The 102,627-nt window shown below is 63.3% G+C and carries 86 protein-coding genes, 1 pseudogene and 1 riboswitch (1 of these 88 only partly in view); of the genes and pseudogenes, 38 read left to right on the top strand and 49 right to left on the bottom strand.

Annotated elements, in window-relative coordinates:
• A pseudogene (locus AC1DUB_RS13625) lies at nt 1-662 on the bottom strand (IS110 family transposase); the annotation flags it as partial.
• A 252-nt stretch (nt 663-914) separates the two neighbouring features.
• Between AC1DUB_RS13625 and dctA the strand changes: the two are divergent.
• A complete protein-coding gene (gene dctA / locus AC1DUB_RS13620; RefSeq protein WP_477729931.1) occupies nt 915-2,231 on the top strand; it encodes a C4-dicarboxylate transporter DctA in 1,317 nt (438 codons plus the stop codon).
• 165 nt (nt 2,232-2,396) lie between these two features.
• Here dctA and AC1DUB_RS13615 read toward each other — a convergent pair whose 3' ends face one another.
• The gene (locus AC1DUB_RS13615; protein ID WP_477729930.1) at nt 2,397-3,320 is read right to left on the bottom strand and encodes a LysR family transcriptional regulator; all 924 of its coding nucleotides are present in this window, start codon (nt 3,318-3,320) and stop codon (nt 2,397-2,399) included.
• Between the two features lie 113 nt (nt 3,321-3,433).
• Here AC1DUB_RS13615 and AC1DUB_RS13610 point away from each other — a divergent pair, with 113 nt between their 5' ends.
• The 6 genes from AC1DUB_RS13610 to mnmA all read left to right on the top strand — a co-directional run bounded on the left by AC1DUB_RS13610 (nt 3,434) and on the right by mnmA (nt 10,054).
• A complete protein-coding gene (locus AC1DUB_RS13610; RefSeq protein ID WP_477729929.1) occupies nt 3,434-4,459 on the top strand; it encodes a Bug family tripartite tricarboxylate transporter substrate binding protein in 1,026 nt (341 codons plus the stop codon).
• A gap of 34 nt (nt 4,460-4,493) precedes the next feature.
• Nucleotides 4,494-5,351 (top strand): HTD2 family dehydratase, encoded by an 858-nt coding sequence (locus AC1DUB_RS13605; RefSeq protein ID WP_477729928.1) that lies wholly within the window; start codon nt 4,494-4,496, stop codon nt 5,349-5,351.
• A gap of 24 nt (nt 5,352-5,375) precedes the next feature.
• The gene (locus AC1DUB_RS13600) at nt 5,376-6,557 is read left to right on the top strand and encodes a CaiB/BaiF CoA transferase family protein (RefSeq protein ID WP_477729927.1); all 1,182 of its coding nucleotides are present in this window, start codon (nt 5,376-5,378) and stop codon (nt 6,555-6,557) included.
• Nucleotides 6,558-6,559: 2 nt separating this feature from the next.
• Nucleotides 6,560-7,384 (top strand): HpcH/HpaI aldolase/citrate lyase family protein, encoded by an 825-nt coding sequence (locus tag AC1DUB_RS13595; RefSeq protein WP_477729937.1) that lies wholly within the window; start codon nt 6,560-6,562, stop codon nt 7,382-7,384.
• Between the two features lie 41 nt (nt 7,385-7,425).
• Nucleotides 7,426-8,775 carry a class-II fumarase/aspartase family protein gene (locus AC1DUB_RS13590; protein ID WP_477729926.1) on the top strand — a complete coding sequence of 450 codons (1,350 nt, stop codon included), beginning with the start codon at nt 7,426-7,428 and terminating at the stop codon, nt 8,773-8,775.
• Between the two features lie 70 nt (nt 8,776-8,845).
• The gene (mnmA, locus tag AC1DUB_RS13585) at nt 8,846-10,054 is read left to right on the top strand and encodes a tRNA 2-thiouridine(34) synthase MnmA (protein ID WP_477729925.1); all 1,209 of its coding nucleotides are present in this window, start codon (nt 8,846-8,848) and stop codon (nt 10,052-10,054) included.
• A 116-nt stretch (nt 10,055-10,170) separates the two neighbouring features.
• Here mnmA and AC1DUB_RS13580 read toward each other — a convergent pair whose 3' ends face one another.
• Entirely contained in the window at nt 10,171-11,079 is a 909-nt protein-coding gene (locus tag AC1DUB_RS13580) for a LysR family transcriptional regulator (RefSeq protein WP_477729924.1), read from the bottom strand.
• 144 nt (nt 11,080-11,223) lie between these two features.
• Here AC1DUB_RS13580 and gcl point away from each other — a divergent pair, with 144 nt between their 5' ends.
• From gcl to glxR, 3 genes are all read left to right on the top strand, one after another.
• The gene (gene gcl / locus AC1DUB_RS13575; RefSeq protein ID WP_477729923.1) at nt 11,224-13,020 is read left to right on the top strand and encodes a glyoxylate carboligase; all 1,797 of its coding nucleotides are present in this window, start codon (nt 11,224-11,226) and stop codon (nt 13,018-13,020) included.
• Nucleotides 13,021-13,083: 63 nt separating this feature from the next.
• On the top strand, nt 13,084-13,863 hold the full coding sequence (gene hyi, locus AC1DUB_RS13570) for a hydroxypyruvate isomerase (protein ID WP_477729922.1): 780 nt from the start codon (nt 13,084-13,086) through the stop codon (nt 13,861-13,863).
• A gap of 46 nt (nt 13,864-13,909) precedes the next feature.
• Nucleotides 13,910-14,839 (top strand): 2-hydroxy-3-oxopropionate reductase, encoded by a 930-nt coding sequence (gene glxR, locus AC1DUB_RS13565; RefSeq protein ID WP_477729921.1) that lies wholly within the window; start codon nt 13,910-13,912, stop codon nt 14,837-14,839.
• A 99-nt stretch (nt 14,840-14,938) separates the two neighbouring features.
• Here the strand turns inward: glxR and AC1DUB_RS13560 are convergent, their stop codons facing one another.
• The 3 genes from AC1DUB_RS13560 to AC1DUB_RS13550 form a co-directional block, all read right to left on the bottom strand.
• The gene (locus AC1DUB_RS13560) at nt 14,939-16,342 is read right to left on the bottom strand and encodes a MipA/OmpV family protein (protein WP_477729920.1); all 1,404 of its coding nucleotides are present in this window, start codon (nt 16,340-16,342) and stop codon (nt 14,939-14,941) included.
• Between the two features lie 324 nt (nt 16,343-16,666).
• Complete coding sequence (gene ssb / locus AC1DUB_RS13555; RefSeq protein ID WP_477716338.1) at nt 16,667-17,158, bottom strand: single-stranded DNA-binding protein; 492 nt, start codon at nt 17,156-17,158, stop codon at nt 16,667-16,669.
• A gap of 23 nt (nt 17,159-17,181) precedes the next feature.
• On the bottom strand, nt 17,182-18,417 hold the full coding sequence (locus tag AC1DUB_RS13550; protein ID WP_477729936.1) for an MFS transporter: 1,236 nt from the start codon (nt 18,415-18,417) through the stop codon (nt 17,182-17,184).
• Between the two features lie 192 nt (nt 18,418-18,609).
• On the opposite strand from AC1DUB_RS13550, the gene uvrA reads away from it, so the two are divergent.
• Entirely contained in the window at nt 18,610-21,636 is a 3,027-nt protein-coding gene (gene uvrA, locus AC1DUB_RS13545; protein WP_477729919.1) for an excinuclease ABC subunit UvrA, read from the top strand.
• 48 nt (nt 21,637-21,684) lie between these two features.
• On the opposite strand, the gene AC1DUB_RS13540 is transcribed toward uvrA, so the two are convergent.
• The 5 genes from AC1DUB_RS13540 to AC1DUB_RS13520 form a co-directional block, all read right to left on the bottom strand.
• Nucleotides 21,685-22,515 (bottom strand): amidohydrolase family protein, encoded by an 831-nt coding sequence (locus tag AC1DUB_RS13540; protein ID WP_477729918.1) that lies wholly within the window; start codon nt 22,513-22,515, stop codon nt 21,685-21,687.
• Nucleotides 22,516-22,576: 61 nt separating this feature from the next.
• Nucleotides 22,577-23,584 carry an NAD(P)-dependent oxidoreductase gene (locus tag AC1DUB_RS13535; RefSeq protein ID WP_477729917.1) on the bottom strand — a complete coding sequence of 336 codons (1,008 nt, stop codon included), beginning with the start codon at nt 23,582-23,584 and terminating at the stop codon, nt 22,577-22,579.
• 85 nt (nt 23,585-23,669) lie between these two features.
• The gene (locus AC1DUB_RS13530) at nt 23,670-24,722 is read right to left on the bottom strand and encodes a LacI family DNA-binding transcriptional regulator (protein WP_477729916.1); all 1,053 of its coding nucleotides are present in this window, start codon (nt 24,720-24,722) and stop codon (nt 23,670-23,672) included.
• A gap of 12 nt (nt 24,723-24,734) precedes the next feature.
• Nucleotides 24,735-26,534, bottom strand: coding sequence for a TRAP transporter large permease (locus tag AC1DUB_RS13525; protein WP_477729935.1), 1,800 nt, complete (start codon nt 26,532-26,534; stop codon nt 24,735-24,737).
• Nucleotides 26,535-26,638: 104 nt separating this feature from the next.
• Entirely contained in the window at nt 26,639-27,667 is a 1,029-nt protein-coding gene (locus AC1DUB_RS13520; RefSeq protein WP_477729915.1) for a TRAP transporter substrate-binding protein, read from the bottom strand.
• Nucleotides 27,668-27,973: 306 nt separating this feature from the next.
• Here AC1DUB_RS13520 and AC1DUB_RS13515 point away from each other — a divergent pair, with 306 nt between their 5' ends.
• Together AC1DUB_RS13515 and AC1DUB_RS13510 are read left to right on the top strand one after the other, a co-directional pair.
• Complete coding sequence (locus AC1DUB_RS13515; protein ID WP_477729914.1) at nt 27,974-28,423, top strand: acyl-CoA thioesterase; 450 nt, start codon at nt 27,974-27,976, stop codon at nt 28,421-28,423.
• Nucleotides 28,424-28,471: 48 nt separating this feature from the next.
• Nucleotides 28,472-29,389: an EamA family transporter gene (locus AC1DUB_RS13510; protein WP_477729913.1), complete on the top strand. Its 918-nt coding sequence runs from the start codon at nt 28,472-28,474 to the stop codon at nt 29,387-29,389.
• A 105-nt stretch (nt 29,390-29,494) separates the two neighbouring features.
• Here AC1DUB_RS13510 and AC1DUB_RS13505 read toward each other — a convergent pair whose 3' ends face one another.
• Nucleotides 29,495-30,358, bottom strand: a complete 864-nt coding sequence (locus AC1DUB_RS13505; RefSeq protein WP_477729912.1) for a patatin-like phospholipase family protein — start codon at nt 30,356-30,358, stop codon at nt 29,495-29,497.
• Nucleotides 30,359-30,819: 461 nt separating this feature from the next.
• Entirely contained in the window at nt 30,820-31,743 is a 924-nt protein-coding gene (locus AC1DUB_RS13500) for a LysR family transcriptional regulator (RefSeq protein WP_477721625.1), read from the bottom strand.
• Nucleotides 31,744-31,879: 136 nt separating this feature from the next.
• Between AC1DUB_RS13500 and AC1DUB_RS13495 the strand changes: the two genes are divergently transcribed.
• The gene (locus AC1DUB_RS13495; protein WP_477729911.1) at nt 31,880-32,524 is read left to right on the top strand and encodes an NAD(P)-dependent oxidoreductase; all 645 of its coding nucleotides are present in this window, start codon (nt 31,880-31,882) and stop codon (nt 32,522-32,524) included.
• A gap of 28 nt (nt 32,525-32,552) precedes the next feature.
• Here the strand turns inward: AC1DUB_RS13495 and AC1DUB_RS13490 are convergent, their stop codons facing one another.
• The 4 genes from AC1DUB_RS13490 to holA all read right to left on the bottom strand — a co-directional run bounded on the left by AC1DUB_RS13490 (nt 32,553) and on the right by holA (nt 38,691).
• Nucleotides 32,553-34,421, bottom strand: a complete 1,869-nt coding sequence (locus AC1DUB_RS13490) for a potassium transporter Kup (protein ID WP_477716348.1) — start codon at nt 34,419-34,421, stop codon at nt 32,553-32,555.
• Nucleotides 34,422-34,710: 289 nt separating this feature from the next.
• Entirely contained in the window at nt 34,711-36,006 is a 1,296-nt protein-coding gene (gshA, locus tag AC1DUB_RS13485; protein WP_477716349.1) for a glutamate--cysteine ligase, read from the bottom strand.
• 153 nt (nt 36,007-36,159) lie between these two features.
• Nucleotides 36,160-37,443 (bottom strand): glutamate-5-semialdehyde dehydrogenase, encoded by a 1,284-nt coding sequence (locus AC1DUB_RS13480; protein WP_477729934.1) that lies wholly within the window; start codon nt 37,441-37,443, stop codon nt 36,160-36,162.
• A 168-nt stretch (nt 37,444-37,611) separates the two neighbouring features.
• Complete coding sequence (gene holA, locus AC1DUB_RS13475; protein ID WP_477729910.1) at nt 37,612-38,691, bottom strand: DNA polymerase III subunit delta; 1,080 nt, start codon at nt 38,689-38,691, stop codon at nt 37,612-37,614.
• A gap of 283 nt (nt 38,692-38,974) precedes the next feature.
• Between holA and rocF the strand changes: the two genes are divergently transcribed.
• Nucleotides 38,975-39,889, top strand: a complete 915-nt coding sequence (gene rocF, locus AC1DUB_RS13470) for an arginase (protein WP_477729909.1) — start codon at nt 38,975-38,977, stop codon at nt 39,887-39,889.
• An 85-nt stretch (nt 39,890-39,974) separates the two neighbouring features.
• Here the strand turns inward: rocF and AC1DUB_RS13465 are convergent, their stop codons facing one another.
• From AC1DUB_RS13465 to AC1DUB_RS13440, 6 genes are all read right to left on the bottom strand, one after another.
• Entirely contained in the window at nt 39,975-40,481 is a 507-nt protein-coding gene (locus tag AC1DUB_RS13465; protein ID WP_477729908.1) for an LPS-assembly lipoprotein LptE, read from the bottom strand.
• 36 nt (nt 40,482-40,517) lie between these two features.
• Complete coding sequence (gene leuS, locus AC1DUB_RS13460) at nt 40,518-43,196, bottom strand: leucine--tRNA ligase (protein ID WP_477729907.1); 2,679 nt, start codon at nt 43,194-43,196, stop codon at nt 40,518-40,520.
• 142 nt (nt 43,197-43,338) lie between these two features.
• The gene (locus AC1DUB_RS13455; protein WP_477729906.1) at nt 43,339-43,767 is read right to left on the bottom strand and encodes an ExbD/TolR family protein; all 429 of its coding nucleotides are present in this window, start codon (nt 43,765-43,767) and stop codon (nt 43,339-43,341) included.
• Between the two features lie 26 nt (nt 43,768-43,793).
• The gene (locus AC1DUB_RS13450; protein WP_305635100.1) at nt 43,794-44,438 is read right to left on the bottom strand and encodes a MotA/TolQ/ExbB proton channel family protein; all 645 of its coding nucleotides are present in this window, start codon (nt 44,436-44,438) and stop codon (nt 43,794-43,796) included.
• Nucleotides 44,439-44,649: 211 nt separating this feature from the next.
• On the bottom strand, nt 44,650-45,468 hold the full coding sequence (dapB, locus tag AC1DUB_RS13445; RefSeq protein WP_477729905.1) for a 4-hydroxy-tetrahydrodipicolinate reductase: 819 nt from the start codon (nt 45,466-45,468) through the stop codon (nt 44,650-44,652).
• Nucleotides 45,469-45,476: 8 nt separating this feature from the next.
• Nucleotides 45,477-46,031, bottom strand: coding sequence for an outer membrane protein assembly factor BamE (locus AC1DUB_RS13440; RefSeq protein ID WP_477729904.1), 555 nt, complete (start codon nt 46,029-46,031; stop codon nt 45,477-45,479).
• A gap of 105 nt (nt 46,032-46,136) precedes the next feature.
• On the opposite strand from AC1DUB_RS13440, the gene fur reads away from it, so the two are divergent.
• Nucleotides 46,137-46,595, top strand: a complete 459-nt coding sequence (fur, locus tag AC1DUB_RS13435) for a ferric iron uptake transcriptional regulator (RefSeq protein WP_477729903.1) — start codon at nt 46,137-46,139, stop codon at nt 46,593-46,595.
• 371 nt (nt 46,596-46,966) lie between these two features.
• Here the strand turns inward: fur and hprK are convergent, their stop codons facing one another.
• The 3 genes from hprK to hpf all read right to left on the bottom strand — a co-directional run bounded on the left by hprK (nt 46,967) and on the right by hpf (nt 48,962).
• Entirely contained in the window at nt 46,967-47,917 is a 951-nt protein-coding gene (gene hprK / locus AC1DUB_RS13430; RefSeq protein ID WP_477716357.1) for an HPr(Ser) kinase/phosphatase, read from the bottom strand.
• Nucleotides 47,918-47,971: 54 nt separating this feature from the next.
• Nucleotides 47,972-48,445 (bottom strand): PTS IIA-like nitrogen regulatory protein PtsN, encoded by a 474-nt coding sequence (gene ptsN / locus AC1DUB_RS13425; protein ID WP_477716358.1) that lies wholly within the window; start codon nt 48,443-48,445, stop codon nt 47,972-47,974.
• A gap of 187 nt (nt 48,446-48,632) precedes the next feature.
• Nucleotides 48,633-48,962 (bottom strand): ribosome hibernation-promoting factor, HPF/YfiA family, encoded by a 330-nt coding sequence (gene hpf, locus AC1DUB_RS13420; RefSeq protein WP_477716359.1) that lies wholly within the window; start codon nt 48,960-48,962, stop codon nt 48,633-48,635.
• A gap of 564 nt (nt 48,963-49,526) precedes the next feature.
• Between hpf and AC1DUB_RS13415 the strand changes: the two genes are divergently transcribed.
• Complete coding sequence (locus AC1DUB_RS13415) at nt 49,527-50,753, top strand: patatin-like phospholipase family protein (RefSeq protein ID WP_477729902.1); 1,227 nt, start codon at nt 49,527-49,529, stop codon at nt 50,751-50,753.
• 197 nt (nt 50,754-50,950) lie between these two features.
• On the top strand, nt 50,951-51,940 hold the full coding sequence (locus AC1DUB_RS13410; protein ID WP_477716361.1) for a magnesium and cobalt transport protein CorA: 990 nt from the start codon (nt 50,951-50,953) through the stop codon (nt 51,938-51,940).
• Between the two features lie 158 nt (nt 51,941-52,098).
• Here AC1DUB_RS13410 and pyrF read toward each other — a convergent pair whose 3' ends face one another.
• Together pyrF and ltrA are read right to left on the bottom strand one after the other, a co-directional pair.
• Entirely contained in the window at nt 52,099-52,944 is an 846-nt protein-coding gene (gene pyrF, locus AC1DUB_RS13405) for an orotidine-5'-phosphate decarboxylase (protein WP_477729901.1), read from the bottom strand.
• Nucleotides 52,945-53,016: 72 nt separating this feature from the next.
• Nucleotides 53,017-54,774 carry a group II intron reverse transcriptase/maturase gene (ltrA, locus tag AC1DUB_RS13400; protein ID WP_477729900.1) on the bottom strand — a complete coding sequence of 586 codons (1,758 nt, stop codon included), beginning with the start codon at nt 54,772-54,774 and terminating at the stop codon, nt 53,017-53,019.
• A 1,082-nt stretch (nt 54,775-55,856) separates the two neighbouring features.
• On the opposite strand from ltrA, the gene AC1DUB_RS13395 reads away from it, so the two are divergent.
• Nucleotides 55,857-57,851, top strand: coding sequence for a monovalent cation:proton antiporter family protein (locus AC1DUB_RS13395; RefSeq protein ID WP_477729899.1), 1,995 nt, complete (start codon nt 55,857-55,859; stop codon nt 57,849-57,851).
• Nucleotides 57,852-57,912: 61 nt separating this feature from the next.
• Here the strand turns inward: AC1DUB_RS13395 and AC1DUB_RS13390 are convergent, their stop codons facing one another.
• The 7 genes from AC1DUB_RS13390 to rpmH form a co-directional block, all read right to left on the bottom strand.
• Complete coding sequence (locus tag AC1DUB_RS13390; protein ID WP_477729898.1) at nt 57,913-58,644, bottom strand: hypothetical protein; 732 nt, start codon at nt 58,642-58,644, stop codon at nt 57,913-57,915.
• Nucleotides 58,645-58,923: 279 nt separating this feature from the next.
• Nucleotides 58,924-59,415, bottom strand: coding sequence for a Crp/Fnr family transcriptional regulator (locus AC1DUB_RS13385; protein ID WP_477716706.1), 492 nt, complete (start codon nt 59,413-59,415; stop codon nt 58,924-58,926).
• Nucleotides 59,416-59,621: 206 nt separating this feature from the next.
• Nucleotides 59,622-61,067, bottom strand: a complete 1,446-nt coding sequence (gene mnmE / locus AC1DUB_RS13380) for a tRNA uridine-5-carboxymethylaminomethyl(34) synthesis GTPase MnmE (protein ID WP_477729897.1) — start codon at nt 61,065-61,067, stop codon at nt 59,622-59,624.
• Nucleotides 61,068-61,200: 133 nt separating this feature from the next.
• Nucleotides 61,201-62,943, bottom strand: coding sequence for a membrane protein insertase YidC (gene yidC, locus AC1DUB_RS13375; protein ID WP_477729896.1), 1,743 nt, complete (start codon nt 62,941-62,943; stop codon nt 61,201-61,203).
• Entirely contained in the window at nt 62,940-63,227 is a 288-nt protein-coding gene (gene yidD, locus AC1DUB_RS13370) for a membrane protein insertion efficiency factor YidD (RefSeq protein WP_477716746.1), read from the bottom strand. Before yidD ends, yidC begins: the two co-directional genes overlap by 4 nt.
• Before the next feature lie 89 nt (nt 63,228-63,316).
• Nucleotides 63,317-63,727 (bottom strand): ribonuclease P protein component, encoded by a 411-nt coding sequence (locus tag AC1DUB_RS13365; protein ID WP_477729933.1) that lies wholly within the window; start codon nt 63,725-63,727, stop codon nt 63,317-63,319.
• 48 nt (nt 63,728-63,775) lie between these two features.
• Complete coding sequence (rpmH, locus tag AC1DUB_RS13360; protein ID WP_007862708.1) at nt 63,776-63,910, bottom strand: 50S ribosomal protein L34; 135 nt, start codon at nt 63,908-63,910, stop codon at nt 63,776-63,778.
• A 435-nt stretch (nt 63,911-64,345) separates the two neighbouring features.
• Here rpmH and dnaA point away from each other — a divergent pair, with 435 nt between their 5' ends.
• From dnaA to AC1DUB_RS13310, 10 genes are all read left to right on the top strand, one after another.
• The gene (dnaA, locus tag AC1DUB_RS13355; RefSeq protein WP_477729895.1) at nt 64,346-65,740 is read left to right on the top strand and encodes a chromosomal replication initiator protein DnaA; all 1,395 of its coding nucleotides are present in this window, start codon (nt 64,346-64,348) and stop codon (nt 65,738-65,740) included.
• A 288-nt stretch (nt 65,741-66,028) separates the two neighbouring features.
• Complete coding sequence (gene dnaN, locus AC1DUB_RS13350; RefSeq protein WP_477722260.1) at nt 66,029-67,135, top strand: DNA polymerase III subunit beta; 1,107 nt, start codon at nt 66,029-66,031, stop codon at nt 67,133-67,135.
• Between the two features lie 123 nt (nt 67,136-67,258).
• Nucleotides 67,259-69,883, top strand: coding sequence for a DNA topoisomerase (ATP-hydrolyzing) subunit B (gene gyrB, locus AC1DUB_RS13345; protein WP_477716711.1), 2,625 nt, complete (start codon nt 67,259-67,261; stop codon nt 69,881-69,883).
• 236 nt (nt 69,884-70,119) lie between these two features.
• A complete protein-coding gene (locus tag AC1DUB_RS13340) occupies nt 70,120-70,506 on the top strand; it encodes a DNA cytosine methyltransferase (protein ID WP_477729894.1) in 387 nt (128 codons plus the stop codon).
• A gap of 104 nt (nt 70,507-70,610) precedes the next feature.
• Nucleotides 70,611-70,847, top strand: a complete 237-nt coding sequence (locus tag AC1DUB_RS13335; RefSeq protein ID WP_477729893.1) for a hypothetical protein — start codon at nt 70,611-70,613, stop codon at nt 70,845-70,847.
• 215 nt (nt 70,848-71,062) lie between these two features.
• Nucleotides 71,063-71,641, top strand: coding sequence for an NnrU family protein (locus tag AC1DUB_RS13330; protein ID WP_477729892.1), 579 nt, complete (start codon nt 71,063-71,065; stop codon nt 71,639-71,641).
• An 8-nt stretch (nt 71,642-71,649) separates the two neighbouring features.
• Nucleotides 71,650-72,261, top strand: coding sequence for a 3'-5' exonuclease (locus AC1DUB_RS13325; RefSeq protein WP_477729891.1), 612 nt, complete (start codon nt 71,650-71,652; stop codon nt 72,259-72,261).
• A 183-nt stretch (nt 72,262-72,444) separates the two neighbouring features.
• On the top strand, nt 72,445-72,642 hold the full coding sequence (locus AC1DUB_RS13320) for a hypothetical protein (protein ID WP_477729890.1): 198 nt from the start codon (nt 72,445-72,447) through the stop codon (nt 72,640-72,642).
• A gap of 261 nt (nt 72,643-72,903) precedes the next feature.
• Nucleotides 72,904-74,124: a Fic family protein gene (locus AC1DUB_RS13315; RefSeq protein ID WP_477729889.1), complete on the top strand. Its 1,221-nt coding sequence runs from the start codon at nt 72,904-72,906 to the stop codon at nt 74,122-74,124.
• 502 nt (nt 74,125-74,626) lie between these two features.
• The gene (locus tag AC1DUB_RS13310; RefSeq protein ID WP_477729888.1) at nt 74,627-75,169 is read left to right on the top strand and encodes a hypothetical protein; all 543 of its coding nucleotides are present in this window, start codon (nt 74,627-74,629) and stop codon (nt 75,167-75,169) included.
• A gap of 171 nt (nt 75,170-75,340) precedes the next feature.
• Here AC1DUB_RS13310 and AC1DUB_RS13305 read toward each other — a convergent pair whose 3' ends face one another.
• The 4 genes from AC1DUB_RS13305 to minC all read right to left on the bottom strand — a co-directional run bounded on the left by AC1DUB_RS13305 (nt 75,341) and on the right by minC (nt 79,195).
• The gene (locus AC1DUB_RS13305; RefSeq protein WP_477729887.1) at nt 75,341-77,041 is read right to left on the bottom strand and encodes an ABC1 kinase family protein; all 1,701 of its coding nucleotides are present in this window, start codon (nt 77,039-77,041) and stop codon (nt 75,341-75,343) included.
• A gap of 155 nt (nt 77,042-77,196) precedes the next feature.
• Complete coding sequence (minE, locus tag AC1DUB_RS13300; RefSeq protein ID WP_477716721.1) at nt 77,197-77,457, bottom strand: cell division topological specificity factor MinE; 261 nt, start codon at nt 77,455-77,457, stop codon at nt 77,197-77,199.
• A gap of 4 nt (nt 77,458-77,461) precedes the next feature.
• Nucleotides 77,462-78,280 (bottom strand): septum site-determining protein MinD, encoded by an 819-nt coding sequence (gene minD / locus AC1DUB_RS13295; protein WP_477716722.1) that lies wholly within the window; start codon nt 78,278-78,280, stop codon nt 77,462-77,464.
• A gap of 117 nt (nt 78,281-78,397) precedes the next feature.
• Complete coding sequence (minC, locus tag AC1DUB_RS13290; protein WP_477729886.1) at nt 78,398-79,195, bottom strand: septum site-determining protein MinC; 798 nt, start codon at nt 79,193-79,195, stop codon at nt 78,398-78,400.
• A 395-nt stretch (nt 79,196-79,590) separates the two neighbouring features.
• Between minC and AC1DUB_RS13285 the strand changes: the two genes are divergently transcribed.
• The 3 genes from AC1DUB_RS13285 to AC1DUB_RS13275 all read left to right on the top strand — a co-directional run bounded on the left by AC1DUB_RS13285 (nt 79,591) and on the right by AC1DUB_RS13275 (nt 82,876).
• Nucleotides 79,591-80,757 carry a metallophosphoesterase gene (locus tag AC1DUB_RS13285; RefSeq protein WP_477729885.1) on the top strand — a complete coding sequence of 389 codons (1,167 nt, stop codon included), beginning with the start codon at nt 79,591-79,593 and terminating at the stop codon, nt 80,755-80,757.
• 788 nt (nt 80,758-81,545) lie between these two features.
• The gene (locus AC1DUB_RS13280; protein WP_477729884.1) at nt 81,546-81,944 is read left to right on the top strand and encodes a hypothetical protein; all 399 of its coding nucleotides are present in this window, start codon (nt 81,546-81,548) and stop codon (nt 81,942-81,944) included.
• Between the two features lie 389 nt (nt 81,945-82,333).
• Nucleotides 82,334-82,876, top strand: a complete 543-nt coding sequence (locus tag AC1DUB_RS13275; protein WP_477729883.1) for a hypothetical protein — start codon at nt 82,334-82,336, stop codon at nt 82,874-82,876.
• 266 nt (nt 82,877-83,142) lie between these two features.
• Here AC1DUB_RS13275 and AC1DUB_RS13270 read toward each other — a convergent pair whose 3' ends face one another.
• The 3 genes from AC1DUB_RS13270 to AC1DUB_RS13260 all read right to left on the bottom strand — a co-directional run bounded on the left by AC1DUB_RS13270 (nt 83,143) and on the right by AC1DUB_RS13260 (nt 86,837).
• Complete coding sequence (locus tag AC1DUB_RS13270; protein WP_477729882.1) at nt 83,143-84,159, bottom strand: lysylphosphatidylglycerol synthase domain-containing protein; 1,017 nt, start codon at nt 84,157-84,159, stop codon at nt 83,143-83,145.
• A 7-nt stretch (nt 84,160-84,166) separates the two neighbouring features.
• Nucleotides 84,167-85,483, bottom strand: coding sequence for a cardiolipin synthase ClsB (gene clsB, locus AC1DUB_RS13265; protein ID WP_477729881.1), 1,317 nt, complete (start codon nt 85,481-85,483; stop codon nt 84,167-84,169).
• 583 nt (nt 85,484-86,066) lie between these two features.
• The gene (locus tag AC1DUB_RS13260) at nt 86,067-86,837 is read right to left on the bottom strand and encodes an endonuclease/exonuclease/phosphatase family protein (RefSeq protein ID WP_477722072.1); all 771 of its coding nucleotides are present in this window, start codon (nt 86,835-86,837) and stop codon (nt 86,067-86,069) included.
• Between the two features lie 730 nt (nt 86,838-87,567).
• On the opposite strand from AC1DUB_RS13260, the gene AC1DUB_RS13255 reads away from it, so the two are divergent.
• On the top strand, nt 87,568-87,924 hold the full coding sequence (locus AC1DUB_RS13255) for a hypothetical protein (protein WP_477729880.1): 357 nt from the start codon (nt 87,568-87,570) through the stop codon (nt 87,922-87,924).
• A gap of 102 nt (nt 87,925-88,026) precedes the next feature.
• Here the strand turns inward: AC1DUB_RS13255 and AC1DUB_RS13250 are convergent, their stop codons facing one another.
• Together AC1DUB_RS13250 and AC1DUB_RS13245 are read right to left on the bottom strand one after the other, a co-directional pair.
• Nucleotides 88,027-89,097, bottom strand: a complete 1,071-nt coding sequence (locus AC1DUB_RS13250; protein ID WP_477729879.1) for a flavodoxin family protein — start codon at nt 89,095-89,097, stop codon at nt 88,027-88,029.
• A 515-nt stretch (nt 89,098-89,612) separates the two neighbouring features.
• A complete protein-coding gene (locus tag AC1DUB_RS13245; RefSeq protein WP_477729878.1) occupies nt 89,613-90,182 on the bottom strand; it encodes a Spy/CpxP family protein refolding chaperone in 570 nt (189 codons plus the stop codon).
• A 402-nt stretch (nt 90,183-90,584) separates the two neighbouring features.
• Here AC1DUB_RS13245 and AC1DUB_RS13240 point away from each other — a divergent pair, with 402 nt between their 5' ends.
• The gene (locus AC1DUB_RS13240; protein ID WP_477729877.1) at nt 90,585-91,559 is read left to right on the top strand and encodes a recombination-associated protein RdgC; all 975 of its coding nucleotides are present in this window, start codon (nt 90,585-90,587) and stop codon (nt 91,557-91,559) included.
• A gap of 19 nt (nt 91,560-91,578) precedes the next feature.
• Here AC1DUB_RS13240 and AC1DUB_RS13235 read toward each other — a convergent pair whose 3' ends face one another.
• From AC1DUB_RS13235 to AC1DUB_RS13215, 5 genes are all read right to left on the bottom strand, one after another.
• On the bottom strand, nt 91,579-92,931 hold the full coding sequence (locus tag AC1DUB_RS13235) for a four-carbon acid sugar kinase family protein (RefSeq protein ID WP_477729876.1): 1,353 nt from the start codon (nt 92,929-92,931) through the stop codon (nt 91,579-91,581).
• A gap of 2 nt (nt 92,932-92,933) precedes the next feature.
• Entirely contained in the window at nt 92,934-94,229 is a 1,296-nt protein-coding gene (locus AC1DUB_RS13230; protein ID WP_477729875.1) for a ribulose-bisphosphate carboxylase large subunit family protein, read from the bottom strand.
• Between the two features lie 11 nt (nt 94,230-94,240).
• Nucleotides 94,241-94,780, bottom strand: a complete 540-nt coding sequence (locus AC1DUB_RS13225) for a VOC family protein (RefSeq protein ID WP_477729874.1) — start codon at nt 94,778-94,780, stop codon at nt 94,241-94,243.
• A 49-nt stretch (nt 94,781-94,829) separates the two neighbouring features.
• Nucleotides 94,830-96,713 (bottom strand): TRAP transporter large permease, encoded by a 1,884-nt coding sequence (locus AC1DUB_RS13220; RefSeq protein ID WP_477729873.1) that lies wholly within the window; start codon nt 96,711-96,713, stop codon nt 94,830-94,832.
• Between the two features lie 193 nt (nt 96,714-96,906).
• On the bottom strand, nt 96,907-97,938 hold the full coding sequence (locus AC1DUB_RS13215; RefSeq protein WP_477729872.1) for a TRAP transporter substrate-binding protein: 1,032 nt from the start codon (nt 97,936-97,938) through the stop codon (nt 96,907-96,909).
• A 113-nt stretch (nt 97,939-98,051) separates the two neighbouring features.
• Here AC1DUB_RS13215 and AC1DUB_RS13210 point away from each other — a divergent pair, with 113 nt between their 5' ends.
• The 4 genes from AC1DUB_RS13210 to thiS form a co-directional block, all read left to right on the top strand.
• A complete protein-coding gene (locus AC1DUB_RS13210) occupies nt 98,052-99,128 on the top strand; it encodes a LacI family DNA-binding transcriptional regulator (protein WP_477729871.1) in 1,077 nt (358 codons plus the stop codon).
• A gap of 83 nt (nt 99,129-99,211) precedes the next feature.
• Nucleotides 99,212-99,323, top strand: a riboswitch (TPP riboswitch).
• A gap of 71 nt (nt 99,324-99,394) precedes the next feature.
• Nucleotides 99,395-101,311, top strand: coding sequence for a phosphomethylpyrimidine synthase ThiC (gene thiC, locus AC1DUB_RS13205; protein WP_477729870.1), 1,917 nt, complete (start codon nt 99,395-99,397; stop codon nt 101,309-101,311).
• Between the two features lie 91 nt (nt 101,312-101,402).
• Nucleotides 101,403-102,464 (top strand): glycine oxidase ThiO, encoded by a 1,062-nt coding sequence (gene thiO / locus AC1DUB_RS13200; protein WP_477729869.1) that lies wholly within the window; start codon nt 101,403-101,405, stop codon nt 102,462-102,464.
• Nucleotides 102,461-102,627, top strand: the 5' portion of a protein-coding gene (thiS, locus tag AC1DUB_RS13195) for a sulfur carrier protein ThiS (protein ID WP_477722051.1). It continues 52 nt past the right edge of the window; 167 of the gene's 219 nt are visible here — the first part of the coding sequence; the start codon lies at nt 102,461-102,463; its stop codon lies off the right edge, out of view. The genes thiO and thiS overlap by 4 nt, the downstream gene beginning before the upstream one ends.

Genomic DNA, 102,627 nt, shown 5'->3' with positions numbered 1-102,627 from the left:
ACCAGCAGCTTGTGCATGCAGGCCACCAAGGCGACCTTCTTGGGCTTGCCGGCGGCCAGGAGCTTGGCATAAAAGGCTTTGAGTACTGGATTGAATCGGGTACCCACCAGGGCGGCCACATACAGCACGCGACGCACATCGCTTCGCCCGCCGAAGATGTGACGCTGGCCGCGCAGCGTGCCCGAGTCCCGGTTCATCGGCGCCAGACCCACCAACGAAGTGATCTGCTTGCGGTTGAGCTTTCCCAGCTCGGGCAATTGCGCCAGCAAGGTGCTGGCCGTGGTGGGCCCGACGCCCTTGACCGAGGTGAGGAGTTTGGCCAGGTCCGCGTGATGGGCCTGTATGTGCACCTTCAGTTGGCCGTCCACATCGTGCAACTGCGCGGCAATGGCGTCCATGATCTGCAGGATGCTGGGTTTGGCCTTGGGATGAGCCACAGCCAGGCGCTGGCGCTCGGCCACCAGCATGGCCACCAACTGCCTGCGGCGCACCACCAGGGCGGTGAGCTCGCGCTGCTGCTCATCGGCCAGCGCGCGCGGCTCGTGGCCCTGGGCGTCCAGCATGGCGGCAAAGCCGCGCAGGGCTTGCGCGTCGATCCGATCGGTCTTGGCCAGCTTGCCCACGCAGCGGGCAAAGTCACGCGCCTGGCGYGGGTTGATCACCTACGTAAACAGGTTCACTCATAGCAGTTCTCCGGCTCCCAGCCTTATGAATACGAAATGTGTTCGGTCAACCATTCGGGATGCAGCAGAACAAAGAGACCACCACCGTGCGCCCTGGGCTGTCATTCGAGCTCGGGCTCGCAGGAGACACAGGCTGCACAGCGGTGAGTCAACCGGTTCAGCAATCAAGACTCTCAACCATGTCCTGACCACTGAAGTTTGAACTATTTGAAAGATATAAGGAGACAAACCATGAAACCCGCCAGGCTCCTCAAATTGCTGTACATCCAGGTGCTGATCGGCCTGCTGCTCGGCATCACCGTAGGCCACTATTGGCCAGAGTTGGGCGCGGCACTCAAGCCGCTGGGCGACGGCTTCGTCAAGCTCGTCAAAATGATGATCGCGCCGATCGTCTTTTGCACCATCGTCAGCGGCATCACATCGCTGGGCGAATCAAAAGAGATCGGCAAGACCCTGCTCAAGTCCATGGGCCTGTTCTACGTGCTGACCATACTGGCGCTGCTCACCGGACTCGCTGCCGTATTCATGCTGCAGCCCGGCGCCGGCATGCACATCGACGCCAAAACGCTGGACTCGACCGTGGCCGCCAGATTCAGCAAAGGTGCACCGATGGGCTTTGTTGACTTCGTGCTGCACATCATTCCTGCCTCCTTCTTCGGCGCCTTCGCCGAGGGCGAAGTGTTGCCGGTGCTGTTGCTCGCGGTGCTGTGCGGCTTCGGCCTGACGCACATCGGCCGCGCGGGGAGAGTCGTGCTCGACGGCATTGACAGCTTCGCGCACATGCTGTTCGCCGCATTCGGCCTGATCATGCGCGTGGCCCCACTGGGTGCATTCGGTGCCATGGCTTTCACGGTCGGGCGCTATGGCATCAAGTCGATCGGCTCGCTGGGCCTGTTGATCGGCACCTTCTACGTCGCCTGCATCTTTTTTGTCGTCGTTGTGCTCGGTTTGCTGGCCTACACCCATGGATTCAAGCTGTGGCAGCTGATGCGCTACATCCGCGAGGAACTGCTGGTGGTACTCGGCACTTCATCCAGCGAGCCGGTGCTGCCGCGGCTGCTGATGAAGCTTGAGCGCCTGGGTTGCAAAAAAGGCGTGGTCGGCCTCGTGCTGCCAACCGGTTACTCTTTCAACCTCGACGGCACCGCCATCTACCTGACGCTGGCATCCATGTTCATTGCACAGGCCTGCGACATCCACCTTTCGTGGGGACAGATTGCCGGGATGCTGGGCCTGATGCTGCTGACCTCCAAGGGTGCCGCCGGCGTCACGGGCAGCGGCTTCGTCGCGCTGGTGGCCACACTCACCGTGATGCCCGACCTGCCGGTGGCGGGTGTCGCGCTCATTGTTGGCATCGACCGTTTCATGTCGGAGGCACGGGCGCTCACCAGCACCATCAGCAATGCGGTCGCGTGCATCGTGGTTGCGAAATGGGAGCGAGCCTGTAACAACGACGTGCTGTCGCATGAACTGGCGCAAGGGTATGCAGAGGTGGAAGAGCCGCAGGAAGGACCCGTCCCGCTACCCGGTGGTGTAACACAGTCTTAGTGCAGTGTTGCGTGCTATCTGGAACATAAAACCGCGTCTTTTGCGCCATGGCGGCGTTGCAAATCCGCGCGATACCTGCGGGTATCGCTGTGGTTTGCGCCTTGCCCTGACCCAAAATCCATCGCTTTTATTTGTCCCATCAAGCATGCAACACTGCACTAGCATTCAAGCCGGATCGACGGCGGCCGATTTACGGGTCTTCAATGCTGTACGCAGATGCTGGCGAAACACCTCCGCCGCGGGCCGCAGGCTGACGCCATGGCGCGTCAGCAGCCCCACCCTGCGCACAGTCTGTGGCTGGCGCAGGGGCACGCCCACCAGGGTGGGGTGCGTGGCAGCCAGCGCCATGCGGGGCACAGCCGCCAAACCCAGACCAGCCTCCACCATGCCGAGCAAGGTCGCGACGTGGCTGACCTCGAACGCGAAGCTGGGGTTCAAACCGGCCTTGGTCAGTGAATCGTCCAGCAACTGGCGGTTGCCACTGCTGCGGGCCACAGCAATCAGGCTCTCCGTCTCCACGTCGACCCAGTTCACAAATCTACGCCTGGCCAGCCGGTGTTTGCGCGGCATCGCCAACACAAACGGGTCGTTGTGAATGGACTCGAATGCAATCTCCGGTACCAGTGTGTTCATGAAGCCAATGCCAAAGTCAGATTCGCCCGACAGCACGCTTTGCAGCACTTGGTTCATCGTCTCATCCACCACCCGCACACGGATGCCGGGATAGTGCTGGGCAAAGCTGCTTACCACCGTCGGTAAAAAATACAAGGCAGCCGACGGCACGCAGGCTACCGTCACGCGCCCACCCCGGTGGGTGGCGATGTCGGCAATACCGAGCACGGCCGACTCCAGGTCGTCCAGCGCGGTGCGGGCGCGCTCCAGGAAAACACGGCCCAGGGGCGTCAGCTCAACCTCGCGCGTGGTGCGGTTGAACAGGCGGGCGCCCAGGATGGTCTCGAGTTTGTCGATGCGCCGGCTCAACGCCGGGGCCGACAGATTGATGTGATCCGCTGCAGCGCGAAAGCTGCCTCGCTCCGCCACGGCGACAAAAGCCTGCAATTGCTGCAAATCAAAATTAATGCGCGCCATGCAGCAATCGTAGCAAAAATTGCAATTTACACGCAAGCAGGATATCCGGATGATCAACTCCACAGCACGGGTCAGCAGCCTCTTGATCCGAAGCCAACCCACAGGAGACTCACATGCCGCATCCACACGCCGCCCGGCCGCTCTCATTGACGCCTTCCAGGCAATCAATGCCCTTCACGCCGTGGTTGACCGGGCTTTCCATGGCGCTGCTTGCAACGGCTTGCGGCCAGGTGTTGGCACAAGCCTGGCCCGAAAAAACCGTCACCATTGTGGTGCCCACCGCTGCCGGTGGCGCCAACGACGCGATGGCGCGCATCATCGGACAAGGCCTCAGCACGCGGCTTGGAAAGGCTGTCATTGTTGAGAACAAGGCCGGCGCCAATGGCGCCATTGCCAGCGAGTTCGTGGCGCGCGCCGCGCCCGATGGCTACACCATCATGTTCGGCTATATCGCCACCCACGGCATCAACCCGGCGCTGCAAAAACTCAAGTACGACCCGGTGACCGATTTCGAGCCCATCGGCATGGTGGCGGCCTCCCCCACCGTGCTGGTTGCCAACAACGCCGTGCCCGCAAAAAATGCGAAGGAACTGGTACAACTGATCAAGGCCAAGCCGGGCAGCTTCAGTTATGCCTCGGCCGGCAACGGCACCGCGCCCCACATTGCCGGTGAGCTGTTCAAACTGTCTGCCGGGCTGGACGTGGTGAGCGTTCCTTACAAAGGCTCTGCGCCTGCGGTTGTGGACACCATTGCGGGCAACACGCAGTTCATGTTCCCCAGCCTGTTCACGGCCTACCCGCAAGTCAAGGGCGGCAAACTCAAGGCGCTGGGTATTGCCGGCGACAAGCGCTCGGCCGTATTGCCCGATGTGCCCACGCTGGCCGAACAAGGCATAGCCAACGTTAGCATGTCACAGTGGTACGCCATGTTCGCACCCGCAAAAACGCCCAAGGCCGTGATCGACCGGCTCAACCGCGAAATGAACAGTGTGCTGGCCGACAAGGCGGTGCAGAAAAAAATCGAGGACCAGGGCGCAGAAGTCGAAACCGGCACACCCGAGCAGTTGAAAACCCTGGTTCAGAAAGAAGTCACGCGCTGGAAAGGTGTCGTCGCCACAGCCAAGATCAAAGTCGAATAAACGGCAGCTCAGGAAAGTCACTTAAGGAATTTTCATGACCTTGCAAAACTGGATTGGCCGCAGCGAAACGGTGGAAGATATCGCCACCGCCACACCTTACGCAGCGCTGTCCGCCACGCTGGACTGGCCCACTGCGTCCGGCTCACTTCGCCCAGCGCCCGGCACGCCGCTGCCCAGCCTGTGGCACTGGCTGTACTTTCTGCCCATCTATCCGCAGTCGGAAATCGGGGCGGATGGTCATGCCAAACGTGGCGGCTTTCTGCCACCCGTTCCACTGCCGCGCCGCATGTGGGCGGGCAGCGACTTTGAGTTTCATGAGCCGCTGCTGGTTGGCGACACGCTGACCCGCACGTCCACCATTGCCGACGTAAAGGAAAAGTCGGGCCGCACGGGTAACCTGATTTTTGTGCGCGTGCGTCACGAGATCCGTCGCAATGGGGCGGCGGCCGTGGCGCTGACCGAGCACCACAATATCGTCTACCGCGCTGCGCCGACCCCCGACGACGTGCCACCGCCGCCGCAGGCCGCACCGCTTGTGTCCGCCTGGGAGCGGCGCATCGTGCCCGACGACGTGCTGCTGTTTCGCTACTCGGCGCTGACCTTCAACGGCCACCGCATCCACTATGACCGCAAGTACGTCACCGAGGTCGAAGGCTATCCGGGCCTGATCGTGCACGGGCCCCTGATCGCCACGCTGCTGATGGATTTGCTGCGCCGCCAGCAGCCGCAGGCGAAGGTGCTGCGCTTTGAGTTCAAAGCCGTACGTCCGACCTTTGACATCCACCCTTTTTCTGTCCACGGCCAACCGTCAGCTGATGGCAAAACCGTGCGTCTGTGGGCCCGCGACCATGAAGGCTGGCTCACGATGGATGCCACCGCAACACTCGCCTAAATCAAGACTGGTCAGACACTCCTTATGCAACCACTCAAAGGCATTACCGTCGTCACACTGGAGCACGCGATTGCGGCCCCATTCGCCACGCGCCAGCTGGCCGACCTCGGCGCACGCGTCATCAAGGTTGAGCGCCCCGGCGTGGGCGACTTTGCGCGCGGTTACGACGAGCGCGTGCGCGGCCTGGCCTCGCATTTCGTCTGGACCAACCGCTCCAAGGAAAGCCTCACGCTCGATGTGAAGCATGACGAGGCGCAAAAAATCCTGCTGCGCCTGATCCGGGAAGAAGCTGACGTGGTGGTGCAAAACCTGGCGCCCGGCGCCGCGGCACGGCTGGGCCTGTCCTACGAAACGCTGTCCCAACTCAAGCCCGGCATCATCGTCTGCGACATCTCGGGCTATGGCGGCGATGGGCCCTACCGCGACAAAAAGGCCTACGACCTGTTGATCCAAAGCGAAGCGGGCTTTGTGTCTGTCACCGGAACGCCGGACACCCCTGCCAAGGCCGGTCCCTCGATCGCCGACATTGCGGCAGGCATGTATGCCTACACCAACATTCTGGCGGCGCTGATGCACCGCCAGCAAACCGGCGAGGGCCAGCGCATCGACGTGTCCATGCTCGAATCTCTCACCGAGTGGATGAACTACCCGCTGTACTACGCCTTTGAGGGCGCGGCCCCGCCACGACGCACCGGCGCCAGCCATGCCACCATCTACCCCTATGGCCCCTTTCCGGCCGGTGATGACAAGACGGTGATGCTGGGTCTGCAAAACGAGCGCGAGTGGAAAGTGTTTTGCGAAAAGGTCTTGTTGCAGCCCGCGCTGGCCAGCGACGAACGCTTCTCAGGCAACGCCAAACGCAGCGCAGAGCGAGCCGTGCTCTCTGCCTTGATCATCGAAGCCTTTTCAAAACTCACGGCCGAGCAGGTGGCGCAACGGCTGGAGCAGGCCGGCATTGCCAACGCGCAGGTCAACACCATGAGCGAGGTCTGGGCGCACCCGCAACTCAAGGCGCGGGGGCGCTGGCGTGAGGTGGCAACACCCGCCGGACCCATCCCTGCCCTGCTGCCGCCGGGCTCATGGCAACACGGCGCGCCGCGCATGGATGCCGTGCCCGCGCTGGGCCAGCACACCGATGCGATCCTGGGCCACCATGGTTACAGCGCAGAGCGCATTGCCGGGCTTCGCGCCGAAGGTGTCGTGTGACTATGCCTGCCTACGAAGCCCTGACCTACCTATTCGTGCCCGGCAACCGGCCCGAGCGCTTCGCCAAGGCGCTGGCCTCGGGCGCGGACCGCATCATCATCGACCTGGAAGACGCTGTAGCGCCCGAATGCAAAGCGGCGGCTCGCACCGCGATTGGGGAATGGATGGCTGCAAGCGATGCACCGCGCGAGCGGGTGCTGATACGCATCAATGATGCTGCTACCCCCTGGCATGCCGACGATCTAACGCTGGTCAGCACGGTACGAGTGCTTTGCGTGATGTTGCCGAAATGCGAAACACCCAATCAGGTCGCTGCGGTGCTGGCCTGTTTACCCAAGGATGCAACCGTGCTGCCGCTGGTTGAAACCGCGCGCGGCGTGGTGGCCTTGCATGAGATTGCCGCAGCGCCCGGCGTGACGCGGCTGGCCTTTGGGTCACTGGATTACATGGCGGACCTGGATATTCCCGCAGGCAGCCTGGCACTCCAATTCGCCGCCGCACAAATTGCCATCGCCTCGCGCGCTGCCGGCATTGGATCGCCCGTAGCCGGTGTCACGCCCGATCTCGACGCCACGCGCGTGGCCACCGATATGGCGAACGCTCGCACTTTGGGGTTCGGCGCCAAGATGTGCATTCACCCTTCGCAAGTGGCTGCGGTACGTACCGCCCTGGCGCCCAGCGCCCAGGAGTTGGCCTGGGCACAGCGTGTACTGCAAGCCTGGAATACATCTGCCGGCGGCGCAATACAGGTGGACGGCAAAATGGTGGACCGCCCAATCGTCCTGAAAGCTGAGCGCATCATTGCACAAGCAGCCCGAACGAATTAAGTCCAGGCCCCAAAAAAACATCAATCCAAACGGAGAACCCCATGCCCGCAAGCATCATTGATTCCAAAATTTTCGGCGACATGTTCAGCGACGCCAAAATGCGCCAGGTCTGGTCCGACGAAAACCGCACCGCCAAATACCTGGACATCGAACGCGCACTCGCCAAGGTGCAGGGCGAACTCGGCCTCATCCCCCGGGAAGCGGCCGACGAGATCGTCAAGAACTGCAATATCGACCAGATCGACTGGGCCAGGCTGAAGGCCAAGACCGAGCAGATCGGCTACCCCATCATCGCCGTGGTCAACCAGATCAATGCCAACTGCAGGGACAAGCTGGGCGAATACTGCCACTGGGGCGCCACCACGCAAGACATCACCGACACGGCCGCCGTGCTGCAAATCCGCGAAGGCCTGGCACTGGTCGAGGAAGACCTGAAAGACATCTCGGCGTCGCTGGCCAAACTGGCGCGGGATCACCGCAACACGCCCATCATCGGTCGCAGCAACCTGCAGCAGGCGACGCCCATTACCTTTGGCTACAAGATGGCCAGCATCCTGGCCGGCATTGAACGTCATCGCGAACGCCTGCAGCAGCTCAAGCCCCGCGTGTTGGTCGGTGAGTTTGGCGGTGCGTCGGGAACGCTGTCCTCGCTGGAAAAAGGCGCGATGGAAACCCAGGCCGGGCTGATGAAGGAGCTGGGCCTGGGCCAGCCGCTGATTTCATGGCACACCGTGCGCGACAACTTCGCCGAAGTCGGCGCCTTTCTGGGGCTGGTCGGGGGCTCACTCGGCAAGATCGCGATGGACGTCAAGCTGATGATGCAGACCGAAGTGGCCGAGGTCTACGAGCCCTTTGCACCGGGGCGCGGCTCGTCGTCCACGATGCCGCAAAAGCGCAACCCGATCTCCTGCCTCTACATTCACGCCAACATCTCGGTCGTGCGCCAGCTGGCCACCTCGCTGATGGATGCCATGGTGGCCGACCACGAGCGCTCGACCGGCCCGTGGGAGATCGAGTGGGTCGCGATGCCGGAAATTTTCTGCCTCATGTCCGGCGCGCTGAAACAGGCGAAGTTCATCCTCGCGGGCCTGGAAGTGGATGCCGCCCAGATGCGGCGCAACATCGACCTCACGCACGGGCTGGTCATGTCCGAGGCCGTCATGATGGGGCTGGGGCCTTACATCGGCCGCGAATACGCCCATGACCTGGTCTATGACATCTGCCGCGCGGCGCTGAAGGAAAAGCGACCACTGATCGACCTGCTGGCCGAGCATCCGGAAATCAACAAGCATGTGACGCGCGAGCAACTGGCTTCGTTCTGCGACCCGATGAACAACCTGGGCCAGGCAGGGGTCATGGTGGACCGGGTGCTGGCCAGCCTCAAATCCTGAGCAGACCCTGAACAGACCCCCAAAAACCGCACACCAGCCCGGCCTTCGGACCCCGGGGATAATCACGCCCATGGGCGAAGTATCTACAACGAAGCAACGGGTGGTGGTGGGTTTGAGCGGGGGCGTGGACTCCGCGGTGACGGCTTACCTGCTGAAACAGCAGGGCCATGAGGTGATCGGCATCTTCATGAAAAACTGGGAAGATGACGACGACAGCGAGTACTGCTCCTCCAATATCGACTTCGTGGACGCAGCGGCCGTGGCCGATGTGATCGGCATCGAGATCGAGCACGTCAACTTCGCCGCCGACTACAAGGACCGGGTGTTCGCCGAGTTCCTGCGCGAGTACCAGGCCGGCCGCACGCCCAACCCCGACATCCTGTGCAACGCCGAGATCAAGTTCAAGGCCTTCCTGGACCACGCGATGCGCCTGGGCGCCGAAAAAATCGCCACGGGGCATTACGCAAGGGTTCGCAGAAATGAAAGCACCGGACTGCACGAACTGCTCAAAGGCCTGGACCCCAGCAAGGATCAAAGCTACTTTTTGCACCGCTTGAACCAGGCACAGCTGTCCAAAACGCTGTTTCCCGTGGGCGAACTGCGCAAGACCGAAGTGCGGCGCATTGCCGACGAGATCGGCCTGCCGAACGCGAAGAAAAAAGACTCGACCGGCATCTGCTTCATTGGCGAGCGGCCCTTCCGCGAATTCCTGAACCGCTACATCGCCAAGGCGCCCGGCGCTATCAAAAATGACAGGGGCCGCGTGCTGGGCGAACATGTGGGCCTGTCTTTTTACACCCTGGGCCAGCGCCAGGGCCTGGGCATAGGCGGCGTGAAGGCCAGGGGAGCCGAACTCAAGGCCGCCCAGGCGCGCGGGCAACGCGGCGTGGGCGAGCACGAGCCCTGGTTTGTGGCGCGCAAAGACCTGGAGACCAACACCTTGTGGGTGGTGCAGGGCCACGATCATCCGTGGCTGCAGTCCACGACCCTCAGCGCCCAGGACTGCAGCTGGGTGGCAGGTACCGCGCCGGCACCGGGCCTCATGGCCGCCAAAACCCGCTACCGGCAACTGGATGCGGCCTGCGAGCTGCGCGGCGCCACGACCGCCGATTGCGAGCTGGTATTCGCCGAACCCCAGTGGGCCGTGACGCCGGGGCAGTCGGCCGTGCTCTACCAAGGCGACGTCTGCCTCGGTGGCGGCGTGATTGCGACCAGCAACGTGCCCAACACCCTGCCGACGGTGTCGACCCGATCAACGCCGGAACTATTGGTCAAATAACGCGCCTGGTCTTGTTTACCGCTCAAAACGCGCTATTCAAAAAATAGCAAAAAGCCCGCACGAAGCGGGCTTTTTCAATACGGCCGCCCCACGTCAGCGCTCCGCCATGTCGCTGTTCACTGCTCGTCAGCCCACCATGCTTCCCCGAATTGCCCCTGCAGCCAGGCCACGAAGCCGCTGACCTTGGTGGGCACCAGCTGGGGTGAGGGGTAGACCGCATGGATCTCCTGCTGGGGAAGCGTCCAGTCCGTGAGCAGCGGCATCAACACGCCGCTGCGAATGGATTTGTGCGCCACATACCGGGGCAGGGCTGCCACGCCCATGCCGCCCCGCGCCGCCGCCAGCAGCGCCGACAGGTTGTTGGAGCGCAGCGGGCCCTTGACCGGCACCGGCAGCGTCAGCCCGTCGGTGCCCGTGAAGTGCCAGCGGGCATCGCCCTGCACGGTGCTGTAGATCAGGGCCTCGTGGGCCGCCAGGTCCGTCGGAACCGAAGGCTCGCCACGCTTTTCAAGGTACTCGGGCGACGCGACCAGCACCCACGGATTGACCCCCAGATAACGGGCGCCCAGCGTTGAATCGGCCAGCGGCCCCATGCGGATGGCGACGTCGATGCCCTGCTCGACCAGGTCAACGTAGCGGTCCTCGAAATTGAGCTCGATCTGCAGCTGGGGATGCAGCTTCATGAAGCGCATTACCAGCGGCACCAGCACGCGCCGGCCGAAGGCGACCGAGGTGCTGATGCGCAGGCCGCCCTGCACCTGCGACTGCAGCAGGGCCGCCACCGTCTCGGCCTCCTCGATGTGGTGCGCGATCAGCTTGCATTTTTCGTAGTACAGCGCGCCAATTTCGGTAGGCGTCACGCCGTGCGTCGAGCGGTGCAGCAGGCGGGACCCCAGCTGTTTTTCCAGCTGGGCCACGAGCTTGGTGGCCGATGGCTGCCCGATGCCCACGTCGGCCGCGGCCTTGCTGAACGAGCCGAGGTCCACCACGCGGATGAAAAGTTGAATGGCTTGAATCCGGTCCATGGCCTGAAGTAGACCACGGCCCGGCCCTGTTCGGGAGAATTTATTCCATTTTGGAATAACCGTAATGCATACCTTGGGACTTCCGCGCAAGCCGCAGGCGGGCGACCATCAAGCCAGTTCAAAGCCACCCCAAGGAGACTCTCAATGGCAAAAATGAAGGCCGCAATGGCCGCCGTGCTCGTGATGGAAAAAGAAGGCGTGACCCAGGCCTTTGGCGTGCCGGGCGCGGCCATCAACCCGCTGTACGCCGCGCTGCGCGAGCGCCAGTCCATCACCCACATCCTGGCGCGTCACGTGGAAGGCGCCTCCCATATGGCCGAGGGCTACACCCGCGCCAAGGCCGGCAACATTGGCGTGTGCATAGGCACCAGCGGTCCGGCCGGCACCGACATGATCACCGGGCTCTATTCGGCGATTGCCGACAGCATTCCGATCTTGTGCATCACCGGCCAGGCGCCGCGGGCGCGGCTCTACAAGGAAGACTTCCAGGCGGTGGACATCGAATCGATTTCCAAGCCGGTGACCAAGTGGAGCGTGACGGTGCGTGAGCCCGCCCAGGTGCCGCGCGCCTTCCAGCAGGCCTTTCATTTGATGCGTTCGGGCCGCCCCGGCCCCGTGCTGATTGACCTGCCGTTCGACGTGCAGATGGCCGAAATCGAATTCGACATCGACACCTACGAACCGCTGCCGGTCTACAAGCCGGCCGCCAGCCGCAAGCAGATCGAAAAGGCGCTGGACATGCTGGCCGCCGCCTCCAAGCCGCTGATCGTCGCCGGTGGCGGCATCATCAATGCCGATGCGACCGACCTGCTGGTCGAGTTTGCCGAGCTGACCGGCGTGCCGGTGATTCCCACGCTGATGGGCTGGGGAAGCATTCCCGATGACCACCCGCTGATGGCGGGCATGTGCGGCCTGCAGACCAGCCACCGCTACGGCAACGCCACCATGCTGGCCAGTGACTTCGTGTTCGGCATCGGCAACCGCTGGGCCAACCGCCACACCGGCTCGACCGAGGTGTACTGCAAGGGCCGCACCTTTGTCCACGTCGACATCGAGCCAACGCAAATCGGCCGCGTGTTCAGCCCCGACTTTGGCATCGTCAGCGACGCCAAGGCCGCGCTGACACTGCTGGTGCAAATAGCCCGCGAACGCAAGGCCGCCAAGCAGCTGCGGGACTACAGCGAATGGGCGGCGCGCTGCGCCGAGCGCAAGAAACTCATGCACCGCAAGTCGCACTTTACCGAGACGCCGATCAAGCCGATGCGGGTGTACGAGGAGATGAACAAGGTGTTTCCGCGCGACACGATTTATGTGACGACCATCGGCCTGTCGCAGATTGCGGGGGCACAGTTCCTGAACGTTTACGGGCCGCGCCAGTGGATCAACTGCGGCCAGGCCGGCCCGCTGGGCTGGACGATTCCGGCCGCGCTGGGCGTGGTGGCGGCTGACCCGACGCGCACAGTGGTGGGCCTGTCGGGCGACTACGACTTCCAGTTCCTGATGGAAGAGCTGGCCGTCGGTGCGCAATTCAACCTGCCCTATGTGCAGGTGCTGGTGAACAACAGCTACCTGGGCCTGATTCGCCAGAGCCAGCGCGGCTTCGACATGGACTACTGCGTGCAGCTGGCATTTGAAAACCAGAACGTGCCGGCAGGCGAAGGCGATCTGCGCAGCTACGGCGTCGATCACCAGGCCGTGGTGCAGGGCCTGGGCTGCAGATCCCTGCGCGTCACCGACCCCGAGAAGATTGAATCGGCGATGGTCGAAGCCCAGGCCATGGCGCGCAAATACCGCGTACCGGTGGTGGTGGAAGTGATCCTTGAAAAGGTCACCAACATTGCAATGGGCGTCGAGATCGACAAGGTCAACGAGTTTGAAGAAATTGACTGCCGCCATCCCCAGGGTCGCGAGGGCCTGGAACTGGCCGGCCTGCTGGAGTAAGGCCGCGGCAACGCAGCCATCAACAACCCCTACTCGCCCATACCTACCACCCATAGACAAGACATGCCAAGATTTTCTGCCAACCTCAGCATGCTCTTCACCGAGCATGCTTTCCTCGACCGCTTTGAGCCAGCCGCGAAAGCCGGCTTCAAGGCCGTGGAGTTTCTTTTCCCCTATGCCTTCAGCATCGAGGACATCAAGTCCAGGCTGGACCGCCACAGCCTGCAGCTGGTGCTGCACAACCTGCCGGCCGGCAACTGGGAGGCCGGCGAGCGCGGCATCGCCTGCCATCCGGATCGCGTCGAGGAGTTTCGCACCGGCGTGGCGCAGGCCATCACCTATGCCCAGGCCCTGGGTGTGCGCCAGCTCAACTGCCTGGCGGGCAAGGCGCCCGCGGGTGTCGACAGCGCGCTGCTGCGGCAGACCTTTGTGGACAACCTGCGCCATGCGGCGGCGGCGCTGAAGAAAGCGGGTCTCAAGCTGCTGATCGAGCCGATCAATACCTTTGACATCCCGGGCTTTTACCTGAACCGCACGGCGCAGGCGCTCGAAATTCTGGACGAAGTGCGGGCCGACAACGCCTTCGTGCAATACGACATCTACCACGCACAGCGCATGGAGGGCGAGCTGGCAGCGACCATGCAAAAGCATTTGCCGCGCATTGGCCACATCCAGCTGGCCGACAACCCGGGCCGCAATGAGCCGGGCACGGGCGAGATCAATTACGCGTTTTTGTTCGCTCACCTCGACCGCATCGGCTACGACGGCTGGATTGGCTGCGAATACAAGCCTGCGGGCGCCACGGAAGCGGGCCTCGGCTGGCGCGAACGCCTGGCCGCCTGAAGACCTACCTCCATTTTTTCGACAAGTTTTCGACAAGGACTTTCTGATGACTTCCCAACCCCTGAAAATCGGTTTTATCGGCCTCGGCATCATGGGCGCGCCCATGGCGGGCCACCTGATCAACGCAGGCCACCAGCTGTTTGTGTTCTCGCAGGCCAAACTGCCCGCCAGCATTGCCAACAGCAACGCCACCCAGTGCCTGAACGCCCGCGGCGTGGCCGAACGCGCCGACGTCATCATCATCATGGTGCCCGACACGCCGGATGTGGAAGCCGTGCTGTTCGGCGAGACCGGCGTGGCCAGCGGGCTCGCCATGCCCACCCCCGCATCGGGCGCCGCACGCAAAACCGTGGTGGACATGAGTTCCATCTCGCCGATCGCCACCAAAACCTTTGCGCAAAAGATCAACGCGCTGGGCTGCGATTACCTCGATGCGCCGGTCTCGGGCGGCGAAGTCGGCGCCAAGAATGCCACGCTCTCCATCATGGTGGGCGGTGACGAGGCGGTGTTCGGGCGCATCAAGCCGCTGTTTGACCTCATGGGCAAGAACATCACGCTGGTAGGCGGCAACGGCGATGGCCAGACCGCCAAGGTCGCCAACCAGATCATCGTCGCGCTCAACATCGAGGCCGTGGCCGAAGCGCTGCTGTTTGCCGCCCGTGCCGGTGCCGACCCGGCGCGTGTGCGCCAGGCCCTGATGGGCGGTTTCGCCTCGTCAAAAATCCTGGAAGTGCATGGCGACCGCATGGTCAAACGCACGTTTGACCCCGGGTTCCGCATTGAGCTGCACCAGAAGGATTTGAACCTGGCCCTGTCCAGCGCCCGCGCGCTCGGCGTCTCGCTGCCCAACACCGCCACGGCCCAGGAACTCTTCAATTCCTGCGTGGCGCATGGCGGCAAAGCCTGGGACCATTCGGCCATGGTCCGCGCGCTGGAGAAGCTGGCCAACTTCGAGATCGGGCAAAAGGCGGAATGATGGGGCGGGCCGCGCAGGAAGCCGTCAACTTGATGGCATCTTGCGCCCCGGCACTGACGCTCGCCAGCCGCTACTGACTACTACTAGGCAAGGCCGCTCTCAAAGCGCCGTCTCGACATAGGTGTAGATGTAGTTGGAGCCGCCGTTAACGCTGCCCAGCAGGCGTGACGCGCCAAAAATGCCGGAGCGGTGCGACACGCCGAAGCCGATATAGGTTTCTTTCAACCTGCGCGAGCCCAGCAGGTCGCCCAGGCTCACATCAATCGTCGGGTCCAGGTAGTTGAGCAGGCGCGAAGCCGTTTTCCCGGCAGCAGCCTGGCTGGACGCCTCGATATAAGGCGCCCGTTGCGCCGCGGACAGGCCCACGCCCAACCCCAGCCGTGTCTTGACCCGGTCGCTCCACGGAAAGCCGGAGTAGACGGCTTTCATGAAGAGGTCCAGTTGCGCCCCATTGGCCTGCAGTCCGCGTTCGTTGTGCTGCGTCAGGCCCACATAGCCGACAAAATCAAGCGGCCAGCCATTGACGTTCCGGATGAAGGGTTTACCGACCTGAATGCCGACAATATTGGTCGCGTTGTTGCTGGCCGTTGACAGGCAGCGTGCCGTGAGGATCTTGATCAGGTGGCAGCCGTCTTCCGTTGATTTGCCATAAAGCAGCTTGAAGTACGTGGGCGAGCCGTCTTCGGCCCACTCACGCTTGTGGCCGCCGAAGTCATAGGCTGCGCCTACATAGACGGCGGGCAGCACGCTTTTCTGCACAATGGGGCTGTCCTTCGCCTTGCGGCTCAGCACCGTGGCGGACACGCCAGCCAGCAGGCGCCAGCGTTCCGATACATCGTAAGAGCCATACAGACCCATCGAGGTGTTGATGCCGGCACCCGGCGAATAGGCCGGGCGGTCGGGCGTGGCCTCACTGGCTCGCACACCGTAGTAATAATTGTTGAGCTTGGCATCACGCAGCGCCACGGTCACGCTGGGGCGCAGCATCCAGGGCCCGGAGCGCCAGTCATAGGTGTAGCCCAGCCGAAACTCGCTACCCTTGGAGGTGTTGCCGATGTCATGCAGCAACTCGGCCTGAAGCGTACCCCAGGGCTGGCGATAGCGGTAAGACAGGCCGCCGTCCAGGCCGGAGTCGCGGGTCGCCATGCCGGCCAGCCCGGCGGGCAGCCGATTCGCCGGGAAGCCCTCCAGGCGCTGCTCCACAAACAGGTCCAGCCGCTGCTCACTGCCGTTGAGCATTTTCACGCCGACCCGGTTGGCATGCAGAAACAGCCGCTCGCCCTCGTACAGATAAAGCGGCAACAAGTCGTAGCGGGTGCCACCCTCCCGGTAGGGCGAGCGTTCGACGCGGGTGACGAGGCCGAGTCCGGCACTGCCGGGGGTCGACAGGATATTTGTCAGCGGCTCCAGGTCAGGGGCCGCACGGGCGGGCATCATGGCCGACAAACCAGCCGCCAGCAAAGCCGCACCCCAAAAACTGCGCGAAAGTAAGATGCTTTTCATCGTTGATCTTGTTTTTTGAAGATTTCTTGATGCCCAAGCTTCAAAGCAGCAAGCTGACCTTGACTGCCCCTGACTGACCTTGAAATTCATTGCCTACATGCTATCGGCGAACAGCCCTGGCAGCGCGCCGCGCTTGTAAGGAAACGCGCCATCCATGCCCAAGCCGGCATCCCGCATTGCCCCGCTGCGTGGCCGGCCCTGACCGTCCCACCCTGTCAGCTCGCAAAATAGCCGGGTTCAGCTATTTATTCAATAGCGCCCCAGTATCAAAAAAGCCCGCCAAAGCGGGCTTTTAGAGGACTCTCAAGGCCGGTAGCCGATGCCTCAAAACGGAATGTCGTCATCCATATCGTCGAAGCCGCTGGCCGCCTTGGTCGGCGCGGGAGCCTGCCGCGGTGCGGCCGCGGGTGCCCGGGCTGCGGGGCGGGCCGGTGGCGCCTCATAGCCGCCGCCATCGTCACCCCCGGGGCCGCCCATACCCTGGCGGCTGCCCAGCATCTGCATCTGGTCGGCACGGATTTCGGTGGTGTACTTTTCCTGGCCGTCCTTGTCGGTCCATTTGCGCGTGCGCAGCGAACCCTCGACGTAGACCTGCGAGCCCTTGCGCAGGTACTGGCCGACGATTTCGGCGAGACGGCCGTTGAACACCACGCGGTGCCATTCAGTGGCCTCTTTCATTTCGCCGGACTGCTTGTCCTTCCACTTGTCGGTGGTGGCGATGGTGACGTTGGCCACCTGGTCGCCGCTGGGAAAGCTGCGCATTTCGGGGTCGCGCCCCAGATTGCCGACGATGATGACTTTGTTGACGGATGCCATGACGTGTTCTCCTGATCTATCTGTCAGAGTTTAACTGGCTGGCCCCCCAGCGGGCCAGCGCTGCCTGAAACCGCTGCGGCACGGCGCCCCGGCGCCTTCATGGGCCAGGCGACCAGCAGCCACAGCAGCATCAGGCCGCCGCACAGCAGGAAAAGCCCCTGGGCCCCGTGTGTCTTGGTCACCCAGCCGCCCACCGCGCCGCCGGCAAAAAAGCCCAGCGACTGCAGCGTGTTGTAGACGCCCAGCGCCGCGCCGCGCGCATGCGCTGGCGCCACGCGTGAGGCCATGCTGGGCTGGCTGGCTTCCAGCACATTGAAGCCGCAAAAAAACAGGAACAGCAGCAGGGCGAGCCAGCTGAGGCTGTGCGCCTCCGGCGCGGTGTGGGACGCCGCCCAGAGCAGCCCCAGCTGCACCACGAAAATCAGCCCCACGGCCCCCAGAAACACTGCACGCAGATAGCCCCGCCTTTCCAGCGGGAAGAGCGTCATGCCCATCACGCCGAACGAAGCCAGCACAGCCGGCAAATAGACCTGCCAGTGCTGGCTTTTGTCCAGTCCGGCGGCGACCAGCAGCGCAGGAATGGCCACCCACATGGCCAGTTGCACCGCATGCAACACGAACACCCCGAAATCCAGCCGCAGCAGCGCGGCGTCCTTCAACACCTCCGCCACGCTGCCGCGCGGCCGATTGACGTGGTCCAGCGGCTCGGGCGGCACCCACCACAGGACGACGGCAATGCCGCCCAGCGCCAGCGCACCCGTCAGGGCGAACAGGCCGTGCAGCCCGATGTACCCCGCCAGCAGGGGCGCGATCACCAGCGACAGGGCAAACATCAGGGCAATGCTGGCGCCGACCAGCGCCATGGCCTTGGTACGCACTTCGTCACGGGTGGCATCCGCCAGCAAGGCCGTGACCGCGGCCGAAATCGCCCCTGCGCCCTGCAACGAGCGGCCGGCAATGAGCCAGTTCAGGTCTGGCGCCCAGGCAGCCACAAAACTGCCCAATGCAAATAGCAGCAGCCCGGCAATGATCACCCGCTTGCGGCCCCACCAGTCGGAGGCGATGCCGAACGGAATTTGCAGCACGCCCTGGGTCAGCCCATAAATGCCCATGGCCATCCCGACGCGCGCAGGGTCGTCGCCGCCAGGATATCTGGCAGCCTCCAGGGCAAACACCGGCAGCACCAGAAAGAGGCCCAGCATGCGCAGGGCGAAGATCGAGGCCAGCGACGCGCTGGCGCGTCGCTCGGTAGCGGTCATCGGGATCGACAAAGAGACAGAAGACACGGCAAAAAGGGCTAAAAAAGGGACGGAAAGAGAGAAAAAGGGAGAAAAAGGGCAAATCAACCGGTCAAAGCCCGCGAAACGGGCTCCGCAGCGCGGTGCGAAGCCGTCTATTGTGCTTGAAACGGCTCTTCGGTCTATGATGGAGAGTTTTGCGGCCCCACCCTTGTGAACTCTCCTGACGATAGCAAATACCTTGCCAGCGTGCTCGCCGCCCAGCGCATCAGCATTCGCGGGGCGCGCACGCACAACCTCAAGAACATCGACCTCGATATTCCGCGCAACCAGCTGGTGGTGATCACCGGGCTGAGCGGGTCGGGCAAGTCCTCGCTCGCCTTTGACACCCTGTATGCCGAGGGCCAGCGCCGTTACGTGGAAAGCCTGTCCACCTACGCGCGGCAGTTTTTGCAGCTGATGGACAAGCCCGATGTGGACATGATCGAGGGCCTGTCGCCCGCGATATCCATTGAGCAGAAAGCCACCTCGCACAACCCGCGCTCGACCGTGGGCACGGTGACTGAAATCCACGACTACCTGCGCCTGCTGTTTGCACGCGCCGGCACGCCCTATTGCCCCGAACATGATTTGCCGCTGCAGGCGCAAAGCGTCAGCGAAATGGTTGACGCCGTGCTGGCCCTGCCCGAAGACACCAAGCTGATGATCCTGGCGCCGGTGGCGCGTGAGCGCAAGGGCGAGTTTGTCGAGGTGTTTGCCGACATGCAGGCCCAGGGCTATGTGCGCTTTCGCGTCGACGGCACGGCTTATGAATTTGACGACCTGCCCAAACTCAAGAAGGCCGAGAAGCACAACATCGACGTGGTGATTGACCGCGTCAAGGTGCGCAGCGACATGCAGCAGCGGCTGGCCGAAAGCTTTGAAGCGGCGCTGCGCCTGGCCGACGGCAAGGCGATAGCACTCGAAATGGACACGGAGAAGGAACACCTGTTCAGCGCCAAATTCTCCTGCCCGGTCTGCAGCTACTCGCTCAGCGAGATGGAGCCGCGCCTGTTCTCCTTCAACTCGCCCGTGGGCGCCTGCCCGAATTGCGACGGCCTCGGTCACCGGGAGTTTTTCGACCCGGCCCGCGTGGTGGCCTTTCCCTCCCTGAGCCTGGCCAGCGGCGCCGTCAAGGGCTGGGACCGGCGCAACGGCTATTACTTCTCCATGCTGGAGAGCCTGGCCCGGCATTACCAGTTTGACATTGACACGGCTTTTGAAGACCTGCCCGCCAACGTTCAGCAGGTGGTGTTGCGCGGCTCCGGAGAGGAAGAGATCAAGTTCAGCTACGTGATGGACTCGGGCAATTCCGCAGGCAAAAAAGTCAGCAAGAAGCATCCGTTCGAAGGCGTGATCACCAACTTTGAACGCCGCTACCGCGAGACCGACTCGGCTGCTGTGCGCGAAGAACTGGCGCGCTACCGCGGGGTGCAGCCCTGCCCCGACTGCGAGGGTACGCGCCTGCGCACCGAAGCCCGCCACGTCTACCTGGTCGGCGCGCCGGACGAGGGCGCCGATGCCTCGGCACGCGGCAACCGCAAGGCCATCTACGAAATCAGCCAGACCACCCTGCGTGAAAGTTTTGACTACTTCAACCTGCTGAAGATGCAGGGCGCCAAGGCCGAAATTGCCGCCAAGGTCGTGCGCGAGATCGGCCTGCGCCTGAAGTTCCTCAACGACGTGGGACTGAATTACCTGAGCCTGGACCGCAGCGCCGAAACCCTGTCGGGCGGTGAATCGCAGCGCATCCGGCTGGCCTCGCAGATCGGCTCGGGCCTGACCGGCGTGATGTATGTGCTCGACGAGCCCAGCATCGGCCTGCACCAGCGCGACAACGATCGCCTGATCGGCACGCTCAAGCACCTGCGTGACATCGGCAACAGCGTGCTGGTGGTCGAGCATGATGAAGACATGATCCGCGCGGCCGACCATGTGATCGACATGGGGCCGGGCGCCGGCATTCACGGCGGGCGCGTGATGGCGCAGGGCACGTTTGAAGAGGTCAAGGCCAACCCGGACTCGCTGACCGGCAAATACCTGGCCCAGACCTTGAAGATTGCCGTGCCCACGCGCCGCACACCCTGGCTGCCCACCGTGAAGGCCGTCGAAGCCGCCGAAAAGAAGAAGGTCTCGCGCTTTCCGCAAAGCCCCGCCGCAGAGCGCCGCGCCGCACGCGAAGCCGTGCACCAGGCAACGCTGGGCGACATGCAGGCCCTGCGCGTCGTCAACGCCACGGGCCACAACCTGAAGGGCGTGAGCGTCGAGTTTCCGGTGGGCCTGCTGACCTGCGTCACCGGCGTCTCGGGTTCGGGCAAGTCCACGCTGGTCAACGACACGCTGTACGCGGCCGTCGCGCGCACGCTGTACCGCGCGCATGAAGAACCGGCAGTCCACGACGCCATTGAAGGCATCGAGCACTTCGACAAGGTCATCAACGTCGACCAGTCACCGATTGGCCGCACGCCGCGCAGCAATCCCGCCACCTACACCGGCCTGTTCACGCCGATCCGCGAGCTGATGGCCGAAATGAACACGGCGCGCGAACGCGGCTATGGCGCCGGGCGCTTCAGCTTCAACGTCGCCGGCGGCCGCTGCGAGGCCTGCCAGGGCGACGGCGTGGTGAAGGTCGAGATGCACTTTCTGCCGGATGTCTATGTGCCCTGCGATGTCTGCAAGGGCATGCGCTACAACCGCGAAACGCTGGAAGTGCAGTACAAGGGAAAAAACATCGCGCAGATCCTGGACCTCACGGTCGAGGCGGCCGCCGAATTTTTCAAGGCCGTCCCCACGATTGCGCGCAAGCTGCACACGCTGCTGGATGTGGGTCTCTCGTACATCAAGCTCGGCCAGGCCGCGACCACGCTGTCGGGCGGCGAGGCGCAGCGCGTCAAACTCGCGCTGGAACTGAGCAAACGCGACACCGGCCGCACGCTTTACATCCTGGACGAGCCGACCACCGGCCTGCACTTTGCCGATATTGATTTGCTGCTCAAGGTGCTGCACCAGCTGCGCGACGCGGGCAACACGATCGTGGTGATCGAGCACAACCTCGATGTCATCAAGACCGCCGACTGGCTGATCGACATGGGGCCCGAAGGCGGCGCGGGCGGCGGCACGGTGGTAGGCGTGGGCACGCCTGAAGCCATTGCGGCCAACCCCGAGAGTCACACCGGACGTTACCTCCAGCGGCTGCTCTGACCGGCGCCGGACTGGCGCCATCAGCGGCATCGCCTGCCGCATCCTCTTTTAAGTGAGCGCCTGAAAACCGTACAGCTGCGCCGGGTTGTCCACCAGGATTTTCCGGCGCACCGCATCGCTGGCGGCCCAGGAAAACAGCAGATCGTACATCGCCACGTTTGAGGGCGCGGGGTTGCGCCCCGGATGCGGCCAGTTGCTGGCCCAGAGGCAGCGCTCGGGAAACTTCTCGGCCAGCGTGCGCGCCAGCAGGCTGACATCGTCATAGCCGGGTGCGCCCGTCTGGGAAGTTTCATACGGCGCCGACAGCTTGATCCAGGCGCGGCCGGTATCCAGTATGCGCAGCAGCGACTGGAACGAGGCATGGTCCGGACTGACCGGCTCCAGGAACTTGCCGTTGTGATCGATCACCAGCTGGCAGGGCAGGCGTTTCAGCACTTCTTCATGGTCCGGCAGATGGCGGCCATCGAGCTGCAGGTTGATCATCCAGCCGAAGTCCCTCAACCGAGCCGCCATCGGCTCCAGCGAATCCCAGGGCAGCATGCCGCCCAGCATCATGTAGCGCACGCCGCGCATGCCGCCATCATGCAGGCGTTCGATTTCGGCGTCGGGCACATCCGGTGCGACCAGCGCAATGCCGCGGGCGGCGTCACCGAGCTGGGCCAGCGCGTCCAGGGTGCAGCTGTTGTCCCAGCCGTAACCCGTGGGCTGCACGATGACGGCGCGCGAAAGGCCAAGCGCCCGCTGCACCTCACGGTAGGCCGACACGGGCGAGTGCGGCGGAATCACCGCCACATTCGGGATCAGCGGGTACTTGTCTTCGTAAATGTGCACATGGCAGTCGCACGCGCCGTCGTAAGTCGTGTTGTGGGTGGCTTGCATAAGAGTCTTCCGGAATTTCCGTTGAGGTCAAAAAGGTCTGGCCGGCCGTGAACGCCCGGGCTCAGGCCGGCTGCTGCGTGCCGAACGCCAGATGCCAGCGATGGGCCTGCTTCGCGTTCACGGCGCCCTGCGGTACCCGCCCGTGCAGGATGTCGGCAACCTGCGCGACGGTTTCCAGGGCCTGGTGTTCGACCGCCGGCGGGGTCAAACCACCGATGTGCGGCGTGGCGATCACGCGCGGATGCGCCGCCACCCGGGGCGAGGGCATCTGGTCGGGCGCGCGGCCCACGTCGACGGCGCAGCCGGCAATCGTGCCGGCGTCCAGCGCGGCCAGCAGCGCCGATTCATCGACCAGGTTGCCGCGCGAGGCGTTGATGAAAAACGCGCCGGGCTTCATCAGGGCAAAGGCCTGGGCGTTCATCATGTTTTCAGTGGCCTCGGTCGCAGCGGCCAGGCAGACCACATAGTCGGCTTCCTCCAGCAGCGGGGCGAGGCCGGTTTGCACCAGTTCCTGGCGGCCGGTGCGCGTGTAAGGGTCATGCACCACGACGCGCATGCCGAGGGCCAGCGCCACATCGCACAGGTAGCGGCTGATCTGGCCATAGCCGATCACGCCCAGGGTGGCGCCGCGCAACTCGCGCCCCATCAGGGGTGCGACCGGACGGCCCGCATGGTAGAGCGCGGCCGATGCGCTGATATGCCGGCTCAGGTCAATCATCACGCCGATGATCCACTCGGACACCGAGGCAATAAAACCGGCGCTGGCCTGTGTCACCAGGACACCGTACCGGCTGGCGGCGGGGACATCGATATTGCGGATGTCGATGGCGCAGCGGACAAAGGCCTTGAGTTGCGGCAGCGCTGCAAACAGCGCTTCATCGCCCTGCGTCTGCCGGTAGGAAATGATCACATCGCAGTCCTGCGCCAGCGTCGCCAGTTCCTGCGACGACAGATCGGTATCGCCGGGATTGAAGCGCACATCGGCCAGCGCCTGCAGTGCGGCGGTGGCGCGGGTGCCGAAATAGTGGGCGAGGCTGGTTCGGGGGTGACTTACAAAAACCGTTGTCATTCCATACCTTGTTCAATTGCTCAAAACTCAAAAAACCAAAAATCAAGAATCAAAGCTCACTGAAAATTCAGTGCTCAAAAGGGCTTCAGCGTTCAGGGGTGCGGGCGGCCACGGAGCCCCTGACCACCAGGCTGGGCTGGAAGATGAACTCGCCGGTCGGCAGGCTGGGGTCGGCCAGCCGGCTCATCACGCGCTCGACAATGGTGTGGGCCATGTCGGACACCGGCAGGCGCACGGTGGTCAGGGCCGGATGCATCAGCGCCGACAAAAACACATCGTCCATGCCCACGACCGATACGTCGGCCGGCACGGACAGCCCCGCCTCGCGAAAACCGGCCATTAGGCCCAGCGCCATCATGTCGTTGACCGCCACGACGCCGGTGGGCCGACCGGCTTCGTGGCGTTCAGCGAGCTTTGCCGCCTCCATGCGGCCCAGCTCGCTCATCATCGAGTCGCCATATTCGTTGAGCGGCGTGCCCTCGATCACCTGCGCGCCGGCGGCCAGGCCCGCAGCGCTTGCGGCCGCCATGAAGCCGCTGATCTTCTCGCGCCGGCTCATGGTCAGGCCTGCGGCCGTCACAAAGGCCAGGCGCGTGTGGCCCTGCGCAATCAGGTGCTGGGTGGCGATGCGCGCCGCCTCGAAGTTGTCGACCGACACGTGGTCAATGCCCGACTCAACGCCGGGCGTGGCGCGGCGGTCGTAACTGACCACCACCAGGCCGCGCTCGCCGGCGGATTCGAAATGCTGTTCGTCAACCAGCGAGGAGATGATGATCACGCCGCGCACGCCGTGCGCCATCAGGTCGTCAAAGAAGCGCGCCTCCTTGTCCTTGTCGCGGTAGGTGTTGCCGATCATGATGCGAAAGCCGTAGCGCTCCTGCGCCTGGGTTTCGATCTCGCGGGCAATGAAGCCGTACATCGGGTTGGCAATCGACGGCACCAGCAGACCCAGCATGGGCGTGTGGCCGGTCTTGAGCTGGCGCGCCGTGGTGTTGGGCCGGTACCGGAGCTCGGCAATCGCCGCCTCCACGCGCGCCAGCGTCTCCTTGGCCATGCGGTTGCTCCGGCCATTGAGCACGTTGGACACCGTGCTGGTTGACACGCCAGCGCGGCTGGCCACATCCTGAATCTTGCTCACGCGGTTTCTTTCCTATAAACCCATGCGGGTGGGCAGCCACAGGGAAAACGCCGGCACCAGAACCAGCACCATCAGCGTCACGAACAACACCACAAGATACTTCATCATGGGCCGGGCCACGCTTTTGACCTCGGTGCCGGTGATGGCGCAGGTGGCAAACAGCCCCAGACCGATCGGTGGCGCAAACAGGCCCAAGCCCATGGCGATCACCATCACCGTGCCGAAGTGCAGCGGGTGCACGCCCAGCTGGGCCGCTATCGGGGTGAGCAGCGGGCCAAAGATGATCAGCGCCGGTGCGCCTTCGAGCACCGCGCCAAAGACAATCATGATCAGCACCGACAGCAGTACGAACATGGTGCTGCCGTAGTGATGCGCAAAGGTGATCATGAAGTCGGACAGGTACTGCGGAATTTGCTGGATGGTCAGGGCAAACGACACGCTGGAGGCCGCCGCCACGATGAACAGAATGCCGCCCGCCATCGAGGCCGAACGCACGAAGAGCTGCGCCACCGAGCGCATTGTCAACTCGCGAAACGCCAGCGCACCCACCACCAGGGCATACATCACGGCAAAGGCCGACACCTCGGTGGAGGTGGCCACGCCCGAGGTCACGCCCTTGCCGATCATGGCCACCATCACCAGCGCCACTAGCGCGCCGCCCAGCAGGCGGAGCATGGGCGTTTTCGTGTCAAAGGCTTCATCGGGGTTGATTTTTGTGCCGACATAAATCGTCACGGCCGCCAGCGACAGCGCCAGCACCGCGGCGGGCACCAGTCCGGCCATGAACAGGCCGGCAATCGAGATGTTGGCGACAAAGCCCATGATGATCATGTTGATGCAGGGCGGAATGGTTTCGGCCATGACGGCGGTGCAGGCCAGCAGGCCGGCCGTTTCGTTCGGGTCCTGTTTGGTCTTGCGCACGGCCGGCATGATGATGCCGCCGACCGCGGCGATGTCCGCCAGCTTGGAGCCGGAGACGCCCGAGAAGAATGCGGTGGCCGTGATGGTGATCAGGCCCAGCCCGCCGCGCACGCGGCCGAACATGCGCAGCAGCAGTTCAATCAGCCGCGACGACATGCCGTTGGACTCCATCAACAAGCCGGCCAGCACAAAGAAGGGAATGGCCAGCAGCACGAAATGGTCCATGCCCGCCATGACCTGCTGCGAGTACACCAGCATCGGCAGCGACGGATCGGCCATGAAGAAGAGCAGCGACGACAGGGCCAGCACAAAGGCGATCGGCACACCCAGCACCAGGCCGCCGGTGAAGCCAAGGGTCAGCAGCACCCAGGGCTTGACGGCCTGCGCCGGCAGCAGCGTGTTCCACAGCGTGACGGCCGCCACCAGCCCCACGCCCACCGCGAGCGTGAGCCAGACCGTGCGGCGCGGGCCGCTCAGCGCGTTGGCCGCGCCGAACAGGGTCATGAACAGGCTGCCAATCACCACCGGATAGATGTAGATCCACTGCGGAAAGCCGATGGAGGTGGTCATGCCATAGGAGTCCACCAGCAGCGCGCACGACGACAGGAACAGGCTGAACGACACCCCCACGATGATCCAGCTGCCAGACTGCAGCAGCGCGGGCTGCCAGGCGTCGGGGAAAAACCCCCGAAACAGGTCAATGCCGACATGCTGGCTACGCGCCAGCACCGTCGCCGCGCCAATGAACACCAGTACCACCATCAGCGCGCGGGCGACTTCTTCGGCCCAGTCAAAGGGGTCATGCAGAAAGTAGCGAAAGACCACCGAGGCGAACACCACCAGCACATCCAGGGCCAGCACGGCACCGGCGAGGTACTCGGTCCAGCGCATCAGGGCGGCCAGCCAGCGCCCGGGGGCGCGGGCCACGCTGAAGCCGGTGGCAGAAGGCGGGGAAAGAGGCGGCAGGGCCGGCGACAACTGGGCACTCATGGTGTTCACACCCTCGCCGCGGAAATCGCGCCAAACAGCGGCGCGGTGGCCGGATGCTCCTTGGCAAAGGCGGCCCACAGGCGGGTTTCCATTTCCTTGCGCACGGCATCGCGCTCGGTTTTCGCCATCGGGTTGAACACCATGCCCAGCTTGGTCAGGGCCTCGATGGCCTGGGCGCCCTTGTCAGTGGCAATGGCGCGTTGCTGGGCGGTGGCATCCGCTGCAGCCTTCAGGAAAGCCGGGCGCAGCTCGGCAGGGATTTTGTCCATGCCGCGCTTGCCCACCACCACCACCAGCGGGCTGAAGAGGTGCTCGGTCAGCCAGCAGTTTTTGGCGACTTCGTTGAGCTTGCTGGCCAGCACCGTGGCGGCGTCATGCTCAAAGCCGTCCACCACACCGGTCTGCGCGGCCATGTAGAGCTCGCCGAACGGGATAGGCGTCGGGATGGCCCCCATGATCTTGAAGGTTTCAATGAACGCAGGCGTGGGCAGCACGCGCAGCTTGACGTTTTTCACCTCGGCGAGCGACTTGACCGGCTGCCTGGTGTACACGCTGCGCGCCCCGAAGTGCGAGGCCCAGGTGATGACCTGGCAGCCCGTGCTCTTTTGCAGGATGTCATTGAGTTTGGCGCCCACGCCCCCGTCCAGCGCCCTGGCCGCATGGGCATAGCTGTCAAACAGGTAGCCCAGGTCCAGCATGCCGAACTGCGGCGCGGCCGTGGCCCAGATCGACGAGCCGGTGACCATCATGTCGATGGAGCCGACCTTGACCTGCTGCACCACATCGCTTTCCTTGCCGAGCTGGTTGTTGGGAAAGTAGTCGATCTTGATCCTGTCGCCGACCGCAGCCTTCAGGTTGGCGTCCAGGCGCTGGTACCAGACGTAATGGGCCGAATTCTGGTCGGCGACCAGCGAGGACGAAAAGCGCAGCGAAATGGGCGCTTGCGCCCGCGCCAGGCTGGGCAGGCCTGCGGCAAGGGCCACTGAAGCGGCGGCGGTGGACTGGACAAAGTGGCGGCGGGAAAGTGTCTTCATGGTTGTCTCCTGTGATGGGGCGTTGTGGGATGCACTGGAATTACTGGCACTGGCGGGGATTCTTGGGGTTCTTGAAGGTCTTGGTAGAACGATTTACTGTATCGTTACACCAATTCCCCGGTCAAGCCCGTTTCGCTAGGTGTTTTCCTTCGTAAACACGGGTTTTCGGTCCTTTTTTGCACCCATTCGCGCGGTTTCCGGCCGAAATCTGCCGTATCCCCGCCGGTCCCCCGTACTCAGTTCACTCGGAAGAGCCGACGGACTGGCGATAATCAGGCTTTCACAGGAAATCAGAGGAAATTCGCCATGTCATCCATCACCCTGCGCTTTCTGGCAGAGCCCAGCACCGTCAACTTTGGCGGCAAGGTGCATGGCGGCACCGTCATGAAATGGATAGACGAGGCGGGTTATGCCTGCGCCACCAGCTGGGCCAAACGTTATTGCGTCACCGTGTCGGTCGGAAGCATCCGCTTTCAGCGCCCCATCATGATCGGCGACCTCGTGGAAGTGCAGGCACGGCTGGCCTATACCGGCAGGACCAGCATGAACATCTCGGTCGAGGTGCGCGCCGGCGACATGAAGACCGGCCAGATGGACGTCATCACCGAATGCCTGGTGGTCTTTGTGGCGGTGGAGCCCGATGGACAGACCATCCCTGTGCAGCCCTGGCGACCCGAGACACCGGGCGACATCGCACTTGCCCAGCGCGTCAAGGCCCACCTCGATGCCGCCCGTGCCATGCACCCAAGTGCCTGACCGGCCTGACCGGTCTGCCGCCCGCAGCCGCGGCAGGCTGGTTGCCTGATGCGAAGCAACGCCCTGACGGGCCGCGACCTGGCAGCCGCTTTCACGGTGGTTATGCTGTGGGGCGTCAATTTCGTCGTGATGAAGTTCGCCCTGCGCGACTTCACGCCCTTGCAGCTGGGCGCTGCCCGCTATGTGTTTGCCGTGCTGCCGCTGGTGCTGTTCATCCGGCCGCCGCGCATTCCCTGGAAATGGGTGGTGCTGTATGGCGCTTTTCAGGGCGTGGGCCAGTTCGGTATTTTGTTCATCGCGCTCAAGGTCGGCATGACCGCGGCCCTGGCCTCAGTGCTGTTGCAGACCCAGGTTTTCTTTACCGCGCTGTTTGGCTTTGCACTGCTGCACGAGCGCGCCGGCAGGCCGCTGCAGGCAGGTATGGTGCTCGCCGCGCTGGGGCTGTCATGCTTTGCGCTCAACTATGCGAACCCGGATGCCGCCAACAGCGGCAACAGCGCCACGACGCTGCCGGGCTTTGTGCTCACGCTGTGCGCGGCGGCCATGTGGGCCATGTCCAACATTGTGGCGCGGCGCGTGCAGCAGGTCGCGGTGGATTACTCGCCCACGGCCTTCGTTGTGTGGAGCAGTTCCGTCGCGGTGCTGCCCTTTGTTGCGCTTTCGTGGGTGTTTGACCCGGAAACCACACGCTGGCAATGGATGGAGGCGCGCGGCTCCAGCTGGCTGGCCGTGGCCTATCTGGGATGGGTCGCGACCATCGTGGGCTACAGCCTGTGGACCGGTCTGCTCAAGCGCCACCCGGCCAATCGCGTGGCGCCCTTCAGCCTGGGCGTGCCCATCGTCGGCCTGACCACCGGCATGCTGGTGCTGGGCGAGAGCATCACGGCCTGGCAGTGGGCCGGTATTGCATTGGTGGTTGCAGCGCTGGCGTGCGTGATGCTGGGCGGGCTGGTCAAGCGCCGCTGACAGCGCGGTGCGTCCTGCCCAGGCGCTTCGATCCACCTGCCACCTGCCGCCTGCCATCTGTCTTCTTTCTTTTTCTGTTTGTCTTTTTTATAGACCAGACCGCGCTCAATCCACATGCGGTCGCAGCGCGCTGGGAATGCGCTGCCGGCGCAGGCCGCCGCTCTCGAGCCAGCGCCGGGTATTTTGCTCAGCCCGATCAATCAGCTCACGGGCGCGGGAAAAGTCGTAGGCCGATACCGCCAGCGGGCACAGCGGCGGCACCGTCAGCACCTCGAACCGATCAGCCAGCAACTCCAGGTCCTGCACCAGCTGATGCGCAATCAGCATGTTCAGCGCATGCAGCGCACTGGCGATGGCGCTGGTTGGCGGCGCGCTCAATGCGCAGGCATAACCGGTGGGCAGCACGATCAGCCGGGTCGCACCCAGCGTGACCGCCGTCATGACCGGCGTGTTGCTGGCAATCGCGCCGTCGATCAGATACTCATTGCCCACCAGCACCGGTGGAAAGATCGCCGGGATCGCACAACTGGCCAGGATCGCATCCACGCTTGGGCCGGACGACAGGCAGACCGAGTTGCCGTGCAACTGCTCGGTGGCGACCACATGGAGTGGCAGCGCCGCCTGTTCCAGCAGGCTGTAGGGCAAATGGCGTTCGATCAACGCGCGCAGCCCGCTGGAATCGACCAGCGAGGGCGAACGTGAAAACAGGCCGGCGATGCGGCTGAAGGTCATCGGGAAGACCGTGCTGCGCTTGAGTTCGCACCAGAGTTGCGCCAGCTGCCTGACGCCGACCAGCGTCGGATTGCCCGCGAAATACGCGCTATTGATCGCGCCAACCGAAGCACCCACCACGAAATCGGCCTGCACGCCGTGGGCGACCAGCGCATGCAGCATGCCGACCTGAATCGCGCCGAAACTACCGCCGCCGGCAAATACAAAGGCGGTCTTGCCATTGGCTTTGGATTCCATCTGCGCCTCCGTGCTGCCAAGAACCTGTTTACGATCTAAACGAGGCCGCGTTGGGGTGCAATCGGGATGAGTGGGGCGCCCGGGTCCGCCGCATGGGCTCATGCCCATGCAAGGGCCCGGGTGGCTCAATCGCCCGACCGCACAGCCGGCCGGCTGTGCGTCGTGCGGCTGCCCCCATGGAGATGCAAACGCGACCGCGTTTGCGTCACCCCAACCCGAAGGGCAAGCGCCTTCTCGGGCGGTCTGCGGCGTTGCGGCGCTTGCCCATAGCCCAAGCTATGGGCGGCGCACCGCGCCTTGCATCCCATCCCGAGAAGGTGCTTGCGCGGCCCCGTTTAGATCGTAAACAGGTTCTAACAGCGCTGCTGTCCCCGCGTGCGGCAGATGACTCATCTTACTGCCGCGTCTGCATCGCGCAAGCACCGGGAAGCCGCCTGAAAACACGGCACCGGGGGGATGGATCAGACTGCGCCGGCGGCCCGCGGCGCACCGGCACCGTCTGCGCTGCCAAAGTAGGCGGCCAGCAGGTCCAGCGCATGGCGCACCTTGGCGGGCTGCTCGCCGCGCCGCGGCGTCACGGCATACACCGGCAGATCAGACAGCTTCCAGCCGGGCAGCACCGGCAGCAGGCGGCCGTCGGCGAGTGCTCGCCGGTCGTCATCGCTGACCACGATGCTGATGCCCCAGCCCGCCACACACAGCGCGTGCAAGGCCGTCACCTGCGTGGCCTGCACCCGCCCTTCCATGCGCACTGTCTGGCGTTCGCCCCCGGGGCCCTGCAGCTCCAGCAGCTCGCCACCGGCCGCGCCGGGCTTGCCGCCCAGCCAGTCGTGCGACAGCAGATCCTGCGCTTGCGCAGGCCAGCCGCGTTCAGCCAGGTAGGCCGGCGACGCGCACAGCTGCCGCGTCATGCTGCCGAGCTTGCGCGCCACCAGCGTCGAATCGGGCATAGCCCCCACCCGCAGGGCGATATCCACCCGCGCGGCAATCAGGTCGATCACGGCGTCATCAAGCAGCAGGCACAGCGACAGTTTGGGATGGCCGCGCAGGGGCGCGAGCGCCGTAGCCAGCAAGCCGCCAAAGCCGATGGGCGCGGCCAGCCGCAATTCGCCTTCGGGCTCATCGCGCAGGCGCGCCAGCGCCTGCTCGGCCGAGCGGGCGGCAGCCACCATGGCGGCGCAACCCGCGTGGTAGCGCTCTCCGGCTTCGGTCAGGGTGAGCCGCCGGGTGGAGCGGTGCAGCAGCGCCAGTCCCAGCGCCTGTTCCAGCTGGCGCAAATGCTGGCTCACCGCCGAGGGCGTCATGCCCAATTGACGCGCCGCCGCCGTTAAAGAGCCTGCGGCAACGACTTCGGCAAAGATGGCCATGCGTTTGAGTTGATCCATGGTTCGGGCGGTTTTTAGCTGGCTATTAGTTAGCTGTACTTCACGGTATTAGTCAATTAAGCCATCTATTCAGTAACTTGTGAAGTAATCAAACTAGCAGCTCTTCTACTTTCTTTTCAATCTTCAGGAGTTTTTGATGCACATCGCACTGATTGGCGCCACCGGCTTTGTCGGCTCGGCCATCCTTCCGGAACTGCTCAACCGCGGTCACCAGGTCACCGTGCTGGCCCGCACGCCGTCCAAACTGAGCCCACAAACCGGCTTGAGCGTGGTGGCCGCCGATGTGCTGGACGCCGCCCAGGTCGCCCATGCCGTGGCCGGTCACGACGCGGTGATCAGCGCCTACAACCCCGGCTGGAGCGAGCCGAAAATTTACGATCTGTTCCTGCAAGGCAGCCAGGCCATTGTGGAAGGCGTGAAACAGGCCGGCGTCAAGCGCCTGCTGGTGGTGGGCGGTGCGGGCAGCCTGTATGTGGCGCCCGGCCTCCAGCTGGTAGACACACCGCCATTCCCGGCCGAATACAAGCAGGGCGCGCTGGCAGCACGCGAACTGCTCAACCGGATCAAGACCGAGGCGACGCTGGACTGGAGTTTTGTCTCGCCTCCCATCGGCCTGGCGCCCGGCGCACGCACCGGAAATTACCGGCTGGGCGCGGACGATCTTCTGCCTGGCCAGGGCGACAAGCCCGCCGGTATTTCAGTGCCCGACCTGGCCGTGGCCATCGTGGACGAGATCGAGCAGCCGCGGCATGTGAAGCGCCGCTTTACCGCGGCGAACTGAGCGTTTTCCTGCCCGGAAGGGGCAAGGCTCAAATCTCGATCTTGCTGCCCAGCTCCACCACGGAGTTATTGGGCAGGTTCAAAAAATCCGCCGCCCCGCTGGCGTTATGGTGCATCTGCGCAAACAGTTTCTCGCGCCAGGGCGCCATACCGCTGCCCAGCGTCGGAACCACGGTGTCGCGCGAGAGGAAATAGCTGGTCCTCATGGACTCCACCTCACAGCCCCGGGCCTTCATTTGCTGCAAGGCTTTGGGGAGGTCCAGATCGTTCTTGAAACCGTAATGAACAATGACTTGCCAGCAGTCGTGGCCCAGCGCTTCAATGGCGAGCCGCTTGCTCAAGCCAATCCATGGCACCTCGTGGTTGCGCACCGTCACAAACAGGTTCTGCTCGTGCAACACCTTGTTGTGTTTGAGGTTGTGCATCAGCGCGTTGGGCACGGTGCCAGCCTCGGCGGTCAGGAAGACCGCCGTGCCTTCTACCCGCGCGGGTGGGCTGACGAACACGGCATCCAGAAAACTGGGCAGGTCGATGGCGTCGGTGCGCAGCTTTTCGGTCAGCAGCTGACGGCCGTCCTTCCAGGTGGTCATGAGCAGGTACAGCACCACGGCAATCGCCAGCGGGAACCATCCGCCTTGGACGATCTTCAGGGCATTGGAGGCAAAAAATGCGACATCAACCACAAAGAAGAAGCCGGTCGCGGCGATGCACAAAGGCAAGGGGTAGCCCCAACCGAAACGGATCACAAAAAAAGTGAGTGCCGTGGTGGCCACCATGAGTAAACTCACCGAGATGCCATACGCCGCCGCCAGGGCCGAGGAAGACCCGAACATCAGCACGGCCATCACCACCCCGATCAACAAAGTCCAGTTCACGGCGGGGATGTAGATTTGCCCGGTATCACGGATCGAGGTGTGCAGGATACTCAGGCGCGGCAGGAATCCCATCTGAACTGTTTGCTTGGCGGCTGAGAATGCCCCTGAAATCAAGGCTTGCGAGGCAATCACCGTGGCCATTGTCGCCAGGACCACCATGGGAATCAGCGCCCAGTCCGGCGTCATGAGGTAAAACGGATTGGTCGCCGCTTTGGGGTCCAGCAGGACCAGCGCCCCCTGGCCAAAGTAGTTGAGCATCAGGGATGGCATGACCAGTGCAAACCAGGCCAGCCGGATAGGCTGCTTCCCGAAGTGCCCCATATCCGCGTAAAGCGCTTCGGCGCCTGTGACGCACAGAAACACGGCACCGAGCGTGATGAAGGCAATCTCATAGTGCTCCACCGCAAAGCGCAGGGCATACCACGGTGCGACAGCCACCAGCACACTAGGGTTCTGGATAATCTGCGCCACGCCCGTGGCTGCGATGGCCAGAAACCAAAATACCGTGATCGGCCCAAAAAACTTGCCAATATCCGCCGTGCCGCGTTTTTGCACCGCGAAAAGCATAAAAAGCACCAGCAGGGAAATAGGGACGACGTAGGGCTTGGCGGCCGGCGTAATGATTTCAAGCCCTTCCACCGCCGAGAGCACGGAAATCGCCGGCGTGATGATCCCGTCGCCAAAAAACAGGGCCACGCCAAATACGCCCAGGATCAGCAGGGTCTGCCGTAGCCGGGGATGATCCTTGACCGATTGGGACGCCAGGGCCAGCAAGGCCATCAAGCCCCCCTCGCCTGCGTTGTCGGCCCGCATGATGAGTGCCACATACTTGATGGACACCACCACCGTGAGGGTCCAGAAAAACAGCGAGAGCACGCCCAACACATTGGCCGTCGTGATAGGAACATGACCGCTGGCGAAGACCTCCTTGAACGCGTATAGAGGCGAGGTTCCGATGTCGCCGTAGACGACACCAATGGCGCCCAATGTGAGCGCCGCAAGTGATGATTTTGAATTTGACACAAAAACTTCCCGTCTTTATCAACTGACCGGCGGGGCACGGTCCGAGCTTGCGGGAATGGGTTACCTAGGGGAACGCTATTTTGCGCCCAGGCGAAGGGCTTGCGACTCGGCGAACACCCCTAAATTCAACAAATCCGGGTTTTGTTGCAATGCAACAACTTGTAACAAAAGCAGCTGACAGGCTTCAGGGTGCATCAGCCTGCAACACTCAAATTGCTATTATTTTTATAGCATTAATTCCAGACAAACTATGGTTCAGTTCAAAAAAATCGCCCTTTTGCAGGCCTCGTCAGTCGTAGACCTCGGCATCCGGATCGGTCGCTTCCAGTTCGTAGCTGGCGGCCAGCATCGCCAGCCTTGCGATCACGCCATACATATAGAAGCGGTTGGGGCTGCTGGAGCCTGGTTTTTCACCGGGCTGCGGCAGGCGGCCGCTTTCGGCAAAGGCCAGCGGCACAAAGCTGGCGCCCGGGGCGTTGAGGTTTTCGTCCACGCCACGCTCGGCATGCACGCGGTAGAACCCGCCGACCACATAGCGGTCCATCATGTAGACCACCGGCTCGGCCACCGCATCGTTGACGCGTTCATTGGTGAGCACGCCTTCCTGGATGATGACTTCCGACAGCGTCTGGCCATCCTTGGTCACGCCCATCTTGTTTTTGGTCTTGCGGCTCAACACCTCAAGATCCTTCACATCGCGCACCGTCATGATGCCCATGCCATAGGTGCCGTTGTCGGCCTTGACCACGACAAACGGCTTTTCGTTGATGCCGTATTCCTTGTACTTGCGCTTGATTTTGGTCAGCAGCGCATCGACGTTGGTGGTGAGGCACTCCAGGCCCACGCCCTCGGCAAAGTTGATTTCGCCGCATTGGGTAAACATCGGGTTGATGAGCCAGGGATCGATGCCCAGCAGCTTGCCGAAGCGTTTGGAGACTTCCTCGTAGGCCTTGAAGTGCCTGGACTTGCGCCGTACCGACCAGCCGGCGTGCAGCGGCGGCAGCAGGTACTGCTCGTGCAGGTCTTCCAGCATCCCGGGAATGCCCGCTGAAAGATCGTTGTTGAGCAAGATCGTGCAGGGGTCGAAGTTTTTGAGGCCCAGCCGCCGGTCGGTGCGGATCAGCGGCTCGATGGTGATGGTCTCGCCGGTCGGCAGGTTCAGCGTGGTGGGCTCCTTGATCTCGGGGCTGAGCGAGCCAAAGCGCACGTTGAGGCCAGCCTGGTGAAAGATGCGCTTGAGTTGCAGCACATTCGACAGGTAAAAGCTGTTGCGCGTGTGGTTTTCGGGCACGACCAGCAGGTTGCGGGCCTCGGGGCAGATTTTTTCAATCGCCGCCATCGCCGCCTGCACCGCCAGCGGCAGCATCTCGGGCGTCAGGTTGTTCCAGCCACCGGGGTAGAGGTTGGTGTCCACCGGCGCGAGCTTGAAACCCGCGTTGCGGATATCGACGGAGCTGTAAAAGGGCGGCGTGTGCTCCATCCACTCCAGCCGGAACCAGCGCTCGATCGCGGGCATGGAGTCAAGAATGCGCTGCTCAAGTTCGTTGATGGGGCCGTTCAGGGCGGTGATGAGATGCGGAACCATGCGGCCACTTTCAAAGGGGAATTTTGTTATCAGATCCGGTTATATCTGACCGAATTCTAGGGATATTGGGATGCACCGCCCGGTTACAAGGTGCGAAGCCCAAATCGCAAAAAGACCGATGGCGGCCCACCCGCCGAGCCGCCGTACGGCGCTTCAGGTCCGCACTTCCCCGTTGCCCAGCACTACATATTTGAGCGAGGTCAGGCCCTCAATGCCCACCGGCCCGCGGGCGTGGAACTTGTCGGTGCTGATGCCGATTTCCGCGCCCAGCCCGAACTCGAAACCATCCGCGAAGCGGGTGCTCGCATTCACCATGACGCTGGCTGAATCAACCTCGCGCAAAAACCGCTGGGCATGCATGTGGTCACGCGTCAGGATGGCATCGGTGTGGTGGCTGGAGTACTGGTTGATGTGGGCGATCGCTTCATCCACGCCGGCCACCACCTTGATGCTGATGATGGGCGCCAGGTATTCCTCATACCAGTCCTGCTCGGACACGGGCTGCAGGTTGGCACCCTTCACGCCGGCAAGCAGGGCCCGGGCTTCGGCGTCGCAGCGCATTTCCACACCCTTCGCAGCATAGATCGCACCAATTTCGGGCAGGAAGTGAGCGGCCACGCCGCGCGCCACCAGCAAGCCTTCGCTGGCATTGCAGGGGCTGTATTTCTGGGTCTTGGCGTTGTCGGCCACCCTGACCGCCATGTCGATGTCGCAGGGGTCGTCCACATACACATGGCAGTTGCCGTCCAGGTGCTTGATGACCGGAACCTTGGCATCGCGGCTGATGCGTTCGATCAGCCCTTTGCCGCCGCGCGGAATGATGACGTCCACATACTGCGGCATGGCAATGAGCCGGCCCACGGCTTCGCGGTCGGTGGTCGGCACCAACTGCACCGCGTCCGCCGGCAGCCCGGCATCGGTCAGCGCCTGCCGCACCAGCGACGCCAGCGCCTTGTTGGACTCAATGGCCTCGGAGCCGCCGCGCAAAATGCAGGCATTGCCACTCTTGATGGCCAGCGATGCCGCCTCAATCGTCACATTGGGCCGGCTTTCATAAATCATGCCGAACACGCCGATGGGCACACGCATCTGCCCGACGCGGATGCCGCTGGGCTGCTCTTTCATGCCGATGATCTCGCCGATCACATCGGGCATGGCGGCGAGCTGTTCGCAGCCCAGGGCCACGGTGTCCAGGATTTTGGGGGTCAGCTTGAGGCGGTCCAGCAGGGGGCCGGCCAGCCCGGCCGCCTGGGCGCGCGCCAGGTCGCGCTGGTTGGCAGCCTCCAGCGCAGCGACGCTGTCGCGCAGCAGGTCGGCCAGGCGTACAAGCGCTTTGTTTTTGATAGCTGCTGGCGCTTTCGCCATGTGGGCCGAGGCTGTTTTTGCCTGCGCTCCCAGGTTGTCCATAAGGTGCGCAAGCTCGCCATCCCTGGCCATTGCGTTTTGAAGATCGGGCGCGTTCATACCGCTATTTTCCCCTATTCACGCGCCAGTGGGGCTTCAGGTCCTTGTTTAGGTCCTTGTGTTTGCATGGGGGGCGGCCCGGCGCGGTGTCCTTGGCCCCCACGCTTGTCGCTTCGCGTACTGCGCTGCCCCCACGGGGGCTTATGCTTGCTTGGGGCGGCCCGGCGCGGCGCACTGCTCACACACCATGCCGGCCAGCCGGTGCAGGGCCTGCCAGCCGTCGGCGGGCCAGTCGGGCTGTTTCAGGCCTTTGACGATGCCGTCGACCTTGTGCGCGGCATGCAGCAGGTTGGCCAGGGTGGTGTCGCCGATTTGCGGCAGCACGCGTTCGAACAGTTTTTCCTTGAGGCCCCAGACACGGTTTTCGCGCAATGCCATTGGCATGGGCCGCCCGGCGCTAATCGCGTCTTTTACGCGCTTCATGCTGCGGATGTCTTCGCTCAGGGCCCAGTGGACCAGCACTTCGGATTCGCCCTCGGACTGCAGGCCGTCAAGCATGCGCGCCACGCGCACCGCCTGGCCCCCGAGCACGGCCTCCGACAGCTTGAACACGTCATAGCGCGCCACATTGAGCACGGCGTTTTCCACTTGGTCAAAACTGAGGATGCCGTCTTCCTGGGCCGGATAGAGCAAGCCCAGCTTCTGGATCTCCTGGTGCGCGGCCAGCAGGTTGCCCTCCACCCGGTCGGCAAAAAACTGCAGGGTACGCTGGCCTTCTTCGCCCGCCGCCACGCGCTGGCCCTGCTGCTGCAGGCGCTGGGCAATCCATTGCGGCAAGTTGCGGCGATCGATCGGATCGAACTTGACCGTGACGCCAAAGCTGTCGAGCGCGCCAAACCAGGCCCCCTTGGCGGTCATGCTGTCCAGCCGGGGCAGCAGCACCAGCGTCAGTGTGGAGTCGTCGCCCTGGGCGCGCTCGGCCAGCTGCTGCAGCGCGACCGACCCGTCCTTGCCGGGTTTGCCGCTGGGGATGCGGATCTCCACGATCTGCTTGTCGGCAAACAGGCTCAGCGAGCCGCCGCTGGCCAGCACCTCGCTCCAGTCGAAATGCGCCCCGGCCACCGTGTGCACAGTGCGTTCGGTATAGCCCTGCTCCCGGGCCGCGGCGCGCAGGGCATCGGCGAACTCCTGCACCAGCAAGGGTTCGTCGCCATGCAGTGTGTAAAGGCTTTTCAGGCCGCGCTTGAGGTGCTCGGACAGTTGCGCGGGGGCCAGGTTCATGGCTGAAGTTTAGCGCCCTCCATCCCCGCGGTGAAATTTCCAGCCATGCCGCAAAACGTCAACGTCTTTTGACGTTTTGACGGGCGCACCACTTGACTGGCGAGGTCTTCTTTCTTTTCCTGATCACTGCTCGTCCAGACCCGTGTTCATGGAAGGGCTGGCCACCCCGACCCTGCGCTACTTGTATAAACTGCAGCAGGTGCAGAGCCCGCGCCGCCCCGGGGAGCCTAGCCCAATCCAACAGAGGAACAGTCAAACCCCTCGCCACCGCATTGACCTCGACATGACCAGACACATCCGGCTGATTGGTGCGCCGACCGACATTGGCGCCAGTACCCGTGGCTGCTCCATGGGCCCTGAAGCGCTGCGCGTCGCGGGACTGCAGGCCACGCTGGAGGGCCACGGCCTGACTGTCGCGGACCAGGGCAACCTGGTCGGGCCGGCCAATCCCTGGCAGCCGCCCGTTGACGGCTACCGCCACCTGGCCGAAGTGGCGGCCTGGAACCGTTCCGTGCATGAGGCGGTGTATGCCGCGCTGAGCGAGAACGAGATGCCGATTTTGCTGGGAGGCGACCACTGCCTGGCCATTGGCTCCATCAGCGCAGTGGCGCGCCACTGCCGGCAGACCGGCCACACACTGCGCGTGCTGTGGCTGGATGCCCATGCCGACTTCAACACCAACGACCTGACGCCCACCGGCAATACGCACGGCATGCCGGTGGCCGTGCTGTGCGGCCACGGGCCTGCCGAGCTGACCGGCATAGGCGGCGTGGTGCCAGCCATCCAGCCCTCAGCCGTGCGGCAAATCGGCATCCGCAGCGTGGATCAAGGCGAAAAGCATTTTGTCCGGCAGTTGGGCCTCGAAGTGTTCGACATGCGTTACATCGATGAAATGGGCATGCGCCACACCATGCAGGCGGCACTTGCCGACATGGACGACAACACCCATCTGCATGTGAGTTTTGACGTCGACTTTCTGGATGCCTCGTTCGCACCAGGCGTGGGAACCGCCGTCAAGGGCGGGCCAACCTACCGCGAGGCCCAGCTGTGCATGGAGATGATTGCCGACACCGGCCGGCTGGCGTCGCTCGATGTGATGGAGCTGAACCCGGCGCTGGACGTGCGCAACGGCACGGCCGAAGTGGCGCTGGACCTGATGGAAAGCCTGTTCGGCAAGAGCACGCTGATGCGGCGCTAGTACTGCAGCCGGCCGTGCAACCAATCCTGCAACCCGGACGTAGCGTGGCGAGCCGGGGCAGGCCCGGCAATCCCTGGAACTCCGCCTAGATTTCCGTCACGGCCGCCAGGCGGCGCATGATCTGCTGGACGATGTCGCTTTGCATGTCGCGGTAGAGCAGGTTTTCCTCCGCCTCCTTGGCCAGCACGGCGGATTCATTGAAGCTGATGTCGCGCTGCTGCAGGATTTCGGTTTCCGGTATCAGCTCCTTGCCCGCCAGCGTGCGCAGCTTGAAACGAAAGCGCATGCGCAACTGGAACTCGCGCACCTGGCCGCTGGCGTTGCGGCTGAGCACCTGCTTTTCCCGCTGGTCGCCCAGCACGTCCAGAATGACCTGTGCATCCTTGATCTGCCGGCCGTCGGTGATCACCTTGACCTTGCGGGTGGACTCCAACGACCGCCGCAATTCCACACCCAGCGGTGAGGATTCGGGAAGGCCACTGAACAGGGTCGTGAAGGCGAAATCCGGCGCCTTGCGCAGCTGAAAGCCACAGCCAGCCAGGCTCAGGGCGGCGGCGGAAGCCGTCAGGGACAGTAAAGCGCGACGCTGCATGGTTTGCCTTATCTTGGGGTTATCTTGGGGGTTGTTTCAGACAACGATGTTGACCAGCCGGCCAGGCACCACGATGACCTTTTTGGCAGGCGCGCCGGCCGCCTGCTTGAGGAAGGCGTCCGACGCCAGCGCCGCAGCCTCGATGGTGGCCTTGTCGGCCCCCGCGGGAACGGTGACGGAACCCCGCAGCTTGCCATTGACCTGCAGTACCAGTTCGATCTCGTCCTGCTGCAGCGCGCTGCTGTCCACTTCGGGCCAGGGCGCATCCAGCAGGTCGCCCTGTTGGGCCGCATAGCCCAGCTCTGACCACAGGGCGTGCGCGAGGTGCGGCGTCGCGGGATAGAGACAACGCAGCAGGATGCCGAAGCCTTCGCGCAACGCTGCCGCGGACGACGCGGAGCTCTCGCCCTTGAAATCTTCCAGCGCATTGAGCAGCTTCATGCCGCCGGAGACCACCGTGTTGTACTGCATGCGCTGGTAGTCGTAGTCCACCTGTTTGAGCACCGTGTGCACTTCCAGCCTCAGGGCCTTGGTTTCCTTGTCAAACGTGGCTTTAGCCCCATCAATACCCAAGCCACCGGCGTCGGTATCAGCATCAGCGCCTGAATGCAGGGCAGAAAGCTTGAAGCCGAAATTCCAGACGCGCCGCAAAAAGCGGTAAGAGCCTTCCACCGCCGCGTCGTTCCATTCGAGCGTGGCCTCGGGCGGTGCGGTGAACATGGTGTACAGGCGCGCAGTGTCGGCGCCGTATCGCTCGATCAGGTCCTGCGGGTCGACGCCGTTGTTCTTGGACTTGCTCATGGTGCCCACGCCTTCGTAGTTCACCAGCAGGCCGTCGCTCTTGCGCTTCGCGCCGGTCACCTTGCCCGAGGCGTCATGGATGTCTTCCACCTCGCTGGGCCAGAAATACTCGATGCCGCCTTTTTCGCCCTTGCGCGAATAAATGTGGTTCAGCACCATGCCCTGCGTCAGCAGCTTGGTGAAGGGCTCATCGACCTTCACCAGCCCCAGGTCGCGCATGACCTTGGTCCAGAAACGCGCATACAGCAGGTGCAGGATGGCATGCTCGATGCCGCCGATGTACTGGTCCATCGGCATCCAGTAGCTGGCGCCTTCGGCGACCATCTGCTGGTCGTTTTTCGGGTCGCAGTAGCGCATGTAGTACCACGACGAATCGACAAAGGTGTCCATGGTGTCGGTCTCGCGACGTGCGGGCTTGCCGCACACCGGACAGACGACACCCGCGTGAAAACCTTCGTGCTTGTGCAACGGGTTGCCCGAACCATCGGGCACGCAGTCCTGCGGCAGCACCACCGGCAGGTCTTTCTCGGGAACCGGCACGGCGCCGTGTTCATCGCAATGGATGATGGGGATGGGCGTGCCCCAGTAGCGCTGGCGGCTGACGCCCCAATCGCGCAGGCGCCAGGTGGTTTTCTTCTCGCCCAGGCCCTTGGCGGCCAGGTCGGCGGCCACGGCATCGACGCAGGCCTTCAAGCCCAGGCCGTCGTACTTGCCGGAGTTGACCGCCACGCCCTGCTGCTTGTCGCCGTACCAGTCCGCCCAGGCCTCAAGGCTATAGGCCTGGCCTTTCACATCGGTGACCTGCTTGATGGGCAGGCCGTATTTTTTGGCGAACTCGAAATCACGTTCGTCATGCGCGGGCACGCCCATCACGGCGCCGTCGCCATAGCTCATGAGCACGTAGTTCCCGACCCATACCTCAACCTGCTCGCCCGTCAGCGGGTGCGTCACAAAGAGGCCGGTGGGCTTGCCTTTTTTCTCCTGCGTGGCCAGTTCGGCCTCGGTGGTGCCGCCGGCCTTGCATTCCTCGATAAAGGCGGCGAGCTGCGGATTCAGGGCGGCGGCATGCAGCGCCAGCGGATGCTCGGGGGCGACCGCGCAAAAGGTGACGCCCATGATGGTGTCGGCGCGGGTGGTGAACACATACATCTTCCCGCCGCCGATCAGCGCGCCGGAGGCATCCCTGATGTCGTGCGTGAAGGCAAAGCGCACCCCTTCGCTCTTGCCGATCCAGTTTTCCTGCATCAGCTTGACACGCTCGGGCCAGCCCGGCAGCTGGTGCTGCACGTGGCCCAGCAGCTCTTCGGCGTAGTCGGTGATCTTCAGGTAGTAGCCAGGGATCTCGCGCTTTTCCACCGTCGCGCCGGTGCGCCAGCCCTTGCCGTCGATCACCTGCTCGTTGGCCAGCACGGTCTGGTCGACAGGGTCCCAGTTGACGACCTGGGTCTTGCGGTAGGCAATGCCTTTTTCCAGCATCTTCAAAAACAGCCACTGGTTCCACTTGTAGTAGCTCGGGTCACAGGTGGCCACCTCGCGGCTCCAGTCGATGGCCAGCCCCATCGCCTGCATCTGCTTTTTCATGTAGGCGATGTTGTCGTAGGTCCACTGCGCCGGTGGCACGCCGTTTTTCATGGCGGCGTTTTCAGCCGGCAGGCCGAACGCGTCCCAGCCCATGGGCATGAGCACGTTGTAGCCCTTCATGCGCAGGTAGCGCGTGAGCATGTCGTTGATGGTGTAGTTGCGCACATGGCCCATGTGCAGCTTGCCGCTCGGGTAGGGCAGCATGGAGCAGGCGTAGTACTTGCCCCTCGGCTTTTTGCCGCTGGCGTCTTCGGTGACGCGGTAGGCGTCCGCTGCGATCCATTGGGCTTGAGCGCTGCGCTCGACGTCGAGGTGGTTGTATTTGTCTTGCATGGGGATAGCGCCCGAAAGTTTCGCTTCCGTCGGTCGCACAATAAGTTCAGGCGGTAAAAAGGGGCCGTTAACAACAGTGAAATAAGCGGGGCAGGCCCGTCGCTCTTTTCAGATCTTCAGAAATGGTGACCTGGCCGCAATTTTACGGGCGCGCCGCGGGCTTGGGCTCGGCAACAAAACCAATGCGGCTGAGTCCGGCCTTTTGCGCCACACCCATCACCTCCACCACCCGGCCGTAGGGCACAGCCTCGTCGGCGCGCAGCTGCACCTCGGTATCGGGGTTCCGGCCCGCGGTTTGCGCCAGGTTCCGCGCCAGCTCGTCCAGTTTCACGGGCTTATCGCTCAGAAAAACCTGGCCCGATTTGTCGACCACCAGCGTGACAAACTGGGGTACATCGGTCGACTGGGCCCCCTCGGTCCGGGGCAGGTCGAGCCGGACGGTGCTGGCCAGCAAGGGCGCCGTGATGATGAAAATGACCACCAGCACCAGCATCACGTCCACCAGCGGTGTGACATTGATCTCGCTCATGGGCTGTGGGCCCTGGATGCGTTCGAGTCGGCCAAATCCCATGGTGCATGCGTTCCTGGTTTGAAGGCTCAGCCTCGATGGCCCGCCAGCAACTCCCGCAAATCGCGCGCAAACCCTTCCAGGTCGGCCTCGATGCGGCCAATGTGGCGGCCAAAGATGTTGTAGGCCAGCACGGCAGGAATCGCGACCGCCAGGCCGGCAGCCGTCATGATGAGCGCCTCGCCGACCGGCCCCGAGACCTTGTCTATCGTGATCTGGCCAGCCGACGCAATGCCGATCAGTGCATGGTAGATGCCCCAGACCGTGCCCAGCAGGCCCACAAACGGAGCGGTCGAGCCGACGGTGGCCAGCAGGACCTGGCCAAACTGCAGCTTGTGCAGGATGGCGTGCAGGGCATCGCGCAGCACACGGGTCAACTGCTGTGCCCGGTCGCCGGCAGCCCCCAGGGTGCCAATGGCTCTTAACTTCGTGGCATCAATCAAGGGCAACACCAGCGATTCACGATCAAAAGCCGCGACTTTCTGGCTGGCTTCCTCGATTGACACGGACTGCCAGAAAACCGCGGTACTGCGCGCCACGTCGCCCAGCGCGCGGTGCAGCAGCCAGGCTTTCCACAGGATCACCACCCAGCTGGCCACCGACATGGCCAGCAACAGCACCGCGACCAGCTGGCTGACGACGCCGCCCTGGGTCATGAGGCTGAAGAAATTCATACCGGCCCTTCGTGGGATATGGCCCCCACGCTTGTCACTGCGTGTACTGCGCTGCCCCCCGAGGGGGCCGCTGCGCCTGCGGTCTGGCGAAGCCAGTCCCGCGGCCCCAGCTGGAGGGTAGAGCCCCCACGTTCGCTCACTGCGTGTACTGCGCTGCCCTCCGGGGGGGCTGAACTTGCTTGGGGCGGCCCTTCGCGGCGTTCTGCGGGGATCATTTCAGGTTGAGGACGTCAAACATGTCAAAAAGACCGCTGGACTGGCCGCCCAGGAAACGGGCGGCGCGCAGGCTGCCCTGGGCATAGTTGCTTCGGCTCGACGACTTGTGGCTGATCTCTATGCGCTCTCCGGTGCCCAGGAACATCACGGTGTGGTCGCCGACGACGTCACCGCCGCGCACGGCGGAAAAACCGATGGCCAAAGGGTCGCGCTCGCCCGTGATGCCTTCGCGGGCATACACGGCGCAATCCTTCAGGTCGCGGCCCAGCGCGCCGGCAACCACTTCGCCCATCTTGAGGGCGGTGCCGGAGGGCGCATCCACCTTGTGGCGATGATGGGCCTCGATGATCTCAATGTCGTAGCCGGTAGACAGCGCCTTGGCGGCCATCTCCAGCAGTTTGAACGTGACGTTGACGCCCACGCTCATGTTGGGCGCCATGACGATGGCAATGTCTTTGGCAGCGGCGGCTATCTCGGCCTTCTGTTCTTCTGAAAAGCCGGTGGTGCCTATCACCAGCTTGACGCCGAGTTCACGGCACACCTTCAGGTGCGCAAGCGTGCCTTCGGGGCGGGTGAAGTCAATCAGCACGCCGGCGTTCTGCAATCCCTGGCGGATGTCGGCGCTGATGAGCACACCGCTGGCCCGTCCGGAAAATGCCGCTGCGTCCATGCCGATGGCGGGGCTGGCGGCCACATCGAGTGCGCCCGTCAGCTGGCAGTCGGTGCTGGCGCTCACCGCTTCAATCAGCATGTGGCCCATGCGGCCACCGGCACCCGCTACCGCGATCCTGTGATGGCGCGCGTCCGTCGTCATGCCGCCGCTCACTGTTTCGGGCTTTCGAGCGGCGGGTAGACCGTGGTCTGCGGATCCGCCGGCGGAGCGGCAACGGCAGCCCCGGACGCCGGCTTGGCGGACGAGGGTTTTTCAGCGGCCTTCAGCTGCTCTTCGCTGGCTTCCAGGGGAGGCACTTTGCCCAATTTTCGCTTGTTGTCCAGTTTGGCGATGAACTCCGCCTCGCTGGGCATGGCATCGCCGGCAAAGCTCTCGAGTTGGTCACCCTTGAAAATTACCGTGTATTTGTAGGTCTGGGAGTCAACGCCCTGCCGCTTCAGCGTGAAGACATAGTCCCAACGGTCGGCATGGAAAAGACTCGCCAGCAGGGGCGTGCCGAGCACCGCCCGGACCTGGTCGCGGCTCATGCCGGGCCGCAGCTGCTCGACCTGCTCGCTGGAGATGAAGTTGCCCTGGATCACATCTACCTTGTAGGGGGTGATCCAGTTGACCGGGTTGATCGCGCTGCTGCCGCAGGACGCCAGTACCGCGCATGCCAGGACGATGGAAGCTGTTTGGACGCCGTAACGATGATTTGCAGACATGGGATAGGGTGTAGCGATATGATTGGTCATTGTAGCGGCTGGGTACTTCCTGACTCCGGATCAGGCCGCCAGGGGCCCCGCCCCGTGTCCCCCAAAGAGATTTCCATGAGTAACATTGACGAGTTAAAAAACACCGGCCTCAAGGCCACCTTGCCTCGCCTGAAGATCCTCGAGATTTTTCAGGCCGGCAAGCAGCGCCACATGACGGCGGAAGACGTCTTCCGGGTACTGCTGGAAGACCGGTCGGACATCGGTCTGGCCACGGTGTACCGGGTGTTGACCCAGTTTGAGCAGGCGGGCCTCCTCAATCGCAGCAATTTCGAGTCGGGCAAGGCGGTCTACGAGATCAATGAAGGCCAGCACCATGACCACCTGGTGTGCCTGGATTGCGGCAAGGTTGAGGAGTTTTACGACGCCGAGATTGAAAAGCGCCAGCATGCCGTGGCCAAGGCCAAGGGGTTTGCCATCGCCGATCACTCCCTCTCGATGTACGCCAATTGCACCAAGGAAAACTGCCCCAACCGGGGAACCGCGCCCGTGCGCCATCACCACCACCATATCTGAGTTTTCAGAGAAGAAAGCGTACCGGCCCAATCGGAACGGGCGCAGCCGGCCATTAATTCAGTGGCACATCAGCCTCGAACCACCGAGAGCCAGAAAGGTGAGAAACGCCCGTGCGCAGCGCAGGGCCGCCCCAAGGAAAAATAGCCTCCGGGGAGCTGGAGCCTGCGGCTCCAAACTGCTTGAGCAGGCTTGGACAGGCGACAGAGGCGAAGCGTCCCGCGAGCCGCGGCCTGCAGGGCCTCGGGAGCTACACGCAGCGAGCGTGGGGGCTCTTCACCCCAGCAGGGGCCGCGGGACCGGCTTTGCCGGACCGCAGGCGCAGCGGCCCCCTCGGGGGGCAGCGAAGCACACGCAGTGGCGAGCGTGGGGGCTCAATCATCCTGCTCCATTGCCTTGCGGTGCCGCTCCACGAAATCCTGGTAGGTGTTGATGCCGCGCAGCTGCAAGATGGCATTGCGCACGGCGGCTTCCACCAGCACGGCGATGTTGCGGCCGGCCTCCACCTGGATGATGACCTTGCGCACGGGAATCCCCAGCACGTCTTGCGTCAGCGGCTCGTAGGGGATGCGTTCGTAGTCGCGCTCCAGGGTTTCCCGGCGCACCAGGTGGACGATCATCTTCAGGCGCATCTTGCGGCGGACGGCCGTCTCGCCAAAAATCGCCTTGATGTCCAGCAGGCCGATCCCGCGCACTTCGAGCAGGTTCTGCAGCAGCTCGGGACAACGTCCTTCAATCGTGGTCTGGTTGATGCGATACAGGTCCACCGCGTCGTCGGCCACCAGGCCATGCCCACGCGAAATCAGCTCCAGCCCCAGCTCGCTTTTGCCCAGGCCGGACTCGCCGGTGATCATGACGCCCATGCCCAGAATGTCCATGAAGACACCGTGCATGGAGGTGCGGTCGGCAAAGTGCTTGGACAGGTAGGCCCGCAGCACGTCAATCACAAAGGCGGCCGACTCCGGCGTGGCGAACATCGGCAATTGCGCGCGCTCGCACATCGACAGCAGCGTGTCGGGCGCCGTCTGGTCGTCGGCCACCACCAGCACCGGCGGCTCCAGCGTGATGATGCGGGAGATGCGGCGGGCGCAGTCGTCCGGGCTTTCGTTGGTCAGGTAAGCGACTTCGCGCTCGCCCAGGATCTGTACGCGGTACGGATGGATGTAGTTGAGGTAGCCGACCAGGTCAGCCCCGGAGCGCGCCGCGCGCACGGCCACTTCGTCAAAACGCCTTTCGGAGGCGCCCAGGCCCGCCACCCACTGCCACTTCAGGGCGGCGCGGTGGTCCTCAAACAGAACGTCAGCGCTGACAACGGTGGGCTTCATGCCGGCCTGTTACTGAAAATCAAGGTTCACACCGCCCAAATCCAGGAACCGGGTTCATGAACTGACTTCATGGACAGAGTGCCACGATGCAATCAGGTGGTGCAGCGCCGCCGCGTCCGTGCTCGTCTTGAGTTGCTCCCGCAGCGTGCTGTCACTGAGCAGTTCGGCAATTTCAGAGAGGATTTCAAGGTGTTTTTGCGTGGCGGCTTCCGGCACCAGCAGAAAAATCAGCAACCCGACGGCCTGCTCGTCGGGCGCGTCGAAACCAATGGGGGCCTGCAGCTGGAAAACCGCGGCCATCGGGGCCTTGAGGCCCTTGATGCGGCCATGGGGAATGGCCACGCCATGGCCAAGACCGGTCGAGCCCAGGCGCTCACGCGCGAACAGGCTGTCGGTGATCAGCGCACGGTTCAGGCCGTGCTGGTTTTCAAACAACAAACCGGCTTCTTCAAAAGCACGCTTTTTGCTCGTCGCTTCAACACTGACCAGCACTTGGGAGGGGGGCAAAATTTGCGAAAGACGGTTCATAACGATCTTTTAGTCGCCGAATTATGCACTTTGCAGCGGGTTTGAAGGCAGAAGGGGCATAAAAAAGCCGCTTGCGCGTGCAAGCGGCTCGTCAGAACACACTAATTTACCCAATGACACAAGGAGTGCCCGAAGGGCAGGGCCAAGTGTCAACTGCGGGCCGCTTTTCAGCGCGATCCCGCCAGAGCTAGGCTTGTCGCTTGACGGCAACGTGGTGGTGATCCTGGGTTCTGGTTTTGTAGCGCCCGACCTGACGGTCAAGCTTGTCAGTCAATTCATCAACTGCGGCGTACAGATCAGCGTGAGAGCTCTCGGCAAACAGGTCGCGGCCCTTGACATGCACATTGCACTCGGCCCGCTGGCGTCTTTCCTTTTCCTTCATGTTGTCCACTGTCAACAGGACTTTTACATCCACTACTTGGTCGAAATGCCGGGTAATCCGATCCAGCTTGCTTGTCACATAACCGCGCAGCGCGGGGGTAACTTCAAGATGGTGACCGCTGATCGTCAAGTTCATAAAGAAACTCCTTTTCCAAAGTTGGAGCTGGGTTGAAAACACCATCCGGCCAGTGACGGCAGGACGGCAGACGGGGGACAACACTCTTGGAATCACTATGCGCCCGAAGCCCTGCAATTGCAAGCCGGCATCGTAAGAACACGTGAGGCACGCCCGCCCGCGAAACCGCCCAGCGTCCAGGGCGGCCCTGGTGCCGAGCCCAGGCACCTGAAGCCGCCAACCGGGCGCAAGTCCTTGATTTTCCGGGGTTTCTGATGGGCGGCGGGGCCGTCCGGCGGTGGCGCCCCAAGCTCCCGCCGCAATCAAAGCCCGGAGGGTCAAGAAAAGGCGGATAACCGCCGGTTTTACTCAAGTTTTGGAGTCTGCGGGTCTGGCGGTTCCGCAGCCCGATCCGGCCTCGGCGGATGGCGGCGTGGCGCCATTGCAACCAGGACAAGCCCGGTGACGGGGCAAGTGGGTCGTTCGCCTGCGAATTATCATTTGCCACCGCCCGGGTGATGTAGGCTCCATGCGAGGGTGAGCCATGGGATATTCGGCAATCACGCTCGCACCGATCGGCTCAGCATGTCACTAGAATCCGTCCTCTCCGGCCTGACCGGCCCCAAAGAAGAACTCAATGCCCTGGTGTTGATGGGCGGGGGTGCGCGTACCGCGTACCAGGCTGGCGTGCTCCATGCACTGTCCACCATGCTGAGCCTTCAGGGTGACAGTTTCAACGAGCAGTTTCCCTTCAAGATACTGGTGGGCACATCGGCCGGCGCGCTCAATGCAACCTTCCTCGCCAGCCATGCCGGCGAAGGACTAAGGGCCTTTGGCCAGCTGGCCAGCTTCTGGACCACCCTGCGCTCGTCCCATGTGTACAAGCTCAGCGTGCCGACGTGGATACGCTCGAGCCGGATTGCGGCGGCCCTGTTCCTGTCGCAGCAGGTGCGTGCCCAGCACTCGCTGCTGGACAACACACCGCTGGTGGATACCCTGCACCGCTGCATTTCACTGGACCGGATTGACCAGGCACTGCAAGACCAGACGCTGCATTCGCTGGCCATCTCCGCCTCCAGCTACAGCAGCGGGGTGCACTGGACGTTTTGCCAGATGGCTCCCGGCCGGCAGATCGATTTATGGAGTCGGCCAGGCCGGCGCGCCGAATTCCAGCCCATCACCATCGAGCATCTGATGGCCTCCAGCGCCCTTCCCTTCCTGTTTCCGTCCACACCGCTGTGGGTGGATGGCCATCGCGAGTTTTTTGGGGATGGCTCGATGCGCCAGAGTTCGCCGCTGTCGCCCGCCCTGCACCTGGGTGCCGGCAAGATACTGGTGATTGGGGTCGGGCAGCCGGAGCGCGCCACCTTCGTCAGCGGCAATGGCCCGAACATCAGCGGCAGACCCACCCTGGGCGCCATTGCCGGCCACGCCATGGCCAGCGTCTTCCAGGACACGCTGCAGGCCGATGTGGAGCAGGCCCAGCGGGTGAGCAACACCATGCACCGGCTGCCACGGGAAATCGCCGCGCTGTTGCCTTACCGGCCCATCGAGGTACTGGCGATGGCCCCGTCCCAGTCGCTCGACGCACTGGCGCAGGCGCATGCCAGCGAGCTGCCCACAGGCGCATACAACGCGCTGGCGGGCCTGGGTGCACTCGGCGCCAAAGGCAGCCCGGGCGGCGCAGCCCTGGCCAGCTACCTGTTGTTCGAGCCGGGTTTTGTCAAGGCGCTGATGGCGCTGGGCGAGCAGGATGCCTATGCCCGCAAAGACGAACTGATGGCTTTTTTCGGCCTGGCGGGCGCTAGATAAATCGGTTTTGAAATGCCATAATCGCCGCTGATTCATTACGGAGAAATCCTTGGAAAGCAGCCCTAGTCGCTAGCTTTCAACGCCGCAGACTGACCTGAAGTGTCGCTGGGGGGTTGAAAGCGATAGCGCCACTCACCCCCTTTGCCCAAGGCGCACGCGCTCCTTGCGCCCGCCCTTGAACCGATAGGCAGTCAGTCATGCTCAATATTTTCACGCTCGCCAACGGGCGGCTGTTCCAGGAAGAGATCGAGTCCCTGGAAGAACTCTCCAAATTCCAGCCCATCTGGGTGGACCTGGAATCCCCCACCCTGGAAGAAAAACGCTGGATCAAGCAGTACTACGGCCTGTCCATCCCTGAAGACGCGATGGACGAGGACATTGAGGAGTCCGCCCGCTTCTATGAAGAAGACAACGGCGAGCTGCACATCCGCTCCGACTTCCTGATTGCCGACGAGGCGGAGCCGCGCACGGTGCGGGTGGCCTTCATCCTGAACCTGGTGAATGACGACCTGAAAAGCAAGGGTGTGCTGTTTTCCATCCACGACGAGGATGTGCCGGTGTTTCGGCTGCTGCGCATGCGCGCGCGGCGCGCGCCAGGGCTGATTGAAGACGCCAAGGAAGTGCTGCTCAAGCTGTTTGACGCCGATGCCGAATACTCCGCCGACACCCTGGAAGGCATTTATGTCGAGCTGGAAAAAGTCAGCACCCAGGTGCTGTCAGGCGATGTGACCGACGCCCTGGCCGGCGAAGTGCTGGGCGCCATTGCGCGCCACGAAGACTTGAACGGCCGCATCCGCCGCAACATGATGGACACGCGGCGCGCGGTCAGCTTCATGATGCGCAGCAAGATGCTCAATGCCGAGCAGTTCGAGGAGGCGCGGCAAATCCTGCGCGACATTGACTCGCTCGACTCACACACCGCCTTCCTGTTCGACAAGATCAACTTCCTGATGGATGCCACGGTCGGCTTCATCAACATCAACCAGAACAAGATCATCAAGATCTTCTCGGTCGCCAGCGTTGCACTGCTGCCGCCGACGCTGATCGCGAGCCTGTACGGCATGAACCTGAAATTCCCCGAGTTCGACCTGCTCGGTACGGCGGCCTACCCCTACGTGCTGGCGCTGATGGTCTCCAGTGCCTTGGTGCCCATGTGGTACTTCCGCAAGCGTGGCTGGTTGAAGTAGCCTGCCGGGCGGCCTCCCGGTCGCGGGCATGTAAAAAAGGTCTTGACCCAATGATGACGGCAACATATTGCTACTAATCCAATAGCGATCTGTACCTCATCTGCACCTCTGGTCTAAACCTCTATTCATGGGCCGGAAACGTAAAAGCCTTACGCCCTTTACACCTCCAGGCGCGCCGCCTCCAGCACATCGCGCGTCCTCACCGCTTCACGCCGCGCAGCCTCCGCAAAATCCTCTCCCGACGACGCATACAGGATCGCCCTGGAAGAGTTCACGATGATGGACGCGCCTGCACGCCAACCCGCCTTGACCGTTGCCACCGCATCGCCGCCCTGCGCGCCCACACCCGGAATCAGCAGCGGCAGCGTGGGCGCCACGCTGCGCACGCGCTCGATCTCCGCCGGATAGGTGGCGCCAACCACGAGACCGAGCTGGCCATTGAGGTTCCACGGCCCCTGGGCCAGGCGGGCGACGTGTTCATAGAGCAATGGCTGACCGTCGATGCTGGCCAGCCGCTGGTTCTGCAGGTCGTCACCGCCGGGATTCGAGGTGCGGCACAGCAGGAAGGCGCCTTTGCCCGGGTATTTCAGGTAGGGCTGCACCGAATCGAAACCCATGAACGGTGACAGCGTCACCGCGTCGGCGCCGTAGCGCTCGAACGCCTCCTTGGCGTACTGCTCGGCCGTGCTGCCAATGTCGCCGCGCTTGGCATCGAGGATGATGGGCACCTGAGGCGCCACGCGGCGCATGTGTTCCATCAGGCGTTCGAGCTGGCCCTCGGCCCGGTGCGCAGCAAAGTAGGCGATCTGCGGCTTGAAGGCGATCACCAGGTCGGCGGTGGCATCGACGATGGCGGCACAAAAGTCGTAGATCTTGTTGGCGTCGCCCTGGAGCCTGCCGGGGAATCTGGTGGGCTCCGGGTCCAGGCCCACGCACAGCATGGAGTTGTTCTGGCGTTCTGCGGCGCCCAGCATGTCGAGGAAGGTGGAGGGTAGGGATACCATCTCTCGATGATATCCCCCCCATCGAACCGTGCTTGCGACTTTCACCGCACACGGCTCACGTACGACCACTGACTACACAGCTTCAACAGGTTGCATAACCTTCGGCTGCTTCGCCAGATTAAAGTCCCCCGTACCGGGGACCGGCTTGATAACCTTCAAACCTAGGGCGTGGACACGCCTGTGACAGATCGGRTGTAACAGCACCCGATTGGARAGAGCATCACTCCCTCCTAGCTGCCGATAGACGATATGGTGRTCGTCCATGTTTTCMTCAGCCAWGTCGATTTCTTGYTGACAGAGAGCGCATTTACCACCTTGGTCGAACCACAGAGAGGCCCTTTGAGCGCTCCAAATGGTTTCACCCATTCGTTGCACTCGCAGTTTCTCCCCGTAGGCAATCCGGTCGGGATGAAAAGGGTTGTAATCCCCCTTTACCTTGATGTGCCGGACAATTTTCATGTCCGACAGGCGATACAGCGACAGCGGTATCCTTTCATCACCTCCGGACGAGTCTTCCTGCAATCCCGCGAATTGTTTGCGTGAACCACACTGTTTCCAGTAGTGGCCGTACACCCAACCCGCCGTCTTGCGCGGATGCGTCCGCAAGCCCCAGCGCATCAGTCTCCAATAAATCAGAGAATCCATTTTGCTGAAAGTCTGCTTTGCAACCGTGCCCTTGTGGTACTGAGCCCAACCTTTGAGGATTGGGTTCAGGCGCTTTATCAACGTTTCTACTGGAACCTTCGATAGCGACCCAGCGATTTCCTCCYTCACCTTGGCGTAAAACGCTTTCACGTTCTTGCTGCTCGGCTTGATGAGTAGTTTCCCTCCGTATTTGCGGAAGTTCCACCCTAGGAAGTCAAAACCTTGGTCAATGTGCACAATGCGCGTCTTTTCCGTGGACAGTGTCAACCCCCGCTCGCGCAAGAATTCAACAATCCAAGGTCGGACAGTGGTCTCAAGGAAGTCTTTTGAACTACCCGTCACCACGAAGTCATCTGCGTACCTTACCAAGTTCACCTTCACCTTTCCTGCCTGATTGACGCCCAGCTTTTCCCGGAGGAATTGCATGAGCCCCGTTTCCAGACCATTCAGGGTGATATTCGCTAATGCCGGCGAGATGACGCCGCCCTGCGGCGTACCGTCATCCGTGCGCTGGAGCTGACCCGCGTCAACGACTCCAGATTTCAACCACTTGCGCAGCATCACCTTGTCCATGTGGACATGGTTCAGCAACCACTCGTGGTTGATGTTGTCAAAGAACCCAGCGATGTCCGCATCCAATACCCATTGGGCCGAAGCCTTTTTGGATAAAGATACAAACAACTGAGACCGTGCATCATGGGTTGATCTGCCCTTCCGGAACCCATATGAGTTCGGATCGGACGCACATTCCACAGCCGGTTCCAGCGCAAGCAGATAAAGTGCTTGCATCGCTCTGTCCTTCATAGTCGGCATGCCCAGGGGGCGTTCCTTTCCGTTGGCCTTCGGGATATAGACCCGCCGGAGGGGGCGAGCCCGATACCCTTTAGGGTTCAGACAACTGATCGCATTCCATTTCTTTGTTGGCGTGTCCCAAAGTACGCAATCGACGCCACTCGTTCGCTTCCCTTGGTTCTCCGTTACTCGCCTGACTGCCAATGCCTTGGCTTGCCAGGATCGAGTCAGACTTCGTGTGAGTCTTGCAACTCGTCGGAAGCCCTTCTCCTGTTCTGCCTGCGCTATGCGCATCTGCGCCTTCCCGACGAACTCCATGACTAGCTTCCAATCAATCGAATGCCATTCACTTGGTCCGTCTGGAGACGCAGCATCGTTGCCGATGTGTTCCATACCTTCTCCAGTTTGGTTTGACCCATTGAAGATGGCACTGACCCAAAGGGTCAGATACCCTCTGGGTCATTGATAAAGTCGCAACGGCTTTACGCTGTCGCACCTGAGGCAAGTCTGCTCGCTTTCGCTTAGGCATGACCTATCCGATCCATTACAGACCGGCATTCGCTTTTTGCCTCTTCCTTTACCCCCTCCACCATGGCCTTTGATTGCTCGCGGGTTGCCAGCCCCTTGCGGGGCTGGCGGTGAGTGGGGCTTACCTCGTTTCCCTCTGTGCCCAGTCTGGCGGCTGCCAAACAGATGGGGTTAGGGACTCTCTATCCGCCGGAAGTCGTTCTGGGAACGACACACAGTCCATGACAGGTGTGTCCTGACTTCGTGCCTTTTGGCCGCAGCTCCTCCCATGCGGGAGAGACAAGCGTAAGCTGCCTAATGCTGACGACGGTTCAAACGAGAGTTCACATTACATTTCCCGTACCCTATACCTCGGCAACCTTCCCGCGTCTTGTTCGTGGGATTGGGACTGACTCGCGTCGGCCTTGTGTGCTTGCGCACAGGTTGTTTAACCGCAGCTCCGCACCCCCGGATTACTCCAGGCGCACGTGCGGTCGAGGTCACGTCGTTCCAGACGTGGTTTTGGTGGAAAACAAGACACAGAGAGCGGTTACGCTCCCCTACCAGTACAACCTGCTACAGATAAATTTGCAGCAAGAGGTAACAAGGCCTTTCCTTGCGGAAATATGTCTCTAATTGGCGACGAATTGCGTCCCTTGGGAACGCAATTCACCATTCCCGCGCCCTGAGGGAGCGGACTGGAGCAGCCAAATAGAGCCATTTGGCTGCTACAAAGTTAACCCCTTTTGAGGGGGGCAGGATGGGACCTCCGGAGAGGAAAACCATCCACTGATAAAGACGATCACACGGATCGAATGAAGCGACTTCGAGTCGCACCATGGCTGCATTCTATAGAGGAGGAGCGAGGAGGGCACTTGGCGAGCACATGACGAACGCAAGGCTCACGATGGCGGTTGTTGGCATTAAAACCGTGCTGTTCCCGCAACTTCATCAGCTACCATCCACGCATGAGCGCGCTTGAACTGACCCTCCTGTACCTGCTGGCCGCGGTGCTGGGTGTGGTGGTCTGCCGCTCGTTCAAATTGCCGCCCATGCTCGGCTACCTGACTGTGGGCGTGTTGATCGGGCCAAATGCGCTGGCGCTGGCGGAGAACTCGGAGGGCGTGCGCCATCTGGGCGAGTTCGGTGTCGTGTTTCTGATGTTCGTGATCGGGCTGGAGTTCAACCTGACCAAGCTGCGCTCCATGCGCCGCCATGTCTTCGGGCTGGGGCTGCTGCAGGTGGCGCTCACCATTGTGCTGGCGACGCTGGGCTCACTGTTCCTGGCCAGCCTGGCACCCTCCTTATGGAAGATGAGCTGGCAAACCGCGCTGGCGCTGTCCGGCGCCATGGCCATGAGCAGCACGGCCATCGTGGTCAAGCTGCTGGCCGAGCGGCTGGAGCTCGATTCCGAGCACGGCAAGCGCATCATGGGCGTGCTGCTGCTGCAGGATCTGGCCGTGGTGCCCCTGCTGGTGCTGATTCCGGCCCTGGGGTCCTCACCCGACGAGTTGCTGGTGGCGCTGGCGATTGCCGCACTGAAGGCCAGCGTGCTGGTCGGGCTGCTGCTGACCGGGGGCCAGCGCGTCATGCGCTGGTGGCTGACGCTGGTAGCGCGGCGCAAAAGCGAAGAACTGTTTGTGCTCAACCTGCTGCTGGTCACGCTGGCGCTGGCCTGGATGACGGAGCGGGCCGGGCTGAGCCTGGCCCTGGGGGCTTTTATTGCCGGCATGCTGATTTCGGAAACCGAATACAAGCACCAGGTGGAGACCGACATCCGGCCCTTTCACGATGTCCTGCTGGGCCTCTTTTTCATCAGCATCGGCATGATGCTGGACTGGCGGGAGGTGGCGGTGCACTGGCGGCTGGTGCTGCTGTTGACGACCGCGCCGGTCGCCTTCAAGCTGCTGCTGGTCACGGGGCTGGCCCGCTCGCTGGGCGCGACGGGGGGCGTTGCACTGCGTACCGGCCTTTATCTGGCGCAGGCGGGTGAATTCGGCTTTGTGCTGCTGACGCTGGCGCAGCAGAACCACCTGCTGCCAGCGGGTCTGACGAACCCCATCCTGGCCAGCATGGTGCTGTCGATGCTGGTCACGCCCTTCATCATCATGTACAGCAACCAGATCGTCATGCGGCTGGTCTCCAGCGAATGGCTGCAGCAGTCGCTTCAAATGACCACGATTGCGCGCAAGTCCATCAACGCCAACAAGCATGTGATCATCTGCGGCTATGGCCGCTGCGGCCAGAATCTGGGCCACATGCTGGAGCGCGAAGGCATCCAGTACATGGCACTCGACCTGGACCCCGACCGCGTGCGGCAGGCCACGGCGGCGGGCGACTCGGTGGTGTTTGGCGACGCTGTGCGCCTGCAGGCGCTGGTTGCCGCGGGCCTGTCACGCGCCAGCGCCGTGGTGGTGACCTACCTGGACACCGCCAGCGCCCTCAAGGTGCTGGCCAACATCCGCGCCCATGCGCCCACCGTGCCGGTGATTGTGCGCACCGAGGACGACCATGACCTGGAAAAGCTGCAGGCCGCCGGCGCCACCGAGGTGGTGCCCGAGGCCATTGAAGGCAGCCTGATGCTGGCCAGCCACGCGCTGGCGCTGGTCGGCGTGCCCATGCGCCGCGTGATTCGCGTGGTGCAGGACCAGCGTGATGCGCGCTACAACCTGCTGCGCGGCTACTTTCGCGGCGCCGATGACGACACGGTCAATGAACTGGAACAGGAGCGCCTCGCGACCGTGACGCTTCCCTTTGGCATCAAGTCACTGGGCCAGACGCTGGGCTCGCTGACGCTGGACGCCGCAGGCGTGCGCGTGGTCAGCCTGCGGCGCAGCGATGGCAAGATGCTGGACGCCCTTGAGTCCACGCGGCTCGACGGCGGCGATACCCTGGTGCTGTCGGGCAAGCCCGCGGCACTCGCCCTAGCCGAAGAAATGTTGTTGGGTGGCCGCGCGAGCTGACTGAATAACCCGCGGCCCAGGCCAGCACTACCGTTGCGGCGCTGTTGCGCGCGAGCGGTGCTTAATTCAGCTCGCCGTATTGCGTGCTGCTGAGCACCGGCGACACAGCGGATGACGCCATCTCGGTGTCTTCAAAGCCGGTGAGCAGGGTATAGGAATGCGGGCCACTGCGGGTTTTGGCGGCGTACTCCACCGCGCCCCCCGGGCCTTGCGCAGAGGCGGCCATCAGGGCCTGTTTGAATGCCACAACCTCATCGGCCTGGATAGGCTCATAGCGCGGCGTGGACGACGCGGCCTGCGCAGCAAGGGGCGCCACTGCCGCAGCACCCCGCGCCAACGGGGTCGACGTTTGCGCCGCAGTCTGGGAACCCGTGCCGGGCTTACCCACGGCAACCGCCTCGTCCATACGCCAGTAAACGGCCGGCACCGTGATCTCAAAACGCGCCCTGGCGTTCTGCATGATCAGGGCTTCAATGTCGCCCAGTTGCTCGGGCAATCCGCCAGAAGCTTTGGCCAGGTCCAGCATGACCAGAAACTCGTTGCCACGCGAGTCCAGGGACAGTACCTTGAATTTATAGCTGGCCGACAGCACCCCGGCGCGGGTCATGGCCTCGCGGATCGCGACATAGAGCTGCTCGCGGCGGGCGTGGCGCTTGACTTTGCGGCCGTCTCCAGGCTCTTCGGTTTCTGGCGCCTGACGCTGGGTCGCAGCGGCGGATCCACGCTTTTTTTCCTCACGTGCAGCAGACTTGCTCGTGTGGGACTTGGCGGAAAACCAGTTTAGAAAAGACATAGTTGGAGTTCTCGGGATTGGTGCCCGCCTCCTTGTCGGTCAGAAGGCAGCGCTTTACTGCGAAGTCACAGGTTTGTGTGTCGCTGTAGTTTACTCAGCGGATTTCATTTCGCCAAACACGACGTCGTCCTGTCGGCACAGTTACCTGGCAAAGCCCGGTAAAAAATCACAGAAATCCAACTTGGCTATGTCCGGGAACCGCCGCAAGGGTTCCGATCCCGCATCGCGCGCGACGCCGTTCCGGTGTCCTGAAGACTGCCGCGCGTGATGCGCGAGCCGTCAGGTCACCGCCACACGCCGGGGACGGTTGTAGAGGCGTTTGGCCATCACGGAGCCCATCGCGACGGTCAGCTCCAGCGCGATCGGGCTGTGGCGGTTGGCCATTTCCAGGAAGCGCATGGGTGTCAGGCACCAGAGTTTGCAGGGGGTGGAGGCGTTCACCGTGGCACTGCGCGGCAGGTGCGAGAAAAAGGCGCCTTCGCCCAGGACGGTGCCGGAGCCTACCAGCGCCATTCGCACGCGTGCCTTTTCATCCTCATAGTGAACACTCAAGGTGCCGCTTTCGACAAAATACAGCGTGCGGTCCAGCGCCCCCTGCTCAAACAGCACCTGGCCGGTGTTGAGGGCAAAAGGCTGCAGATAGCTGGCAAGAATGTCCCAATGCGGCTGGTTGAACTGGCAGCGCAAGGCATCGCCACTGTGGCAATTCGTGATGGCCTGGGCAAGACCCTGGATGTCAAAGCTGATGGGGGCTGCTAAGGGGGCGTTCATGGTGTGCCCGACGATACCTTTGCCCCATGGCCGCAGCAAGGGACACTAACGCTCACTTACACCTGATACAGGGAGCCATTGTTTTGTAAGCAGGGCATTGGAAGCGTACTTCTGGCCATCACTAGCCGTCATCGCCGCCGGTTTAAGCCCGGCTTAAACGTCCCGGCTGCGCCTTTGAATTCCCTGAATTCCCTAAATTCCCTGAACTACTTCCCAATACAGAATCTGGAAAAAATCTCGCCCAGCAGGTCGTCCGGCGTGAACTCGCCCGTTATCTCGCTGAGCTGGCGCTGCGCCTGCCGCAAATCCTCTGCCAGCAGATCCAGCGCCGGCCGTGCCGCCTGCAGCTGGCGCGCCGCGGTGGCCAATTGGGCCTGCACCTGGTGCAGCGCGCGCACATGGCGTTCACGTGCCATGAACACGCCTTCAGGCGCCGCTTGCCAGCCCACCACCTGCAGCAGGCGCTGCCGCAGCGCCTGCAGCCCGGCACCCGTCTTGGCGGAAATCAGCACACCCCCATGCACCTCCTGCACTTCCCGCAGCAATGCCGGGCTGGCCAGGTCCGATTTGTTCCAGACATCAATAATGGCCGTGTTTTCAGGCAGTTTTTGGGCCAGCGTCCGTGCGATGCGGTCATCGGCCGCCAGGTAATTCATGGCATCCTGCGCCGGCACCGCGGCATCCCGCCGGGTCAGGTCATGCAAAAACAGGACCGCGTCGGCGCTTTCAATTTCCGCCCAGGCGCGTTCCACGCCGATTTTCTCCACCTCGTCCAGCGCCTCGCGCAGGCCGGCGGTGTCGACCACGTGCAGGGGCACGCCCTCGATCTGGATCAGCTCGGACACCTTGTCGCGCGTGGTCCCGGCAATCGGCGTCACGATGGCCAGTTCGGCGCCGGCCAGCGCATTGAGCAGCGAACTCTTGCCGGCATTGGGCTGGCCCGCAATCACCACCTTGATGCCCTCGCGCAGGATCGCGCCCTGCGTGGCGCGCTGCATCACGCCCGCCAGCGTGGCCTGCAGCCGCGACAGCTGGCCTTGGGCATCGGCCTTTTGCAGAAAATCGATGTCTTCCTCCGGAAAGTCCAGCGTGGCCTCCACCAGCATGCGCAGGTGAATCAGCTGCTCCAGCAAGGTGTTCACCGCCAGTGAGAACTCGCCCGACATGGAGCGCGCCGCCGAACGGGCCGCCGTTTCGGTGCTGGCATCGATCAGGTCGGCGATGGCCTCGGCCTGCGCCAGGTCGATCTTGTCGTTGAGGAAGGCGCGTTCGGTGAATTCCCCGGGTTGCGCCACCCGCAACTGCACCAGCCACGGCTGGCCGGTGGCGGGGTTGAGCGCGGCACCGGCTTCCAGGCAGCGCGCCAGCAGCAGCTGGAGCACCACCGGCCCGCCGTGCGCCTGCAGCTCCAGCACATCCTCGCCGGTGTAGGAGTGGGGTGCCGGGAAATGGATGGCCAGGCCTTGGTCGAGCACCTGGCCCTGCGCGTCGCGAAACGGCAGGTAGGTGGCCTGGCGCGGCGCCAGCGCGCGGCCGCAAATGGCCGCAATCACGGGGGCGATGTCCTTGCCCGAGACGCGCACAATGCCCACCGCGCCGCGGCCGGGTGCGGTGGCGATGGCAACAATGGGGTCGTGGTGTCGGGCCAGCATGGTGTGTAGATGTTAAGGGGCAAACAAAATGTTGGCTCCTGGGCGAGGTAACGCTCACCGCCCAGGTCAGCCTCCAAACAGCCTCCAAAGAAAAAGGGCCGCAGCGCGGCCCTTTTTTTATTCCGAGTCCGCTTTACCTGAACTTCGGCAGGTTGAACTGCGGCGGTACACCCATGCGGGTGTTGATCACCCACTGCTGGGCGATGGACAGGATGTTGTTGGTGATCCAGTACAGCACCAGGCCGGCCGGGAAGAAGAAGAACATCACGCTGAAGATCAGCGGCATGAACCACATCAGCTTGGCCTGCATCGGATCCGGCGGCGCGGGGTTGAGCGCCGTCTGCAGCATGGTTGTCAGGGTCATCAGGACGGGCAGGATGAAGAAAGGATCGGGCGCCGAGAGGTCATGAATCCACAAGACCCAGGGCGCGTTACGCATTTCGACGCTGGACAGCAGTACCCAGTAGAGCGCAATGAACACCGGGATCTGGATCATGATGGGGAAGCAGCCGCCCATGGGGTTGACCTTTTCCTCGCGGTAGATCTTCATCATCGCCTGCTGCATCTCCTGCGGCTTGTCCTTCAGGCGTTCGCGCATCTCCATGATCTTGGGGTTGATGGCCTTCATCTTGGCCATGCTGGCGTAGGCCTTGGCATTGAGCCAGTAAAAGGCGATCTTGAGCAGCAGCACCAGCGCCACGATGGACCAGCCCCAGTTGAGGAGAAAGCCATGCAGCTTATCGAGCAGCCAGTACAGCGGCTTGGCCAGGATGGTCAGCCAGCCGTAGTCCTTCACCAGCTCCAGGCCGGGGGCCAGGGCTTCCAGTTTTTTCTCTTCCTGCGGGCCGACAAACAATCTCGACTCGATGGTTTTGGTGGCGCCCGGTGCAATGCTGTCGAGCGGCGTGATCAGGCCAACCGCATACAGGTTGGTGTCGACCTTGCGCAGGAACAGGTCGCGCTTCAGGCCATCGGCCAGAATCCAGGCCGCGGCAAAGTAATGCTGGACCATGGCCACATAGCCGTTGGCCGCCTGTTTTTCCACATCGACCTTGTTGTTCTCGATGTCCTTGAATTCGACCTTCTGGTACTTCTTGGCTTCGGTGTAAATGGCCGGGCCGGTGAAGGTGGAATAGAACGATGATTCGCCCGGCGGTTTGTTGCCGTCACGCACCAGCTGCATATAAAGCTGCGGCGCCACCGGCGCGCTGCCGGTGTTGATGATGTCGTGGCGTACGGCGATGTCGTACGCGCCGCGTTTGAGCGTGTAAGTCTTGACCAGCTTGACGCCGCCGAGGTCGGCCGATTCAAACTTGATTTGCAGCTCGTTCTGGCCGTCCTTCAGGCTGCGCTCGCCGGGCACCACGGTCATCAGGGTTTTGTGGGTCGGGAAGGTGCCGCCCGTGCCGCTCGCGATCAGGCCGGTCTGCGCCACATAAACCCGGTTGGTGCTTTCGTCGAGCAGCACAAAGCCGGCGTCGGTGTTGGCCATGTCCTTGAAGCGGGTGAAAGCCGAATGAACCAGCGTGCCGCCTTCGCTGTCAAAGGTCAGCGCCAGCACGTCGGTGTTCACCACCACGCGCTCGCGCGTTGCAGCGGCCGTGGGGGACGGCGCGCCTGCGGGCACGGCGCCGGGCGCAGAACCAGGCGCGGAACCGGGCACTGCGGGAACCGCGCTGGCGGTGGCCGGCGCAACCGGCACCGAAGAAGCCGGTGCAGCGGGCGCCGACGTTGCGCCAACAGGTGTTTTGGCGGTCTGCGTGGCACCGGGGAAGAAGGTGGCTTTGTGGCCGTTGAAAACCTGCCATTGGTCCCACAGGAGAACCATGGAAAAGCCAAAAATCACCCACAAAATGGTGCGGCGGATGTCGTTCATGACGGCGTCTTTTTAGAAGGAGTGGAAGTCACGGGTGTGACCAGTCGGGTGAAAAGAGGCGTCGGGCCCGCTGGCGGCACGGGATCAAGCCCGCCGTCGCACCAGGGATGGCAACGCGCCAGGCGGCGCAATGTGAGGTAGCTTCCCAAGGCTGCGCCATGCAGTTGCAAGGCCTGCAGGGAATAGGCCGAGCAGCTTGGTTCAAACCGGCAGGCAGAGCCCAGCCAGGGGCTGAGCAGCAGGCGGTAGCCTTTGACCAGCCCGATCAGCAGGCTTTGCGGCAAACGCAGCAAAGGTGCCAGTGGCGCCAGTGGCGCCAATAGCGCCACGAGCCGGTGCACCGCGGCATGGAAAGGGGAAGGGGCGAGCGGCTTCATGGAGCCTTGGCTCCCGCCTGCATCAGGGCCTGCACTTCGGCGCGCACCGCTTCCTTGAGCTGCGTTGAACTGGCGCTCACGAACTCGGCACGGGAAAAGTCACGGCGCAGCCGGACCACAAAAGCAGCCTGCGGATACTGATGCAGAAACTCGGCACTCACGGTATAGATCTGCCTCTTGATCGCATTGCGCGTAACGGCCCGTTTGGCCCAGCGTTTGGGAACCATCGCACCGATCCACTGGTCCTGGACAGGAAACAGGGCGGGCGAATTGGCACCTTCGACGGGCCGTGCGGGAACGGGCTTCGCATCCAGCGCATTGCGGTGCAATGCGAAGTGCGTCGTCCTTGCAACAATGGCGCCGGCAAGTACTGCCTGGAACTGGGATCGGGTTTGAAGCCGCTGCACTGGCGCCAAGCGTCAGCTCAAGAGCAAAGAGCCAGCCAGAAAACCAGCCTAGACGGCCAGGCGCTTGCGGCCTTTGGCGCGGCGTGCAGCGATCACTGCGCGGCCGCCACGCGTTTTCATGCGCGTCAGAAAGCCGTGCGTGCGTGCGCGCTTGACTTTGGAAGGTTGGTATGTGCGTTTCATGATAAATCCTACTAGCCTTAATTCGGCTGTTAACTCGGCTGTTAGCTACAAGCTTCCCCCGGCGATTCGAATGATCTTGGTGGCCGTACAGCACGGCCATCTTTGCAAGCCCGCAGGACTTGCGCCGCACCTGCAGCAACCTCAAAGGCCTGGGTTACAAGCCGGTCGTGCAAGCGGCATCCATCCGCTACGAATCAGGGAAACCCATGATTATCGCAGATTTCCCAACCCTGGCAACAAGTTAGGCGTCGCAACTGCCGTAAAGCTTAAGAAGCCTCCTAGAAGGTCCGCCAAACGCTGAAAATAGGTTGAAACCCGAGGCAAGTATTTTGTGGATAACTTGCCACGCGGACTACAATTGCGGGTGCTAAAAATAAACAATATCCACAAGCAGCCGCTGACTGCTTTGCACCTGCAGCCCAGCCAAATCCCGTCATGAGTGAGGTCTCCATCCCTAGCCTGAGTCACGATCTGTGGCAAAACTGTGTCGACCATCTGGCACAGGAATTACCCGAGCAGCAGTTCAACACCTGGATCCGTCCACTGGTCGTTGACGTGGCTGCGGACCTCTCCAAAGTCACCATCCAGGTCGGCAACCGCTTCAAGCTGGACTGGATACGCGCCCAGTATGCGGCGCGCATTTCTGCCTTGCTCGAAAAAATCTCGGGCCACAGAATTTCCCTTGAGTTAGCGCTCGCTCCGCGTGAGTCCCCCGCCAAATCAGCTTCCTTGACCAGGAGCTTTGAAGGTGTTGGGGTTGCCGAGCCAGCCGGCTTGGGCGTTCCCGAAGAAGTGGCAGGCGCTCCGTTCAAGAACCGCCTCAACAGCGCGCTGACCTTTGACACCCTCATTGAAGGCACGGCCAACCGTATGGGCCGGGCCGCGGCACTGCATGTCTCGAGCAGCCTGGGGCAGCTTTACAACCCCCTCTTTATCTACGGCGGTGTCGGCCTCGGCAAAACGCACTTGATGCACGCCATCGGCAACAAGCTGCTGGCGGACAACCCTTCGGCCAAAGTTCTCTACATCCATGCCGAGCAGTTTGTTTCGGATGTGGTTAAGGCGTACCAGCGCAAGACTTTTGACGAGTTCAAGGAACGCTACCATTCGCTCGATTTGCTGCTGATCGACGACGTGCAGTTTTTTGCCAACAAGGACCGCACGCAAGAAGAGTTCTTCAACGCCTTCGAGGCCTTGCTGACCAAAAAGTCGCACATCGTGATGACCAGCGACACCTACCCCAAGGGTCTGACGGACATCCATGAGCGCCTGGTGTCGCGCTTTGACTCCGGCCTGACGGTGGCGATCGAGCCGCCCGAGCTCGAGATGCGCGTGGCCATCCTGATTCGCAAAGCCGAGGCCGAAGGCACGATCATGCCGGAAGAGGTCGCGTTTTTTGTGGCCAAGAACGTTCGCTCCAACGTGCGCGAGCTCGAAGGCGCGCTGCGCAAGATCCTGGCCTATTCGCGCTTCAACCTCAAGGAAATCTCCATCCAGCTGGCCCGCGAAGCCCTGCGCGACCTGCTGTCGATTCAGAACAGGCAGATTTCCGTCGAGAACATCCAGAAGACAGTCGCCGACTATTACAAGATCAAGGTCGCCGACATGTACTCCAAGAAGCGCCCAGCCAGCATTGCCAGGCCGCGCCAGATTGCCATGTACCTGGCCAAGGAACTCACGCAGAAGAGCCTGCCCGAGATCGGCGAGCTGTTTGGCGGCCGCGACCACACCACCGTGCTGCACGCCGTGCGCAAGATGTCTGCGGAGCGCCAGCAAATGACCGAACTCAACCAGCAACTGCATGTGCTGGAACAGACCCTGAAAGGCTGAAATGAATGCTTTATGACTCAGTTTTCAGGGCATAAGTCGATGAATAACACGTTCACAACAACCATGGGGACAACTTTTGAACAACCCATGACTTATCCACAGAAGCCGATGACAATCAAAAGTTGTTCATGTTTTACGGAGACTTCACAGGGCCTCTGAACACATAGTTAAACAAACGCCAAGTGGTTGATCAAAAAGGGGAAAATAGCGCTATCCACAGATTTGCGTGGCCCTTACTACTACTACTAATTTGAATTAAAGAATTAAAGATAAATACAAGAGGAACTCATGATCGTTCTGAAAGCCACCCAGGATAAAGTTTTGTCGGTACTGCAATCGGTCGCGGGCATCGTGGAGCGCAGGCACACCTTGCCGATCCTGGCCAACGTGCTGATCCGCAAAACCGGCGCGCAGCTGCAGCTCACCACGAGCGATCTTGAAATCCAGATCCGCACCAGCGCCGACCTTGATGGCGATGCCGGCAACTTCACCACCACGGTCGGTGCGCGCAAGCTCATCGACATCCTGCGGTCCATGCCCAGCGACCAGACCGTGTCGCTCGAGTCGGCGCAAAGCAAACTGATCCTCAAGGGCGGCAAGAGCCGCTTCACGCTGCAAACCCTGCCCGCCGAAGACTTCCCGCTGGTGCAGGAAGCCGCCAACTTCGGCCCCAGCTTCTCGGTGCCGCAAAAGGTGCTCAAGGAGCTGCTCAACCAGGTGTCGTTTGCGATGGCGGTGCACGACATCCGCTACTACCTCAACGGCATTTTGTTTGTGGCTGAAGGCAAGCAGCTGAGCCTGGTGGCCACCGACGGCCACCGCCTGGCGTTCTCGTCGGCCACGCTCGATGTGGAAGTGCCCAAGCAGGAAGTCATCCTGCCGCGCAAGACCGTGCTGGAAATGCAGCGCCTGCTCAGCGACAAGGAAGGCGCCATCGAGATGCAGTTTGCCGGCAACCAGGCCAAGTTCAGTTTTGAGGGCATGGAGTTTGTCACCAAGCTGGTCGAAGGCAAGTTCCCCGACTACAACCGCGTGATTCCGAAGAACCACAAAAACATCATCACGCTGGGCCGCGTGCCGCTGCTGGCCAGCCTGCAGCGCACCGCGATTCTCACGAGCGAGAAGTTCAAGGGCGTGCGCCTGAACATCGAACCCGGCACGCTGCGGGTGGCGTCCAACAACGCCGAGCAGGAAGAGGCCATTGACGAGCTCGACATCGACTACAGCGGCGACGCCATCGAAATCGGCTTCAACGTGACCTACCTGATCGACGCGCTGGCCAACATGGACCAGGACATGGTGAAGATCGAGCTGGCCGACTCCAACAGCTCGGCGCTGCTCACCATTCCCGACGATGCGGCCTTTAAATACGTGGTGATGCCCATGCGCATTTGATGCATTTGGTCACGCTAAAAGCGCGCCCAAATTCAAACAGACCCGCTTGCTAGAGCGGGTTTGGTCATTCAAGAGATTGAAGAAATCTGAAGAAATCGAAAAGATTTGGAAGTAAAGCTGGTTATGACTGAAGAAAACAATGTGAACGGGGCCGATCAGGTGCACGTAACTGACGGTACTGCGGGCGAGGAAAGCTCCAATTTCCAGCCCAAAATCGACACCAACCAGGCCGGCGCTTCAGAAGCCTACGGCGAAGGCTCGATCCAGATCCTGGAGGGCCTGGAGGCCGTGCGCAAGCGCCCCGGCATGTACATTGGCGACACTTCAGACGGCACCGGCTTGCACCATCTGGTGTTCGAGGTGGTCGACAACTCGATTGACGAAGCACTGGCCGGCCACTGCGACGACATCGTCGTCACCATCCACACCGACAACTCCATCAGCGTGACCGACAACGGCCGCGGCATTCCGACCGGCATCAAGATGGACGACAAGCACGAGCCCAAACGCTCGGCCGCCGAGATTGCCCTGACCGAGCTGCATGCTGGCGGCAAGTTCAACCAGAACAGCTACAAGGTCTCGGGTGGCCTGCACGGCGTGGGCGTGAGCTGCGTGAATGCGTTGTCAAAAATGCTGCGCCTCACCATTCGCCGCGACGGCAAGGTGCATGTCATGGAGTTCTCGCGCGGCTTTGTGCAAAACCGCATCATCGAGCAGATCAACGGCGTGGACGTCTCGCCGATGAAGGTGATGGACCACACCGACAAGCGCGGCACCGAAGTCCACTTTTTGCCCGATACCGAAATCTTCAAAGAAAACAACGATTTCCACTACGAGATTTTGAGCAAGCGCCTGCGCGAGCTGAGCTTCTTGAACAACGGCGTGCGCATTCGCCTGAAAGACGAGCGCAGCGGCAAGGAAGACGACTTTGCCGGCGCCGGCGGTGTGAAAGGTTTTGTTGAATTCATCAACAAGGGCAAGACGGTATTGCACCCCAACGTGTTTGCCGCCATGGGCGACCGCCAGAGCGACCAGGGCACCAACATCGGCGTCGAAGTCGCCATGCAGTGGAACAGCGGCTACAGCGAACAAGTTCTCTGTTTTACCAACAACATTCCCCAGCGCGACGGCGGCACCCACCTGACCGGCCTGCGCGCCGCGATGACGCGGGTCATCAACAAATACATCGACGACAGCGAGCTGGCCAAAAAAGCCAAGGTGGAAGTCACCGGCGACGACATGCGCGAAGGCCTGTGCTGCGTGCTGAGCGTGAAGGTGCCCGAGCCCAAGTTCAGCAGCCAGACCAAGGACAAGCTGGTGAGCAGCGAAGTGCGCGGCCCGGTCGAAGACATTGTGAGCCGCCTGCTGCATGACTACCTGCAGGAGCGCCCGAACGACGCCAAGATCATCGTCGGCAAAATCATCGAGGCCGCCCGCGCCCGCGAAGCCGCGCGAAAAGCGCGTGATATGACCCGCAGAAAAGGGGTTCTCGACGGCATGGGCTTGCCCGGCAAGCTGGCCGACTGCCAGGAAAAAGACCCCGCCATGTGCGAGATCTACCTGGTCGAGGGTGACTCCGCCGGTGGCTCCGCCAAGCAGGGCCGCGACCGTAAATTCCAGGCCATCCTGCCGCTGCGCGGCAAGATCCTGAACGTTGAAAAAGCCCGTTACGAAAAGCTGCTGACCAGCAACGAGATTTTGACGCTGATCACCGCTTTAGGCACCGGCATCGGCAAGGCTGGCGGCATTGGCGGCACGCCCGGCACCGATGACTTCAACGTTGCCAAGCTGCGTTACCACCGCATCATCATCATGACCGACGCCGACGTCGACGGCGCGCACATCCGCACGCTGCTGCTGACCTTCTTTTACCGCCAGATGCCCGAGCTGGTCGAGCGTGGCCACATCTACATCGCGCAGCCACCGCTGTACAAGGTCAAGGCCGGCAAGGAAGAGCAGTACCTCAAGGACACCGCCGCACTGGACGGCTTTTTGCTGCGCATTGCGCTCAAGGATGCGAGCGTGCAGACCGGCGCCGACGCAAGCACCGTGCTCACCGGCGACACGCTGGCCGAGCTGGCCCGCAAGCACCAGCTGGCCGAGTCGGTGATTGCCCGCCTGCGCGGCTTCATGGACGCGGAAGCCCTGCGCGCGATTGCCGACGGCGTGAGCCTGAACCTCGACACCGTGGCCGATGCGGAAGCCTCCGCCGTGACGCTGCAGGTCAAGCTGCGCGAGCTGAACACCACGGGCGCCCCGGCCGAAGTGGCTGGCGAGTTTGACACCCGCAGCGACAAACCCATTCTGCGCATCAGCCGCCGCCACCACGGCAACGTCAAGAGCAGCGTGATCACGCAGGACTTTGTGCACGGCGCCGACTACGCCACCCTGGCCGATGCCGCCGCCACCTTCCGGGGCCTCATCAGCGAAGGCGCCAAGGTCATGCGCGGTGAAGGCGAGCGCCAGAAGGAAGAAAAAGTCAGCGACTTCCGCCAGGCCATGGCCTGGCTGATCGGCCAGGCCGAAAACGCCACCGCCCGCCAGCGCTACAAAGGCCTGGGCGAGATGAACCCGGCCCAGCTATGGGAAACGACGATGGACCCGCAAGTGCGCCGCCTGTTGCGCGTGCAGATTGACGACGCCATTGAGGCCGACCATGTGTTTACCATGCTGATGGGGGATGAGGTCGAGCCGCGGCGGGAGTTTATTGAGCAGAATGCGCTTAGGGCTGCGAATATTGATGTTTGAGTAACGTGTAGGTAAACCCATAACCCGAGAAAAGAACACCCATGAGGTGAAAAACTGTGGGGGTTTTTTCAATGACCAAGCTATTGCCATCGGCACATCGCAAAGGCTACAGGTTAAAGCCGATTTACGATTTCTGCCGGGAGAGAGCATCATTTATGTGAATATTTTGGTTTCGTGCAGTGGTCCCTAGGTCGCCCAGCATAGATGCAAAAGTGTTGCTATAAACTTATTCTTGCATGCCAAAAAAACCACAGACTCCCCCCTTTGTAGAGCTAGACGACGGCCAACCAACATTTTTAGACCTTTTTTCCGGCTGCGGCGGGTTTTCTCTTGGTCTCGAGGGGGCCGGGCTGAGGTGTTTGGCTGCCGTGGATTTCAATGAACAAGCGATAAAAACGTTTCAGGCCAACCACCCCGAAGTGCCGCACGCGTTGGTACGCGACCTTACAAAGTTCCATCCCCAAGACCTTGATGAGCTAATTGCCTCCAAAAGAGTAGACCTAATTGTCGGTGGGCCTCCTTGTCAGGGGTTTTCGAAGGCCCGTCAAGTGGATGGTGCAAACCACGGCGAACGTCTCGTGGATGACCCAAGACGCGACCTATATAAGGAGTTCCTTCGGTAGTTTCGCGCGCCGGGGTGGAAATTGCTTACAAAAGTCAACGCGCCAGACGCAGGCGTGTCATCTTGGCGGCGCAACATCGCCCCTTTGCTGCCAAGGAGACATGTATGAAGAAGCTTGCATACTTTCTGTTCCGTCCGCGCTACCTGCGGGCCATTCCTTCGCTGGTGGTGCTGACCACGGCTATGGCGTGGGGTGTGGCGCCTGATTCGGATGCGATGGATACCGTGCAGAAGAAGGCGGCGGGTGTGACGCTGTCGCTGAACCACGCCGCCGCTGCGGGCGCTGGCTCTAATGACAAGCCTGACGCCGACGCGGCTGCTGGTGACTCGCTGGCTGGTTGATGGGGCACCTCGACGCATTTTGTCGGCCAGTCCTTAAGAGAGTGTGACCCGAACCCCGGGCAAGGCGAACGGTATTGGAGTGTCGGTGCCGCTGGGTGCCACCCGCATGCGGGGCACTGCCCACCCGGGAAGAGAACAGTGGGAGCCATGGTGGTTGATGCGTGTGCGCACGGCGCTGCCGCATAATTGCCGCAACTTACTCCGGAGGGGTTCACATGGCGGTATTAATCCTGGGCCTTGTCCTGTTTTTGGGCGTGCACTCCACGCGCATCGTGGCCGATGGCTGGCGCACGCAGATGATGGCCCGGCTGGGCGAGAAGCCGTGGAAGGGTGTTTACGCGCTGCTGTCCATTGCCGGCTTTGTGCTGCTGGTGTGGGGCTACGGCCTGGCGCGCCAGAACCCGGTGGTGCTGTGGACGCCGCCCGCGGGCATGCGGCATGTGGCTGCGTTGCTGATGCTGCCCGCCTTCATCCTGTTGGTGGCCACCTATGTGCCGCGCAACGCCATCAAGGCCAAACTGCATCACCCCATGCTGCTGTCGGTGAAGGTGTGGGCGCTGGCGCATCTGCTGGCCAACGGCACGCTGGCGGGCGTGGTGCTGTTTGGCGCCTTTCTGGTGTGGGCGGTGTGCTGCTTCAAGGCGGCGCGGGGGCGGGACCGTGCTGCGAAAACCGTGTACCCGCCGGCCACTGCGGCCGGCACAGCCATGACGATGGCGGTGGGCTTGGTGGCCTGGGCGGTGTTTGCGTTCTGGGCCCATGGCGTGCTGATTGGCGTGCGGCCGCTGGGTTGATGGCGGCTGTGCAACCCATCGCCGTCATTGACTTTGAAACCACGGGCCTGTCGCCTGCCATGGGTGACCGCGCCACCGAGGTGGCCATCGTGCTGGTGGAGGGCGGCCGGGTGGTGGACCGCTTTCAAAGCCTGATGAACGCGGGCGTGCGGATTCCGGCTTTCATCACCGGCCTGACGGGCATCACCAATGCGATGGTGGCCTCCGCGCCCGATGCCGCGACCGTCATGGCCGACGCCAACCGCTTTGTGGGCAGCGCGCCCCTGGTGGCGCACAACGCTTCGTTTGACCGCAAGTTCTGGGAGGCCGAGCTGAGCCGTGCAGGGGAGAGGGCGAGCCAGCCGTTTGCCTGCACCATGCTGGTGGCCAGACGGCTCTACCCCCAGGCGCCTAGCCATAAACTGGGCGTGCTGGTTGATTACCACCGCTTGCCCAAAGCGGGCCGCGCCCACCGGGCACTGGCCGATGCGGAAATGGCGGCGTCGCTGCTGGGCCAGATTCAGCATGATCTGCGTAGCCGCCACGGCGTGGCCCGCCCCGACCATGCCCTGCTGATGGCCCTGCAGCGCTGCGCCAAGCCGGCGGTGCGGGCGCTGATGGCGCAATACACCGACGCGTGAGTCGCGGCGTAGGGCGCGGGCAGACTTATTTGTTTTCCCCTGCCCCTTGTCGCATATTCACTCGCGGCGCTGTCCGACATTGGGGCGGATCGGGCCTTTCCACAATGGGGTCGACTCGTGGCGTGAGTGCGTTTTTTGCGCATGCGCCTGTCTTCAACCTCTATTTCTATTGGAGAACCCACCATGGCCTATAAACAGAACCCGCGCGACGAAAAGGTTGAGCACACTGGCAAGGTGGTGAACGACCACAACAAGGTAGGTGAGCAGCCCCTCACCCAGAAGAATGAGGCCCAGCGCACCTCGGAAAGCCGGGCGGACCGGGAGGCGCACATCGGCAGCGGGAATCAGACACAGTCGCGCCGGGGCAATACCGGGCATTAAGCTGCCTTGTGGAGGCGCGGCAGGCTTGTCCAGGAGCCGGAATGGCCTCGCTGCAGTGTCATGGGCGCCCTGAGTGCTCTGACGCAACCTCGTCTGTTGCTGCAAGCTCTGGGTTGAGGGCGGCTGGGTTGGCGCTATGCAAAAGCGTCCGCTTTTGCCGGACCTCGATTTGAACTTGGCGTGGCTCGGCGAAGTTGCATCCAAATCCGCAAAAATAAACGCAGGAATTGTAAAAAGTCTATATAAAGCATAGACTTGCGAATGCCTGTAAAGTCGCAAAAATTCGCTCTTTATGATCACCCCGCGCAGATGGAGCCCTTGCTGCCGGGTGAGCATCTTCTTGAGCCGCTGCTGGAGCAGGCCCATGATCTGCAGCGCGAAGCGCGCAGTCTGGCGGGGGCAGGCGCACCGGCCGATCTCCGCCAGCTGCTGCGGGCGATGAATTCCTATTACAGCAACAAAATCGAGGGGCAGCACACGCTGCCTTTTGAGATTGAGCGCGCGCTGCGCAACGACTATTCGCAGGACGGGGACAAGGCGCGGCGCCAGCGGCTGGCGCTGGCCCACATGGAAACCGAGCGTGCCATTGAAACCGGCTGGAAAGGCTGGTCCAGCCAGCAGGTATGGTCTGCGCAAATGGTGCGCGACATTCACCAGGACCTGTTTGCCCGCCTGCCGGATGTCGACCGTGTGCTGCCCGAGGGCGATGTGCTGGTGCCTGGCGCTTTGCGCGACCGTGAGGTCAGCGTGGGCGTGCATGCGGCGCCGGCCCACGCGGCCATCAGCGCCATGCTGGAGCGCTGGGGCGGTTTTTACGGCGGTGTGCGGCGGGGTGAGCTGCAGGTTCTGGCCGTTGCCGCTTCGCACCACCGGCTGGCGTGGATCCACCCGTTCCGCGACGGCAATGGCCGCGTTGCGCGGCTCCACACACACCTCGCGCTGGGCGCGCTGGGCCTGACCAATGGCTTGTGGTCGCCGCTGCGCGGCTTTGCCCGCAGCCACGAGGCTTACTACCGGCATCTGGCCGCCGCCGATGAGCCGCGGGCCGGTGACCTGGATGGGCGTGGCAACCTGTCGGAGCGCGCGCTGATTGCCTGGATGCGCTATGTGCTGGGCCTGTGCATTGACCAGGTGCGCTTCATGGCCGGCTTGCTCGACATGGCCGGCATGAAGGATCGCATTGCCGCCTGCCTGGCCTTCGAGGAAAACGTGGTCAAGCGCGGTGTGCGCAGCGAGTCGCTGCGGGCATTGCACTACCTGCTACTGACGCAGGCCGAACTGGAGCGCAGCGAGTTCAAGGCTTTGCTGGGGCTGGGGGAGCGCCTTGCCACGGCGCAGGTGACGGCACTGCTCAAGCGCGGCCTGTTGGCCACGGACTCGCCCCACGGCAAGCTGCGCTTTGGTGTGCCGCAGCATGCACTGCGCTTTTACTTTCCCAGCTTGTGGCCCGAGGCCGAGGCGGGCGGTGATTCAGGGCAGTAATTCCGTTTCTACTTCAAAGCGATAGGTCGTTGCCCCGCCTTGCCGTGCTACAGCACTGTCTGCGGCGGTACGCCTACTCTCGCATTGAATTAGAAATGGAATAAGAGCCTGCAGCCATTGTCTGGCAGTCGCCCGTGCTGGCGACTGGTGAAGTATTTGCAGGCGTTGCGGCCGCAAAAGCGGGCTTGCGGGTGTTTCGCTTGCTGACATGCGATACATCCGGGCGGCAGAGCTGTTTCACATGATGAAGATCGTCTGATTAATGAGTGCTCACTTACTCTGTATCCACCATGAAACGGCGATTGCGCATCGACTTACAAAGTCAACGAAGCCGACACCTCAAGAACAATTCCACCGGGGAAGATGAATGCTTCTTCAATTTACAGGAGCTTCAATGACTCGATTTCAAAATTTCCCTGCCCAACTTTCTTCTACTCCCTCTACTCGCCCTTCCCGCCCTTCCCGCGCCGCTCGTCCGCGGATGCTGCGGGCCATTCCGTCCATGGTGATTTTGACCACCGCCATGGCGTGGGGCGCGGCCTCATATGCTGGCGCGCCGGGCCTTGATGGCGCATTGGCCGGCCAGGGCGGCCTCATCGTGGCCGCGGGCCCCTCCGTCGGCGTGGGCGCAGGCGCTGGGGGCGGTGTGAGTGTAGGCACCGTGGGGGTGGGTGCCGGCGGTGGTGCCAACACGGGTGTCACGGTTGGCGGCGGAACCGCCAATAAGGGCTTGGGGCTTGATACCGCCGCGCAGGCGGGCGCCAACCGCAACGTCACCGCTGAAGAGCGCGCGGCAGCCACGGCGGACGCTGACGTCCGGGCGGGCGGTGCGGTGAATGCCTCGGGCAGCACCAGCCGCGCAGGCGCGGTGCTTGACGATGCCAAAGGCACCGCCCGAGCCACGGGCAGTACCGCGAGGAAAACGGGCCAGGGCATAACCCGCGGTGTGACCAGCGGCGCGCAAGGCGCAGGCAGTGTGGATGCGGCGGCGGGCGTTGGCGTGAATGCCAGCGGGGGCGTTGCCGGCGGGGCTGTTAGCCGTTAAACCATTAAAGAGTTAAACCGGGTTGATGTGAAGCGCGGCCAATGCTGCGCCCAACAACCCTTGCACCCCAGGAACACCCGCCCCCAAAAGGCGGGTGTTTTTTATGCGCTTGTCATGCGCCTGTCTCCAGCGGCCGCAGCCGCCGCAGCGCCGGCCCCGCCGGCTGCTGGCTCAGACGTCGTCGTCCTGCGGCCGGCTGCTGCGCCAGATGGCGCGCACCAGCCACAGGGCGCAGGCCACCGCGCCGCAAAACCCCAGAAAGCCAAAAATCGGCAAGCCGAACAGGGTGGGGCCGCCCCGCACGGTCATCACGATGGATGAGCCGATGATGAGCGCGGCGATCACCATGGCCATGGCCAGGCGGTTGGCCGCGCGGTCCAGCTGGTCGCCGACGCGCTTGAGATGGGCCACGTCAATGCTCACCCGGAGGTGACCACGGCGCGCATTACGCATCAGGCGCGACAGGTCGTGCGGCAGCTGCTCGGCCAGCCTCAGGGTGCGCAGCAGTGCCTTCCAGCCGCGCTCGGCGATGGCCCTGGGCTGGTAGCGCGCACGCGCCACCTCGTGCAGCAGGGGCAGTGCTTCGGTCGCCATGTGAAAGCCGGGGTCCAGGCCGCGGCCCATGCCATCCAGCGAGATAAAGGCCTTGATCAGCAGGGCCAGGTCCGGGGGCAGGGTGAGGCGGTGCTCACGCAGTATCGTGGTGACGCTGGCCAGCATGCCGCCGAGGTTGAGTTGTGCCAGCGGCGTGCCATGGTACTGGTCGACAAAGGCCTCGATTTCGGTTTCAAGCTGCGAGAGGTTCTGGCCGTGGTCGTCGCCGGCCCAGTCCAGCAGCACGGCCGCCACGGCCTGCGCATCGCGCGTCACCAGGCCCAGCAGCAGCTGCAGCAGCTCCTCGCGCCGCTGCGGCGACAGGCTCCCGACCATGCCGAAGTCGATGAATGCCAGGCGGTTGCCCGGCAGGTAGAACACATTGCCGGGGTGCGGGTCGGCATGGAAGAACCCGTCTTCCACGATCATTTTGAGCACGGCCCGGGCGCCGCGCTGCGCCAGAACGGTGCGGTCGAAGCCGGCATCCGTAGGCAGCAGGTCGAGCCGCTCGCCGGGGATGCCGTCGACGAAGTCCTGGGTATTGATGCGCTCGCTGGTGTAGGCCCAGTGCACGCGCGGAATCACCACATGCGGTAGTAGCGCGAAGTTGTCGGCCACGCGTTCGGCGTTGTGGCACTCGGCGGCCAGGTCCAGCTCGCGTCGCAGTGAACGCGCGAACTCCCGCACCAGCTGGCGCGGGTGGTAGGGCTTGAGGGAGGCCATGTCGGCCTCGGCGATGGCGGCCAGCCGGTCCATCAGCCGCAGGTCGGCCTCGATCACCTCGCGTATGCCGGGGCGGCGAATCTTGACGACGACTTCGCTGCCGTCGTGAAGTTGCGCGCGGTGCACCTGGGCAATGGAGGCTGCCGCCAGCGGCTCCACGTCAAAGCGGGCAAAGATGTTTTCGGGCTCGTCGCCCAGGTCTTCCCGCAGCTGCGGGCGCAGGTCGTCGAGCGGCACGGCGGGCACCTGGCTGTGCAGGCGCTGGAGTTCGGCAATCCATTCGGGGCCGAGCAGGTCGGCACGGCCGGCCAGGATCTGCCCGAGCTTGACGAAGGTGGGGCCCAGCTCCTGCAGCGCCAGGCGCACCTGCACCGGCGGCTCGAGGCGGGCGAGGTCGGCGGCGTGCTCCCACTTGACGATGTGGCCGGCACGTTCGAGCCGGTCGGCCAGCCCGAGGCGGCGCACGGTGTCGCCCAGGCCGTGGCGAATGAGCACACCGGCAATCTCGTTGATGCGACCGATTTCGCGCGCCGCGCCCAAGGTTTCGAGCAGCATGGGCCGATGATAGCGCCGCGGCCCGGTTTGGCCCTTGATACGGCGCAAACGGCTTGGGGCCGGACTTTGGGCTTTGGGCGCCGGCGCCAGCCGGTGACTCAGGCGTCAGGGGCCGTTCGCGTCTACCGTGCCTGCCGTGCCTATTTTTTTCGTGCCTACTTTTTGTCCGGCAGTTCGATCTTCACTTCGAGCACATCGAGGTTGTCCTGCCGTTCCAGGTGGAGCTTGATGTCGTTGGGGTTGATGTGGATGTATTTGGCGATCACGGCGATCAGGTCGCGCTGCAGCGCCGGCAGGTAGTCGGGCTTGTGGCTGCGGCCGGTGCGCTCGTGCGCGAGGATGATCTGCAGCCGCTCCTTGGCGACRCTGGCGGTTTGTTTCTTTTCGCCGAGCAGAAAGGACAGGAATGAAGCCATCGCGTCACTTTCCTCCAAACCAGCGTTTCAACAGGCCGGGCTTTTGCGCGTCGATGAAGCGCAGCGGCTTGTCCTTGTCGCCCAGGAAGCGGTCGACCACGTCCTTGTAGGCCTCCGACACATCGCTGCCGTGGATGTGCACGGCTGGCACGCCCTGGTTGGAGGCCTGCAGCACGGAGTCGGACTCGGGAATCACGCCGATGAGCTTGATGCGCAGGATGTCCTTGATGTCTTCCAGCGAGAGCATCTGCCCCTGGTCGACACGGCTGGGGTTGTAGCGGGTGATGAGCAGGTGCTCCTTGATCGGGTCGCCGCCGTCAATGGCGCGCTTGGTCTTGCTGGAGAGCATGCCAAGGATGCGGTCGGAGTCGCGCACCGAGGACACCTCGGGGTTGGTCACGACCAGCGCCTCGTCGGCAAAGTGCATGGCCAGCAGCGCGCCGGTTTCAATGCCGGCGGGCGAGTCGCAGACGATGTATTCAAAGTCCATGGTGGCCAGGTCCTTCAGGACTTTTTCCACGCCGTCCTTGGTCAGCGCGTCCTTGTCGCGGGTTTGCGAGGCGGCCAGCACATAGAGGTTGTGGCACTGCTTGTCCTTGATGAGCGCCTGGTTGAGCGTGGCTTCGCCGTGGATGACGTTGATGAGGTCGTACACCACGCGGCGCTCGCAGCCCATGATGAGGTCCAGGTTGCGCAGGCCGACGTCGAAGTCGATCACCGCGGTTTTGTGGCCGCGCAGGGCCAGGGCGGTTGCAAAGCTGGCGCTGGTGGTGGTTTTGCCCACGCCGCCCTTGCCGGAGGTGACCACAATGATTTTTGCCATTCTTGAATATCCTTTTGAAAACGGTAGAGATGCGGGCCGCAGCGGCTAATGCCAGGCCGCGTTATGCCAGGCCATGTTATCCGCGGGGCGTGACGGGCACGAGCGAGGCGGCGCCATTCAGGCACCCATGACGGTCATGACCAGTTTGTCGCCTTCGCCGTCCGGGCCGGGCACCAGCCGCACCTGCGTGGGCTGGCCCGCCACGCCGGGCGGCAGCGGGTGCTCGCTGGTGCGGTAGACCCCGGCAATCGACAGCAGCTCGGCTTCCAGCGCCAGCGAGAAGATGCGGGCGTCGGTGTTGCCGCGCGCGCCGGCCATGGCCTTGCCGCGCAGCGGTGCATACACATGGATGTGGCCGTCGGCAATGACTTCAGCGCCGGCATTGACCATGGCCAGCACCACCAGGTCGCGGCCGCGCGCATAGACCTGCTGGCCCGAACGCAGCGGCCTGTCGATCACCAGTGCGCCGAGCGGCGCTGGCGCGGGTGCTTGCGCTTGTGCGGGCGAGGCGGGGTGTTGAGGTGCGGATGCGGCTGGCGCAGGCGCCGTGGCGGTCCGGCTACCCATCAGCTGCGCGTCGGGCACCGGCAGCAGGCCGGCCTGCAGCGCTGCGGCGGTCTGTGCGGGGGTGCCACCCTTGACGGCAATCGGCACCAACTGGTAATCGCCCAGCAGCGTGATGAGTGCGGGAAAGTCGACGTCGCCGCTGCCGGCGTGGGCTGTTGTCGCCAGCGGCGACAGGTCGATCAGCAGGGCGTCCTGGTCAAAGAAATCCGGAATGTCGCCGAACCGCGATGCCAGATCGCGGGACAGCGCGCCGAGGTCTGTGGTTTTGAGCAAGAGCGCTACCAGGGGCAGGTTGGCGCTTTTGATTTCAAACGTGGCGGGGGCGGTGGCCTGGAGGGCAACAGTCATGGGCTGGTGATGGGACGGGGAAGATAGTGCATAGGGACGGCAGTGAGCAGGCAGGACCGGGGCGCAGCCGCGAACAAGGCGAGGGGTGAGGGCGGAAAGCGACACCGACGACAGGAAAGTGGTGAGGTTAGCGTGAAACCCGTGAAATCCACCCGCACGGTTTGTCGCACTTGTGAGCGGATGAAACGCCCGGCGGCCGTTGGCGGGAGGCTGCAGGCATGGTCCAGGCATTGAATGCAGGCCGGCGGAGCCCATATAAAAAGAATTGGTGATTGTAGCCATCGGCTGGACCTCATCAGGACATCACCAAGACATCATCATCAGTTACAACCCGCACGCACCCCGCCGTTACTCCGCAATCACGCCGCAATCACTTACCTCACCGAACAACATTTATGAACTTCTTGCCGCTGGCTGCCGTAGCCGCCCTGCTTCATGGCTATATCGGCATCCGCCTGGTGCCGGGGCTGTCGGCCTTTCCCGTGGCGCAGTTCCTGATGATGGGCGTGTTGTTGCTGTCGGCGCTGCTGATGCCCCTGGGCCTGATGGCCCGGCGGGTGGCCAAACCGCCACTGGCTGATGTGCTGAGCTGGCTGGGCCTGCTCTGCATGGGGCTGTTTTCGTCGCTATTTGTGCTGACGCTGCTGCGCGATGCGGCCCTGCTGGTGCTCTGGCTGGGCAACCTGCTGGTGCCCGGCTTGCTGCCGCTGGCCGAGCTGCGCACGCTGTCTGCCGAAGCCGTGCCGCTGCTGGGCCTGGTCGTCACGCTGCTGGGTTTTCTGAATGCCCGGCGCACCGCGGCGGTGGTGCGGGTGGATGTGCCCATCAAGGGCCTGCCCGCCGCGTGGCACGGCTTTACCGTGGCGCAGATCAGCGACATCCATGTGGGCCCGACCATCAAGCAGCGCTATCTGAACCGCATCGTGGACAAGGTCAATGCGCTGGGCGTTGACGTGGTGGCCATCACGGGCGACCTGGTGGACGGCAAGGTGAGCGAGCTGGCGGCGCACGTCGCACCGCTGGCCCAGCTGCAGTCGCGCCACGGCACGTATTTTGTGACGGGCAACCACGAGTACTACTCGGGTGCGCAGCCGTGGATTGATGAACTGCGGCGCCTGGGCCTGACCGTGCTGCTGAACGAACATGTGGTGATCCGCCAACCCGGCTCTTCGAGCGAGACCGGCGAGGCCAGCGGGGCGCTGGTGCTGGCGGGTGTGACCGACTACAGCGCGGCCCACTTTGACCCGGCACACCGCAGCGATCCCGAGGCGGCGCTGCGGGGTGCACCACCGGCCGCCGTGCGCGTGTTGCTGGCGCACCAGCCACGCAGCGCCGAGGCGGCGGCCAAGGCCGGCTTCGATCTGCAGCTGTCGGGGCATACGCATGGCGGGCAGTTTTATCCGTGGAACCTGTTTGTGCGGTTTCAGCAGCCATTCACGGCGGGACTGCACAAGCTGCACAACCTGTGGGTCTATACCAGCCGGGGGACGGGTTACTGGGGGCCGCCCAAGCGGTTTGGGGCGCCTTCGGAGATTACGTGGTTGCGGTTGGTGGCGGTTTAGCTTTAGTTCTGGTTTTGCGGGAATTCTTTGGGTGTAGATTGCTATTTAATTGATAGCTTGTTGGCTTTTCTGAGGGCGGCTGGCCGGGGGTTGCCCGGCGGCAAGTAACTTTCTTTTGCTTCGCCAAAAGAACGTCACCAAAGAAAAGGCGACCCTGCTGTCTGCGTCCCTTCGCTGCGCTGCGGGCAGCCTGCGGTGCTCGGTCCAGGCGGGGTCTCGCTCAACTCGCCTGCGGCTCAGACAATCGCGATCCCTGATCCGCCTGGCCCTGTGCTCCTCGGCGCAGACAGAAGGGGGTTTGAGAGGAACAGCCCAAATACCGGAACCCGAAATCCACCAGAACATGCCATGGTGTGTCCTGGTTTGTCTTGGTATTTCTTGCATTCGGTAGTGGCATCCGCGCCCCACCCGTGTGGCTGGGCCGCGCAGCGCAGATGGAGGCGGGATCAGGGCCGCAGTTGTTTGAGCGAAGTGCAACGTAGCGAGTTCTGCGGACCCCCCCGCCGGAGTCGAGCAGCACAGGTTGCCCGTAGCGCAGCGAAGGGACCCAGACTTCGGGTCGCCTTCTCTTTGCTTACTTTTCTCTTGGCGACGCAAGAGAAAGTAAGTCGCCCGCCGGGGCGAGACCCGGCCAGCAAGCCTCAAAAGCCCCTCAGCACTATCACCAAAAAGCAAACTCCCGCCACCGCACATCCCGCCACCACCCTGACATTACGAGACCATGAAGGCCATCACTGGCGCACCGCCCAGAGGCGGCGTAAAGTGACTTGCAACGCAGGAGATTGATCATGCAACCCCATCATGTCCTGACCACCACCGCCATCATGCTTGCCCTCGGAGGCCTTGCCGGGTCTTTGGCGCTGGCCCAGACCACGTCAGCACCGCCGACTCCCATGTCCGCGCCCGAGACTGCCAGGCCGGCAGATCCCGATCTGCAAACCGGCAAGCCTCGGCCTCCCACCGCCGATCAGACCGTGCCATTGAAAAATCCGCTGAACCGCAATCCGGCCCGGCGCAACATGCCACCTGACGCGGATGCTGTCGCGCCGCCTGACCCGCGCGACTCGTCGGTGCGTCCGGCGCGGCCGCCGGGCTACCAGGATGGCCGCGACACGGTGATGCCCGCATCCGGGACCGCGTCGCTGCCCGCGCCGGGGGCGAGCGCGCCGGCACCGAGGTTGCCGTAACGGGGCAACGCGGGTTTTTAAAAATGAAATGCGCCGCCGATGTTGCGTGTGGCACGGCCACTGCGGCGGGGCTCGTGAAAAGGTCAATTGGCCTGGATGGCGAGGTTTTGCCGCAGAATTACTGTATTGATACACGGGGTATCCGCTTAGCTCCAGTAGGTTCAGAATAGCTGGATGGATACCAGATTAGCGCCACAAGCTGGGAAGGACTACCCGCAAAGCTGGAACGAATTTCTCGACTGGTTCGCCACCGACGTCGCTGTTCGGGCGGCTCCGCACCGAGGCCACAGGGTTGGCTGCGTGCGACCGACACCAAAAAGGGGCGTTTGAACTTACTATCCTCCAACAGCAAGGTTGCTCCCTACTCTGACTGCGACAAGGAGAATGCGATGACCATGGTCACTGGCTTGTTCAAGGACAAGGACAGCGCGGAGCTCGCTTTTCAGTCCGTTGTCGACCTGGGCTACGACAAGAGCGATGTCAATGTGGTCATGTCCGACGAAGTTCGCCAACGATACTTTCCCGCCCACAACCCGACCACAGATTATCCAGATACGACTGATCTGGAAGAGAAGGCCGCTGTAGCAGATATCAACAACCCAGCGAACAACACGTGGGGTGGTCCGGTGGGTGGGACGGTGGGCACGCTTGCGCCGGTAATTGCAGCTGTGGGCGTGTTACTGATTCCTGGCTTCGGGATAGTTGCCGGGCCCTTCGCCATAGCACTGATAGCTTCCGCAGCGACTGGTGTAGCGATCGGCCTCATGGGAATACTCAAGAATTGGGGCATTCCGGACTCGCGCGTCGAGCAGTACGAAGTCGGACTCCGTGCAGGCGGCATTCTGCTTGGTGTGAAAGCGCACTCCGATGCAGATGCCTTGCAAATCCAGCAACGTTGGCAAGAAAGCGGTGGAGAACACATTCATTCGTAGGCCCCTGAGCCATCGCGCTGGCAGTCACCTCGATGGGCCGCCCGATTTCCTTGTCCCGGAACCGCGGGCGATGCGTGGGGGCCGAAGAGGAAATCGAGAGTCAGGATCACCGGTGGCCCGAAAGACACCGGCATTGGATTTTTTCTGTCTTTAAAGATGCATAACGACGCCTAACAGCTTCTAAAAAGGCGGAAGATGTTTTTTGGGGCGCCTGTCAGCCTGAGCCACGCCAGGAGTGAGCGGCATGAGCGCGGTATGAAGCAGTGCTAAGTGGCTTCTTTGGCGCGGCTGCCGGCCTTTTTGGCCCGGGTTTCGATCAGGAGATAGGCCACCGCCGCGATGCCCAGCGGTATCAGGTAGTAAATAAGCCGGTACGCCACCAGTGCCGCCAGCAATTCATGTTGGGCCATCTGGTGCGACAGCAGGGCCACGAAGACCGCCTCCAGCACCCCCAAGTTGCCCGGTATGTGCGTGATCACGCCGGCGATGGCGGCCAGCAGCAACACGCTGACCACGGCGGAAAAATCGATGCGGTGCTGCAGCAGGATGAAAATAATGCCCGACATCACCAGCCAGTTGGTGGCGCCCATGAGCAGTTGCAGCGTGGCCAGCCTGACTGAGGGCAGGTCAATCCCGTGGCCGCGCACCCACAGCACGCGCGGGCGGGAAAAAGCGCAAACGCCGAGGTAGGCTGCGGCGCCGGCCAGCAAACCGAAACCGATCAGACGCAGGTGGTCCGTGCTTATGCCCCAGTCGGCGGGCACGGCGGGGGGGCGCAGGCTGAACACCAGGCCGCTCAGCAGCAGATAGCCCATCCAGTTGGTGAGCATGCTTATCGACATGATGCGCGTGATGATGCCGGTGGGCAGGCCCAGGCGTGAATACAGCCGGAAGCGGAAGGCGACGCCGCCCACCAGCGAGCCGAGGTTGAGGTTGAAGGCATAGCTGATGAAAGTGATCGCCATCACGGTACGGGCGCGCAAGTTGTGGTCGGTGTAATGCCGCCCGAGCAGGTCGAATGTGCTGTAGAGCGTGTAGCTCGTCAGGGCGAGCAGCACGGCGCCCCAGGCGGCGCTGAGCGGATAGCGCTGCAGCGAGGTGAGCACCTGGTCCCACTTGATATGGCGGGCCTGGGATATCAGCAGGCCGGCTACCAGCACAAAAAACACCACGCTGGCGCCGCGCTTGAACCACGGCCACCAGGCTTTGCTGGTGAATTTATGCCGGCCCTTGCGCTGCGCGGCCGGGACGGCGGGGCGGACTGTGCCGCGGCTGTTGGTCATTCACGGCTCACGGGGGGGTTGGGTCCGCCTGGCTGACGGCGTCTGCCTGTGCGGTGCCGGTGCTGGTATTGGCCTTGGGGTCGGCGGGTGCGAGGGCTGGCGTGATGCGCGGCGCATGCGCGGGCAGCCAGCCTGCCCAGGCCGGGTAACGGCGCAGCAGGTGGAACAGGAAAAAGCTGCGCACGGTGCGCCAGCCGCTCGACTCCTCCAGGTCCCCGGGGCCGATCTGCTTGCAGCTGTGTTCCATCAGGTGGTCCAGCCGTGCGCTCAGGTGCTGGTTGAAGGCGCGGTCGCGGATGATCACGTTGGCCTCTAGGTTCAGCGAGAGGCTCAGCGGGTCAAGGTTGCTGGAGCCCACGGTGGCCCATTCATCGTCGGCCACGGCGACCTTGCCGTGCAGCGGCCGCTCGCAATACTCGTAAATGCGCACGCCGGCTTCCAGCAGGTGGTGGTAGAGCATGCTGGCGGCGGTTTTGACGAAGGGCATGTCGGGCGCGCCCTGCAGGATGAGCCGCACGTCGACGCCGCGCCGTGCTGCCTTGCGCATCTCCTTGAGCAGGCGGTAGCCGGGGAAGAAGTAGGCATTGGCAATCACGATGCGCTGGCGGGCCACGCGGATGGCAATGCGGTAGTGGCGCTCGATGTCGTTGGTGTGTTCGCGGTTGTCGCGTGTCACGAAGATGGCCGCCCCTTCACCGGCGGGAGCGGCCGCGGCCTGGCCTGGCGGGGCGAGCCCCCAGCTTCGGGCCAGCGAATGGGCGCGGCTGGACAGGCGCTCACGCAGCAGGCCGGCCAGGCTGTCCTGCGCATTGCGCTGGCCGGCCGCCAGTGCCCGATGCACAAAGGCGTGAATGAAGGTGACGATGGGGCCTTCAATTTCGACCGCATAGTCCTGTTTGGCCGCGGGGCCGAAATCGGCCAGGTGATCGGCCGAGTAATTGAGGCCGCCCACAAAGGCCCGCTGGCCATCGACCACCACGATCTTGCGGTGCATGCGGCGAAACAGATTGGTACGCCAGCCCCAGAGCCTGGGGCCGGGGTCGAACACATGAACCCGGACACCCGCCTCGGTCAGTGCAGAAATGAATTCGTGCGACAGGTCGGGTGAGCCATAGCCGTCAACGGTGATGTCAATCTGCACGCCGCGCGTGGCCGCCTGCAGCAGGGCGGCATGCAGCGCCCGGCCGACCTTGTCGTCAAACAGGATGAAGGTTTCCAGCACGACCTCGCGCTCGGCGGCGGCAATGCAGGCAAAGACGCGCGGGAAATACTCTTCGCCGTTTTCAAGCAGGCGGAACTGGTTGCCGCTGATCCAGGGGCTCATAAGCCTCCCGCGGGTGCCAAGACTATTCCAGCAGGGGCCGCGGAACCGGCTTTGCCGGGCCGCAGGCGCAGCGCCCCCGAGGGGCTGGAGCCTGCGGCTCCAAAGCTGCTTGAGCAGCTTTGGACAGGCGACAGAGGCGAAGCGTCTCGCGAGCCGCGGCCTGCAAGGCCTCGCGCAGTACACGGAGTGACAAGCGTGAGGGCCTCAAGCGAACGCAGCGAAGGGCCGCCCCGAGCAAGTTCAGCCCCGTTTCCTTGTGAAAGGGGCAGCGCAACGCCGAAGGCACACGAAGCGACAAGCGTGGGATCCAAGACTATTCCAGCAGGGGCCGCGGAACCGGCTTTGCCGGGCCGCAGGCGCAGCGCCCCCTCGGGGGGCAGCGCAGTACACGAAGTGACAAGCGTGGGGGCCAGAGACCGCCGCGCYGGGCCGCCCCAAGCAAGGTCAGCCCCCTCGGGGGGCAGCGCAGTACACGAAGTGACAAGCGTGGGGGCCAGAGACCGCCGCGCCGGGCCGCCCCAAGCAAGGTCAGCCCCCTCGGGGGGCAGCGCAGTACACGAAGTGACAAGCGTGGGGGCCATATCTACAATTCAATCTCCGCCGCCAGGGGCGCGTGATCCGACAGGTGCGACCAGGGCCGGCTGGGCAGGACGACCGGCGCATGGCCGATGGCGTTGCGCACATAGATGCGGTCCAGCCGCAGCAGGGGCAAACGCGCGGGGAAGGTTCTTGCGGCCTGGCCGTTGGCCTGAACGAACACCTCATGCAGGTCGGCGCCGGTTTCGAGCACGGTGTGTGCCCGCAGCCGCCAGTCGTTGAAGTCGCCCGCGACGACCACGGGGGCGTGGGCCGGAATGTCACTGCGCACAAGGTCGCACAGCATTTCCATTTGCTGCACGCGGTGGGTCTCCATCAAGCCGAGGTGCACGCAGATGGCATGCACATTCACGCTGCGGCCGGGGACCTTCAGTTCACAATGCAGCAGGCCGCGACGCTCCGGGCCGCTGATGGAGACATCGCGGTTTTCGAAGCGCACGATCGGGAATTTGGACAGCACGGCGTTGCCATGGTGGCCGTTGGTGTAGACCGCGTTGCGGCCATAGGCGAACTGCGGCCAGATCGTGTCGGCCAGGAACTCGTAGTGCGGCGTGTCGGGATAGTTGTCGAACTTGTCCGCATGCTTGAGGTGGTTGCCGGTGACCTCCTGCAGGAACACCACATCCGCCCCCACCGTTCGTACCGCCTCGCGCAGTTCGGGCAGGATGAACTTGCGGTTGAAGAAGGTGAAGCCCTTGTGGATGTTGACCGTGAGCACCTTGAACAGAAATGACGACTCGGCGCTGGCGGCCGCCATCGCGGTCTGGGTGTCGGCCTCTACCGCCGCCATGTCGATGGAGGTGGCGGCCTCGGGTAGTAGCTCCGGTGCGACCTGTGACACCGTGCCAGGCGCGCGGCGCGGTGAGGAGGGAGGGGGCGGGCGGACGGGAGACTGCATAAAAAGGGGAGAGACGCCTCAGGTAAAAAAAGAAAAAAAGAAGAGCCTGGATCGTCCCTAGTCATTGTTGCGGCCGGGGGATGAATGAAAGTGTAGGACAGCAACTTATTTGGCGGAAATCAGCCTTTGCAAGCACCCCAACCAGGCAGAAACGCCGCCTTGTCGATCATCTGGAACAGGTAAGGGTAGCTCATCTCGCCTTTCGCTTTTTTGCTGGCCTTTCGCTCGCCTGTTTCCGGTTCATGGCCTGATTCCCTTTTTGCGTTGTCCAGCCTGGTGACACGGCGGTGGAACCTTCTCGCTATTCTGGCCCAAAGGGCGGCGCCCGGGGCCGGAAAATGCACGCTGCCCGTCGGGTGAAACCAATCCCCGCCATCCCCGGGTCCGCGCGCTGATGTCAGGTGATGCAGCGCCACAGCAGCGAGAGGGACTCCGTCCTACAGGGTGCGGTGTGCCTTTCCGATAGGCATCCTGCGCCGCACCCCTAAAGTGACAAGAGCGCCTGCCGTCGTGGACGGTGGTGGGCGTGTTTTTTTATCAACCAGCCTCGAGCCAGGTACGGCGTACCCGGTCCGTCAAAGGAATCCACATGCTCAAGATCAAGAAGTTTTCCATGAAATCCATCCCGTTGGCCGCGGCGATGACGGCCGCGCTGATGTTCGGCGCCGCGGCGCACGCCCAGACCGGCATTTCGCCGGCCGGCGGCACGCCGAAGACCGCGGAGGAACGCGACGCAGCCAAGCCTGGGAAAAAGGCTCCCACAGCCGCCGCGACCAAGAGCCAGGACGACATTGTGAGCCCTGCGCCGACCGGCGGCACGCCGAAGAGCGCGGAGGAACGCGCGGCGGCCAAGGCTGAGAAAAAGGCCACCAGGGACGCCAAGCGGGCTGCGCGCAAGGAAAAGGCGCCGCCGACGGATAACCTCAAGGGCGTTGCACCGGGCTAGACCAATCGGTTCACCCGGCCCCATAGAGGGCCTTGGTAAGCCGGCAGGGGATGATGCCGGCGGGCCCTCGCTGTGCGTGGCCTGCTTCAGGCTTGTTGCCTGTTATTTGGGACGCGGACGCGCCAGGCCCTTGTCTGGCTGGGACAGCGTACCGGCGCGCAGGGCCTTCACGGCGGTGGCGACGGCGCCGGCCACATTGCGCACCTCGGCCTGCATGGCCTGGTCCGCATCCAGCGTCGCGTGGCTGGTCGCGTAAGGCTCGTAGTAACCCACATAGCGATCCAGCCGTGCCTGGCTGCCGGCGTCGATCAGGCCCATCCAGTCGAGCCAGTCCGACAGGCCGCGCCGCACGCCTTCAATGCCGGCCACGTCGCCATGCACCACCAGGCCATAGGCGCGGCCCGCCAGGTGCTGCGGGTAGTCCCAGCCCTTGAGTTCCAGTTCCTTGGCTTCGGCCGGTTTTTTGCCGTGGGTGCTCGTGGGGTCCGGGTTGCCGCCGTCGGCGCAGACCAGACGATCCATCATGAGCTTGAGCGGGCTGGGCGACTGGTACCAGTAAACCGGCGTCACGATGATGACGGCATGCGCCGCCGTCCAGCGCTTATAGATGTCAGCCATCCAGTCGCCGGTTTGCCCGAGCGAATGGTTGGGGTAGCAGCTGCAGGGCCAGTGGCACAGCGGCATCGCGGTGGAGACGCAGCCCTTGCACGGATGAATATGCAGGTGGTAGCTGGAGGTGAGCAGGCTGAGGTCGAGCACATCGGTGTCCAGCTGGGCCTGCTGCAGGGTTTCTTGCGCCCATTGCACCATGCGGAAAGTCTTGGAGATTTCCCCGGGGCAGGTGCCGTCGTTGCGTGCGGAGCCGCAGATGAGCAGCACGCGTGAGCGGGTCGCGGGGTCCTGCCATGCGGCCTGGGCTTTTTCCAGGCGGCTTCTGGTCTCCAGCCATTCGACGGACAGCTCGTAGTCGGGGTCGGCATAGCCCGGACCGGCCTTGCGGGTCAGCGGTGCCTTGCGGCCTTGCTGGTAGGCCTCCCAGGCAATCTGCTCTACGCGGGAAATGGCGGAATCCTCGGCCCGGAAGGCCGGGTCCATGAACGACTGCATAAAGCGCTCATGAAACACGCTGCGCGACAAAACGGCTGGCGCCTGGCCTTTGCGGATATCGGTCATCCGGCCAGTTTAGGGCCTGTTAACGCTATTTATGCAAATGCGAATGGGGTGAAAACAGCGCCAATCAAGGCGCGCGACGACGCCCAGACCGGGCGTCTGGGCTAGGAGCGCAACGCAGAGTGGCGCTGTTTTCACCCCATTCCCTTCGGGTTGCGATCAAAAAGGCCCTGCGCGGCGTTGCAAAGCCTTGGCGGGGTCTACCCCGCCTGCGTTTTGCGCCTTGCTCATGGCCTTTTTGACTCGCAACGCATCTTGCATAAATAGCGCTCACAGGCCCTGGTCAGGCTGCGGCGCGTGCGGAGGGGCTTTGGGCGGCGTCCTACGCGGCTTTTGGCCTATGTCTGGCCGGCCGGAAATCAACGCCAAAACCGGCCTGAGCCCCGATAAGTGTTTGGATTGGTTGCTATTGAAAAGTAGCGACGAGGGTTTGCCGCCCGCATGAAAAAGGCCTGCACCGGCGCCACCCTGTCAGGGAGCGCCGGTGCAGGCCGTGGCCCGGTTGAGAGCGTGGCGTCCTAGCCCTTGCGCGGGCCGCCTTCATGGTGGCCGCGATGACCGCCGTGAGGGCCGCGTTTCTTGTAATCGGCATCAAAGGTTTTTTGCTGCTCGGGTGTCAGCGCGGCATAAAAGGTTTTGGTGGCTGCGTCTCGCTTGTCCATCGCGGCGGCCATCTCGCTCATGCGCTGGCTGCGCTGGGCGCGCATTTTGTCGATGCGCTCGGGCGTGGTCAGCTTGTCAAACTCGGCGCGCTGTTCCGGTGTCGGGCGTGCTCCATGGACGGGGGGTTGCATGGCGGCGGTGTACGCGGTCCAGGCGCCTTCCTGGGCCGGCGTGAGCTTGAGCTGGGCCTTCAGTTCGGCCTGGCGTTTGGCGATCCAGGCCTGCATTTTGGCCGGGTCGTGGCGGCCCATGTGCTCGCCGCGGGGCGCGGGCGGCTGGCCCGCGGCGGCAGGGCCGGCCGGCGGTGCCATGGGCGCGCCTTGCGCCATCACGCTGGCGCCGGCGGTGGCCAGCAGGCCGGCGACGATGAAGCTGTGCACCGAGGCTTTGAGGGAGAAGGAAAAGGGACGATGAACGGATTTCATAAAAACTTCCTTTCAAGAAGAAAAAAGCCTGATACAGGAATGAATGCGCTTCAGGTTGAAAGCAAGTGTGGCCGGCGCTTGTATACGCGCCATTGCCCGCGGGTGATGGTTTGTAAAGTTGGATGAAGGTGGCGTTGTGCGGTGGCGGCGCGGCGGACGTGAGATCGGCCGGCCCTGATTTGTTACAGTTGGTTGGCTGCCTTCCGTCGGCATGCTGGATGAAAATCATTTGCAGCCCAGGTGGTTCGCGGTGAGGTTGCTATTAAAACCATAGTCAACAACCGTGGGTCAGTGCATTGTTCGCAGCGCCGGTGTCTCTGGCCTGCGCTGCGCGGGGCGCCCGTCTTCTAGACTCCGTGTCCTTCCCTTTTCAAATCAAATCAACAGTCAAAAAGGTTTCTCGTGTTCAAAAACGTGATGGTGTACCGCATCGGGCCCGCGTGGTCGGTTTCCCTGGAGCAACTCGAAGCGAACCTGCAGGCCATGCGCTTTGTCGAGTGCGGCCTGACGCAGGAAAAATCAGTCGGCTGGGTGGAGCCGCGCGGCGAAGCGAACGGCCCGCTGGTCGAGTCGGTGGGCGGCCAGTGGCTGCTCAAGCTGATGCTGGAAAGCAAGGCCGTGCCGGCCTCGGTCATCAACCGCAAGGTCAAGGAGCGGACGGCGCAGATTGAAGCCGCCACGGGCCGCAAGCCCGGCAAAAAGGAAACCCGGGATCTCAAGGAAGAGCTCAAGCTGGAACTGCTGCCGATGGCCTTTACCCGGCAGGGCTCGGTGCAGGTGTGGATAGACCCCCAGGCGCGCCTGCTGATGATTGACGCGGCCAGCCAGGCCAAGTCCGACGAGGTGTTGACCTGCCTGGCCAAATCGATGGACGGCCTGGGCGCCATGCTGCTGCAGACCACGGCCTCGCCGGTGGCCGCCATGTCCGAGTGGCTGGTCAGCCAGGAGCCGCCGGCCGGTTTCAGTGTGGACCGCGAATGCGAGCTCAAGGCCGGCGACGAGTCGAAGGCCGTGGTGCGCTATTCGCGGCACGCGCTCGACATCGAGGAAGTGCAGCAGCACATCAACCATGGCAAGCTGCCGACGCGGCTGGCCATGACCTGGGAAGGGCGGGTGTCGTTCATGCTGACCGATACGCTGCAGATCAAGAAGCTGGCGTTTGTCGACGGCGTGTTTGAAGACGACGCCGCCGCCAGCAAGGCCGACCGGTTTGATGCCGACGCCGCGATTGCCACCGGGGAAATCCGCCGGCTGATCCCCGATTTGCTGGAGGCCCTGGGCGGCGAACTGGTGATGGGGGCTGACGCGCCTGCGGCCCCGGCCCCGGCATTGGCCCCAGCGCTGGCTGCGGCCGAGGCAGAGTCGCCGCCTTTTTAAGCGCGCTTCATCAGCTCTCTTAAAGCGGCAAGGGTGTGCCGGCCAGCAGTTCTTCAAACAGCGTGTCGCCACCCATTTGCCCGCCCTTGAGCATGATTTCCAGCCCGTCGAGGGACGCTTGCTCGCTGTGCAGCCGGCACAGCGCCACGCCGGGCGCCAGGGGTGCGCGGTAAGACAACCCCCAGGCCTGGAGGGCCTGCACGGCATGGCTGGAGGTGTCGCCCCCGGCAATGCCCAGGCGCCTGATCGGCCGGGTGGCCAGCACGCGCGCCAGCAAGTCGCCGCAGGCCTGGGCCAGCGCGCGCCCGTCGGTGGCGCTGCTACTGGTGCAAGTGCTCACGGTGGCGCCGTCTGCGCCCGAGGTGCAGGCCAGCACATGGGCGCCCTGGTCCAGCCGCCTGGCGATCTGGCGGGCCATCTGTATGCGGTAGTTTTCGTCGCCGTCCAGCCGGGCCGCATCGAGTGCAATGTGTTCGTAGGACGTGGCGGCCCGGACCTGGCGCGCCGTCAGCGGCGACAGGCTGCCGGCCAGCACCAGCACCGGGCCCTGCGCGGGCGCGATGGCCGTCTGGGCGGGGCCGGCTTCGCTCTGCCAGTGCGCGGCCAGGGCCTGCACCACGCTGCTGGGCCCGGCGGCGAGCAGGCGCTGGCGCTGCGCGTGTTGCCAGATCAGGCGGCCCACGGCGGCGAGGTGGTCCGTATGGGCAATGTCAAACAGCACGGCGTCCGGGCCCTGTGCGAGGAGGGTGCCCAGCTGCCGGTCCAGCGCTTCATCGAGCTGTTCATAGTCGGGGTAGGCGATGGTGCTCACGTTTTCAAGGCCCTGCTGCGCCAGGTGCAGCCGCAGGTCGGCTTCGTGCATGGGCGTGATCGGGTGCTGGCGCATCGTCGGGTGACGGTCGAGCCGGCTGATGGCGCCGTCTTTGCCCGCACCCGCAAACAGGTTGCCGAACACGCAGTAGCGGCGCAGGTTGGGTTGGCCGCCAACAATGGGTACCAGAGCGTTGCCGGCATGCGGCCGCAGAATGCGGATGGCTGCGCCTATGCTGCCGATATGCGGCGCGCTGTCAAAGGTGGAGCAGGTTTTGTAATGCATGACGGGCGCCCCGAGCGCCGCAAACAGGCGGCCCACCGGCTCGAGTTCTTCCTGCATTTCGACGGGGGTCATGGCGCGTGCGGCGCCGGCAATGCCCAGGCAGTCGAGCGGGCCGGCGCGTTCGAGCTGCGCGGCGGTGGGCAGGCCCAGGAACAGCAGCGTGCGCAGGCCGGCGCGCGTCGCGGTGGCGAGCGTGTCGGTGGCGCCCGTGAAGTCATCGCCGTAGTAGGCGATCTTCAGCGTGCTGTGCGTGCTGTCTTTATTGCTCGCCTGCATGCTTATTTGCCGAAGAAGGCGAGCGCGGCGGCCAGCTCGGGCGCCTCGCGCGCAAACTCGGCCAGCGCCACACCCTGGCGTGCGGCGACCCAGGCCTGACGGATGCTGGCGACACCGGCCGCCGGCCCGCCGGGGTGGGCCAGGATCCCGCCGCCGGACATGAAGAGCAGGTCGTCGCTTTTCACGGCGGCCCAGGTCGCCGGCACTGTGCCGGCCCACTGGCCCGACGAGAAGGCCGGCATGACGCGATCGTCAAAACCATAGTCATCCTCGGCATCATCCGTGAGTGGCGTGTAGCAGTCGTGCGCCGATTCGATCACTTCGGCATCGGGCTGCGAGAACTTGCCCTGCAGGCCGTGCACATGCATGTGGTCCACACCGGCCAGGCGCCACAGCGTCTGGTAGGCCTGGAAAGACATGCCCAGCAGCGGATGCCGCGACAGCGCGCCGTAGCCGTTGCGGTGGCCGTGCAGGGCGAGCCCGGTGTGGCGGCGCAGTGTCTGCAGGGCCGAATGGCCACACCAGTTGAGGCTGGCCATGACGCAGGAGCCGCCTTCGCGCTCGACCAGGTCGGCGTGGCGCTTCATCGCATCGGTCTCGTCGGTGATGTTGAACGCGACCATCACGTGCTTGCCGGTGCGCTGCTGGTGTTCGCGCACCACGGCCATCACGGCCGGGACGCGCTGGGCCAGCGGGGCGTGCAGCGGGTCGGCGCAGACCTCGTCGTCCTTGATGAAGTCGACGCCCGCGGCGCACAGGCGCCCCACCAGCTCGGCCGTTTGTGCGGCAGAAAAGCCGACGTTGGGTTTGAGGATGGTGCCCACCAGCGCGCCGCTGGCCACGCCGGTGGCCTGGCGTGTGCCGGCGATGCCGACCCGGGGCCTGTCGAATTGCGCGCGGTAGGCGGCGGGCAGCTTCATGCTCTCCAGCCGCAAACCACTCGCCTCGCCCAGGTCATAGAGGTTGCCGGACACGGTGGCGGCCAGCGTGGGCAAGTTGGCGCCGACGTTGGCTACCGGAAATGAAATACGCACGCGGGCACGGCGCCACGGGCCGCCATGGGGTGGGGTATGGCCCTGGCGTTCGAGCAGGGCATTGGGCAGGCTGGGCGCGGGCACCGATGCCAGTTCCTCGATCGACTCCACCGTGGCGCGGGCGCGCAGGCGCAGCGCATCGGTTTCGCCCTCGACGCGGGTGAAGGTGCCGCAGGACTGCTCGCCGGCCATCACCTCGGCAACCCGGGCGGGCGCTAGCGGGGTCTCGATCAGGTAGGTGGCTTCAAAGCGGTCGGGGTGCATGTCGGCGCGCTTCAGAGTTTGCTCAGGTCGGGAAAGGGTCGCACCGGCTCGCGGCCGTCCCAGCCCTCGGACGAGGCGCGTATCAGGTCGAACATCCTGCCCTTGGGACCGGCCACTTCGGACAGCTCGATGACGGTGCCGGGGTGGTATTCGGTGTCGAAATAAATGAAGCGGCCTTTCTCGCCGACTTCGCCGCTCATCACTGGCTGGAAGCCTTCCTTCAGCAGGCGTGCCAGGTCGGCGTCATAGTCGCTGGTCCAGTAGGCCACATGCTGCAGCCCGGTGCGGCCGGCCTGCAAAAAGTCGCGGTACATCGAGGGCACGTCGTTGCGGGTCTGGATCAGCTCGACCTGCACAAAACCCGAATTGGCCAGCGCCACCGAGTTGTGCGGCTCGTGCGATTCGCCCTTGTAGCGATAGTTCTTGATCGGCACCTTGGGGTTGTAAAACCAGGGGCCGACACCCAGGGTGTTGCTCCAGTAGTCCATGGCCGCTTCGATGTCGTGCACGACGTAGCCCAGCTGGCGGATCTCGCCAAAAAATTTGCTCATGTGTTGTCGCTCCAGTGAAAGGGGGAGGTGGGAAGGTTTGGTGCCGGATTTAGTTTTTGAGGAAGCCGGTGGAGAACCAGGGAATGGCCGCAACCACGATCAGGCCGACCAGCAGGGCGCCGAAGTAAGCCCAGATGTGCGGGATGCCGTCGTCCGGGTCGACCTTGCTGACCGCGCAGGCGCCGTAGTAGCCGACGCCGAAGGGCGGCGCGAAGAGGCCGATGCCCATGGCGAAGATCACGACCATGGCGTAGTGCACTTCATGCACGCCGGCCGCCTTGGCGATGGGAAACAGCAGCGGCCCAAACAGCACGATGGCGGGAATGCCCTCCAGCACGCTGCCCAGCACGATGAAGGCGACGATGGACACGGCGAGAAAGCCGTAGGCACCGCCGGGCAGGCTGCCCATGATGCGGGCCAGGTCCTGCGAGAAGCCCGATTGCGTGAGGCCCCAGGCCATGGCGGTGGCGCAGCCGACGATGAAGATGATGGCGCCGGTCAGCGAGGCGGTCTCGACCAGCATGGGTATGAGGCGGCGCCACGCGAACTGGCGGTACAGCAGCAAGCCGGCCAGCACCGAATAGACGATGCCGATGGTGGAGACTTCGGTGGCGGTGGCTACGCCTTCGACCACTGCGGCGCGAATCACGAAGGGCAGCACGATGGCGGGCAGGGCGATCAGCAGCAGCTTGCCGATTTCGCGTTTGCCGTAGCGCGTGACGCCGCTCAGGTCTTCACCACGGTAGCGCCACCAGACGACGGCGCACAGCGCCGCACCCAGCACCACGGCGGGCAGCAGGCCGCCCGTGAACAGTGCCGCAATCGACACGCCGGTGACCGAGCCGATCGTGATCAGCACAATCGATGGCGGAATGGTTTCCGTCTGTGCGCCGGTGGCCGACAGCAGCGCCACCAGGTCACCCGGTTTGGCACCGCGCTTTTTCATCTCGGGAAACAGCACCGGCGCAATCGCGGCCATGTCGGCGATCTTGGAGCCCGAGATGCCCGACACCAGGTACATCGCGCCGATCAGCACATAGCTGAGGCCGCCGCGCACATGGCCCAGCAGGCTGGCCAGGAACTGGATCATGGCCCTGGCCATGCCGGTCATTTCGATCAGCGCACCGAGGAAGATAAACAGCGGCACGGCCAGCAGGATCAGGTGCGACATGCCTTCGTCGAGCCGGCCCACCATCACCAGCAGCGGCGTTGAGGTGGTGAGCGCGAGGTAGCCGAAGGTGGCCAGCGCAAACGAGAAGGCAATCGGCACGCCGGAGAACACATTGGCCGCCACCAGCAGCACGAAGAAGATGATCAGGTTGACCTTGCCCAGCGGCGCGAGCAGCGGTTGCGCCAACCAGAAGGCCAGCACCACGGCGGCCGTGCCGGCCAGCGCGAGGGCAATCTGCTGGAAGCTGCTGATGCGCAGCAGCCGCAGCAGTGCCACGATGATCATCAGCCCCATGCCCACCGGAATCGCCGAGGCGCGCCAGCCGTTGCTGATCTCCAGTGCCGGCGTGACGATGAAGGTTTCTTCATACGCATATTCACCGGCCGGAAACAGCACCAGCAGCAAGAACGCGAGCGAGGCGGTGATGGCCACGGTGTCGAGCAGCGCACGGGTGTGCGGCTGGACGTGGTTGACCAGCGCCGTCATGCGCATGTGCTCGCCGCGGCGCAGCGCGACGACGGCGCCCAGCATGGACAGCCACAGGAACATGATGGAGGCCAGCTCGTCCGACCAGACCAGCGGCTGGTGAAAGACATAGCGCGAGACCACGCCGGCGAACAGCACGATGATTTCGGCCAGCACCAGCCCGGCGGCAATGGTTTCGACCACCGCGCCCAGGCCCCGGTCCACGCCATGGGCCAGGCCGCTCAGCGCATTGGCTGGCAAGGCATCGGCGGCGACGGGAGAAGGGGCGTGGGACATGAAGGGAACTCCGGATTGAAAATAATTACGCTGAAGTGGAAGGTGGGCGGTGGGCCTGCTTGTCTTGCTCCTTCCCCCGCTGGGGGAAGGTAGGGATGGGGGCTCCCGGCTGTGGCAAGGGGCGCCTGTTCAACCGCCGCAGGCCCTCACCCCTGCCCTCTCCCAGTGGGAGAGGGAGCAAGAGGGGAAAAATTTACGCCAGCTTGCCGACAGCCTGCTCCAGCAGGCCCCAGGCCTCGTCGCCGAAGCGGCCTTTCCATTCGCCATAGAACCCGGCTTCGCGCAGTTTGGCCCGGAAGGTGTCGGAGGCCGGGCGGTTGATGGCCAGGCCTTTGGACTGCAGGTCGGCGGCGACGGTTTCGTTGAGCTTCTTGATGTCGTCGCGCTGCTGCAGGCCGGCCTCATTGATGGCGCGCGCCACGATGGTTTTGAGGTCGGCGGGCAGTTTTTCCCAGGCGCGGCCGTTGGCGATGAACCAGTAGCCATCCCAGATGTGGTTGGTCATGGAGCAGAACTTCTGCACTTCGTACAGCTTGGCCACCTGGATGATGGGCAGCGGGTTTTCCTGCGCGTCGACGATCTTGGTCTGCAGCGAGGAATACACCTCGCTGAACTGCAGGCTGGCCGGCGCGGCGCCCAGGCCCTTGAACATCGAGATCGACAGCGGGCTGACCGGCACGCGGATCTTCAGGCCGTCCATGTCTTTCGCGCTGGTGACCGGGGCCTTGCTGCTGGTGGTCTGGCGGAAACCGTTGTCCCACATTTTTTCAAACGCATACAGCCGTGACTTGCTGATGGCCTCGCGCACATGCGCGCCCAGCTTGCCGTCCATCGCGCCCCAGACCTGGTTGTAGTCGGAGAAGGCAAAACCAACCGCATTGATCGCGGCCACCGGCACCAGCGTGGCGATGACCAGCGCCGAGGGCGTGAAGAACTCGATGCCGCCGGAGCGCACCTGCGCCAGCATGTCGGTGTCGCCGCCGAGCTGGTTGTTCGGGAAGATCTTGATCTCGACCCGGCCGTTGCTTTCCTTCAGGATGCGGTCGGCGGCCTGCTGGGCGCGGATGTTCAGCGGATGGGTGACCGGCAGGTTGTTGCCGTATTTGTAGGAGAACTCGGCGGCGCGCGCCATCGAGGGCAGGGCGGCGGCCACACCTGTTGCAATTGCGGCCGCAGGGACGGCGGACAGGGTGCGCAGGACGCTGCGGCGGGTGACTTCGGTCATGGTTGTCTCCAGTTTTGTTTTGATGCGTTTTGATGCATCATCGGGTGAAAGTCACGCAACGATAGGCGTTGAGTGGTGAAGCGTCAAACAAGAAAAATGATGGATTTTGATGTATGAGGGTTATCCCTGACGAGACGGAAGACCAGCCACAGGACCAGCCACAGCGGGCGCGTGTGGCCGATATTGCGCGGGCCGCCAAGGTGTCCACCGCGACGGTGGACCGCGTGCTGAACCGGCGGCCCGGTGTGCGTGATGCTACTGCGCAGAAGGTGCTGAAGGTGGCCGCGGAACTGGATTACCTGCCGGAAACAGGCCTTTACGCGGCACTGGCGGCAGCGCCGATGCGGCTGACGTTTTTGCTGCCCGACGGCAGCAACCGCTTCATCCGCATGCTGGGAGACACCGTGGGCTATTCGCAGGAGCACCTCACGCCCTTCAACGTGAAGTGCCGCACCGAGCTGTTTGAAAGCTTCAATCCGCAGCAGCTGGCTGCCAGCCTGCTCAAGCACGGGCAGCGCAGCGACGGCATCGCCTTCATGGCGCTGGAGCACCCGGCGGTGCGCGAAGCCGTCAGCGAGCTGGCCGACAGGGGCGTGCCCACCATCACGCTGATCTCGGATCTGTCGGGCTCGCGGCGTGCCGGTTACGTCGGGCTGGACAACCGTGCGGCCGGCCGCACGGCGGGCTACCTGGTCGGGCGCTTCATAGCCCCCGGCGCGCGCGGCGGCAAGGTGGCGCTGATTGCCGGTTCGCTGAGTTACCGCGCCCATGAGGAACGCGAGGCCGGTTTCCTGCACGTGATCGAAGAGATGTTTCCGGCGCTGCAGGTGGTGGGCCTGCGCGAGGGGCAGGACGATGCGCAGAAAAACTACGAGCAAACCCGCACGCTGCTGGAGCAGTACCCGGACCTGGCGGGCATTTACAACATCGGCGGCGCCTCTGACGGCGTGGCGCGCGCGCTGAAAGAGATGGGGCGCGAGCACAAGGTGGTCTTCATCGGCCACGGCCTGACGCCGGACACGCGCGCCATGCTGATCGACGGCAGCATGGACGCGGTGATCACGCAAAGCCCGCAGTCCGCCATGATGAGCTGTGTGCGCATGTTCACCAACCTGCGCGACAAGCGCGACGTGATGAGCGGCGTGGATGCCGTGCGCAGCCAGGTGATTTTCAGGGAAAACCTGCCTTAGCCAAGAGGGCAGTGATTTGTCAGCTATCAATTCGGTAGTAACCCCGGCCGCTTGCCGGATTTCGCCGCCGTGCTTACAATGGCCGAAGCTTGTCGGGGTGCCAAAGATGATTCATCTGAGGCTGAGATCGCAGATGCGAGACCCGCCGAACCTGATCGGGATCATGCCCGCGTAGGGAACAAGGCACTTGGCTCCGGCACTCCCCAGCGGAACTCCCGGCTCCCCAGGCAGGCACCCCACCTTCTGGACTTTCTGGAGCAAAAGCCATGGCTAAAACCCGCCTCACCGTTGACACCAACGACCTCGCAAGCCGTATCACGCGCGCGCCTTTTCCCGGTTCCGCCAAAATTTATATCGAGGGTTCACGCCCGGACATCCGCGTGCCGTTTCGCGAGGTCACGCTGACCGACACGATGGTGCACGAGGGGGCGGGCGAGCCGCGCCGCGAAGCCAATCCACCGCTGCGCCTGTATGACGCCTCGGGCGTCTACACCGACCCCGCTTCGCCGATCGACATCACGCGCGGCTTGCCGCCCTTGCGCGGCGCCTGGATCAACGAGCGCGCCGACACCGAAGCGCTGCCCGGCATCAGCAGCGCCTACGGCCGCGAACGCCTGAACGACCCGGCGCTGGCCGCACTGCGCATGGCGCATGCGCCCGTGCCGCGCCGCGCCAAGGCCGGCGCCAACGTCTCGCAAATGCACTATGCCCGCAAGGGCATCATCACGCCGGAGATGGAATACATCGCGGTGCGCGAAAACCTGGTGCGCGCCCAGCTGGCCGAACGCCTGGCCACCGAGCGCATGCCCAAGGCGGGCCATTCCTTCAATGCGTCGATTCCGAAAGAAATCACCGCTGAATTTGTGCGTGATGAAGTGGCCCGCGGCCGCGCCGTGATTCCGAACAACATCAACCACCCCGAGAGCGAGCCGATGATCATTGGCCGCAACTTCCTGATCAAGGTCAACGCCAACATCGGCAACTCGGCCGTGACCTCGAGCATTGAAGAAGAAGTCGACAAGCTGGTCTGGTCGATCCGCTGGGGCGCCGACACGGTGATGGACCTGTCGACCGGCGAGAACATCCACGAAACCCGCGAATGGATTCTGCGCAACTCGCCGGTGCCGATCGGCACGGTGCCGATTTACCAGGCGCTGGAGAAAGTGAACGGCAAGGCCGAAGACCTGACCTGGGAAATCTTCCGCGACACGCTGATCGAGCAGGCCGAGCAGGGCGTGGACTACTTCACCATCCACGCCGGTGTGCGCCTGGCCTATGTGCCGCTGACCGCGAACCGCCTGACGGGCATCGTCTCGCGCGGCGGCTCCATCATGGCCAAGTGGTGTTTGTCGCACCACAAAGAGAGCTTTTTGTACGAGCGCTTCGACGAGATCTGCGAGATCATGAAGGCCTACGACGTGTGCTTCTCGCTGGGCGACGGCCTGCGCCCGGGCTCGATTGCCGATGCCAACGACGAAGCGCAATTTGCCGAACTGCACACGCTGGGCGAACTCACGCAGATCGCCTGGAAACACGACGTGCAAGTGATGATCGAAGGCCCCGGCCATGTGCCGCTGCAACTGGTGAAGGAAAACGTCGACAAGCAGCTCGAGGCCTGCTTCGAGGCGCCGTTCTACACGCTGGGCCCGCTGATCACCGACATCTCGCCCGGCTATGACCACATTTCTTCTGCGATGGGGGCGGCCAACATCGGCTGGTATGGCACGGCCATGCTGTGCTATGTGACGCCGAAAGAGCACCTCGGGCTGCCGAACCGCGACGACGTGAAGCAGGGCCTGATTGCCTACAAGATTGCCGCGCATGCGGGCGACCTGGCCAAGGGCTACCCGGGCGCGCAGATGTGGGACAACGCGGTGTCCAAGGCGCGCTTCGAGTTCCGCTGGGAAGACCAGTTCCGCCTGGCGATCGACCCGGACACGGCCATGGCCTACCACGACGAAACCCTGCCGAAGGAAAACGCCAAGGTGGCGCATTTCTGTTCGATGTGCGGGCCGAAGTTCTGCTCGATGAAGATTTCGCAGGAAGTGCGCGAGTTTGCAAGGCTCAACCCGACCACCACCACGCTGGCCGCACCGGGCGTGATTGCGATCAAGCAGATCGACAGCGGCTTCGAGGAAAAGGCGAAAGAGTTCCGTGAAGGTGGCAGCGAGATTTATTCCTGATGCAGTGTCCCGGACTTGTTCCCTCTCCTTTCCTCTTCTTCTGGAGAGGATTAAGGTGAGGGAGTGAGGCAGAAAGGCTGAAAACACCATCATGAAAACTCCCCATATCGGCATCGCAGGCGCTGGCCTGGCCGGCCGCACGCTGGCCTGGCGCCTGCTGCGCGCCGGCTGCCGCGTGAGCCTGTTCGACGCGCGCCTGCGCGATGACCAGGCCACCGCGTCCATGACGGCGGCGGCCATGCTCTCGCCGCTGGCCGAGCTGGCGGTGTCGGACGAGGTGGTGTTTGCGCTGGGCCAGCGGTCCATGCAGCTGTGGCCGAGCTGGATCGCGGAGCTGGCGGCCACGGGCGCACCGCCGGTGTATTTCCGCCAGCAGGGCACGCTGGTGGTGGCGCACGCACCCGACCAGGCCTCGCTGGAACATTTCACGCGCCTGCTGCGTCACAAGCTGCCCGAGGCCTGCCGTGCGCAGGTGCACACGCTCGACAGCGCGTCGCTCGCGCGGTATGAGCCGGCGCTGGCCGGGCGTTTTGGCGGCGGCCTCTTTCTGGAAAGCGAAGGCCAGCTGGCCAATGACCAGCTGATGGCGGCACTGGCGGCGCAGATCGATGCGCTGGGCGGCCGCTGGCATGAAGGGCAGCGGGTAGACCGCCTGGCGCCGCATCTCATCAGCTGCCCCGGCGCCAACTACACCGTCGACGTGGCGGTGGATGCGCGCGGCGTGGGCAGCCAGGCGGCATGGCCGCAATTGCGCGGCGTGCGTGGCGAGGTGCTCACGGTGGAATGCCCGGGCGTGACGCTGCAGCGCCCGGTGCGCCTGATGCATCCGCGCTACCAGCTTTATGTGGCGCCGCGCCCCGATCACCGTTTTGTGGTGGGTGCGACCGAGCTGGAATCGGAAGACACCGGCGCCATGACCTTGCGCTCCATGCTGGAGCTGGGCAGCGCGCTGCACAGCCTGCACCCGGCCTTTGGCGAGGCGCGTGTGGTGCGGCTGGCGGCGGCCTTGCGGCCGGCGCTGGACGACCATCGCCCGGCGGTGGCCTTGCGCGACGGTGTCTGGCATATCAACGGCCTGTACCGGCATGGCTATCTATGTGCGCCTGCGCTGGTGGAGGAACTGGTCCATCAACTTCTGGAGAGCCCGGCATGACGGTGATGAACGCTCTTGAAATTTCGCTCAATGGCAAACGCGTGGCCACCGAGGCGCCCACGCTGCAGGCGCTGCTGCTGGCGCAGGGCTACCAGTTGCAGGGCGCTTTCGCCTGTGCGATCAACAACGCCTTTGTCCCGCGGCCGCAGTGGGCCGAGCGCGC

The organism is Polaromonas sp. P4_F9 (assembly GCF_056401235.1).
The sequence above is the reverse complement of the archived record's forward strand: the minus strand, read 5'-3'. Positions and strand labels throughout refer to the sequence as shown.

Coding starts and splice junctions, on each gene's coding strand:
- AC1DUB_RS13215 (WP_477729872.1), bottom strand. CDS start 97,938: ATGACCGAAGTCACCCGCCGCAGCGTCCTGCGCACCCTGTCCGCCGTC.
- holA (WP_477729910.1), bottom strand. CDS start 38,691: ATGAACCTGGCCCCCGCGCAACTGTCCGAGCACCTCAAGCGCGGCCTG.
- AC1DUB_RS13330 (WP_477729892.1), top strand. CDS start 71,063: ATGGCGGTATTAATCCTGGGCCTTGTCCTGTTTTTGGGCGTGCACTCC.
- thiO (WP_477729869.1), top strand. CDS start 101,403: ATGAAAACTCCCCATATCGGCATCGCAGGCGCTGGCCTGGCCGGCCGC.
- AC1DUB_RS13560 (WP_477729920.1), bottom strand. CDS start 16,342: ATGAAAAGCATCTTACTTTCGCGCAGTTTTTGGGGTGCGGCTTTGCTG.
- mnmA (WP_477729925.1), top strand. CDS start 8,846: ATGGGCGAAGTATCTACAACGAAGCAACGGGTGGTGGTGGGTTTGAGC.
- clsB (WP_477729881.1), bottom strand. CDS start 85,483: ATGAGCCCCTGGATCAGCGGCAACCAGTTCCGCCTGCTTGAAAACGGC.
- AC1DUB_RS13310 (WP_477729888.1), top strand. CDS start 74,627: ATGGTGATTTTGACCACCGCCATGGCGTGGGGCGCGGCCTCATATGCT.
- AC1DUB_RS13210 (WP_477729871.1), top strand. CDS start 98,052: ATGAGGGTTATCCCTGACGAGACGGAAGACCAGCCACAGGACCAGCCA.
- AC1DUB_RS13520 (WP_477729915.1), bottom strand. CDS start 27,667: ATGAAGACACTTTCCCGCCGCCACTTTGTCCAGTCCACCGCCGCCGCT.
- AC1DUB_RS13320 (WP_477729890.1), top strand. CDS start 72,445: ATGGCCTATAAACAGAACCCGCGCGACGAAAAGGTTGAGCACACTGGC.
- AC1DUB_RS13595 (WP_477729937.1), top strand. CDS start 6,560: ATGCCTGCCTACGAAGCCCTGACCTACCTATTCGTGCCCGGCAACCGG.
- AC1DUB_RS13440 (WP_477729904.1), bottom strand. CDS start 46,031: ATGTCTGCAAATCATCGTTACGGCGTCCAAACAGCTTCCATCGTCCTG.
- AC1DUB_RS13535 (WP_477729917.1), bottom strand. CDS start 23,584: ATGACAACGGTTTTTGTAAGTCACCCCCGAACCAGCCTCGCCCACTAT.
- AC1DUB_RS13505 (WP_477729912.1), bottom strand. CDS start 30,358: ATGGAATCCAAAGCCAATGGCAAGACCGCCTTTGTATTTGCCGGCGGC.
- AC1DUB_RS13580 (WP_477729924.1), bottom strand. CDS start 11,079: ATGGACCGGATTCAAGCCATTCAACTTTTCATCCGCGTGGTGGACCTC.
- gshA (WP_477716349.1), bottom strand. CDS start 36,006: ATGGTTCCGCATCTCATCACCGCCCTGAACGGCCCCATCAACGAACTT.
- AC1DUB_RS13275 (WP_477729883.1), top strand. CDS start 82,334: ATGACCATGGTCACTGGCTTGTTCAAGGACAAGGACAGCGCGGAGCTC.
- AC1DUB_RS13340 (WP_477729894.1), top strand. CDS start 70,120: ATGCCAAAAAAACCACAGACTCCCCCCTTTGTAGAGCTAGACGACGGC.
- AC1DUB_RS13230 (WP_477729875.1), bottom strand. CDS start 94,229: ATGCACCCCGACCGCTTTGAAGCCACCTACCTGATCGAGACCCCGCTA.
- AC1DUB_RS13390 (WP_477729898.1), bottom strand. CDS start 58,644: ATGTCTTTTCTAAACTGGTTTTCCGCCAAGTCCCACACGAGCAAGTCT.
- AC1DUB_RS13525 (WP_477729935.1), bottom strand. CDS start 26,534: ATGCGCTGGACCGAGTACCTCGCCGGTGCCGTGCTGGCCCTGGATGTG.
- AC1DUB_RS13510 (WP_477729913.1), top strand. CDS start 28,472: ATGCGAAGCAACGCCCTGACGGGCCGCGACCTGGCAGCCGCTTTCACG.
- pyrF (WP_477729901.1), bottom strand. CDS start 52,944: ATGGTATCCCTACCCTCCACCTTCCTCGACATGCTGGGCGCCGCAGAA.
- rocF (WP_477729909.1), top strand. CDS start 38,975: ATGACCAGACACATCCGGCTGATTGGTGCGCCGACCGACATTGGCGCC.
- fur (WP_477729903.1), top strand. CDS start 46,137: ATGAGTAACATTGACGAGTTAAAAAACACCGGCCTCAAGGCCACCTTG.
- ptsN (WP_477716358.1), bottom strand. CDS start 48,445: ATGAACCGTCTTTCGCAAATTTTGCCCCCCTCCCAAGTGCTGGTCAGT.
- dapB (WP_477729905.1), bottom strand. CDS start 45,468: ATGACGACGGACGCGCGCCATCACAGGATCGCGGTAGCGGGTGCCGGT.
- AC1DUB_RS13315 (WP_477729889.1), top strand. CDS start 72,904: ATGCCTGTAAAGTCGCAAAAATTCGCTCTTTATGATCACCCCGCGCAG.
- AC1DUB_RS13245 (WP_477729878.1), bottom strand. CDS start 90,182: ATGAAATCCGTTCATCGTCCCTTTTCCTTCTCCCTCAAAGCCTCGGTG.
- AC1DUB_RS13600 (WP_477729927.1), top strand. CDS start 5,376: ATGCAACCACTCAAAGGCATTACCGTCGTCACACTGGAGCACGCGATT.
- minD (WP_477716722.1), bottom strand. CDS start 78,280: ATGGCAAAAATCATTGTGGTCACCTCCGGCAAGGGCGGCGTGGGCAAA.
- AC1DUB_RS13250 (WP_477729879.1), bottom strand. CDS start 89,097: ATGACCGATATCCGCAAAGGCCAGGCGCCAGCCGTTTTGTCGCGCAGC.
- AC1DUB_RS13480 (WP_477729934.1), bottom strand. CDS start 37,443: ATGGCCAGGGATGGCGAGCTTGCGCACCTTATGGACAACCTGGGAGCG.
- AC1DUB_RS13255 (WP_477729880.1), top strand. CDS start 87,568: ATGCTCAAGATCAAGAAGTTTTCCATGAAATCCATCCCGTTGGCCGCG.
- AC1DUB_RS13225 (WP_477729874.1), bottom strand. CDS start 94,780: ATGAGCAAATTTTTTGGCGAGATCCGCCAGCTGGGCTACGTCGTGCAC.
- AC1DUB_RS13465 (WP_477729908.1), bottom strand. CDS start 40,481: ATGCAGCGTCGCGCTTTACTGTCCCTGACGGCTTCCGCCGCCGCCCTG.
- leuS (WP_477729907.1), bottom strand. CDS start 43,196: ATGCAAGACAAATACAACCACCTCGACGTCGAGCGCAGCGCTCAAGCC.
- AC1DUB_RS13305 (WP_477729887.1), bottom strand. CDS start 77,041: ATGCTGCTCGAAACCTTGGGCGCGGCGCGCGAAATCGGTCGCATCAAC.
- hpf (WP_477716359.1), bottom strand. CDS start 48,962: ATGAACTTGACGATCAGCGGTCACCATCTTGAAGTTACCCCCGCGCTG.
- AC1DUB_RS13610 (WP_477729929.1), top strand. CDS start 3,434: ATGCCGCATCCACACGCCGCCCGGCCGCTCTCATTGACGCCTTCCAGG.
- AC1DUB_RS13605 (WP_477729928.1), top strand. CDS start 4,494: ATGACCTTGCAAAACTGGATTGGCCGCAGCGAAACGGTGGAAGATATC.
- AC1DUB_RS13450 (WP_305635100.1), bottom strand. CDS start 44,438: ATGAATTTCTTCAGCCTCATGACCCAGGGCGGCGTCGTCAGCCAGCTG.
- AC1DUB_RS13495 (WP_477729911.1), top strand. CDS start 31,880: ATGCACATCGCACTGATTGGCGCCACCGGCTTTGTCGGCTCGGCCATC.
- AC1DUB_RS13385 (WP_477716706.1), bottom strand. CDS start 59,415: ATGAACGCCCCCTTAGCAGCCCCCATCAGCTTTGACATCCAGGGTCTT.
- ssb (WP_477716338.1), bottom strand. CDS start 17,158: ATGGCATCCGTCAACAAAGTCATCATCGTCGGCAATCTGGGGCGCGAC.
- AC1DUB_RS13500 (WP_477721625.1), bottom strand. CDS start 31,743: ATGGATCAACTCAAACGCATGGCCATCTTTGCCGAAGTCGTTGCCGCA.
- AC1DUB_RS13270 (WP_477729882.1), bottom strand. CDS start 84,159: ATGACCAACAGCCGCGGCACAGTCCGCCCCGCCGTCCCGGCCGCGCAG.
- hprK (WP_477716357.1), bottom strand. CDS start 47,917: ATGAAGCCCACCGTTGTCAGCGCTGACGTTCTGTTTGAGGACCACCGC.
- AC1DUB_RS13260 (WP_477722072.1), bottom strand. CDS start 86,837: ATGGCGGCCGCCAGCGCCGAGTCGTCATTTCTGTTCAAGGTGCTCACG.
- dctA (WP_477729931.1), top strand. CDS start 915: ATGAAACCCGCCAGGCTCCTCAAATTGCTGTACATCCAGGTGCTGATC.
- AC1DUB_RS13220 (WP_477729873.1), bottom strand. CDS start 96,713: ATGTCCCACGCCCCTTCTCCCGTCGCCGCCGATGCCTTGCCAGCCAAT.
- AC1DUB_RS13280 (WP_477729884.1), top strand. CDS start 81,546: ATGCAACCCCATCATGTCCTGACCACCACCGCCATCATGCTTGCCCTC.
- AC1DUB_RS13455 (WP_477729906.1), bottom strand. CDS start 43,767: ATGGGATTTGGCCGACTCGAACGCATCCAGGGCCCACAGCCCATGAGC.
- glxR (WP_477729921.1), top strand. CDS start 13,910: ATGACTTCCCAACCCCTGAAAATCGGTTTTATCGGCCTCGGCATCATG.
- AC1DUB_RS13550 (WP_477729936.1), bottom strand. CDS start 18,417: ATGACCGCTACCGAGCGACGCGCCAGCGCGTCGCTGGCCTCGATCTTC.
- thiC (WP_477729870.1), top strand. CDS start 99,395: ATGGCTAAAACCCGCCTCACCGTTGACACCAACGACCTCGCAAGCCGT.
- rpmH (WP_007862708.1), bottom strand. CDS start 63,910: ATGAAACGCACATACCAACCTTCCAAAGTCAAGCGCGCACGCACGCAC.
- minC (WP_477729886.1), bottom strand. CDS start 79,195: ATGACTGTTGCCCTCCAGGCCACCGCCCCCGCCACGTTTGAAATCAAA.
- dnaN (WP_477722260.1), top strand. CDS start 66,029: ATGATCGTTCTGAAAGCCACCCAGGATAAAGTTTTGTCGGTACTGCAA.
- AC1DUB_RS13285 (WP_477729885.1), top strand. CDS start 79,591: ATGAACTTCTTGCCGCTGGCTGCCGTAGCCGCCCTGCTTCATGGCTAT.
- AC1DUB_RS13410 (WP_477716361.1), top strand. CDS start 50,951: ATGCTCAATATTTTCACGCTCGCCAACGGGCGGCTGTTCCAGGAAGAG.
- yidC (WP_477729896.1), bottom strand. CDS start 62,943: ATGAACGACATCCGCCGCACCATTTTGTGGGTGATTTTTGGCTTTTCC.
- gyrB (WP_477716711.1), top strand. CDS start 67,259: ATGACTGAAGAAAACAATGTGAACGGGGCCGATCAGGTGCACGTAACT.
- hyi (WP_477729922.1), top strand. CDS start 13,084: ATGCCAAGATTTTCTGCCAACCTCAGCATGCTCTTCACCGAGCATGCT.
- AC1DUB_RS13515 (WP_477729914.1), top strand. CDS start 27,974: ATGTCATCCATCACCCTGCGCTTTCTGGCAGAGCCCAGCACCGTCAAC.
- AC1DUB_RS13235 (WP_477729876.1), bottom strand. CDS start 92,931: ATGCAGGCGAGCAATAAAGACAGCACGCACAGCACGCTGAAGATCGCC.
- AC1DUB_RS13395 (WP_477729899.1), top strand. CDS start 55,857: ATGAGCGCGCTTGAACTGACCCTCCTGTACCTGCTGGCCGCGGTGCTG.
- AC1DUB_RS13615 (WP_477729930.1), bottom strand. CDS start 3,320: ATGGCGCGCATTAATTTTGATTTGCAGCAATTGCAGGCTTTTGTCGCC.
- AC1DUB_RS13415 (WP_477729902.1), top strand. CDS start 49,527: ATGTCACTAGAATCCGTCCTCTCCGGCCTGACCGGCCCCAAAGAAGAA.
- mnmE (WP_477729897.1), bottom strand. CDS start 61,067: ATGCTGGCCCGACACCACGACCCCATTGTTGCCATCGCCACCGCACCC.
- AC1DUB_RS13590 (WP_477729926.1), top strand. CDS start 7,426: ATGCCCGCAAGCATCATTGATTCCAAAATTTTCGGCGACATGTTCAGC.
- AC1DUB_RS13540 (WP_477729918.1), bottom strand. CDS start 22,515: ATGCAAGCCACCCACAACACGACTTACGACGGCGCGTGCGACTGCCAT.
- gcl (WP_477729923.1), top strand. CDS start 11,224: ATGGCAAAAATGAAGGCCGCAATGGCCGCCGTGCTCGTGATGGAAAAA.
- dnaA (WP_477729895.1), top strand. CDS start 64,346: ATGAGTGAGGTCTCCATCCCTAGCCTGAGTCACGATCTGTGGCAAAAC.
- AC1DUB_RS13335 (WP_477729893.1), top strand. CDS start 70,611: ATGAAGAAGCTTGCATACTTTCTGTTCCGTCCGCGCTACCTGCGGGCC.